The following is a 115343-nucleotide window of genomic DNA, read 5'->3' as shown; positions in this document are numbered from 1 at the left end:
CGATACCAGGAAGATGCCGTCCACCTTCGATCCTGTTTATATTCAGGGCGCTGTGAAGCCGTTTTTCCGCAGCACCATCTATCAGGGTGAGCGGCCATTGCTTCCTATGATTGACCTCACTCTGAGCAAGGAGGCGGCAATGCCAGATCACCTCGTTGGGATGCTCTACGACAATTGGGAGCTGAATATGGAGAAGGAGGGACTCACAGTCTTCATCCAGGGATACCAGAAACGCGGGCCACATAACGAGAGAAAGAGGATCTACTACTCGGCTGTCACGCCGGATCTGTATGGTCCAATGTATTCGGACAAGATCAAACGCTTCCTCGATTCCCTCTTCGACGAACAAAACGAAGGCAAACCACTGATGAGCCAGTACTACCAGAGATATTTTGACATGTACTGGGACCTTCACCTTGGCGTCACAGGGAACGACATTCCGCCTGAAATCAAGCAGATCGGCCAGAGCTTCGTGGCTGTCTTCGGCTTCAGGTACCCAACCTTGCAGGTCGTCCATGACAACTACATGCGTGTGCGCCAGCTCCGTCACCTACTCAAAAACTGGATTGACCAGCAGGTACAAGATCTGGTCGACGGTCATGTGCCTAATCCAGAGAAGACCCTGGTCTACTACTGGATCAAGAACGGCGCGCTGGGGGAGAACTTCAGGAGGAAGGACATCGTCTTCGAGTGCTTTCACAATTTTCTGGCGTTCAGCCAGTGGGGCACTATGCTCTACAATATGATGGACCGACTGGAGGCAACATATGGAGACCTGGCTGTCCGTTCATGGTTTGAAAAGACTATGAAGCGTGGCCCCGACGAAACAGACAACGCCGCCTTCAGCAGGCTTGACCGTTTCGTGATGGAGTTATTCCGGACCATCTCGCCCAACCGCGGCAGCGCCTCAGTGCTACCTGCTCAGGAACAAGCTTTTGGCACCGGGTCCACTGGCCTCAGCACCATTATTACGCCTCATCTGGAAACCAGCAGAGACCCTCTTCACTGGAACAAGCCGAATGATTTCGACCCGGATCGCTATCAGCAGGCTCCGACGAGTGAACAGAACAACGAGGCCAAGTGCAAGCAAGCCGGGTTAGCCCAATGCCCCTTCAGTAGGAGAGCCTTTCACGTCAAGGACGGTCGACAGGCTTCGATCATCAACAGCGCGTTTGGCGCCGTGTACGCGTGTGTCGATAACCAGACCTATCCAGTATGCGACGATGCCGGGTATGCACCATTCGGCTTTGGATATCGCCGTTGCGCGGGCGAGTTCCTCACCATTGGTTTCTTCAAAGATCTTCTCAGAAAAGTGTGGAGCGAAAAGATTGTCTTCACCAGACTCAACATCGACCCTGCCGAGTTGTTACCGGTAGGACCAGCAACGGTTGTTCTGGACAATATCGGCTTTAAGAGGGGCCAGTAACATCTCCCTGCATTTTGGCATACCTGCATTTTGGCATAAGAGACCTGTACACGAAAAATACAACGTGAAGGCGTATATCATCGGGATTGAAACGGCTCGGGTGTAAATCCCAACATCATCGGCCGAGCGCGACAGATCAGTAATCACTCTTGTCTGAAATGGCTCTTGGTAACGATAGGAAGTTCAATGGCTCGCAAGCACCAGTGTATAGCAATGGTAGTTGATATGTGAAGACCATCTATAGCATTCAGTTGCATTCTCTTTTGTCTTATCTTCTTCATTAAAAAGACTGTTCTCATAAAGAGAACCGATCAACACAATCAGCCCGTCTGGGAGAACGGTTTGTGGCTTGATGCGTCTTATTTTGTATCGAGAAGGCCATCTTTCTCATTACCTAGAGAAGGCAAGCGTTTCTCCTCGCAGTCGTTGTACATCGCGCATGGGAGGGGTCCCAAAGAGGCTTTTATATTCGCGATTGAAGTAGGAGGCGTCCTGGTATCCAACACGATAAGCCGCACTTGTGGCGTCCAGGTCTTCTGAAAGCATGAGACGACGCGCCTCCTGGAGACGTAGCTGCTTCTGAAATTGTAAGGGGCTGAGTGCAGTGACCGCTTTGAAGTGGTGATGAAACCCTGAAACACTCATGCCCAGATCCTGCGCAATCTCTTCAATGCGTAAGGGTTGGTCGTAGTGTTGCCGGAGTCGCTTGACCGCCTGGGCGATATCGGGGGTGTACCCCCCTTGCAGAGCGAGATGGCGGAGGCGACTCCCCTGTTCACCCATGAGGAGCCAGTAGAGAATTTCCCGCGTGATCAAAGGCTCAAGCATCTGTGCATGGGCAGGGGCATCCACCAGCCTTACCAGTCGCACGAAGGCCTCCAGCAGATTCCCATCCAGGAGGCTCACGGTGATTGCCGAGACCGCTGCACGCTGCTTTGACCACGAGTGATCCGCCTCAACAGCAACTGAACTCACCAGAGAGGGATCTAGTTCCAGCCGCAGACTGAGATAGGGATGATCCTTCGAGGCTGAAAGCACTTGGCTCACACGGGGCAATGCAACGGTGGTCAGCAGATAGTGTGAGGGATCATAGCAGTAGCGGTTCTCACCGAGTAAGACCTCTTTGCTTCCCTGAACAATCACGCAGATGGATGGCTCAACTACGCTATGGACTGATTGGAGAGGCACAGAACAGCGGGCCAGATGCAATCCTGGGAGTGGCTCTTCTACGCCATCCTCATGCACAGTTCGCCCAATGCGTTCTATCAGTTCCTCACGATACGCTTGTTGCATCATGGCCTGACGTTCTCGCTGCTGGGCATCTCGTCCATCCATTGCCATTTTCCCTCCTGTAGCTCTTTCATCTCTCTGGAAATATTTGCAGAATCCTCCAATCATTCTCGACAATTATTCTATCACCCCAGGCTTCGGTACGTCTATACTATTCTCATGCAGAACAGTATGGGATCTGCATAGTCGGAGGAAGCTAGATTTTTCTTCAAGAGCAGAGCCATATGGAAGCATGACCCAATCTGTTATAGAAAGACTGGAGGTATGAGCTATGTATGAAGCGTTCCCTTGCACACAGCCATTATGTTCATCCCAGTTCCCTGGTTTGGCTATATGGATATGGATGCTCTCTAAGGTTCAGTAGGCGACAAGCAGGGGATGATTCACTTCATTCGACACATCATCGATGCGTAGCATCATCTGTTTGATACCGCTGGTCTGTTTACGAATGCGCTTAGAGTCCCAGATAACCACAGTTCTCACGTTTGCAAGAAGCATAACCTTGTCAGCTTTTCCATCTGTTACCTCCCATTTTGGGCGACGCTCTTTCTTGCGAAGGACTCTCCTCAATATAGCAGGTGTGGCTCTTAGCGCTCAGATGGGGGGCTGCACTTTGTCTACACCATCCCATAATTAGGAGAAATATAAAATTGTCTATCCACAGGAGGCAGCCCTCCTGCACCGACGTACATACATAAGGAGAAATACATGCCTGAATCACAAGAACAAACACCTGCGCAGAAACTCATTGGCACCTTTTTGCCGAAAATGGTTTCACTCACGGATGACGTGCTTTTTGGTGATATCTGGGAACGAACCGAACTTTCAAAACGAGATAGGAGCTTGATTACGGTTGCAGCTTTGATCGCAGGTGGAAACACCGAACAACTTCCCGGACATCTCATGAGAGCCAAAGACAACGGTTTGACGGAGACGGAACTCAAAGAGGTCATCACGCATCTCGCATTCTATGCTGGTTGGCCGAAGGCCATGTCTACCATTGCCGTCGCCAAACGCGTCTTTGACGAGCCATAAACTGGCAAGGGGAGAGGTTCTTCCAGGAAAGCCTGGGGAAGGATTACCTTCATTGGCCCTCCATTCACAGGTAACGTTATGAAAAAACGATGAACAACATGTATCAAGCATTGGCAACGCTTCTTCTTGTATCCTGGCTTTTCGAGATATCTGGCCCTCCTAGAGAACGAACATGTCTTGCTTCGTATGGGGAAGCAAATATGGTGGAGGAATGAAACAGTGGATATCACACGAAACGGCTCACATCCTTCTGGCAAAGGACCAACCGAGTATTTTACTGGAGCGGTCCGCATCGATTCCCCATTTGAGGCACCTGATCCGGCCCGTGTAGGTGGTGCAAGAGTCACATTCGAGCCTGGTGCTCGGACCGCATGGCACAGTCACCCCCTCGGCCAGACGCTCATAGTCATAGACGGTCTCGGTCGAGTCCAGCGCTGAGGGGAACCAATCCAGGAGATTCGCCTTGGAGACGTGATTTGGTTTGAACCAGGGGAAAAACATTGGCACGGCGCTGCGCCAACCACGGCTCTCACCCATATCGCCATTGCCGAACGGCTTGATGGAAAAACTGTTGATTGGATGGAGAAGGTCAGCGATGAACACTATCAGGCCGGATAAATAGCGAAGAAATCGTGAGAAAAGACGACTACTAGATGAAAGGGGAAATGATGCAGAAGCGCATACTTGGCAACAGCGGTTTGGAAGTTTCAACTCTCGGGCTCGGTTGTATGGGGATGAGTATCAACTATGGGCCGCCTAGAGACAGGCAGGAAATGATGGCTCTTCTACGAGCCGCTGTGGGTCAAGGTCTGACCTTTTTCGACACGGCTCAGGTCTATGGACCCTTCACCAACGAGGAACTCGTGGGCGAAGCGCTTGCACTCATTCGTGAGCAAGTCGTCATCGCCACAAAATTCGGCTTTCAATTTGGTCCCAACGGTGAACGGTTGGGCCTTTCAAGTCAACCCGAGCACATCAAGCGGAGTGTCGAGGGCTCGCTCAAACGACTCCGAGTCGAAACCATTGATCTGCTCTATCAGCATCGGGTTGATCCAGAGGTGCCCATTGAAGAGGTTGCTGGAGTAGTGAAAGAACTGATCGCAGAAGGGAAAGTGCAGCATTTTGGTCTTTCCGAGGTAGGAGCCCAGACGATTCGTCGAGCGCACGCAGTTCAGCCAGTGACGGCAGTCCAAAACGAATACTCCTTGTGGGCGCGTGACTCGGAAACGGAGGTCTTGCCCATATGCGAAAAACTGGGCATTGGTTTCGTTCCCTGGAGCCCGCTTGGGCAGGGCTTCCTCACTGCAACGATTGATTCTACCAGGACATTCGAGCGATCCGATATTCGGTCTATTTTCCCGCGCTTTACCCAAGAAGCTATGAAAGCCAATCAGGCCCTGGTCGATGTGCTGGTCAGAATCGCAGAACAGAAGCAGGCGACGCCTGCTCAGATCGCGCTAGCCTGGCTCCTCGCTCAGAAACCGTGGATCGTACCTATTCCGGGAACCACCAAACTCTCTCGCCTGAAAGAGAACCTTGCAGCCATTGCCATCGAACTGACATCCAACGATCTCGCTGAAATCGAGAGCGCTACCTCGCAGATCACCGTACAAGGAGCCAGGGGAAATGGACAAGAGCGATTGGTGTGAAGCGAGTTTTGACAGCCATATTTACCCATCTAGGTACTCCCAGGAGCAGTAGATCAAAAGGAGAAAAAACATCATGCAGAAGCGCACACTTGGAAACAGCGATTTGGAAGTTTCGGCCCTCGGGCTCGGCTGTATGCGCATGACCTTTGCAGATAAACCCATTGGAGATAAAGCAGAAATGATCACGTTCCTCCATGAGGCGGTAGAGCATGGCATCGCTTTCTTCGACACCGCTGAGGTCTACGGACCCTTTACCAATGAAGAGTTGGTGGGGGAAGCACTGGCCTCTTTTCGGGGCCAGGTGGTGATCGCTACGAAGTTTGGGTTCCAACTGAATGAGGATGGGAGCCCTGGATGGAGTGGTCTCAATAGTCGCCCAGAGCGCATCAAACAGGTCGCCGAAGCATCCCTCAAGCGCCTCAAGGTCGAGGCCATCGATGTGTTCTATCAACACCGCGTTGATCCGAACGTGCCCATTGAAGACGTCGCGGGAGCGGTGAAGGAGTTGATAGACGCAGGCAAGGTCAAGCATTTTGGATTGTCAGAAGCCCCTGCGGAGATCATCCGGCGCGCGCACGCAGTTCAGCCAGTGACAGCCCTTCAGAGTGAATACTCGCTATGGTGGCGTGCCCCGGAAGAGGATGTGCTGCCAACCTGCGAAGAGCTCGGCATTGGCTTCGTGCCCTATAGTCCGCTTGGTCGGGGATATCTGACGGGCAAGATCGATGAACATACCACCTTCGACAGTTCGGATATTCGCAGCCGCAATCCACGTTTCACACCGGAAGCCATCAAAGCCAATCAGACCGTGATCGATCTGCTGGCTCGCATTGGGGCGCAGAAACAGGCGACACCAGCGCAGATCGCACTGGCCTGGCTCCTCGCTCAGAAGCCATGGATTGTGCCTATTCCGGGCAGTCGCAAGATCGGACGCCTGGAAGAGAACATTGGCGCGGTGCAGGTCGAGCTTACTGACAGTGACCTTCAGGAGATTGATCGTGCCATATCTACCATCTCCGTCCTGGGAGATCGCTACTAAGTGGTTATGATGAGCATGCAAGAAGGATGAAGATGAACGAGAACAAGAATATTATTGGAAAGGTGATTGTCATCACTGGCGCGAGCAGTGGTCTAGGTGAAGCAACTGCCCGGCTACTCTCTGCCCAAGGGGCAACCATCGTACTTGGAGCGAGGCGTATTGAGCGCCTGGAGGCGTTGATCGCAGAACTTCATCATGATGGCGGCAAGGCTCTTGCTCTGCAGACCGATGTAACAGACGCCAATCAGGTGAAACGCCTGGTCGATGCTGCCGTTCAAGCCTATGGACGCATCGACGTGATGCTCAACAATGCTGGACTGATGCCACACTCGCCTCTGGAGCGTCTGAAGATCGACGATTGGAACCGAACTATCGACGTGAATCTCAAGGGCGTGCTCTACGGCATTGCCGCAGCACTGCCATATATGAAGCAGCAACAAATAGGGCACATCATCAATGTCTCCTCAGTGGCCGGTCACAAGGTTCGCCCTGGTAGTGCAGTCTATGCGGCAACCAAGGCAGCCGTCCTGATGATCTCCGAAGGGTTACGCCAGGAAGTCAAACCATACCACATCCGTACGACTGTGATCTCTCCGGGCGCAGTCGCAACGGAACTGCCCAACAGCGTGACCGAGCCGGATATCGCAGCAAATGTGCGCAAACTCTATGAAATGGGAGCTATTCCGGCTGATTCGTTTGCGCGAGCCGTTGCCTTTGCTATGAGCCAACCCGACGACGTGGACATTAATGAAATCTTGTTCCGGCCCACCAGCCAGGAACTGTAAGGAAAACAAACATGTCAGCTATTCCATCAATTACGCTCAATAATGGGGTGAAGATGCCTCTCTTGGGCTTTGGCGTTTTCCAGATGCAGGACGCCGAAGAATGCGAACGGAGCGTTTACGATGCCATTCGTACTGGCTATCGCCTGATTGATACGGCAGCCTCCTATGGAAATGAAGAGGCTGTTGGCAAAGCCATTAAGCGGAGCGGTGTGCCCCGAGAAGAGCTGTTCATCACCACCAAGCTCTGGATTCCAGATGCTGGGGACGAACGCACGAGGGCAGCCTTTGAACGATCATTACAGCGGTTACAACTCGAATATCTGGATCTCTATCTGATTCATCAACCCTTTGGGGATGTGTATGGCGCGTGGCGTGTGATGGAGACGTTACAGCAGGAAGGCCGGATACGCGCCATAGGGGTCAGCAACTTCCTTCCTGACCGGCTGATGGATCTGATCATGCATCATCAGATGGTTCCTGCCGTCAATCAGATTGAAACCCATCCGTTCAATCAGCAAATCGAAACCCAAGCATTCTTACAGGAAAACCACGTTCAGATCGAATCCTGGGGACCGTTTGCGGAGGGCAAACACAACATTTTCGAGCATGAGTTGCTGCGTTCCATCGCAAGCAAATATCAGAAAACAGTGGGGCAAGTCATTCTGCGCTGGCTGACTCAAAGAGGAGTCGTCGCAATTCCCAAATCAGTTCGCCAGGAACGAATCGTAGAAAACTTCACCATCTTCGATTTTGATCTGAGCCCAGAAGATATGGCCGCGATAAGGGTGCTGGATACCAAAGCCAGTAGTTTCTTTGATCACCGTGACCCCAACGTCGTGAAGAGGTTGAGCAAAGCAACACGTCGGACCTAAACGGATGGCAGGCTGTGTGCATCTGGTCTGAAGGGCGCGAAACCGGATGCGCGAGAGGAAGGAGAAGAGGTTAGATCCTGAGTGCTCAGAGATACTCCCTTCTTGCGGCGGTTGCATTCGCATTGGAATTGCGTGGACCACACTTCCACCCATTGCTTGTGCGCCTCCTTGTGCCAAATGCTCACCATCTTGATCAACAGCTTGGACTGGCATGCCACAGAGCCTGCCATTCGGCCAGGAACAGGAGCATGCAATAATGCTCCTGTTCCTGGCCGAATGAGTTTTGCTCACTCCAATTTTTGGACCTTGAGGGAGTGTGGACCAAGAATCGTTTCAAGGGCTGTATGCAATTGCAGAGTATATTTCACGGTATTCTCGCCTGGGGTCAGGCGCACCTCCCACTCACCACTGGTCACGAGAATATCGTATTGGTCACGCCCTGGATGGGCCTGAAGACGCTGGCGAAGTTCCTGCACTTTCATAATGTCATTCGAGATAGACACCTCATCGGTTCCACTCCGAACAAGAGTGAGCCAGAGATGATGCCGCTCACGGTTCATTTCCTCTTCCACCGCCTGCACGGGCATGATGCTGCTACAGAGCAAGTTGGGCTCGTCATTGCGGATCTGGACCTCTCCTCGTAGAATCACTACCGCCTCTTCCACCATTGCTCACCGGGGCTGAGTGCTTCGCGTGTGGCGGGATACGAAGGGGCTTGTTTTGTACGGCTTCACCAACCACGCCGTGCGCTCCTTGCTTTGCATCAGGCGCTTTCTCAGCTTGATGTAAAGGCATTGCGTCAGCAATCCACTCTTTTGACTGATATGGGTATTGCCTATGCTCAACAGGGAAATACCCAAAAAGCGTATGATTTAGCGAGCCAGGCACTTTCGATCACCCAACAGACGAAATCACGATCTGTCTTAGAACGCGTTCATATGATCTGTACAGAACTGCAAGCTCAGAAAGCTACGAACGCAGCATACGATTTAGAGCAGCATATGAGCACCACTCTCACCCTCATGACCCTATAAGGAGAGCGCATGATAGAAAGTTTGCAGGTGCTCTATCTTATGGTCTGTGCGGCCCCTCCTGCGCAACAAACACTCCATGTTGTTACTCCGCTTCTTGAAACGGGTTGGAATGTGTGTGTGCTTGCAACGCCTCAAGCCAGCCGCTGGATTGATCAATCGGCCTTAGAAGTTGCAACAGGGCATATTGTGCGAACAGACTATAAATTACCTGGAGAGGCTGATCCTCTTCCCAAAGCAGATGCTATCTTGGTCATGCCTGCCACTTTCAATACGATCAATAAGTGGGCGCAAGGTATTGGCGATACGCTGGTCGCAAGTATTTTGTGCGAAGTACTTGGGAGATGGACGCCACCAGTCGTTGTTGTTCCTTGTCTCAAAATGGTGTCCAGTCTATGATAAACTAAACAAGTAAATAAGGAACAGGGAAGGACTGGACGAGATGGAAAGAAAAAGCTACACAGCGGAGTTTAAAACCAAAGTTGTTTTAGAAAGCCTCCAACGGGATACGACGCTGGAGCAGGTGTGTCAGCGCTTTGGCGTCTCCAAATCGATGGTCCATCGGTGGCGCAACAAATTCCAAGAAAAAGCGCCGACACTCTTTACGGATAAGCGTAACCCCTCACAGAAAGCGATAAACCAAGGCTACAAGCCGGGAGAGTCACCAGATGAGCTGAAAAAGATCATTGGAGAGCTCACCGTCCAGAATGAAATTCTAAAAAAGTACAGGGGCTCTTGGGCAACTAAAACCGGCGCAGAAGGTAGAACTGGCCTACCAACTGAGTCAGCCTCATGGCCCCTACTCCAAGAGCCAGGTCGCGCGAGCTTTGCATGTGGGGCGAGCCACGCTCTATTGGCCCTCCAAGCAGGCGCAAAAAGATCGGCAAGTGGCTCTCGCCATCGAGCAGTGGCATGAAATGGATGATACGCTTGGCCACCGCAAACTGGCTGCCCTGCTGTGCATGGGAAAAAATCGCGTGCGCCGTGTCATGCACAAATCAGGCAAATATCTACAGTGCCCCTTATGGTAAAGTAGGTTCACAAAACTGTCCATTTTGGGACGACATGCCGCATATCTCTATTGAGGGGCAGGTGTTCGCTTGCTATACGCAAGGAGAACACCACCAGAAGAAACATTCCGTCTAATGTCACAGACAAACAGCCTGGAAACCTGCCATCTGCGGACATGAAGCATATAGTCCCAAAACCTCAAATGGACAGCAGTCCTCTACCAGTTCACTTGGCCTCTTCCTCAAGCATAGGGAACTCGACAGCGTGGGTCTGGGCCCACTCGATAAGCGCACATAGCGTTGGAAGCAGTGTTTGAGCCAGCGCTGTAAGTGCGTACTCGACACGCGGAGGCACAGTCGGGTAGACTGTCCGTGTGACAAAGCATTGTTTTTCTAGCCGCTGCAGCGTTTGACTGAGCATCTTGTGTGAGATCCCACTCACATCGCGCTTCAATTGGCTGTAGTGCCTGGGTCCATCCGCCAGGGCCACAATCACCAGCATAGTCCACTTGTCGGCAATCAGGTCGAGCAAGCGCCGGGATGGGCAGCGCGTACTCCACACATCAGATCCAGCAATCTTTCTAAACAATTCCCCTGTTTCCATGGCACTCACCTTCTGGTAAGTCATGCACATAAAAGTGCGTTCTTGTCCCAAAGCTTTTGCTCTCTTATAGTGAGTATAGCACAAATAGAGAGTTATGATTCTGCTAACTCATTCTACAAACAAGAGGAGAAAAAATGAGTACTAATCCCCATATTTTGGTGGTTTTTGGGAGTACGCGGCAAGGACGTAGAGGTGAAGTCGTGGCAAACTGGCTTATGGATCGCCTCGCATTGCGCACCGATGCCACATATGAGTTGGTTGATCTTCGTGATGTCTCCCTTCCTTTCTTTGACTCCCCTGACTCGCCAGTGTATGGACATATCGCGCCTGAAGCTGAGCAGTGGGCAGCGCAGGTTGAGCAGGCCGATGGCTTTATCTTTGTGACCCCCGAGTACAATCATGGCTATTCGGCAGTTCTCAAGAACGCCATTGACCATCTGTACTCTCAGTGGGCCCATAAACCTGCTGCTATTGTCAGCTATGGTGGCTTCGCAGCAGGTTATCGAGCAGCGGAACAGTTGCGCCAAGTCCTCATCGAGCTCAAAATGGTCCCTATCCGCGAGCAAATGGGCGTCTCTCTGGTCCCGAACTGGGTTCCCAGCATCTCTGATGCGTCTGATTCGCCAAGTGGAGCATTTCTCAACCGGTCTTTCAATGGCATGATGACCGAATTGCTATGGTGGGCTACCACCCTCATCCCGGCTCGCGAACGTGATCGGCTGTCTCAAGACTAACAAGGCATTCGAGCACGATCAGCTCAGGGGTGCCGGTGTCATCAGGGGCTATAGAATGGTTGAGCATGAGCAGGCTCCCTCTGACAGCCACCATCTGCACAGCTAAGCCGAGATCCATTTCTTCCACATGGAGCAATAAGTCACACTGGTGCAACAAACGATTTGTTGCACCAAATTTTTTTACGCTCTTCTTTTGAAAAATTTTGCAACATTCACTCGTACGAAGAAAAAAGATAAATGAAAGCCCCTCTTTTTGTCAGAATGCTCAGCCCAGACGAACAGGCGAAAATCGAAGCAGGATTGCGCTCATGTGATGCCTTTACCCTAAGCATTCAGGCAACATTTGGTGGGCTTGGAAGAGAAACACAGACACATGCAAAAGCAGAAACGGAAGCAGTATACACAGGCTCAGTTTACACATCCAACAGAGCGAGCGATGCTGCTTGGCATCACACTTTTTTACTGATGGGAGTATGGCTCACTGATTTTTGATCTGGACTATAACGAGAATGGGGAAAGAAAAAGAGAAGGCATGAGTATATATCGCGAGTCCTCACTATCGAGAGTACTGTGTTGTCTTCCACAATAAGCACGCTCGTATATGCTTTGATCTTTGTAGGTCTCTGAAGAGATCGTGCCTGCCTTGAACAAGACAGGCGAGGAGCAAAGACGAACCCATGTCTTTGTCAGAGCCACAGTTTCATCGCGAAGAAAAAAGTCTATCGTCACCCGAACTTGTTACGTGTGCCTCTTGGTTGCAGGCTCTCGCGCACGATTGTGCCGACATCTTTTGGATGCTGACGCCAACAGGAGAGATGTACGACAGCAGTTCGAGTTGGCATGCCTTTACCGGGCAGCAGGAGCAGGATTGTCGTGGCAAGGGGTGGCTCGATACATTCCATCCAGCCGATCAACAGCAGGGAGTAGAAGCACTTACCCAAGCAGTTGTCTCTGGTCGCCCTCAAGAAGCAACAATCCACATCCTTCGAGATCATGATACCTATCACCTGATTTCCCTGCGCTTTGTTCCTGTGCCTGGGGCTTTTGGTGAGGTCAGCGGGGTATTTGCCTACGGTAGGGATCTTACCAAGCAGGAACAGATCGAGCAGATGAGTGACATGCAAATCCAGCTCGCCTTAAAAGCATCCAGGGTGGGTATGTGGGATTGGGACCTCACGACGGGTCAGCTCATGTGGACGAATCAAAAGAAAGCCCTTTTTGGCTGGCCGCCAGAGACACCCATCAGCTATGAGCGTTTCCTCAATGCAGTCCACCCTGATGATCGTGAGCATGTCCACCAACGCAATGTGCGTTCCATCGCTGAGCAGCAGGAATATTGTAAGGACTACCGCACGATTTGGCCTGATGGGAGCATACATTGGCTCTCAGACCGAGCGCGTGGCATCGCTGATGCCTCCGGAAAGGTCGTTCACATCGTGGGAGCTACGCTCGATATTACCGAGCTGAAACAGACGGAGGAACAACTCCAGGAAGCCCATCAACAGGTCTCCACCATCCTTGAAAGTATTACGGATGCGTTTGTGCATGTGGACTCGCAGTGGCATTTTACCTACGTGAATCGATGGATGGAAGACTTTTTAGGAAGAAACCGAGAAGCATTAGTAGGCCGGTGTCTGTGGGACGTTTTACCGGATCTGCTTGGAACCCCTTTTGAACATTTCTATCGTCGAGCAATGGCAACGCATCAAGCCCTCCATTTTGAGGCGCGCCGTCCCATCACCCAGCAATGGCTTGATGTGCATGTGTATCCTTCACAGGATGGACTCGCGATTGCTCTACAGAACATCACTGAGCGCAAGCAGATGGAAGAAGCCCTGCAAGAGAGTGAAGCGCGCTTTCATCGGCTTGTGGAGTCCAACATTATTAGTGTCATGATGGCTGACCCGGAGGGAAATGTACATGAAGCCAATGATGCCTTTCTCTCCCTGCTGGGGTATACACGGGAGGATATGGCAGCGGGACTCATCCAGTGGAAGACCATTACGGCTCCAGAAGTTCAGGCGCGAGACCGGAAGGCGATGGAGGAAGTGATGAGGGTGGGGGTTGCTCAGCCTTATGAGAAAGAGTATGTGACGAAAGACGGCAAGCGTGTGCCGGTGCTCATTGGGCGCGTACTCTTTCGCTGGGGAGACACCTTGCCGTTGTTTATCAATGTGGTCCTGGATTTGACCGCTTCGAAAGAGCTTGAGCGACAAAAAGATCTCTTTCTTGGGATGACTGGTCATGAACTGAAGAATCCACTGGCCGCACTGAGATGAACTATGTGACCAATGCGCTCCGGTATTCACCGGCCAATCAACCAGTCGTTATTGGGCTGGATTGTGAGGATGGTGTTGCCCGTGTCTGGGTGCGCGATCAAGGGCCAGGTCTCTCGCAAGAAGCCCAGAAGGACATCTGGCAACGCTTTCACCAGGTCAAGAGTGTCCCTGTACAGAGTGGTTCTGAGAAAGGGTTGGGCCTGGGCTTATACATCTGTCAGATGCTTATTGAGCAACATCAGGGAGCAGTGGGCGTCGAAAGTACTCCTGGGGAAGGCTCAACCTTCTGGTTTACCCTGCCTCTCGTCAGAGAACCGCCTGCGCATAATTGCTGCTGAGGGTATTGTCAACTTAACCAGAAAAAAGAAGCATATTGCTGAGGTATGGCGAAGAAAGATGCAGATGGGTCATGAAAAATGGAGGGATACCGATGGTTATGCGACTTGTTTTGCTCCAGTCGCTTCATTCCATGTTTGCAATCGGTCCTGGAAAAGGGGACGATATTCCCCGGCAGTCAAACAGTGACGTCGCGGTTGGAAATGGCCTGCAATAGGGCCAAATGCAAAGAGAAAGCGTTGGACCTGTTTGGCTGATTTGAACCGTCGCATCTTCTTTTCGCGCAACCATGTGGGTTGGTGTGAGTTTTCCGCTCGATTGTTCAATCGTTTGTGTTGGCGATGCTCTACACCAGGCAGGGTCTCACGTTTCGCTGCTCCATAACTCTTCAGTTTATCTGTAATGATCACACGCGGGATGTACTGGTGCCCTTTGAGTAGCTTTCGAAAGAAGCGTTTCGCCGCTTGTTTGTTCCGTTGGCTTTGCACCAGAATATCCAGCACTTTGCCATCCTGATCTACCGCTCGCCATAAGCAGTGCGTTTTTCCATTGATCTTCAGGCAGACTTCATCCATGTGCCATGTGTCACCACAACGAGGGCAGCGACGGCACAGTTCATTCGCGTACATCTGACCAAACTTTGAACACCACTGGCGCACGGTTTCATAGGTGACAATGATCCCTCACTGTGCCAGGAGTTCTTCGACATCGTGGAAACTGATCGAGAAAAGAAAATAGAGCCACACAGTATGGCTGATAATCTCGATGGAAAACGAAAACCTGTATAGTCGGAAGCAGGAGCGTTTGTTTTCATGGGGCTATTTAGCATAGTGTTCGGGTCTATCCCCAAGTTGACAATAACCCTTATAGATAGTGCTTGGGATGGAGGTGTTATCTACGCACTGCGGCATCCCTTTCTCAACACGTTTATAGATGTCTTCGGTTCACATGCTCTCCTGCTTGTAGATTTTGATGTGACCCATTTCTTTACACTTTTCTCCTATCGTGGTGGAGCATTTAATCAATTCGATGATAGTCCTCTTTTCTTGTTGCTACAACGCTACTAGGGTCTGGATGCGATTATGAAGCAGACAGTTTCTCTCTCGAAGAAGGAGAAGAAGTGTGAAAGGTATCAACAAATATTGATCGACAATTCGACTATAAACCAAATTTGACACCAATTGAGACATCAAAGACGATCAACAACAGAGGAAATCATTAGACAAACTTCGATAAACAGAATTCTCGGAGCCGCTTTATAAGCCTATGAAATCAGGCATAGAGCCAGCCAAAAATAGGCCGTGGCGTAGTTCAACTCTCCCCATCTACACTACAAGAAGACGAGAAGTAGAATAGATAAACTAACTTCTTGCCTTCTTAATACATATCAATGTCAAGCAGATAATACTGAAAATGGCTCCAGTACACTCTGTTCCTCGTTAGAGGTACACGGAAAGAGAAAATCAAGCCACTTTCACTTATAAATCATGACAGGAAATTGAGCAAAGAGAGTAACACCTTCATCTTGAGAGGACTCTGCCCAAACTTTCCCTCTATGTCGCTCGATAATTCCCTTCGTGATTGTAAGGCCAAGGCCCCATCCTGGAAGAGAGGCATTTTCCACCTCAGATGTTCGATAAAAAGGTTCAAACAGATATGCTAATTGCGTTGGGGAAAGCGCAGAAGCATCGTTATGGATATAAAGCACGACATGCTTCTCATCTGCGTATCCACCTATAGTGACAACAGAGTTGTGCGGTGAATACATCATCGCATTGCTTATTAACCGCGTAAGAGCTGGGGTAAGAAGATTCTTGTCAGCCATAATCAAAATAGGAGTCTCTGGAAAAGAAAACTCAACGAGATGTTCTGAGGGCGTTTGTTGCTCTTTGAGCACGTCATGGCAAAGACTTTCAAGATCACAGGGAGTTAAATTTAAAGGAACCTGCTCTAGCTGTACACGGGACAGATACAATAGGCTTTCAAGTAATGCTCGTTGCTGATTTGCCCGTGCTTTAACCACTTGAATATACTTCCGTACTGCTGCCCAGTTTTCTGGCGTCTCCCCTGTTTTCTGCAAACGAGAAGAGATCAGTTGTGTCCGACCGAGAATAGTCGTGAGCGGTGTCCGAAGCTCGTGTGCTGCCCGCGTGAAAACATAATCTTTCAAGGCATTGGCTTGTTCAAGCTGTTGATTCATTTGTAAAATACTTTGATTGGTTGCATCCAGATTCTTATGAACACAATAGAGATTCAGATGAGAACGTTCTAGGCGAATGACTATTGCTAGGGTTAGAACCAAGAGAAGGATAAAAGGCCCAAGGATGACGATGTCTCTTAGAATGTTAGTAGTCAGGAGGCCAGGAACAATAAATGCAAAGACAACAATCATCCCAAGCACAAGAGCAACTAACGCAGGCCCTGCTCCCCATACCAAGGCAACAAGAATGGCAGTGAGAGAATAAGGAAACCCAACGATATAGGGAATTTCTGGAGAAATATATTTATTGAGCAATTCCACGACAATGAGAATACAAATAAGAAGAATTGAAACTATATACCCAAATACATAAGAGTGCCGAAAATCTTGGTACTGTGCAATGAATTGACATTGTCTTCGCTTGCTTTGTGATAACTTTTCGCGCGAAGCATCACCTGGACGTGCCTGAAACATACAAAGTCTCTTTTCTAATATCAGATACCTACTTTTACTTCACGTTGAAAACGCAAACGAGATAAGACAACCCTCTCATTCTCATATTCTAAAGGTTGACCAAAGCCCTGTAGTAAAGAGATATTTATTGAGCGAATTACATGTAGGATTAGTCGATACGTTCATAATAATAAAATGGTTCATATACTAACCAATTTAAATATCTCTTTCTACATCAAACCTGGCACCAATTGAGACACCAAAATAGAACAACAAGTACAGCATTTAGTACAGCGACATCGGCAAACTTCTACAAGAAAATACCAACACCGACAAATAGAGAGGCTAGATTTCAAGCATCAAGAGGATAACAACAAACACCCACAAACAAACCGGACCGCATCTCTCCTTCGGCACTCGCAAGACATTAACCGCTGTAGCAACGACTGTAGCAAAACGCACCAATTTATACATGGGATTGCAACAGGTCGAAGAATTGCTATGGGTCTACTGGTCCTTTTGTTCTAAAGAGGGGATACGGCCCGTTTGGGATTGCTCCAAGTAAAAGACGACTCTAAAGACATTTGCGAGATGTGGAGATATTTCAGCAAGCAAGAGATTCTTGCTCAAAAGGAAACATTTGTGAAATTGGTAGACCTTTCAGCAGATCGTAGACTCTTTGGAATGATTCCATTCCCTTTCCTCTTTTTCCTTCTTATGAGGCACCTCTTCAGTGAGCAATGGAAAGAAGGAAGAGACAAGTGAGTCAGGGTGAGAAGGACGAAGATGCGCAGGTTCACCTCTCCATTCCTCTCGCCATACGCTCCTAGAGCGTGATCTCTAATAGCTCTGCCAGGTCTTTTGTCAATCTTTCTAGGTCCTGAACACCTTTGGGTGACATCAGATGACTTCTGCTCTTAATATACTATGAGCTTGGAGCAATGACAAAAGGCGCGCTGAGTTGTATTGTGTACGAACTCTCTGTAGGAAAGAGCCTATGCTATACTCCATTCAGGTATACCAAAGAAAAAGCGAGCAAAGGACACTGGCTGCTATGTGGAAACTACCGAATGGCAAACACATCGATGAAGATATGCTTGAGGTTGCGATGCAAGATGCAAGCGGGGGTATTCCTATTATTTGAATACGCAAACGGGCGAAGTCATCTTCATTTCAGTCTTGGATTCGATATACGACGAGCAAGATGCGCAGCCAGAAGACATAGAGGAGAACGACGACATCTATCTGCCTATTGAAAGTATCCCATCTAGGGAGGCATATCTCTGGATGCGAGCGTTTGTTGATCAACTGGTTGCTCCACAAAATGAGCAGGCTGCTGAAAAACTTTCTCTTGCATTAATGGGAAAAGGGGCATTCAGACGATTTAAGGCAGTCCTATCGAGCATGGGCGAAACGTGGATACAGGCATGGTATCAGTGGAGGGATGAACGTCTCTATGAAGCGATAAAGGCGTGGCTTATGGGCTTGCCGTTTCCCATTATTCAAGAATAAAGGGCCTGTCATTCAACATATGCCCGAAGTTGGGTGATTCTTTTTGGTGAGGTGCTTTGATTTTTTCTCCTCAAAGTACACAATTGATGATTTGGAGATAGCTGTCCACCAACATCTCTCTCTACTGCGTGCTCATTACAAGCCATTTCATCCATATTTTCGTCTGGAGGTCTGTGGTTGTCTACTGGCGTAGCTGTCAAGCGTGGCTATCACACCCAGAGATCGTGATGAGCTGTCAATTGTTCTCTCTATTTCTCGGCAATTCTCTCATAAATTGTCTCCTCAGGCCATTGCACCACGCTTCTCCAATGTGACAAAAAACCTGTTCGTGACATCAATCGGCCACCTTGCGCCTACCGTTCTCCGAAACTTACCCAAACATGGACAGTCCACATTTCGTGTTCGGTTCCTGCTTCAACCCTCGAGGGGTACAACGCAGATTGCAAGCGTTTCGCTTGTCTTACACCTGCTCCACAGGCGTCACTTCCCGCAGAACTTGCGGTACGCCACGTTCATTGTGCCAACGCCGCGAGATTGTTGGCGGCATTGGCATCTCGGTCTTGCACGCTTCCACACTCCAGGCAGACAAAGACTCGATCTGAAAGGGTGAGCGCCTCATTGATCCAGCCACACCACGAACAGGTTTTTGAAGAGGGTTCCCAGCGGGAGGCCAGCAGCACCTTCACCCCTGCCTGTTCGGCTTTGTAGAGCATCTGCCGCTTGAACTCGTACATGCCCACATCCGCAATCGCTCGAGCCAGCCTGCGGTTCTTGAGCATACCTGCAATATTCAAATCCTCTAAGACGATCACACGCGGCCGCTCTTGATCGGGCTTGGTTCTCGCCACGATCTGGGCGATTGCTTGGTGCAAAGCGTCTTGGCGCACGTTGGCGATCCGAGCGTGCATCCGTGAGAGGCGCAGCTTGGCTTTCTGGCGATTGCGTGATCCTTTGGCCTTGCGACTCTGGCGCCGCGAGAGGCGTTTTAACATCGTGATCTTCTTGCGCAGTGCCTTGGGATTCTCGAAGGTGCGTCCATCAGAGAGGGTCGCCAGCCACTTAATCCCCAGGTCAACCCCAATGACGTCACCTGTGGCTCTCTGGGGGTCTTTCGCTTCCCCTGCTTGCTCGTGCACACAGATGGAGACATACCACCTGCCTGTTTGCTCACGGATGGTCGCACTGCTGATCTTGCCGCCCAGAGGGAAATAGCCGTGCTCTTTGAGTCGGAGCATTCCCAAACGAGGCAATTGGATGGCACCCGCAGACACCCGAATGCTCCCGGTGAAGCGGGCACCACCGATGGCCTTCTTCCGGCTTTTGAAGCGGGGATAGCCACACGAGCCTTTCCATGCCCCCCCTTTTTGAGCCGGCACTTGCGAAAGAAGTGCTTGAAGGCGGCATCCAGGTCACGCAAAGCCTCTTGGAAGGCGCACTTGCTGACCTCGCGCATCCAAGGCTCAGAGGGCTTGAGAGCATTGATCTCGCGATGCAGATCGATGGCGGTGGGCGTTTTCTGCCCAGCTTTGTAGGCCTCTTGTTTGCGGCGAAGACCGTAATTGAAGGCCCAGCGAGCGGCTCCAGCATGTTTACGGCAGAGCGTCTTTTGCCGATTATTGAGGTCAAGTTCTCCCCGATACCCACGGATCATCCGGTTGCGCTTCCTCCCTCTGTGTCGTAAGTAGAACAAATATACCAGAAAAACACAGCTTTGGCAAGAGGAAGAGATGTCACTATTTGCCTACACCTATCTAAAGAAATAAAAACGAATTATGACCCTTTCCTCCATGAGAAAAGAGCGATTTTTCCAATGGTCACCCCCCTTCTACTCGTCTCTCTCAATTCTGCCAGGACACATGAATGGCACAGAAGCATCTTCTGGAAGAGCCTACTATTCGCTGAAAGGTCTACCAATTTCACCTGGGAGAACGTCTGAAATGACAAAATGCATTACTTTCGTAACATTTTTGACATACTTCAGAAACAGCCATGAGAGATATTATCTGTGGAAACAAAAACACAGGAGGATTGTAGAGATACAATGCAAGCAAACCTAAAAGAACAACAGAAGAATAACATGCAAATAAGTCTAAAAGAACAGGGGGAAAATGAGAGGAAGAAGCGGTTTCGGGTCTGGAAATCCCATCCACTCGTCGCTTACTTTGTATTGACCTACGCTCTCTCATGGCTCTTGCTGGGTCTGGTAGCTCTCTCTGCTCACGGCTTCCTCTCTCTCCCATCCAGTCTCATCTTTCCCCTCACGTTTGTGGGCAGTATTGGACCGCTCCCTGCTGCTTTATTGGTTACAGCGATAACCGCTGGCAAGGAAGGGATGCGCGCCTTTTTCCGCCAATTGTTCATCTGGCGAGTCAACCCCTGGTGGTATCTCGTGGTGCTCTTCGAACCGGCCCTTGTGACATGCATTGCCCTGGTGGCAACATCTTTTCTAGGAGGGCCTACTTTCGATTTCGCCCATCCTCCAGTGGTCCAGCAACCTCCTCTTCCTCTTCCCGCCGGCATCAATCCCTGGCTTCTGATCGTCCCATTGTTTCTTCTCGGCGGTCTGCTTGGTGGTCCAGCGGGGGAGGAACCAGGATGGCGCGGATTTGCCCTGCCAAAGCTCCAGGATCGGTACGGTGCCTTGGGAGCAAGCCTCATCCTTGGTGTCTTGTGGACAGTGTGGCACCTTCCATTCTACTTCATACCAGGAACGTCTCAATCCACTACTCCGTTCTTCGTCTTCGCGCTCGGCACTCTTGCGAACAGCATTCTGTTTACCTGGGTTTACAATCACACACGAGGGAGTGTCTTGATGACATTTTTGTTCCACAATGCACTCAACATCACTGCCCTCTATCTCCCTCTTTCGCTTTGGGAGCATTGGCAAGGGGTGGTAGCACAATGCCTTGTGGCATTGGTGGTGATCATCGTTGCTGGTCCAGCACACCTCTCTCGGCGATCATCTTCTGGGCAAACACCTTCATCTGAACTATCTCCGAAAAACGAATGAGAGAACAGAGCCAAAAACTGGTCAGATAGGATGTTATTCCTGCCACTTTGGCAAATGTCATCTCTCCCATCCTTTGGGGTGCTGTCAATTGGGGCAAGAGCAATGCCTCTTTTCCTTGGCATTGCTCTTGCCTTTTTCCCCCAACCTTAAAATTCGGGGCATCTCATGTCATTGCTTCCCAGGGGTCTTGTGTTTGGTAGGAATTTGGAATTCCTCGAATCACTTCGAGGGTTTCCGGCTTCGTTGAGGCTTCCCTGGTTTGGTTTTCACCGCGCTGGGTCTTACAGCCTCTCTACAGGCGAACGCCGTGGAACTCACGACGTGAACATTCTGAGCAGCAATAACCTCATGTGCAAGTTTTCGCGAATGAAGTCACATCGTCCACCGTACCCAAGGCAAACATTTAAGTGATAGTGATCATACCCTTTGGTAGACTCTTCCGCGTAATGGATCGCTTCCTGAACATCCAGGGGAAGATGCTACAATTCGCCGAGAAAACGCAAACGTGTTTGTTTGGTTTATACATCAGAGCGTTGAACAAAATCGCCTGACTTTTTTTTCACCAAGTCAAAGATCACATCTATTTCTGCCCGATCACGTTGGAAGTTATTGAGAGAGAGGCACCATACTGAAACAATATGTATGCCTAGCTCGTAGCACCAATGCAGAATTTCTTCCAGTTTCTCTGCTCCCTGGCATGACCAAATTGTTTTCGGTCTGTGTTCCAAATCTGATGTTCCCTTGCAAATCTTCGATTACCATCCATAATAATACCCAGGTGACGCGGAACACACCATTGCTCCTTCTCTGCCTCTAAATGCCTCAGGGAGAGCGAAGAGAAAGGATGCTTCAATGTAATCGAGAACAACTCTGCTTTATAGCACCTCCAATACTTCATAAATCGATCCTGCTGCCCTGTGATAGTTGTGCCAGCGCCAGATTGAGGCGCTCATACGTTTTGCTGCTCGCTTGCACAATGGTTGGATCATAGAAGATCCTCTTTGTAGAACTATGCTATATCACTCCACAAGGAGAAGAACGAACGTGTTAAGGGGCAAGAAACTGGACTTCTGGGTAAGCGCTTATCTTTCCCTGCAAGAGCGGGGAGGGTGTGTGGTTGAGATACATGTCAAAGAAAGCCAGGACATAGGCCCGCGTGATCTGTAGACCACGCGCCCCGTCTATAGGGCCAAGAGCACCGAGGGAGCGCAATATCCAGGGGGCGTTATCGAGAGCATAATCAGAAAAATTGAAATGCTCCGCGCCCTTGATGCACACATTGTAGCTTGCGCCTTGCGCAATTGTGCGCTGGACTGTGTGTATATCGCGCTGGAAGGACTGGCATCCGGAATCTGAGCAGGAGCCTATATCGCTTTGGAGAAACAGAAATGGACGTGTAAGGCTCATCTGAGTCGTATCACCAGTCAAGTAGCCATCCATATTAATGCCAGCCTTGCAACGTGAGTCCATATGGCAGACCTGAACCGCCGTCGCACCCCCAAAGGAATGCCCAAAGACACCCAGGCGCGTCAGGTCGAGACGCTTTGTAAACATCGTGCCCGGATCCGTGTTCAGCTTCTCTAGCTGGTCCATGGCAAAGAGAACATCCTGTGACCAGATATTGAGAAGTGGGGCAGAGTCATACTCCGGATTCCCAGCGGGCGTCGATCTGGCGACGTGTCCATCGGGAAAGACCACAATATTGGCGCTATAGATTGGCGTGATGGCAAAGATGATGTACCCGTGACTCGCGAGATCTTCAAGCAGGGTCGTATATTGTGTGGGGGTGTTGCCCATACCCGGCTCGAAGATAAGTACTGGATAACTGGTCTTGCTCTTCGCAAGTGGAGAGCCCTCAATGCTATGAGTCTGGATGGACGTACTCCTCTGTTTGAGCGACAGGCCAAGCATCGTTTGTTCCTGATCACTTATCTGTCCCCACTTCTGGGGTAGGTACGGAGCGGACCGTGCGCCTGGCATGCTCACTGCAGGATACCAGGACCACACGACAAACTCCCTCTTTGTTCCTGCTCGTGGCGCAAGCGTATCAACACGTGCCTTGTCAGTCCACACATACTCCTGCCTGCCAATAGCATAGGAGCCATTGGGGGCTGGTAATATCAACGTTTGTTCATGCCGCACTCCGATAAAGACCAGGCCGGATACAAGTACAAGAACGAGAAGCAGCAGCACAAGCGCAAAAATTTTCACGAGCCTCTTCAACCATAGTGGAAAACGTAGACGCATAAAACTCCTCCCTGAGTATTTACTCTCTATTCTTTGATATCGCGCTTCCAGGTCGTCACGAGAGTGAGCACCAGGAAAATCAGTACATAAGCTCCAACGACCATGAGAGCCTGCACCAGACTTACAGACACAAGAGGTTCCGCACCAAAGGAAGCGGACACGCCCTGTACCTCTTTAGGAAGCAACCTATCAGGCAGGCGATTAAGCTGTGGGCCAAGCAAGTACAGTGAGAGTGAAGGCCAGAAATGACTATGGGTCACCTCTGCGAGCACATTCAAGACAAGCGCACTGACATTGTCGAGCGGAAACCAGGCCAGGGAAGCGCTTATCCCAAAAGTGAGCGAGCGTCCAAGTGCGCTCATGGCTGCTGCCAACAAAATGGTCGCGCCCATGCTGATGACAACGGCAAGCAAGTCGCGACCAGTATTGGCCCAGAATGCTGATGTCGTAGCACCAAGTGGAGCGAGATTGCCTACAAGCGCAAATGAGAGCATGCAGAGAAAGATGAGTGTGATCAGAGAGAACAGGACGACAAGTCCCAGGCTCAGAAGCACGATCAGGGCCAGCTTGGCAAGCAATAGTTGCACTCGTCCGACCCCGCGTGCAAGCACAATCCGAATGGTACCATACTGGTACTCACGTCCAATGCACAGCGAAGTCAGGATCAAGAGAAAGATGCCAACCAGGATGCGAAAAAAGGTCATGCCAGTTTCCATGATGTCATAGAGAAAGTGGAGTGGCGTCTTTTGCGCGGAAAGGTTGAGATCCGGGACGCTTGCCTGAAGCAACAAGGCCGCAAGAAAGCCTATCGCCAGGATGGCAGTCATCCACCAGAAAAGACGCGCGATCTTCACAAACTCCCCACGTACGATACCTGAAAAGCTGACATATCTGACACGCTCAGAGGAAAGAAATGATGTATCAGAGGGAACCTGGATATGCATGTTTAGTTGTCTCCTTCGTGAGTATGTATGATTGAGAAGAAAACTTCTTCCAGATTTTGAGCGGCTGGCGAGAGGCTTTCAGGCGGAAAGCCTGACTGGGATAAGAAAACAAAGAGTTCGCGCCCACTCTCATTGGGAGCGGACGTGAGAATTGCCCCAGCCCCATCCAGGCGCGCCGATTGCCCCCACGACTGCTGCTGAAGGAGTATCAGGGCCTCGTGGGGGTGCTCAAGCTGTACCACAAACTCGCCCTGGCCCCGGAGCAGTTCTGCGACGCGCTTATCCGCAACCAGTTTGCCTGCATTGAAGAAGAGCACCCGCGCACAAATCTGCTGTACTTCACCTAAGAAGTGGCTGGACAGGAAAACTGTCTTATCAGCGTCTGCGAGTTGGCGGAGCAGATCGCGCATTTCAACGATGCCTGCCGGATCAAGCCCGTTGGCTGGCTCATCAAGAATGAGCAGGTCTGGATTGTTCAGCAGAGCGATCCCTATGGCAAGACGCTGCTTCATACCTAGCGAGTAGGTGCGCGCACGATCTCTCTGGCGCGCTTGCAGCCCGACCAGCTCAAGCACTTCCTCAATACGCTGGCGCGATACGCCTCCCAGAACATCGCCAAAGGCACGCAAATTGTCCCTTGCGCTCAAATGCAAATACAGCGCGGGTGACTCCACCAATGTGCCGATGCGTGGGAGTATTGAGGCGCGTTCGGTCGCGAGATCATGTCCAAACAGCTCTACTCGCCCGGCAGTGGGGGTAATCAAGCCAAGAATCATGCGGATCGTCGTTGTCTTGCCTGCACCATTGGGACCGAGAAAGCCTACAATTTCGCCGCGACGTATTTCCAGGTTGAGCTGATGGACGGCTATCCGCGAGCCGTAGTGTTTTGTTAAGCCATAGGTGCGTAAGACGGTCTCCCCTGTTGGCGAGGATGATGGAACTGTCGTGGCCTCTGGGGGGTGTTTCGCCTGCATGTTGGTACTCCTTTCGCGTAAGAAAGCCTCTAAATTTTGACATGATGAACTGTCGATAGGACCTCTGAACCTATCTTGCTAGAAGCCCGCTCTAGAGTCAGGCCATAGGGAATTATGCAGTGGTACTAAGCCGTAATTTTGTGCAAAGTGGAGTGAACTGAGAGGCCGCGTACAAGTCCGATGACGGCCAGTACGCTTGTGACGATCATCGCAAGGCTGATGCCAAGCCATGTCCCTGATGTGCTCATATCGACAATACCGTGGTTTCCCGCGAAGAATTGCGAGGCGCTCGCTCGTGTGGCAAACCCACACAGAATGGTAGCCATCGCGATGAGCACCATCGAGAGCGTTGCCAGGGTGGACGGGACCACAGCAAAGCGTAGAGCGTGTTCTGAGACGTCGCTTCGGGCGACGGTAAAGCATACCGAGCCAGCGCTGGCAATGGCTGCGATGAGAAGCATACACACAAAGATGGTTCGCCCTATGAGTATGTGTTCTGGCGTTGAAGGCTGACTCCCCTGAGGAAAGAGCGTTATGTGAAGTTGTGTCATGTTCAGAAATGCCATGTACACGAGAACGGGCACAGCCAGCCCAACCAGAAGCTCATACCGCTTCCGCACCAGGGCAGACCGAATCGCGGATATGACAATGGGTACGCCGCCAATCACCACTGCCAGGAGTGCGCTAATGGCTCCAATGATGACCAAAGTAAAGGTGATGCCAACGGGGCTTGAGGTGCTAGCGATCCGCTGGAACTCCGCATCTTCGGCCATTTTCTGCAAGCCCATGCCGGGAAGGATAATGCCGATATAGGCACAGAAGATGATCAGAAGCGAACTTCGCAGAGATGCGTTCATATGCTTCGTCTTCTCCAAGGGTGACTTATCTGCCGTTCCCAGGGATGGATGCAAGTGAGCATCGAACGCACCACGTATGATATCAATACCCTCAAGCCAGGAGAAAGGGTGAGATGTAAGTATGACCAGAAACTCTTCCTCGTAACGCTCCCGCCAGTGGCGCGGATAGAGCCGAAGTAATAGGGTATGAATATTCATAACGTTGCCAACCTCCGTAGGCCAAGCGTCGCTAACGCTTCCATGCTAATAAGTTGTTCGCGCAAGAAGATCACTCCAGCAGAGGTCAGGCGATACGGGCGGCGTCCACGTCCCTCAGCTGCGAGCGCTTCAATCAAACCATGTTCTTCCAAGCGCGCGATAGCTCCATAGAGCGTTCCCGTTCCCAGGCGCACCTGGGCGATAGACTCAATATCTTCCATAATGGCATAACCATGTTTCTTGCCACTAGCCAGGCTCGCTAAAATCAAAATGGACGGGTCAGAAAATCGTCCAAGATCAGGCATGCCCATACACTGTTCCTCCTCATTGCCATAGTACGTCTAAAAACATATCACCAAACGACATGTCGTCAGACGTACTATAATTGATAAGAGCGACACTGTCAATATCCCTGCGTGCCAAAAAAGAGGGTCTTATGTGCATGCAATCGGAACGGCACCACGTCGTCCGGTGGCTCGCCGTTCATGATAACGTACCACCCCGAAACAGTGCTCCAAATCATTGTTAATACGAGCAAGACCTGCTACTTCATAGCAGTGAAAGAGTCCCGGCGCAAAGCTGTTGGTCACCTTGAGAAAGCGCCGATGCGAGCGAGCCAGCGGTTGCTTGGGAAGCAACCATCTCTTGCAAGAGTGTTTCATACCACGCACGAACCAGCGTGGCAGAGGCCTTCTCTTCATTGCTCAGAAGAGAGGTGGCTCAATGAACCCAATGGTAGGCTTGGGCAATGGAAGCCCAAAGCTCCTCTGTTTTCTGCAACCCTTTTTTCAAGAGTCGCTGAAGTTCGCACAAGGATGGTGGGAGAGCCCTTTTTTCTACATTGGTAATCTTTCCTTGCAGAGCTTCTCTTCAAGCTCTGCAAAATATCTTTCAGGAGACTTACGGAAGCCTTCGTGACGATGGTTTAGTTCGTTCCCGCAGACGGGAAGCGACGGAGGCCACTATCCGAACGGCTCCACGGACTACCAAGCCAGAGGAGGCCTGTTTTTGCCCGGTCACCCGCCGCTCATAGTAGCGTGCTGAGCCAAATATTGCTCTAACGCGTTGTTCGTGCGTGGGAGATCAGGAAGGTCGTAGCAGTGAAAGAGGCTAGGCCAATAACTGGTGGTAACTTTGCGAAAGGTCGAGAGCATTGTAGCGAGTGTCTCAGAAGAGAGAGGCGCTTGCTCCATCTCAGCCAGGAGGTCTTCATACGCCTGACGTACCTCTGCCGCCGTCTGATTGGTGTCATTGCTCAACAGATGTGCAATCCAATGAACCCATGCATATCCGGGTTGTACATCTGACCACAGGGCGGCGATTTCGGTGAGTCCTTTAGTCAGGAAAACGTGCATGCGTTCTAACTCACGCGGCAAGCCCCTTTTTCAGAGATCCGGGTGAATGACACAACAATGGCTGAGATGCGAGCATGGAGCTTGAGGCCAGGCGCTTCTAATGGTGGTCTACCATCGTCTGTTAAGGCGCTGCAGACCGCCAAACAATCACCACAAATCACCTCAGCCTCTGCATCATTCCGTTTTTAGACGGCTCGTTCAATCGGACGGACTCCGCGAATTTGCTTTTTGAGTTCTTTCTTGGCGTACCGATCCGCTTCATAGACCGGCTTGGCCGCTTCGCGCAGGTAATGGAAATGGCACAACTGATAGGGTACGTCCGGCAATGCCGTTTGCACTGCCTTGCGGATGGAATGTTGCCCATCAGAGATCACGCCACGAATAGGAACGCCGTCAAGCATCTGTTGCACCTCACGGAGCAGATCTGCCAGATCAGCCTCGCAAGCACTCAACAGGCTCCGCGCGAGAAGGATTTCTCCAGAAAGACAGTCGCGCAGAATCTACAGGACTTTCAGCCGACAATTCCCCTGCAACGTGGTAATCGTGCGTTGGGTGCGGTATGCCACCGATATCGAGCGGCCACAGTAGCTGCAATGAGTCCGCAAGCGCGTCAGCACCTGCTCCGTCGTCGCGGGAGCGCGACAGTCTTTTCTTGCCATCAAACAATCCCTTTCCAACAGAGGGGTAGTGCCATGCCTGATGCGAGTTCAAGACGACTGGCCTGTTAGTCTTTATTCCTCTCCTGCACAACACGTGCGCTATATAACGTTTTTAACTATTTGAGCGAGAAACGTTCCCGTATCCGGTCGCAAGTACTCTCATCCATCGACTACCAGCGCATAGCTATGCTTGGCATGCTGCTTCACGCATGCCAAGCATAGCTATGCGCTGGTGGAATCGGCATATCGAAAGGTGAAAACTGTACACTAAGAAAATCATTCCATCACGGACACTCACAATGAAGCCTTCCTTGGAGAGTTATGCGTGTGTAACAACAAGAGCATACGCACGCCCTGGTGGCATATGTGAGGGCCGGGGAATGGGCAGTTCCTCCCATGCAGTTCCTGCATCTCCTGAACGGAAGCGTCCTTTATTGTTCTCTGCATAAAAGACGGTGGGTTCAGCCTCATGACCTCGGTAAGAGCTTCTTCCAATCAAGCGTTTGGGCCCATTGCCGGAAGGTATGCTCTCCTCGGGGGTGTAGGGTCAAGCAGAGCAAGACCCATCGTAGCATAAGTCGGATAACGAGGAAAAACGCGGCAAGGAGTGTCTAGTTCATGAGACAATCTTCCTCACAAGGAAGCTCGCACGAGGCAGATAGAGTGGGAAAGGGTGGTTATGGTAGCTGTCGACAGCAAACGATCGGCAGCTACCATAAAGTTGCCATCAGATGGAGTAGCGTCAGGCTCAATCTTTGTGAGGACCGCTGTAGGTCAGGCTATAACTCTTTTGTTGATCTTTCCCTCGGGTTCATACTATCAAGGGATATCTCTTGTTCGCTGAGTGAAACCAGAATGTATCGAGTATGAAGGAGTGTGCGAATGAGGATTGTGGTAGACCTGTCACGGTGTCAGAGTTATGGGCAGTGTGTCTTTGCCGCGCCGAGCGTTTTTCGGTTTCATGGCGATGAGCCCTTGAATATAACTCTACCCCTGATGGCAAGCTGCGTGAGCAGGTTATATGGGCTGCGAAAGCGTGCCCGATCCACTCCATCACTCTCGATTACCGGGATGAGCAACCTTCTCAACCAGGGGGTGTTGGAGGAAATGCATGACAAACAGCCTGCTTCCTATACCACCCAATTCTACCAATGGCCGAGTAGTGATCGTTGGGGCTTCTCTGGCCGGTTTGTACACAGCGGAGACACTGCGTGCGGAAGGCTTTCGAGGCCATTTGACCTTGATTGGCGATGAACCTTATAAACCTTATGACCGCCCGCCATTGTCCAAAACCGTCCAGACGGGATGGATCCTGGCAGAGCAAACCGCCTTGCCTCGGCGACGAGATATCGCGGCGCGGTGGCTGTTAGGAACTCCGGCGGCCGGGTTAGATTTGCCCAATCGGCACGTTCAGCTTGCTGATGGGCTACGGGTTCCCTTTGATCGCCTCTTATATCGCTACCGGCACCCGTGCGCGTCCCTGGCCGGACAAGGAACAAGCGTCCCTTGATGGGGTGTTTACGCTCCGCACTCGTGACGATGCCACCCGGTTTTATGCTCGCCTCACAATGCCGCATACGGATGTGCGAATATATGCGCCAGCTCAGCGCGAAGCGACGTGCCTATCCAAGGAATGATTTGCTCTCTGCCCTGGTTGCTGGGAACGACCCGGATGGTTGCCTGCTTGAACCAGACCTCCTGGCCACAATGCAATTGCTACTCATCGTTGGTCATGAGACGACTGTCAACCTGATCACGAACGGTATGCTGGCGCTGCTGCGCCATCCAGAGGTGTTCGATCGACTGCAACACAACCTGGATCTGGCGATCCCGATCCTGGAAGAGATCCAGCGCTATGATCCACCAGTGCAATTTGTGAAGCGTACAACACTTACTGATGTACCAATTGCCAATGTGACCATCCCGCAGGGAGCCCCGGTCATACTGTTGCTGGCATCAGGTAGCCGCGACCCCGCTCGCTTCGTCGATCCGGATCGCTTCTGGCCTGAGCGAGACGACAACGAGCATCTTGGGTTTGGTAGTGGGGACCATTACTGTGTTGATGCTCCGCTTGCTCGGCTCGAAGTAGTGACGGCCTTGAAGGCGTTCGCACGCCGACTCGAGGTCCCACGACTGGCCTGCGACCCGCCATCCTATCGCAAGAATGCTGCCCTGCGTGGCCCGGAACACCTGCCGGTTGCTTTTGAGCGTTTGAACGACTGAGAAAGAAGAGCCAACCCTCAACTATCTCGTCTCCTCACGATGAGGGCAGAGCGTTTTCTGCATATTCCTTTGGCTATTTGTGCTTCAGGTCTCCTCATCATGGGGTCGAAGGGAGAAACCATTGATGATGAAACAATCAACCATCACAATCGATGCGTGGAAAATTCACGAGACAACGCTCAACCTGGATGTGCTGGCACAGACCGAGTCGGTGTTCGCCCTCTCCAACGGACATATCGGGCTGCGTGGCAACCTAGATGAAGGAGAGCCATGTGGTCTTCCTGGCACCTATCTCAATTCCTTCTATGAGCTCCGCCCCCTGCCATATCCCGAAGGAGCCTATGGCTATCCTGAATCTGGGCAGACGATCATCAACGTGACCAATGGTAAAATCATCCGCCTCCTGGTCGATGATGCCCCTTTTGACATCCGGTATGGTCGGCTTCAAAGCCATGAGCGGGAACTCGACCTGCGCGAAGGGGTCCTACGCAGGTCCGTCACGTGGACTTCGCCGACTGAACGCACGATCAAGGTGTCGTCGATCCGCCTGGTTTCCTTTACCCAACGGGCAATCGCGGCAATCAGCTATGAGGTGGAACCACTTGACGCTCCAGTGCGCATCGTGGTGCAATCGGAGCTCGTGGCAAATGAGGCGCTACCCGATGTCGGAAACGATCCGCGAGTGGGCACTACTTCTCTTGCCCCGCTTGAAAGCGAGGAACACGAAGTTCAGAACCTGCGTGGACTCCTGATCCATCACACCCAGGCCAGCCGCCTGCGCATCGGCGCGGCAATGGATCATCTGGTCGAGGGGCCGGAAGGGATGACGATGGAAGCAGAGAGTACTCCCAACATCGCACGCGTCTCTTTCAATGTCTGGTTACGACCTGGTGAGCGACTGCGAATCATCAAATTTCTGGCCTATGGCTGGTCGAGCCAGCGCTCGCGATCAGCGATCCACGACCAGCTTATCGCTGCGCTCACTGCTGCCCGATCCATGGGTTGGGAGGGGTTGCTCCGCGAGCAGCGTGACTTTGTGCAGATGTTCTGGAAGCATGCAGGGATCGAGATGGAAGGGGATGCAGAGCTGCAACAGGCAGTACGCTTCGCGCAGTTCCATGCGCTCCAGGCATGCCGCCGAGGAGAGCAGCGCCCGATCCCAGCCAAGGGATTGACCGGACCCGGCTATGATGGGCACACATTTTGGGACACTGAGATCTTTGTTCTGCCCGTGCTGACGCTGCTCTTCCCTCACGTTGCCGCCGAAGCCTTGCGCTGGCGGCACTCGACCCTCCCGCTGGCCAGGGACCGTGCTCTCCAACTCGGACTACGCGGAGCGGCCTTTCCCTGGCGAACCATTCATGGTGAGGAGTGTTCAAGTTACTGGCCAGCAGGGACGGCTGCGTTTCATATCAACGCGGATATAGCGTATGCGGTGACTTTTTACATCGCATGCACCGACGATCACGTATTTGAGCAGGAGGTGGGGCTGGAATTGCTTGTCGAGACCGCACGGTTGTGGCACTCGCTCGGTTTCCTTGATACCCATGGGAAGTTCCTCATCAATGGTGTCACCGGACCCGACGAGTATAGCGCTCTGGTCAACAACAATGTCTATACCAATCTGCTGGCTCAGCAGAATTTGCGCGCAGCGGCAGAGGCTTCCAGGCGTCATCCGCAGGTAGCCCGCTCCCTCGGCGTAGACACAGACGAGATAACCAGTTGGAATGAGGCAGCCGAGAAGATGATCATCCCCTATGACCAGGAGCTCCAGGTCACCCCCAGGATGACGCCTTTACCTCCTATGAACGATGGAACTTTGCGAACACTACACCAAATCAGTATCCCTTGTTCCTGCACATTCCGTATTTTGATCTCTATCGTAAGCAGGTGATCAAACAGGCTGATCTGGTTCTGGCCATGCACCTGCGGGGTGATGCCTTTTCGCCAGAGCAGAAGGCGCGTAACTTCGCCTACTACGAGCCGCTGACCGTCCGTGATTCCTCGCTCTCAGCAGTGACACAGGCCGTCATCGCGGCTGAGGTGGGGCAGCTTCAGCTCGCGTATGACTATTTCGCCGAGGTGGCGTTTTTGGATCTCTATGATCTGGCGCAGAACACGCGCAACGGCCTGCATCTCGCGTCGCTGGTGGGCATCTGGACGGCCCTGGTCGCTGGCTTCGGTGGACTGCGTCTGCGCGATGGTTCTCTCGCATTTGCTCCCAGGCTGCCGGAGGGCATCAATCGGCTCACGTTCCGCGTGGTGTTCCGCAATCGTTGTATTAGGGTAAAGATCACGCCGACAGAGGCACAGTATGTGCTTGTGGAAGGCACACTGCTGGCGGTCTGGCATGAGGACGAAACCATCATGCTTTCCACCCAGAAATCCGTCACCCGGCCCACATCTCAGATCCAGGCAGGCCCACGACCGGATCAGCCACCTGGGCGTGTCCCTCTGAAACGTGCTGCCCGCTCCCTCTCCGAGGGACCAGCGGAGCTACTCCATCATAACAGGTAGAGGTGTTATGTTGTTGACACACTTGTTGGTTTGACCATTGGTAAGGTTAACCAGGATGTCGCTCCCTGCCCAGGGGTGCTTTCAACCCCAACGGTGCCATGATGGTGTTCGAGAAGCATCCGGTACAGGTAGAAGCGTAACCCTCCACTCAAATCCAGTTCCTGCTGAACAGAGCTGCCTTTTCCCCGATAGAAGCGATCCCAAAGGCGAATCTGCTCTTCAAGAGGGATACCTGCTCCTTTGTCATGGACCGAGAAGCGGGCCATCTGCACCTCTTCTTGCACCTGAACGGTCACAGGCTGCTCTACCGGAGAAGAGGCGAGGGCCGTGGTCAGGTAGATGGTGAGCACCTGAGTGATCCGCCCGGCATCGGCCAGGATAGAGATGGTGGAGTTGGGTGTCAGGATTTCGAGCTTGATTGCTCGTCCGGGCTCGGACTTCTGCTGCTTCACTACTACCTGTTTGACCAGCACAAGCAGATCACAGGGAGCAAGCGTGAGATCCAGCTGACCAGCCTGAATACGCGCGTCATCTATCATATCCTGCACCATACGCTCTTGCAGCCGGACGCTCTGCTCGGCAGATTCGAGCGACCGTCGGGCCCGTTCAAGCTGCGCGCTTGTGCGCTCAGCCTGTTGAGAGATCTCGCTCCGTAATCGCTCTAAGCGGCGCTGTGCTAACTGCAAATTTCCCTTAATCCCCGTCAGTGGGGTGCGCAGTTCATGACTGGCAAGCCGCAGGAAGTCGTAGCATAGCCGAGTCACTTCGGACAGGACCAGCTCTCTGGCCTGTTTCTCTAAGGACGTTTGCAAGGAGCCCAGACATTCAATGAACAACCGAATGTGTTCGTTGACCTCCCTCACGAGATCAATCTCCTCCTGGGTATATCCACCCTCCCACTGGTGTTTGTGGATCACAATCATTCCAGCCAAATGCTGCTCCCGAAACAATGGAAACACCAGAAGGTTCGCGTTCCCAAACTCTTCAGGATACCCGGTCGGAATATGGAAACAACCTGGTGAGAGAATCACCTCCTGATTCGCCTGGAGACGAGCAAGCACGGTTTCGTCAAAAAAATCAGCGAAGCGAAAACGCCAGCCATGCTCCCGGAAGAGGTGTTCTCGCTCGGCGGAGAAGCCGCTCCCGGCAACGTGTGCCACAAGAGGTAGTGGAGCACGAAAGGCAACCAGGTTCACACACCAACATGCCAGGACCTGACGAATGACATCTACGAGCTGTTGGTCGACAAAGCGCACCGGCAGGGAGAGGAGACAGGGGTCTTCAGAGTGCCCTGCAAGGAATTGCTCGGGAATCCGCGCGATGGCATCGTTCAAGGTCATCAACGCTTCGTAGACCCGCTGGATGTGCAGGGCCTTTTGATAGCGGGAAGTCATCACTTGAAAGGACGCGAGCACGCCTGTCGGCTGCAGTCCATCAAACACCAGTGAACAGCGCAGTTCGAGGCATATCTGGTGATCGGAAGGATGAGTAAGGACAAGAGTTTGCTCGTAGGGGAGGGGCACGGCTTCTTGCTTGAGGGTGGTCAGGCTCAGCAACCAGAGCGGAAAAGAGAACGATCGTTGTTGTTCGTCACACCACGTATAGCGCTGGAGGAACTGCTGGGTTGAGGTGCCGCACCAGGGCGCTGAATCCTGGACCTCAAAGAGCGTCAGCGCCGCAACATTCAGGAAGAGAAGCTTTCCTGCCCGGTCCCACACTACGATAGCATCAGGAAGAGAGGAAAAAAATGATGAAGGTGTGAACGCATGGGAACACGAAACACACTTGGAGAGAGGAAAAGTCTACCACCTTGGCAAAACGATCAATCTCAGTAACTTGAAAAACTGATCAGGACGCGAAAGGGTCGTGCTCTTGGCTCTTGTTGGTTTCACACTCAATTGACATCTCTTTCCACGCCAGGAAACGATCCCATATGAGGACACGGTGATCTCTGGCAGTGAGGCGATGCCGTTTTCAGACGAAAGTGATCCAGGATCTGCCCAAATGCAGAGAGAAACTGTTGGGCCTGTCCTGGGGATTTGAAGTGGCGCATGGTTCGCTCGCGTTGTCGAGTTGATTGGTGCGAACGCTCCGCGCAATTGTTAAGCCCTTTGTGCTGGCGATGTTCTACACTTCGCAAGATCTCCTTCTTCGCTGCAGCGTAGCTAGCCTGTTTGTCCGTGATGATCACCCGTGGGACGTATTGCAAGCCCTTGGGCAGTTTCCGGAAGAATTTCTTGGCTGCTTGCTTATTACGTCGGCTTTGCACCAGGATATCCAGGACATTTCCACACTGATCAACAGTTCTCCACAGATAATGAGTCTTGCCATTGATCTTGAGATACACTACATCCAGGTGCCACTTGCCACCCGTTTTTGGGCGACAACGTTTCAGTTCATTGACATAGGTCTGGCCAAATTTCAAACACCACCGCCTGATGGTTTCGTAGGTCAACACGACCCCACGCTCTGCCATAATCTCTTCAACATCACGGAAACTCAAGGAGAAGCGGAAGTACAAACAGATGCAATGGCCAATTATCTCAGCTGGGAAGCGAAAACCTTTGTAGAGGGATGCAGATGCTTGTGTTTTCATGAATGTGAGTCTATTAGAAAATGGAGCCACTCAGCCAGTTGATAATACCAGATCAACTGGCGACTTTGACAACAATGATCCTGGTGGGCAATCTTTTTGGGGTAGCCTACCCACCAGGATCATATTGGGATTTTTATACTCCACCCTTAACCCAGGATTTTCCTGCGATCAGTGGGTGTAATTTCCGTGCTTCCAAAATCCGCGTCGAGCACAATACGGTAATGCGCTTTACCTGATTCCAGGCGGGCGAAAGCCTCATTCACATTACTCATCTTAAAATGCTCAACTTGTGGCACAATATGATGACGTGCCGCAAATTGCAACATATCCGCAATAGCGACCGGTGAACCCGTGGGAGATCCTGAAACACTCCGCTGACCGTTGATCAGGTCGAAGGCTGCAATAGGAATGGCTTCCAGCACGGCACCAACGATGTGTAACTGTCCCTGAGGCGCAAGCGTGTCGATCAACGCCGACCAATCGAGTGGGACATTCACGGCGACGAGCATGTGGTCGAGAGTACCAGCCTGGACACGAATTTCTTCCGCATTCCGGCTCGAGAAGACCCGGTGAGCACCAAAGGCTCGTGCTTCTTCATATTTGGCCTCACTGGAGGTAAAAGCGGTCACTTCACAGCCCCAGGCGGCTGCAAACTTCAGAGCCAGATGGCCAAGTCCGCCAATGCCGACTACCCCAACACGCTGAGTGGGTTTGATATCATGGATGAGGAAAGGCGAGAAGACCGTTATGCCACCGCACAGGAGAGGACCTGACGCGCTTGTGTCTAAGGCATCAGGTAATGGAATGACCCAGGTCCACTGAGCACGTACCCGTTCAGCAAAGCCGCCGTAGTGACCAACGATCGTCGGAACAACCTGGCTGCAGAGATGGTGATTGCCTGAAAGACACTCGTGACAATGCAGACAACTCTGGGCAGTCCAGCCAAGTCCAACATGCTGACCGATGGTCAGCCCTTTGGTAGACTCCCCTAAGGCGACCACGCGACCGATGACTTCGTGACCAGGAATGCAGGGATAGGCTGATATCCCCCATGCATTGTTGCAGATGGAAAGATCAGAATGGCAGAGTCCACAGGATTCTACCGCGATTTCAACTTCCTCTGGACCAAGCGGCCCAGCCTCGTATTCGTAGGGGTCGAGGGGCTGCCCAGGACCATGAGCAGCCCAGGCACGGATTTTGGACATAGTGTTCTCCTTGCTCCTACGTCTTACATTTCACTCGCAACCACAGTTGGGTTGTGCCAGCCGCCAGCATCAGCGATGAGTTTCTCGGCTTCAGGTGGTCCCCAGGTGTTGGGCTCGTACTCATAGAAAGGGGTTGCCTCATCCAACACCTGATCGACCACGCGCCAGGCAGCTTCCACCGTATCCTCGCGCACAAAAAGCGCAGGATCGCCGCGCAACGCATCACCGAGCAGGCGTTCGTAGGGAGCCATGATCCCTGGAGATTGATGACTGGCAAGCAGTTCCACATCTTCCCCACGCCAGCTCTCTCCAGGCAGCTTCGAACGCGCTTGAAGCGCAACCTGTATCTGTGGACTCATGCGAAAACGCAGATGGTTCCGGGCGGCTTGCTCTTCAGCGAAGGCCGTGTGGGGCGGCTCTTTCAGGCGCCCCAGCCCTTCGGTACAGGTCACCAACAGGCATTTGACCGTTAGGAGCCTCCATTAGCCTCTTCCTCAATGAGATCTCCTATGCGCATCAAGGTTTGCGCGCGCTCATACACATTCAACTTGCGCCAGGCATCGCTCGTAAAAGCCTTGCTGGCCGCAGTAATGGCATCCTCAACATCGCTCGCGGTTGTTTCGGCCACGAATGTTATCGCTTCCTCTGTGGCGGGATTAAGAATGGGGCGAGTTTTCCCGTCACGCGCGGGACGCCACTGTCCATCAATGCAGAGCTTCCCTTCGGTCAGAGGGAAGGACAGTTTTCGTTGCTGAACGGTAGTCATAGCAATTCCCTTCTGTCCACACATCATCGTGGATCCACGTTGGTTGATGATCCTAACAGCGATGCTTCTATCTGGATATCTTAGAAACAAGAGGGGAGAGGGTGAGAGAGCCTAGAGCCGAGCACCGATGCCATACAATAGGAAACAACCTCGCTGCATGCCAGAGCGTCTTCATGAGCTTACTCATGCTTTGTTTGCATGTTTTTTTCTATTTCTCTATTCCCTACCATAAGGATAGACCCTTCAGGCAAACAGGGCCATTTTGATAGCAAGATTTACAACAAGTAAGTGGCGCTAGCATGCAGTCAGCGCCACTTACTTGTTGTAGATAAAATCTGCAATTCTAGCCTCCTTTATCAACTCTGATTTTTCTCGACCGCTATGCGTAGAACAGGACAAACGCTTGATGAGCGAGCGCCTCAACACGCTGGGCCAATTCATCGATCTGTTCAATGAAGCCAAGGTCAAAGTCCAGGAGTCTACACCAGGATTCACGGGCTCTCTTGCTCAAGTTGGTGGAAATACTGGATGACGAACGCTCGAAACTGCTGTGCCGCCTGCGAGAGGTAATGCGTGGTGCGCCAGGCAAGCCCGAGCTGACGCTGACAGCGCGGTTCGGCGATGGGAAGGGCTCGTGCTGCGAGTTGAGGGGTACTGCGTACCATGAGGCGGGGGATAAACGTCACCCCCAAACCAGCCCTGACCAGGCCGCGAATCGTCTCGGTCTCGTCGCCCTCAAACACGATTCTGGGCGTAAAACCCACCTGGCGACAGAAGCAGTCGGTCAGCTCCCGTAAGCTATCTCCAGCCCTCAAACTGATAAAGGGCTCGTGGGCCACTTCGGACAAGTGAATGCTTTTCCGCCCAGCTAGAGGATGTCCGAGCGGCACCACCAGATAGATCTCTTCATTCAGCAAGGGAATCCAGCCAAGGCCCTCCTGCCAGTGGGTATTCTCCTGCTCAAGCGGAGGAGAGATAATGCACAGGTCGATTTCTCCTCGTTCCAATTGCTGCTGCGCCGCCTGCAGCGTGCGCTGATGGAAGAGGTGGAAGCTAATGTGAGGATGGAGTTCCTGGAAGGCACCCAGCAGCTCAGGCAAGATCTGGGGCACGATCACGGAGAGTGCAATCTGGCCATACTCCGTGCCTGCCAGGTCAGCTAGCTCCTGCCTGGCCTCGTCCAGTTCCCCAAACAGACGTTCCACATGCCGCAGGAGCACTCTGCCAAAGGCGTTGAGCCGGATGTACCTCCCTTGTCGCTCAAAGAGCGGCACCCCCAGTTCGTCTTCCAGATGCGCAATGGTCTGGCTGAGCGAGGGCTGGGCAATCGAGAGCGCTCTGGCTGCCTGGGTCATATGCTCCATCCGGGCTACCGTTTGAAAATACTTCAGTTGTAAGAGATTCATCGGACTCTGCCTCCTCGTCTGCTGACGTGTATTAATAGGTTCCTCTCTATAAAACAATAGGTGATTTGGTATTGGACTTTATGAGTACCTATCCGTAATATAAATAGTGTTATCAATAAACTATATAATCACATCAATACGACTATTGATGTGTATCCTATATAACTCAGCTGGTCGAGTGTCTTCGGCCAGGAAAGAAAGGTGATTTCCCATGATTACATTGCATTCCCCCCTCGATCTTCCCCTGGGAGCCAGCGTTGATCAAGAGGAATTCGTTCGTGCCGTTATGGAGTGGCACTTCAGTCCCGAAACCGGATCAGCGTACTGGCTGGAACGGGCTAAGTCTCTGCACTTCGATCCACGCAAGGACATCAAGAGCGTGGAGGATCTGGCGCTGTTTCCCAATCTTGTCAATGAATTACGCGACGTGCGCGTCGAGGACTTGATCCCCCGTGGATATGGAGCCCATCCTGAGGTTGTCGGTATCTATGAAAGCGGAGGCACCACCGGGGCTCCCAAGCGCGTTGTCTTCCTGCGTGACTGGTTCGACCGCTCACAGGCACACACAAGCGCTAAGCTCGATGCGCACGGCTTACCACGCAACGTGAACTGGCTTGTCGGCTTCCCAAGTGGACCTCATATGGCCGGCGCGTTCCACAAGCAGCAGGCCACGCAGCGTGGTGGTCTGGCCTTTACGATCGATATGGACCCACGCTGGGTCAAGAAGCTGATTGCCGCCGGCAAGATCGAGGAGGCTGAGGCTTACAGCGAACACCTCGTCGAGCAGATCACGCATCTTTTGCGTACACAGGATATCGGTATCCTTTCGATTACTCCGCCAATGCTGGAACGGATCGCCCGCCACGATGACCTGGTCGAACTGATCAACCAGAAGGTGCAAGGGATCCTCTGGGGAGGCGCGCACATGGACGCCGATACCCGCCACCTGTACCAGACCGAGGTTTTTCCAGGTGTGAAGCTGGTGGGACTCTATGGAAGCACCATGATCCTGGGAGGCTCCGCCGAACGCCTGGGTCTTACCGACGACGATCCCTGCATCTTCGATCCGCCCTCGCCGTTCATCATTTTCAGCGTGATCGACCCCGCCACTGGCCGCAGGGTTGGCTACGGCGAGCGAGGCCAGGTGGTAATGCACCATCTCAGCAAAGATATGCTGCTACCCAACAATCTGGAGCGGGATATGGCCACGCGGATCGAAGCACCAGAGGGCCAGTTGGGAGACTCAGTGGCCGATGTGACTCCTGTTGCACAGTTTGACAATGAAGCCGTCATTGAGGGGGTGTACTAATGAGTGTAATGCATGAACTGATCGCGGTGGACGCCCTGGGACCTCACGGAGCCTACCGAGCCCGCAACCGACTGACTATCTCGGATGTGGCGGGCCACCCACTGGCCGAGCTGAGCCTGGTGCCCAGGCTCTTCGTCACGCGAGCTATGGCCGCGCTGCGCAAGGCAGATACCTTGCCACTGGAGGAGCGCCTGGGCGCCCTGGTACGAGCTGGCGAACTTTTCGCCTACGGAGTGATCAACGGGATGTCTGCTCCTACGTATCAGCATCTCGTGAGCCGGATGTCCGGCACGCCAATTTCCATCGTGCGCGAATCGGTTGAGGGGATTTCTCGCAAGGCCGCTGAGGTGTACGACAGCGCTCAGCAGGCCCGGCCCATTGGGGCGGTGAACGACTGGCACGAGCCCAAAGCGCGCGAAGGGACAGCGGTCTGGGTCCGGCGCGGGAATGTTTTCGCGGTGCATGCGCCGGGCAACTACCCTGGTGTGCATAGCATCTGGTTGGAGGCGCTGGCCCTGGGTTACCGGGTGGCCGTTCGGCCCTCGCGGCGCGAACCACTCACGCCGTCTCGGCTGATCGCTGCGTTGCGGGCCTGCGGGTTTGGCGACGATCAGGTCGTCTTGTTGCCCACCGATTACAATGAAGCCTCCGAGATCCTGCGCCAGGCCGATCTCTCCATGGTCTACGGAGGGCAAGAGGTGGTAGACACATACGCCACCAATCCCACGGTGCTGCCGCAAGGACCCGGTCAATCGAAGATCCTGCTCACAGCGGATGCCGATTGGCGTGAATACCTCGACATGATCGTCTCCTCGATCAGCCACGAGGGCGGGAGGGCCTGCATTAATACCACGGCGGTGTTTGTGGAAGGCAACCCGACGCCGGTCGCTGAAGCCATTGCCGAGCGGCTCGCGGCGATTAAGAGCCTGCCGCCGGAGGATGAGCAGGCAGTGCTGACAGCCTATCCCCTCGAGGCGGCGCAGAAGATCGAGCGCTACTTGCTGGCCAAAGCAACTGGGACCAGGGCGCATCTGGGGGGCGAGGGCGTCGTCGATGACCTGGGGGATGGTAGTGCGGTGCTGCGTCCCGCCGTCCACCAACTGGATCGCCCCGACGCACCCCAGGCGAACATTGAACTGGCTTTTCCGTGTGTGTGGGTCGCGCCCTGGTCGCGGGCGGCCGGGATCGCTCCGTTGAAGCAGACCCTGGTGCTTACTGCGGTGACAAAGGACGAGCACCTGCTGGACGAACTGCTCGCAGAGCCAACGATTAAGAATCTTTACATCGGCAACCATCCGACGTATTGGCTCGAACCAGGCATCCCCCACGATGGCTACCTCGGCGAGTTCCTGATGCGGACCAAAGCCGTCATCCGCGACTGAGACACGACCGCGCGAGATGCAGTACCCGCGCTCAGGAGCAAGACGGATGGAAAAGGAGAAAACGACCCATGGAGTATCGTGTGGCCGTCCGAGTGGCGAGGCCACCCACCTGATAGTGGAAATCAACGGTGTTCAGTTCGCGCCGTTCGCTGTGGTGCGGGTGCTTTGGCCCAACCTCGCGCTTCCGCCTGAGCGCATGCGTGTGTTTGTTTCCTCCTCGCACGCAGACCTGGATGAGCAGGTGCAGCGAGGAAACACGGACTTATGTACTTCCTCGCTCACGGCGAGCCAATTCCTGCAGAAGATGGGGTTCCTTTCACCAGCGGGGGAAAGAGACGGATCAGCAGGTGGGAATGGCCGAGAACCAGGGAACGACAGTGAGCGCGTTCACTGTGCCATCCGAAATGGCCGAGCATGGTGGGGAAGCACAAGAACAGGATGCGGGCCTTGGATGGCAACTTCTGCAGAGGCGAACAGAACGCGAACAGGGCGACGGTGGATTCAATCATGACCTGCCATACCGCTTCAGCTTGCCCATCTGGACCCCACAAGCCGTCACCTGGGTCAGGCTCGTGACGAAGGTGCAGTCCGGTGGTAAACATCATCGGTGGACACGCACCAGGGAACGACAGTGAAAGAAAAAGGGATGAGGAATCTCTCACAACAAAGGAGAAGAAAATGAATGAAGCGCAAATCCAGCTCGCGCTGGAAGCGACGCGCGTGGGCGCGTGGGAGCTGGATCTGCATACCGGCGGGCTGGTATGCACCCCTCGGGCTCGCATGCTCTGGGGCTTCCCGCCCGACGTTCCGCTCAATCTTCAGGACCTCCTGGCAAGGGTTCATCCCGATGACCGTGAGCGCGTCGCTCGGATCTTTGATAAGGATCGCCTCGACCTTCAGGAAGGGTTCGAGCACCGCCTCATTTGGCCAGATGGGAGCCTGCACTGGCTGAGTGGGGGAGGACAGGCAATCCATGACAAGCAAGGCCGGATGGTTCGCCAGATCGGGGTCGCCGTGGAGATCACTGACCGCAAGCGAGCGGAAGAGGAACTGCGGGAGAGTGAGCAGCGCTTCCGCCGGCTGATGGAGTCCAACCTCATTGGGATCGTTGTGAGCGACCTGGAGGGCACCATTATGGAGGCCAATGCGGCCTTTTTCGATCTGGTTGGCTACACCCAGGAGGATATAGCAGCATCCCGCGTGAACATGATAGAGATGACATCCCTGCAGTACCAGGCGCAAGTCGCCCAGGCGTTCAAGGACGTCCTGGTGACTGGTGTGGCTCATCCCTTTGAAACAGAGTGTGTGACCAAAGATGGCCGTCGTGTGCCGCTGCTGGTGGGAGGCGCATCTTTTCGCAACGCCGACTCTACGCAATTCGCCGTCAATTTTGTTGTCGATTTGACCGCCCGCAAAGAACTCGAACGGCAAAAAGACCTCTTCCTGAGCATGATCAGCCATGAATTGCGTACCCCGCTGACGATCCTGAAAGGGACGCTCCAAGTGCTCAAGCGGCGGCTCAAACGGCAAGAGGCGATGGTGGAGCAGCACTCTCTGGAGTTCATTTCTCCCCTGCTCAAGGAACTGGCCACGGCGGAGCGCCAGGTGAATGTCCAGACGCGCCTGGTCAACGATCTGCTCGATGTCTCGTGTATCACCGCCGGCAAATTACCGCTCACGCTACAGCTCTGTGACTTGCTGGCGCTGGTGCGTGAAACTGTCGAAGATCTGCGGCACATGGCGCCGCACCGAGTGCTGCTACTCGATCTACCAACGCAGACGACGGTTCCCGTGCTGGTGGACAGGGGCCGTATCAAACAGGTGGTGGCCAACTACCTGACCAATGCATTGCGCTATTCAAGCCCTGAGCAATCTGTCTCCATCGGCATGATCCGGCAGGATGGGAGGGCTCGTGTCTGGGTACGGGATCAGGGGCCAGGCATCTCGAAGCAGGCTCAGAAGGACATCTGGCGGCGCTTTCGTCGCGGTGAAGACCTGCCTGTCGGCAGCAGCGCTGAGCGAGGGCTTGGCCTGGGTCTCTATATCTGTCAGACGCTCATTGAAGCACACCAGGGAGAAGTCGGCGTGGAGAGCACACTCGGTTCTGGGTCGACCTTCTGGCTTGCGCTGCCCGTCGTCGATCAAGCCAGAAAGCCGTCATGAGAAACAGCATCACCACCCTGCCCGTTGTGATGTGGCAGCTCCCGTGTCCTCTTGGAAAGGGTCGGACAGCCCGTTTCAGAGGTGCGCGCCCAGGTGGTTGCTTCGGCTGCGGCCCTGCCTGGATCCGTGGAGTAGGTCGGATGACGGCTTCCTGGGTGGAAAGGGTGATGTTCTTGCTCTCATGCCAGACCACCAGCTGCTCGCCTTCCAGAAGCGCATACCTGACCTCGGTCGTCGTGATGTCCACCCCGATACAACGATTGCGGAACACCACGTGGAAGGCGATCCGGGCGATGCCCTCTGGCAGCCTGGGGACAAACGCGAGGGAACCATCGCGCAGACGCAGTCCACCGAAGCCAGCGACCAGGGCCGTCCAGATGCCCGCCAGTGACGCGAGATGCAAGCCGTCGCGCGTGTTCTGTGCCAGATCATAGAGAGGTTGTGTTGCAAGAAATAAAGAAGAGTATCCTGAACGAGATGTTTGCTTTCTTACGAATGATTATGCTGCTAGGCTAAAGGCTGATGATAGAGATATTCCTACACTTATGCCCAATGGTGAAATACGTACACTTTGAATCGGAAGAGGAGAAGAAGCGAAAAGAGCAGAATGGATACTGGTACGAGTATCCCAACGCAGGAGGCTTAAGAGAATGGATTCCATCTGGCCCCCGCTCACAGCAAAAGGTACAAGAGGCGCAGATTCGCGCACGGTGGAGTGCAATAGTAAGTGGCGCTGGTAGATGATGATGCAACTCTGATAGAGAGGTGGTAAATGAACTGAAGAGTGGACCGATTTTGGGGGGTGAGAATATGATCTGAAAGATGGAACTTGAGGCTTCATTGCCTAAGAAAAACCGCTTCACATCTGGTGTAACTTCGATTGAAAGTGGTACATACCGATTTGGGCCCGAAAACTGTCTTGATTTTTTGGGCCATCAGAGCTACAATCAAGAACATGGAGAAAAAAATAGGAAGCGAAGCATTACGACCAAACCCAGCGCTTGAACCCTTTAAGGTTTTTGTGGGCCAATGGCAAACCACCGGGTCTCATCCCTACCTTCCCGGGACAATCTTGCATGGCCGTACAACTTTTGATTGGCTTGCTGGCGGCGCATTCTTGATCATGCATTCAGAGATTGACCACCCTAGTTTTCCTGACGGGGCTGCGATTTTTGGCAGCGATGATGTGGCAAAAACCTATTTTCAGCTTTCCTTTGATGAACGTGGCATCTCCAGAAAATACGACATGACCATAACGGGAAATCAGCTCAAGTGGTGGCGTGATGAGCCAAGTTTTTCTCAGCGAGTCACCATGACCATAGAAGATAACGGCAACAAGATGGAAAGTCTGGGTGAAATGTCACGAGAGGGAGCAGCCTGGGAGAAGGACCTTGCACTGACATACGTACGATTAAGATAACTCACTCACACTTCTCTCCCTTCCCAATGTGCGATGCATCTCCAGGAAACGACACGATCTATGGGGGAGTGCTCGCCTGTCTCGTGTATCAGTCTGTGGAGGCTGCCTGGTTGATCATCAGACCCTCTCCAGAAAACAAGGATGTGGTAACTGCCAAGAGCGTTCGAGCTCTTGACAACTTTCTCTAATACTTCCCTAGATATGCAGCGTTTTTTCCAGGCATCCTCGCCTCAAGTTCCATCCTTCAATACACAATCCAACCGCATTCCGTGCAAAATCGGTCCACTCTTCAGTTCATTTATAATTTACCAAGAGGGGATGCGACTACTCTTCTGCATCTTTATCAAAAGGAGACTTCTCAACGAGATGGAGAGGGGTACGCGCGGCAGCCCGATCCTTGGTTTCGTCGGCCCCAACAGCTAGATTAATTGGTTCTGAGTCGAACAACGGCAATTGAACAATGCCGGCAACACGCCGTCTCCTGCGAGCGGGACTAGCTCCGTTTTTTTCATTAGAGAAGCCACTCGCCCGGCCCCAGATCGAAGAGCGCGAGCTGCGGGGAGCGAAACAGCGTCTCAGCCAGGCGAGGATGACTGACTTCTTGCAAATGCTTATGATCATCTTGCAGGGAGACAGTGTACCTGTGGTTTGAGCGAGGCGAGCAAGGGCAAGTTGTAGTTCGACTTGTTGAGCGTGTTAGAGGGGTTGTTGTCAGAAGGTGCGAATGAGATCTATGCTTGCTCTCTCTGACCTGCGCCGCGCCTGGAACCTCTCACCTATTCTCTCAACATGGACACCTGAAACCGGAACCATTCATCGTATCCTCTTACTCAAGACAATTGAAGGGAGCTATGCTCTGCGCGCGTACCGCTACACACCGGATGAGTGCTGGCGCATTTCCTGTGAGCACGCCCTCATTGCATATGCACAAACACATGGCCTTCCCGTTCTCTCCCCTTTGCCTTTATCGAATGGCGAGAGCATCCTTGAGCAGGAAGGCCATTTTTATGCGCTCTTCCCGATCGCTCCAGGACAGCAAATTGCTCGTGGTGACCTGACACTCCATGAGATAATGGTTATGGGGCGTTTCCTGGGCGAACTTCACCAGATCCTCGTCAACTATTCTCATGAGCGAGTCCCTCACCGCTCATTTACAATTGATCGTACAAAGACGCCCGCAACCATAGATACCATTGAAAAGGTTATTCGTTCCCAGCCTCCTGGGAACGGTGAGGACAGCCAGGCATTGTCTCGATTAGCTGAGCGTCGTGCCTGGCTCGCAACAACCCCATCAGTCAATCTCGAAGATCTTTCATCGCTTGAACAGCAGGTCATTCACGGCGACTATCAAGAAACCAATCTGTTCTTTGAAGATGGGCAGGTGAGTGCGGTTATCGATTGGGATCAGTCGTACGTTGCGCCTCGTGCTTGGGAAGTCGTGCGGACCCTTCATTATGTCTGTAAGCTTGAGAAAAACGCGTGTCGTACCTTTCTTGAAGCCTATCGCTGCATCCTCCCGCTCACGTCAACGGAATTAGAAGTGGCTGCTGCTGCCTATGGGTGGGTGCGTGCTCACGATCTCTGGCATTATCAGGCGATCTATCTCAAGGGAATCAGCGGGTGCGAGCCTTTTTGCAGCCAGGGCCATTTCTTCCTTTTGCGCAGCGATGGGCTGCGCTTCACGATTTCTTATCTTCTAGCAAGAGTCCATTCCATTCTCTGTCGCCAGACTGATGAACCGAAGGGTAAACTCCTAGTGCAAACTCAAGAAGGACGATCAATGAGGCGATATAATTGAGCTATTCAGAGGAGAAAAGAAGCTTTTGAAAGATAAAAGGAGATCGTATGACGAGAGTGGATTTCATTCTTGACCCTTCAACGCCCCATTTCCCACCGCATCTCTTAGCAATCGACGCTATCACGGCCACGGTTACTCCTCATACTCAGTACACAGTGGATGTGAATAAGAGCAACGCTGGTCAGCCCTCAGACTTAAGAGGTAGACTGGCTCCTTTCTCTCTTACCCCAGGTTCATTCCTGGGATAAGAGACTTTTATTGCCCAAATACACGGTACCTCAAGAATGCTCTATTTGCACGAAGGGAGCCTTTGCGTGCTCTTGCTGAGCACCATTTCTGCGGGAGAATCCAAAGGCATCAGGTACTTTTACACACGAGGCAACCGATCAGGCTCAGAAGGCAAAGGTGTAGGTTTTTCATGGGGACGTGTATTCGCAGATAGGGGTGGAACAGGAATAAGGAGGGGTTGATGCATTGGTTGTTTGGCCAGTTTCTGACGTATCTTTTCACCAAGGCGCATTCCAGGCTTTTCAATAAAAAGATACAAAAGACACGAAAATGGAATAATCACCAGACACACCCAGACCCACACAAGGCTATTGAGTATCACTGGATTGGAAATCTGGTGGTGAAGTGGAACAATGACCACACTGACAAAGAGCGCTATTAAGGGATCATGCCACATATAGAGGCTAAACGAAATGAGGCCAATCCAGCGAAGAGGAGACCATTCAAAGGGGCGCTTAAGCCAGATGGGCGCATATAAAAGTGCTAGCAAGCACAACCCAAATCCAATAGCATAGCACAATCCCTCCCATTCATTCCATGAATGAAGGGCCAGGTTACGGTAGGCATCAAAAAGATGGAATGTATGGCCTTGATCCCATGCATAAAAGTGCCAGAGCACCATAAAACTGGAGATTGCCAGACCGAACAGGAAGAGAGGCACGCTGAACCTACGAATATGCTGATTCCAATGGCTATCCTGAGGACTATAGCGCAAATAGGTGTAGAGCATACAGATCAACATGCCCATAGCGAACACCTCCAGGAACTTGCCACCCCCGCCAAAGAGATAGGGATTTACCACAGCCTGCACAGAAGGAGGATAAAACGGCGTGAGGGTTCCCTTCGGTAACCAGACATAGAGACAATATAAGGAAATTACTCCCCACGTCATCATCGCGACTAAGCAGAGCATCAATTTTGTCATCCGCCAGCCAACCTTCCCGCGCCGAACAAATAAAGCAAAGATCCAGGCAAACAACGGAAGGAGAAGATAAAATTGGAATTCAACGGCTAACGTCCAGAAGGGGCCATTCAATTGCTGGAAGGTTTCGGGTGCATCCATACGAAAGGTCAGGAACAACCAGAGATCGTGAAGTTTGTCTACCTGAAGATACTCTGGATGAAAAAAACAAATCATGAGGAAGAGAGCAACATAGTACGCGGGAACAATGCGAAAAACACGTCGCACGTAAAATTGCCAGAATGAAGGCCAGGTACTCTCAAAGAGCAAAGCTTTTGCATATGGCAGAAATAAGAGGAAACCGGAGAGCAGAAAGAAAAGAATGACTCCGGATTGTCCAGATAACGCAACTGCTCCATACCACGAGGAAAGTACTGGAAGAGGGAGCCAGAACTGATGGTCTTGTGCAGCGACATTGACATGAAAAATAAGAATAGAAAGGCACGCTACTGCCCGCACCCCATCAAGCACTTTAATCGAAGATTTCTGTTTCCCATCATCAAGAAATTGGATGATAGATTGCCCTAAGAACACGAGCTTCCTGCGCCAATCATATCGAATTGATTGTAGTGTTTCCTGTCTACGACTCATCTTAACCTCGGCCTCCAGCAACAAAAGCGGATGTTGTCAATAAAAGATCGACTGTCTTGAAAGGCATTTCTTCCCTTTCCACCTCATCGCGTGATATGTCTAAGGCCAGGAAGAATGTCAAACGAACACGACTCATTTATAGGCATACCACCCATGAGATGTTTATACCATCCAGTAACCAGTCAAGAACTGGAGCAGGAAGAAGATCATCAACCCATTGGAAAGTAGCATATAGGCTGTATGGACTTTTTGATCCTTCCCCATCATTGCCAAGACCATAAAAGCAGGAAAGACTTCCATGACCAGGCGCATTTGAGATTGGAGAGGCGCTCCTATAGTACTCGGAAAGATGATGACAAAGAGGAATGCCACCGCCCCATAGAGTGCATATGCGAGCGTTCTCTGACGAAATCGCCAGGGTCCAATAAAGCTCAGGACAACAAGCACTCCAATAACAAGACCTGCACTCAAATCAATCACGTTGTGAATCGAGGTAAAAGTCAGCATTGGATTGGTCACAATAAGTCTCAGAGAGGAGATAAAACCAAGAGGGGGAAGACGGAATTGACGTCCCCAAACGCTTTGCGCATGAGAGAATGCCAGAGGATCATGAAATTGCCACCCACAGTACAGGGCAAACATGCCCAACCCACATGGAATAAGCAGCACGTTGAGACTCTGCCAACGAATCTTTTTCCACTGAAAGTTGCAAGAACGCAAATACTCATAACAAAAGGGTACCACTAAGAGAATGCCAGCGGAGCGTGTCAAACTTGCAAGCAACCCACATATCCCGGCGAACCACCATTGCTGATGTCGGAGGGCGTAAAAGCATGCAAGCACACACAATAAGAAAAGCGACTCATTATATGCAGCGGCAAGGAAAAATGCAGCGGGATACAACGAGAGATAGAGTGAGGTGCGAGACGCATGCTCGTGACCGAAATCTTCCGCAACCAGCTTATAGAGAATCATGAGAATACCAAAGGACGCAAGATTGGCAAGGATTAATCCAGCAACGAATGGGTCATGAATAATGAAGGAGACGACAGACTCCAGGAATGGATAGAGGGGAAAGAAGGCGGTTTTCCACGGAGCCGTATAGCCTTGGGTCGCGATACTGGTAAAATGCTCCGTATCCCAACGATCCCAGCGATGCAAGAGTGTCGTCAAGGGAAGCGCGGTTTTCGAAAAATTCTTGACCTCAAAAAGCGCCGCCAGGTACGTCAGGAAGAGATAGATGAGATGTGTTACTCCAAAGAGAAAAAGTGCCTGTTTAAAAGCTTGCTTCCAGGATGGGAAATGATCTTTGGAAATTGCCACTAATGGAGTCGTCGGTAGCTCAGTTACGAGTAGCACTTTATTTGGCTGGACGATTGTATCCGCTGCTTCTCCTGCAACTTGAGAGAATGTCGGAGCCAGGTGCTCAGAAGACTGAGGAGAAATAGGTGATGGCGGTAGTATATCCATGCTTTTTATTGAAATGAGACGAAGCTTACATACTTCTTTTTAGTGACCACTTGGAAGTTGGTCACAAGCATGTGCCAAGATGATGCGATTGCTCATCATCTGATACATCTCTCTTCCAATCCTTTATATTGTTCTAAATAGACGAGCTTAAATCATGTCTACTATAGCAGAGTTTTGGGGGAGCAATCAAGTAGTTAGTATTTTAGATATAGTAACTTGGCGCATGCGATTTTGGGGGGAAAGTAGATAGAAAGAAACATACATCGCAACATGCATACGAAGCTAGCAAGTAATCTGAGATGCGAACTTCATGACGGAAATATCTACAATTATCTCTAAATCAATAATAAATTTCTGGTATCTTTTGTCATCTTTAAGAAGGCACGACCCATTCAGTCATAAGGTTTGGGGAGTCCAAGTAGTATATGGTGTGCCCTTTAACGGGTGAACATTCAGCAAAGTGATCTCTATGCCCAATTGTATCATGAACAATTGCCATCGCATTAAGACACGCGCACAGCACCCATAACAACATCGTGCACTGAAAACCAGGCGATGATAGCTCTCTGTAACGATGTATCTTTTGCATTCAGAGCAAAGAGCGTCACCATCTCCTTTATGGAGGCAAAAATGTTCTTGTTCGATGAGTGGTAGAGAGCACCTCTTGTCAAAGACGCTGTCGTGATCATGACGCCTTCTGTGGCTTTGCGTTTCTCAATGCTAACCCAGTACCGCTACCAATTCCTCTGCTTCCGCTCGCGCCGATCCCCATGTGCACGCCAGCGTCTCATAAGTACTTTCTGCCTCACTCACCCCTTTCTCTTTCTGCACGCGCCAAATGATGCAGAATTCCTCACGGCGTAAACGCAAGAGAGAAGAGAAATATGTCAGTATGCAGGTAGTACATTGCATGATGTCTCTACTTGCTCCTCTCCCTGCGGAAGGCCCAGAATGTATCCTGGGACTTCCGCACTTTCGCTCCACTGTTTCACAAAGGTTGTAGAGGTCCGGTACTACAGATCAACCGCGGTCGTTGCCAGAACGCAGCGCTCAACATCCTTTGCTCTTCATCTTTCAGGCTTCTGAGCATTCAATTGGTTCTCCTGAATCTGAAGAATTTCCAGCGTCTCACGTTGGCAGATGACATCGATTCCTGCTTTATCAATGACGCTCTGAAAACGGCCGAGAAGAGCTGGTTGTCCCTGGTAGTCAACCTCTCTCACAGGATACCATCGCATTCGAGAATGTTTGTGCCAGAAATGTTGCACTTGTGGGAGATCAAAGAGGCAGTGAGAGAGGGTATTCGTCTCTGTACGGTGGCATGATGAACAGACGATCATGACGCCATACGATTCTTTCACGTTTCGTATGGTGTACTGTGATGGGATATCCTGGGGACCGCAGATGCTTGCGCGAGCCCCGCCTTCACAAAAGCGGCAAGAGACCTGGCCTGTTGTGATTGCCTGCCAATAATAGGCCCCTAGCCAGATGAGAAGATGGTCTAGCATTATTTGGGAACTTTCTCCATCCAACCATACTCCCGGCCTTGATAGCCCTCCAATGGGGCAACAGATTGGGCAACGAAAACGGACGTTGTTTACAATAACGCTCTGAAACTTGATGAGATATTCTTCCCCACACATGGGGCACCAGATGTCAGTTTCCTCACTTTTTGTCTCTGGGATTTGTGGCAATGAAGTCATCTTTTTCTCACTCCTTCACAGTCTTTTCTGTTTGCTTGGAAAACCCTTACACCTTCTCTATCACAAAAGTGAGAAGAAACCTGACAAATAACCTTTTTTCACGGGGCCACTGCTTGAGAAGCTTATGTACCAAAATGTTCCTCACTCATTGTATTGCCATGGATCGTAAGAACTTTGAGTGAATCACGATGGCATACCACATCCAGATATGAACCATCGGTTTTACTCTGGAAATGGCTGACCAGAGCTGGTTGGTCAGCATACTCAATCGTTGAGCCGAGATGCCATTGCATCTGTGGATGATCACGCCAAAATTGTTGTACAGACGTTAAGTCGAACGTCAGATGAGATACGGTGTTGAAATGCGTTCGACCGCAACCCATACAAACAATAGCGAGCCCTTGCTGTGCACCGAACCGTAAAAAACGCGATGGGAGGGCAGAGGGAGCGCGTATCTCTCTCTGAGCAAGGCGACCACAATAGAGGCATGATGGTTGATCATTGATGGCACGCCAGTAATAACGCTCTAACCACATGACCTGTTGCCCAAGAAGCGCTTGGGCACTGCTCATATGCTGCCATCGCTCAGGGGGAGTCAGGCCAACAACAGGGCAGCCATGTTGGCAGGAAAAACGAATTTTGTGGTGTTGGGAATCAATGGATTTGATCAGGTGGCCAGTGCCACAGAATGGACACCACATCCTTGTCGTCACGTGCAATGATCCTTCATCAGGAGGAACAATCCCATAAGTGGCTAGCTCCTCACGCATCTGAGTCAGCAAAACACGCCGTAGTGCTCGTTTTCCTCGATACAGTCGTTGCACAAGAGCATCTTCGCTCATGTTGAAGCGCTGGCGTATCTCATCATGTGAAATACCATGCAAATATCGTTGTACGAGTGTCTCACGTATCCCCAATGGAAGATAATCTAGGGCGCGGGAAAGCAATTCAGCAAGTTCCCGTTGTTCGAGTTCGATCTCCATATTGAATGTATCAATGACACCATGCTCTAAACGCTCTGAGTACTCTGGTTGAGAACCAATGGGTGCATGGTGAGCCAGCTCACGCCCGTGATTCCTCGCCCAGCGGAAACACATATGGCGAGCAATCACGCGAAGCCACTTCGTGAGCATTTCCTGATCGAGAGGTTTCTGTAATTTCCCTTGATCTTTCCAGGCTGCGAGCAAGGTTTCCTGCGCAAGATCTTCGGCAGCCTCTTCTTGTTTCACCCAACGAAGACAGAGGCGTACCACCCATGGGCGCATACTGGTGAGCATGAGCCCGAATGAAGCACCTTCCTCCCTCTCTGGAGGAAGAAAGGTTGTCGTATTCTTCTGATGAAGCACAGTGTTCTCTTTCTCTTTTCTGCTCTCACATCATTTTGCAACTATGATAAATTTTTTCCTCTTCTCTTGTTATCACAATAAGACGAAAAAACCTGACAAGCGAAGAGAAAGAAGCTGAATAGGGAAGAGCTTTGACTCAGTTCGTACGACATGTTTGACGCTGATACGTTGTTGTACACATGACTTGAAACGCACTTGCAAGCAGATCCAGTGGCGAGAAGAAGAAAGTTGAAACCATTGCAAATATAATGAAAATAGCGTATGCTTCCTATGGAGAAAAAACACGTTCTCTATATTCAGCCAACGAGGAGAGAGATATGCCTGACCAGCGCTAACACCTGCTAATGAATGTGACTGAAAAGCCATGCTGTTGCATCCAAACAACAGTTCTCTTGCTTTGTCCAGCATTCTGAGTAGTGTGTTAGCAACGTCGCGATGAAGGCGTACTATCTCTTACAATCCTCATTCCCGCACCACATATCATAAGCCTTTTTCCTCCACGTTGTCTCTCCTACCTTCTCATGCAACGCACTTTTCTGTTCATATTTCTGGCATCTGATGTACTTCATTGTATCAATGGATACAGAACGGCATAGAGAAAGGATGTTGTATGGAAGCACAACACACACCGATCAGTCCGCGCCTTACCTCGTTACAGCAGCAGATGCTCTCAGGAAATACGGCTGCGCTACTCGCATTTTGGCAAGAAATGACGCGACAGGGGGCTCCGCTGATAGAAACGATTGGAGGAGATGAGAAGCACGCTCTGGTCACGTTTCTGTGGAAAGCGAACGGAGACACACACAATGTCGTGATCTGGGGCGGGCCAGCAGGGTTAGACCACCCCGAGGAACATCAGATGACGCGCTTGTTACAGACTGATCTCTGGTACAAAACCTACCGGCTGCAAACCGATCTGCGCGGCGTCTATACCTTCTCTATCAACGATGCTTTGGCTGGTCCAGCGCAGGGAGGTTTTGGCACCCGCTTTCTCCCTGATCCGCTCAACCCCAAGCAGTTTGTGGCTCACAGAGACGAAGAAAAACCTGATTCGCAGGAGGTTATCTTCTCCATTCTGGAATTACCCCATGCTCCTGCTCAGCCCTGGATTGAGCCTCACCCCAATGGAGACAAGGGTCAACTTTATGCCCATCGCTTGCGCAGCCAGATCCTCGACAATGAACGCCGCATCTGGGTGTATACTCCTGCCGAGTACACTGAGATGAGCAAGCCATACCGTCTCTTGCTCCTCTTTGATGGATGGACCTACCTTGACCTGATCCCAACACCAACCATTCTGGACAATCTCATACGAGAGGGGAGGATCCCTCCATTGGTCGCCGTCTTCCTTGATCACCCAGATGATGAGACGCGCAACAGCGAACTAGCCTGCCACCAGCCCTTTATCGATTTTCTCGTTCAGGAACTGATGCCATGGATTCATGAACAGTACCATGTGACGGCTGAGGCCACCCAGACGATTGTTGGCGGCTGTAGCTATGGCGGATTAGCAGCCGCATTCGCCGGGCTACGCGCCTCAAACACCTTTGGCAATGTGCTTTCGCAATCTGGCTCGTTCTGGTGGGAGAAAGATCCTGAGGACGATATTCAACAAGAATGGATAATCCAGCAGTTTATCGAGAGCCCACGCCTCCCTCTTCGTTTCTCTCTGGAGGTTGGTTTGAAGGAGGATATGGGATGGATCTACATGGTTGGCTGCAATCGGCATCTGCGTGATGTGTTGCGCCTCAAAGGGTATGAGGTCCAGTATGCCGAGTTTAACGGGTATCACCACTCCGTTTCCCATCGCGGCTCACTTGCAGACCGATTGGTCGCCCTGGTGAGCAAGGAACCAGCGAGTGGAGCCAAAGATGAGGCATGGAATCGTCCACCCGCCTCTGGAAGAAACCAGAAACAGAGTATCGTTTCTCAGCTCATGAGCACGTTCACTCCGGAGTAGACGTACTTCTCTCTGATGCTCAGGGTTCACTGCCTGAAAAGGGTGCCGCCATGCTTCTTCATCGTTGAGGAAGCGTGGCGGCATCCCTTTCAGGCAAAACACCTTCGCGAACAGGTGCCTTACCTCCATAATCTCCAATGGCCCATTTTCCCTTCACGCCACAAGACTTCTAAGCCCTACACATGGGCAAGGACGGACGCGCCAGCGAGACATCCCCTGAAGCACATCTTCGCCAGGCCCCACCAAGCTCCTACCCCGGTGACACAGGCGCGCCAAGCCATCCCTTTGTAGCGCCCTCACGCTCCGCCCACTTACGCACCAGGCTCACAACGTTTTCACATTTCCCCCCACCACATCAGTCACACGCACTCATCAACGCGACGGCTCCAGACCCGCTTCAAGCGCCAAACTCACACAATAACGTCTCATATCGCCCATATCGATGGACTTGTACACCTTCCTCGCCCCTAGCGAGGGCGCTACGTTCTGGTTCACACTACCCATTACACCATCTCTAGAAAAATGAGACACCTTCCCACGTCAATCACAACTGAGAGACAACGTGTTGGGCATCCCATAATAGAGAGGAATCAGGAGATTCTTCGATGGCTGATCCAAATGCATCCCCATTGTCCCGTCTCACTTAGAGCATTTCGACTGAAAGCGGAATATCAGCGCCTCCCTGAACCATTAAGCGAAAAAAAGATCGCAGAACTGCCCTGATACTGCGACATCAGCGTACGATGCTTGTTACCCTGCCATCGGCTTTAGGTGCTCCTGACGTCCCAGGATGTCGAGCGTGTTAAATTCTTCATCACTCAGTTGGATGTTCGTGGCAGCGACGTTTTCTTCCAGATGCTTTACGCTGCTGGTCCCAGGAATCGGCAACATGATTGGGCTACGCTTGAGTATCCAGGCGAGTGCTATTCCGCTTGGGGTCGTATTATGCTTTCTGGCAACCTCACTCAGAATCGAACCAGATTGCGCGAGACTGCCTGATGCCAGTGGGTACCAGGGAATAAAACCGATATTCGCACGGGTACAGTAATCAAGCACGTCCTCGCTTTGGCGTGTCACCAGATTGTAGAGATTCTGGACCGTCACAACCCGAAAGTATTTCTGCGCTGCCTCAATCGCGTCAATATTTACTTCGCTCAAGCCTGCATACCGAATCAACCCTTCCTGTTGCATCTGCTTTACCATATCGAACTGCTCTTCACGCGGCACCTTGGGGTCAACACGATGCAATTGCCAGAGGTCGATACGCTCCACACCCAAACGGCGCAGGCTCATCAATACACATTGGCGAAGATACTCCGGGCGTCCAACAGGTTGCCAGATGTCTGGTCCTTGACGGGTAAATCCACCTTTTGTCGCTATGACCGTTCCAGTATATGGGTAGAGCGCCTCATGGATGAGATTTTCACTGACCTCTGGGCCATAACTATCCGCAGTGTCAACAAAATTCACACCAAGTTCTGGGAGGCGTTTCAAGGTACGTAAAGCCTCTGGGCGATCTTCAGGTTCGCCCCAAATCCCTTTTCCAGTAATGCGCATAGCACCAAAACCAAGGCGATTTATCGTAAGATCATCGCCAATGGTGAATTGTCCACTAGCTGCTGCATTGATGTTTCCCACGCTTCAGCTTCTCCTTTTCCTTAAAAATTGACTCCATGGTTACACAATATTCAGGTCCATCATTTTCGTCCCAACTCGCCACTTCCCCTCCTTGATCAATTCACTTCCACTGTCTACAAAGAGCATACAGACCCCAACCTAGAGGTGTATCAATCTTTTTATTATAAAAATACGCATAATTGAATTTAACATTTATAACATGCAAGGTATCCCCACTCAGAGCGTATCAGCTGACACAAACTAAAATGTGTATTGATGTTGGCTTGAAAACGTTCTATACCGATTCTGAAGGTGTTGCCATCGAGAATCCACGTCACTATCGCAAGGCTGAAAAGCGCTTGAAGCAGTTGCAACGACGTCTCTACAATGGGTAGCATCCTCCCCGCTTGAGAGGATTTCTTGCCGTGTCCATGAGAAAGCTATATCAATGCCAATGTGTTAATAATGCCTAACCCAAACGCGAGAAGGCTTTCTGCGCGCAAGAGTGTACGCAAGAGCAGATTCTCTTCGATGTATCGTAACCCTTCCCACAGCTCTTTGAAGACGTGATGGAGTCTCTCTTTTTGGACAACGAGAGACTCTGCTGGTTCTGACACATGCATGCTGCGTATGAGCAGCCAGGAGCAGATGAACGATGCTGCATTCAAGGTAATGGCCGAACTCACTCCCAGATAGGCGTAGAATATGCCCGCAAGCGCTGAACCAAGAGACCAGGCAACCATAGCTGAGCCTGTGGTCAGCGCAAAGGCTCGGGTAAGCTTCCCTTCTGGCACAATACACCTGAGAAGCACCTTCGTAGATGGATTGAAGAATTGACTCAAGCTAGACGTAGCAGCGACCACCAGATAAATTGCACCAAGTTTCATGGGTATGGGCAACGCCGAAGTTGGTGCCGAAAGAAACGGAAGCGGACCTGGTCCGCTCACCAGCAGCAGAGAGAGAACGAGAAGCACTCGCATTACATCCATGATGCGCATCGTCTTTTGCTTGTGCCAGCGATCCACAAACACTCCTGCAAATGGACTGATCAGAAGGGCGGGGAGAGCGGCTGATAACGCTATGCCACTTATGGCGAGTGGAGCATAGTTCTGGTTATGAAGGAGCGTCCCAATCCATAAAGTGAGCACGGTTATAAAAAGAATGTCACCGATGAACGAGATAGTGCTTCCTATCCACAATACTGTGTAATTGTGATTAATGATAATGAAGCGATGGCAATAAAGTGCCAGATGCTTTTGAAAACGAAGACGCATATCTATCCTTTCGCATGCGCAAATGGTGGAGGTGATCCATGTTTGAATACCTGTGTAAGGGGGATGCGCAGTGCGGAAAAGATGCGCCACGTTACTGGAGAAGGGAAAAAACGGGTAGGAGGTCAAGACAGAAAGACAAGTCGCACCATCACTGTTTCGGACGGTCATGTCTCTCTTGCATGGTGGTCTCTTCTCTCGCTATTGCGCCACATGCGGCGCAGTAACACCCGGAGAATGAGTGATGATGCTGACAACAGACGTCTGTTGTCGTAGTCCCATCTGCTTCATTATATTTCCTTGCTATTCGCTCTCTTGATAAGATATTTGGATACTATCATGTCAAGTTGCTTTGTATCAAGCGCTGCCCATAACGTTCCAAGGTAGAGTACAAACTTAATTGCCAAGTGTTTCTCGTTTGTGTGAATAGGCGGAGCTACTTACTCAAGAGCTTTCTCGAGTCTGCACTAATGCATCATCAGGTTTCGGCCTGACCATAGCGAGAGGTTTCATATGACCAGTCCAGATTGCCCCGCACCATGGCACGATGAGCCATGGTATAGAGATGAATCTCTTGTTCATACGTGGGGAATTCCCTCAGGAGATCGCGCTCAATATTCATAAATAATTCTGTCTCTGCACGCACCAGATCACGTACAATACTTACAGCATCCTGCAGAGTGCAATGAGACGTATGCTGAATGATAAGCACCAGATTATTCACATCGTTATTCTCAAACTCCTTTCTTAAGGACACAATATCATTCGACCAGCACACAATATTATTGGTAGCGCGTAAAAACACTCGAAACACGTCGCTTGAGCACATCGCTTGAGGAAAATCCATGCGTTCGACAAGATCAATGAAATCAATCCCTATCAGCATGCCACTTGAGAGGCGGCGCTTTTCAATGTACATATCCTTATCAGGTACAAGACCCAAAGATCGGTTTTGCGCTTCCCAATAGGTTCCCGCAAAATAATCTGCAAAATGATCAAGAAATTGTTTTCGCCAGACTGATGATGTAAACCCAGCAGTCCGCCACCAAAGATCGTGAAGTGCAGAGGACATAGGATCACTATAGCGAAGAGACGGTATTGTGCCATCTACAATTGAAAACAATCTAGCCATAACAGGTCGGATACGATCGGGTTGATGGCTTATCGCCCCCTCACTAAATAGATCATCAACAAAAAATAACCAGGCCAGCCAGTCGGCAAGAAGTGAGAGTTCGCTCGCTGTTGCAGTCGGATAGCAACGTGCGACCAGCCACCCCATACGTGTTTTGGAAAATCGCTGGAGGGAAGGCCCTTGAAGTAAACGAAATTCCTGGACCCAAGCCTCTAAATGCTCCTGTGCAACCTGAACATGAGGACTTATGCGTGGAACAAAGGGGCAAAAAGGTGGTGCTAACTGTATATCCTCCAAAATCTGCTGCCTTTCATCGAACGAGAAGGGGGAAACAGCTATAATTTTTATGCCATACAGGATGAGGTCTTATGAGTAATTATTGAAGAAATGAGGGATGTTTCATCATCCCTTCTCATAGGTTTGCCCTTCACAAGCCCCAGCGCTTCACGCCTGCCTCTTATACACATTTAACAAAGTGATTTTGCGACTTGGCTGAAGAAACTGCCCGAGAAGGAAGAGCTGACAAACGGAGCCTTGCGCATCTCAGCCTTGTCAGTCCGCATCTCATGTAGCCTCTCCTTTCCCTTTGTTAAATGTGTATAAAAGTTAGCGCTTCATACCTGGAGTCATTGACTTATGTGCGCCAAGGATCAAACTTTTACCTTTGAGCACATCAAAAAGAGGCCAAAGGCTGAATTGCATTGGCTGAACAGAATATGCCGGGAACGCAAAGCCAGCTTTATATTCTGCATGTCAAAGATCAGGCAGATGCGACAGACATCACTCAGGATAGTCTCAACAGTAGTTGGCTTCTCTGGCTATTGCGAGTCACATCTAGCGAAGCGACTGCCGATACTCATCTTCTTGCAAAAATGAATGTGTGGACACATTATCCTCTTGTACACCTTTACGGCGAACTGCTAATCGAAGCAAATATTGCGCTGTTATATGATCTGTCACTAAAATATTAGCCAGCCCAGCTTGTAGCGCTGCATGAATGGCTGGAACATACGCAGGCCCCCCACCTGCTACAAGAATAGCCTTGACCCCTTTTGTTTGGATTTTTTCTTTTAGAGAAGGAATTTCAAACCCTGTCAAATAATAAGGTGACGGATCGAGCATGGTATTAATACATCTACCTTGTGCATCAAATACCCAGTGATTAATGTCGACTGCTGGCTGTTGTTTCTCAATGATCGATATCTGTTCTTGCGAGAGAATACCTTTCATCACCACCTCATCATTGGTAGAAGGTGTCCAGAGCCCCATCATAAATATGCTTGCTTGTTCATAGAGGTCATACGCTTTTTTTACCATAGGATACTGCTGGATCATTGCGCTTAAATCTTTTAATTGAGCTTGCGAAATAGAAGGAAAGAATGCGCCAGCGCAGAACCACGTATGGGTTCCCCCATAGGCCTGAGCCAACTCATACGTCACCATATTCGCATCCCCTTCAGTCGTATGAGGCTCCACAAAACCAATTGTAGAAACAACGTTCAGGTGAGGAAGCATCTTCGTGGGTCGTAAAAAACGTGTCACCGAACGCATCATCGTACCGCCGGACATAGCGAGAATGCTTGAATCAACAAGGAGTTGGTCCAAATATTCGGCAGCTGCTTGAGCGATGTCAATTACGACGTTCTCATTCGTATCGGCTTTCGCCATCCCCTCAAAGGAGCGACCAGGGACAAGTACTAAATCTTCAAGCCCTAATTCAAGGCGTGCTTCGCGGGAGAGATTGCGTAAATAGCCACCACGAAGTTCAGGGAGAATAGAAATGCGAACAATACCTGCTGTTTTTGCTTTCTGGAGTGCTTTGCTCACCGTCATCCTCGAGCAACCCTCCCCATCGGCAATCGCTTCCTGAGATAATCCATTCCCATAATAGTGCTCTGCAACCCTGCGTAGGAATCGATCATCAGAGAGCAATTTGGTTTCCGACATATTCATTGAAGGTCTATTTGAGCGCATAATATCACTCCACTTCCTTTCAAGGCTTATACACTACTTTTCCTCTGCTAACAGTCAATCATGCCTATAAAGATCGACATGACCGCTAGAAAGTAATTATTTGTTTTATATTCTAATATTTGCTTAAGCTTACTCTATTTTTCACACGAATGCAAGTCTTTTATAACACTTTCTACAATTTTCCGATTTCAGCAAGCAATAACGACATGCTATATTTTAGATAAAATATAGCATGTCGTTACTCTAATGAAGAAAAATAGCCTATTATCTCGTTGTAGACAAGAATATAAAGAACATAATTTTTTTCTGTTTTGGAGCAATGTAGCCACTTTTCTTCAAAATCGATTTATCTCTTCCCAAAGCAACGCTTTCTTTGCTTCTGTCTCGCTACTGTTTTTTTAAACACTCTGTTTATTTTGCACATTAATAGATACATGGAAAATTTATTCTACAACAAAATAATAAAAATATCTTTTTTAATATTAGTGCTACAATTGATAAATTTATTACTTTTGTATCTAATTTATAGAATTTCTTGCATTTTTATGTTAAACTAGCTTTTGTGAGCTATCAATTCAAATTTGTTTTCCCTAAGCAAAGCGACACTTATCGCTGAGCTTGATTGATTGCTCCATAGCATATCCTTTTCCTGAGGCACAAGAGAAAGTTGGTGGAGGTGCTCATGGCAAAAAGAATCATGTTCAAAGTTGAAAAAGGTCGTGTTCTCGTGCCTGTTGGAGAGCCTTGCTCCTTTGGATGCCGCTACTGCTATACGCGAGGAGGGGAAGTGGGCCTTTCACGTGTGGATCCCGAAGAAGTATTAACGCAATTTTATGCATTTGCACGTGGTGCATCATTTGAAACTATTCAGTTTGGCTATGATGGTGATCCATTCGCGAATCCTGCGCGCGGCCTGGCAATGTTGCAACGTCTGTCCCTTCTGGGGAAACATGTCAACTTCAGTACGAAAGGTCATATCAATGAGACAGGCCTTGCAGTACTGGCTGAAATTCAGCATCAGATGCAACTGCGTCACACCACCCTGAGCACCCTCGTCTCCCTGAGCTGTTGGGATTCAGCATCGATAGTCGAGCCACACACCCCTTCCCCTATTGAGCGAATTCGGACCGTAGCCAGCATCAAAAGTCTGAACATCCCCGTCTTCATTGCCGTTCGTCCTATTTTGCCACATATTCCAGATAGTGAATATGTGCGCCTCATTACAGAAGTGCTCCTCGCCAAATGTGATGGCTTCATTCTCGGCCCTCTCTACGTCGATGATCGGGGTCAGTTCGCACGTTTTATTCCCTCAAATATGCTACGCCAGACTCCTTGCCGTAAAACGGTTGTCTCGTGGTCGGCCCACGCTCCCACATGGACCCGCTACGAAGATGAGGCTCGATTACATCGCCTTGCGGCAGTCATCGAGAAAAAGGGAGGGAGAGTCTTTTTTTCATCAGCAGATGCCATGGCAGATATTATACAAAGGAGCGTAGTTGCATGATAGAGGTTGAATTTAAATACGCAATTGATCCGCAAGTGAAACCACGTTTGGAAGCGAGACTGCGAGATGCCCAATTTGATCGGCTGGTACAAAATAGCGACATTTACTATGATACTCTCACCTACGATCTTCTCCAAAAAGCAGTTTTTGTTCGTGTGCGCAATCAACAAACGCTCCAATTCAAGTTCAATGAGCAGGCCGAAAAAGCGCATATAGAGAGTACTGAACGAGCATTTTCACTCTCTGCCCAGGCCAAACACACAACGGCAATAAATACGTTGTTCGCTCATTTCCTTCCAACGTGGCAAGCTGGATTATCGTGGGAAGATGCCCTACAAAAAAACAAACTGGTAGTACTCGCCCATATTGAGAATACACGTCGACAATACATCTATGATTCGGTCAAATTGTGTGTTGATACCATTGCGGGTATAGGCGAGTTTTTAGAGGTCGAGGTCGAATGTGAGGAGGGAACGAATACACACCATTTACACTCGCATCTACGCCGTATCTTTGGCGATGTTGTCGCAGAACCGCTTTCAGTTGGGTATGTCGAACTCTGGCTCCATCAGCACAATCTTCAGGCTTATCACAAGGGCGTGTATCGGTTGCCAGACAATGTAGAACCAGGGAAAGGAAACATGCCATGTTAAAGGTAGAGAATTGGTATGAAACACAAGAAGGACATTTTGTACAGATCCTGGGTAGGGATGAAGCACTGGACAAATTTGTGGGTCAGCTCGATGCACGACTGATATGTTATGACCAGGAAGGCCAGCCCTACTATATTGCAACGGGATATGCCAATGCACCTGACATTTATAAATTGAAAAGCCTGGAGCCAGTATCTCCCCCTCAAGTACATGAATATAAGCTCAATATCAGTATCAGTGCTTCGATCAAGGTCAAAGGCATCTCAATACAAGAGGCGAAAGCTCTTGCGCCAGACATGATTGATCTGGAGGCACTCGACAAAGATCTGCAAATAGAAACTTTTAGCATCAAGATTGAGGATGGACACTGGCACTACTTATAATGATTTCCCCTAGCCCTGAAGTTTCAGATAAAACGCTGCATAGCGCTCCTATTTTCGCTTGGGCAAAACGACAGAAGAAGAGCGGCCTTGTCACCATGACGAGAAGAGAGAGAAAAAGCATGTTGTAGGATACCAGAGAAAAAGAAGTGGAAGGGAAGGGGAATTGCGTTCGCTACGCAACGTGCTGCGTGCTGGCAATGTCGTTCCACGTCTGCGCTTCGCTCCCGCATGAGCACACGAGACGCTGACGCATGAAGCCGATGTCGCCATGGTCGAAAGTGGTCTGAGATGGGCCCAAAGGCAGAGAGAAAACGTTGCGCATGACCAGGGAATTTGAAGCGGCGCATGCCGCGTTCTCGTTGTCGTATCGGTTGATGCGAATTCTCAGCTCGATTGTTGAGGCCTTTGTGCTGCCGGTGCTCGACACTGGGCATGATCTCCTTCTTGGCTGCAGCATAACTGGCCAGTTTGTCGGTGATGATCACACATGGCACAGAGTGAAGACATTTGAGCAGTTTGCGAAAGAACTTCCTGGCAGCTTTTTTCTTTCTCTTGCTTTGAAACAGGATATCAAGCACGTTACCATATTGATCGACCGCCAAAGAGAGCTTTGCTTCCCTTTAATGGTCAGAAATACCTCATCAAGATGCCACGTGTCTCCAGTGTGGCTACGTCGCTGTTTGAGCTCATTGGTGGTGGTCTGGCCACATGTGGGGCACCACTGCCTGATGGTTTCATACGTCAGAATGACACCGCGTTCAGCCATGATCTCCTCAACATCACGAAAACTGAGCGAGAAGCGGAAATACTACCAGATGCAATGTCCAATGATTTCAGATGGGAAACGATACCCTTTGGACAGAGAAGATCTTGTGTTATTCATTCCGCCGGTATGTCAAAGATTGTAGCTTCTTCGCAAATTGACAATATCCACTCTGCTCTGGCTCAACGGCCAATATGGGACCGAAGCCGTGCTAGTTGATATGGCCTCCTTCGCGTTTGTGGCCCGTGGCAGGATTTCTGTGGCAGCAATTGGGTCTTTCCCTTGGCCTTCCCCTAACGGCACAGTATATGCTGGGGGAAGAACAGAACAACGGGAGTGAATGATGCTCAAAATTGGGGAATTTGCCCGTCTCAGCCAGGTCGCGCTGAAAACCTTGCGGCACTATGACGCGCTGGGTATCCTGCGACCATCACAGATCAATCCGGAGAATGGCTATCGATGGTATGACCTGGACCAACTCACTGACATGATGCGGATCCTGGCACTCAAAGATTGCGGATTTGTGCTGGAAGAGATTGCTCACCTGCTCCACACCCAGGACGAAGACGCCCTGGAGGAGTTGCTCCAGCAGCGAATGATTGCTCAGCAAGAGCTGGTGAGGGAAGAACAAACACGACTCGGACGCCTGCTGACGCGTGTGCAGCAACTGCCCATGATGCAGACGGCAGGTCCGTTGTATGATGTGGCGCTCAAGCACACTGAGCCACTCACATTGCTTGGGGTGCGTGGACAGGTGTCCACCCCAGAAGCGATTGGGGGATTTTTCTCGCAACGTGGTGCGACAGCTCAAGCAGCAGACCATCATCCCTATCAATCCGCTGATCCACCTGTACTTCGACGAGACCTTGCTGGATGAGGGGTTTGATCTCTTTGTGGGTGCTCCCGTTACCACCCTGTCTCCTGCTCTTCCGCTCATCTTTCCTGCCTCAGGTTGGCTGGAGAAAAACAAGTCGCATATGTGCTGTATCGGGGGAGTACGCCAGGATCAGGGAAGCGTATGTGGCCCTGGATCGCTGGTTGGCGACCAGTGGATACCACCCACCAGGCTGGTCCTTAGGCTACATCAGCAAATTGACAACACTCTCATTCCACAACTGGCTCAGAGGATGAAGCACTCATGACACTGAGAGGTAAGGCAATATACATACTAAACATCCGACGTGATTTCAGTTCCGACCAGATACGTCCTCCATGCATTTGCAAAATGTCTTCACACAGAGACATACAAATATCTTGATCATGTTGATCGAGTGTTTGAGACCAACTCCCAAATATATCGCTTCTTGTGACATGACTTCGTTTGGGATGGCGCATGCAAATGTGAATCCCCATACGTGCTTCCCCTCTTTCTTGCACCGCTGTTTTGTGACATTCAAGAGTGAGATGCAGAGAAGAAGGACCTTCATGAAAAGCCATATTATGACTCAGCACATGCTCTAGGACAAACTCTATCCACAGCACATCGCAGCGGACACACAACTGTTGTGATGGGAAGTGAACCTCGATAGGTTTCTCTGCGTAGAGTGGAGCAAGCCGCTCAAATACTTGCTGCACTAAAATTGCCAAATCAGTCGTTATCAATTTTTCACAGAATCGGGTATCAGATGGCTGAAACACAAATTTTCGAATGTGAGTCAGAAACTCATTGAGTTGTACCATCCGCTGTTCGAGCTTTGTCAGATAGGCACAGGAGGCTTCACTTTCCAGGGAAGATGACGAGAATCGTGCTCTTTGCAACATTTGGGTATATCCAGAAATAACGGCAAGCCCATTGCCAACTTCATGATGCAAGATTTCGAGCAGAGAGTACTGGGTCAGGTTCTCCTTTAAGGTTTTACAGGTCGTTTTTTTCAACTCTGACATATGTTTTTCCTTCTCTTCGATACAAGTTTTACTCTCACCGGCAAAAGATAAAGGGAAGAACCATTCATCGATGTTTTCGTTTCTGACTGCATACATCGAAAGTGAATGATTCTCAGACATGGGGCAGCCCTCCATGAGCCAACCTCAATGATACAAAGGCATATGCATAGGGCAAGTGGGCGCTTCTTCGATACTCACCTTGAACTTCTTTCTTCAAGCTCTTTTGCGCTTGGAAGCTTGATTGGGTCTCATCAATGAAACTGATTATATGTAATTTACTCTCTCCACAAAACCCAAGCATAGCTTGGATGCACCAACAGAATACATAGGATGAGTGTGCCACGCTTTTTTGCACGCAGACATACACTCAGTTTATGCTTTCCCTTTTCTATACTGGTAAACTGTCACACCTGAATTGAAGGATGGATAGAGACGCTTCAACTTGATACGGGCATCGGCTGTATTGAAACGCCAGTTGATCTTGGTCTGGACCTGATTGCGTTGGGCTTGCCTGACCGAGATTCGTTGGAGCAATGAACCATTCGGGGTGCTTGTGCCACGCCTGCATGCCCTTGCGGAACGCATTCCAGATCGATACGAACTGGATCAAGATGGAGTTGGAGGCCTTGCGGGGGGAGGGCCTGATAACACTCCTGGTGCTTGAGACGATGATAGATCTAGACATAGGGGAGGAAGGTTCCATCCTGAAAGAAGGCTTGGCGGATGTGATAGGTCTCCTGGTTATACCGGTTCTTTGAAGCTCTGGCAGCCTGATCGATGCAGCCATAGCGATGATCGGTTTTGCGGATGAAATTGTTGCTCTACCAACTGCATGCCTCACGTACCTTCTCTGACATCTCTTTCCGAGAGAAAGCATAGCACATCCATTCGAGGCCGCACGAGAAACGAGAGACAAGATGACAAGATTGAGGAACACGTGTCATCTTTTTGAGAAGCTCATTCCAATACCTACCACCATTACGCTATCAGGCATAAACCCAGACTTGGACAATAACCTCCTCTTGCTTCCCACACGAATTCAGAAGGGGCATACGCAACTTTTCTTCACTGATTCTTGGAAAAGATAAAAATAGTACGCCAGACCAACAGGGAGAACCAGCAACTGTCATCATGATCACCCAAAAACTCTCTCCATCGACGTTATGAGTGATGCAAGGGCACATTCGAGAACTGGCCCTTCTTAATCAGGAGATATTATCTGTGTTTACAAGAATCAGAAAAGCTAAAAAAACCTCTCCAAGGCATCTCATTCTCCCCCGAGAGATTCACTTGATCTTAACGGGGGGATGCGCGCTCATACTCATTCTAGCTCTATGGTTGGCTTCTTGGCTAGGTATTCCAGCCTGGTATGTGCGCATAGGCGGCATAGAGACAAGTGGTATCGCGAAAGCTGTTGCCTCCTGTGGAGTAGATGATTATGCACAGCAGGGAGACAATGCGGAAACATTCATCTATACTTTTCAATTCTCTGGCCCACAGGGGCAACCATATAAAATCACACGCGAGGGCAATTGCAACAATCTCTATAGCGATGGGGAACACATATCACTCTGGTATCTTCCCCAGGACCCTCAACGCATTCTTACCGCACAGGAAGCCCTATGGCTTTACATCTTCACGTGTATCTGGCTTGGAGTCACTGGTCTCATGCTTCGTTTCTTATGGCTTCTGCTCCTCCCCCTCCTGGCACGCTACTAGAGATCACACCCTTAGTTGTCTGTGAAACGCACTTGTAGGCGCTTCCTATCATACGGCTAAAGGCGCAGTACTCCTCAAATATTGTCAGGCACTATTCCAGGTCCGCATCCTCCAAAACATCTCTGGCAAGCACTGTCCAATCCATATACCGCAGATTCTTCGTACCATATCGTTCACGTGGCACCTGATAGTCGATCCCGGCCCAATCCCTGGGTGCCGTGATGCCGGGTGCGCTGCCGTGGGCTGTTCATGTCGCTTCCCTTGCTTGCTGTGGTCGTCTCAGCATCTTGGGAGGCCTTTCTCGTCTATTCGTCGTCTGGAGCGGCAAATTGGCGCAGTGCCTCGACTGAAGGGACAAAATAATACGCTCCGCTGACTGGCGTGGTGTACCTGGTCAGGGCATCGCGGATACCATCCTCGGCTCCGGCCATCCGCTTGAGCATGCGGGCCAAGCGATGCTGGTCACAACTGAAGCCAATAAACATCGTTCCTTGCTCGGCGGCGTTCCCGAACGGCGTATTGCGGCGGAAGATGTGCCGCTCGACTCCACCCTCTTCGATGGTGGTGCGCGGGACATGTGCAGTTGGACCGCTGACCGTTTCAGGCAACTCGATGCTCTTCTCTTTGGTCCGCCCGAAGACCTTCTCTTGCGCCTCAACCGGAAGCGCCTCCCAGGCTGCGGTATGGTGTAGCCACTTCTGCACCAACACCACGCTCCCACCAGCACCGGGAGAGCCATCGGGAACAAGTACCACCTCGGGGGCCTGCAACAGACTGGGATTCTTGGTGCCGTCGATGAAACCGGTTAAATCCCGATCTACCCGGTAGGTCCACCCGTCCACATTCAGAGCAAGGGTGGCTAGTCCAGCCAGCGCCTGCTTCGCCTCTTTGGCCACATCAAAGACCTTATCATAGGCATGACCCGCCGCCCAGACCCACAGATCGTGCTGCGTCGCAGGCATGGTGAAACCCTCTATTCCGCGCACGTCCTGCTCGAAATCCTCGACGGCTTGCGGCATCTCCTGCGGACTCACGCGCCTCCAAATGGAGGGCCGAAAGCCGACCACCAGGTTGACGCCCCCGGTCGTCATGCGTGGTTCTCGTAAATTGGCAATCGCTCGCACCGGCACAACCGGGTCAACAGAGGCATGCAGATCAAACTCCAGAAGGGAATGCGATCCCGTTCCCAACGCGAAGATGCCACTTTGTGCGACGTGCATGAATGATCCTCCTGTACATAATAAGAAAAGTCAGATGGTCAGGATGGCCTGGCTTCATTGGGTGGGAGAAAGGCATCCTTGCTCCTCAAGTTTGTACAGTAATAGATGAAATTAGACAAACCCGGCATAGGGCTGCCAATGCGCGGTCAGAGCCTGGATTTGCTCGTAGGAGAGAGTTCGTCCTAGGAAAGCGGCTCACTCAGCACGACCGCATTATTATACTGGACATCATGGGCTGCAAACACCAGGGTAAGCGGTCCCTGCCTAACCAGGTCCCGTTCAGCCTGTGACAACGAACGCATAAAGTGCATTCAGTAGCCGGAGGCAAACTCACGGCTCTCCACGCGAACCCTCTAGAACTTGCCTCTTGAAAACTTGCTTGTGAAAGACCCCAAGACTTCCAATGCTAGTGTGGTTCCCCATGCTTGCAATCCTCATTATACCCCTACTTCTACAGTTGTAGTTAGGACGTGTTGAGAGCAAATTGACGTTTGTAATGACAAGCTTATGCGACTGTCTGATGGCACCAACAAAACGGAGTCTGTCTTGAGAAATGGTCTGCCTGCGTGAAAGGAGGGATGCCCGGCGAGAACATCCCTCGAACATCCCTGAGAGTCCTATGACTTGAGGCCTATGATTCCTGTGAGGTTGGCTCCTGTGAGGTTGACGCCTTTGAGGTTGACTTTCTCAAAGTTGGCTTTCTCGAGGTTGGCTTTCTCGAGGTTGGCTCCTTCGAGGTTGGCTCCTGTGAGGTTGGCCTCTCTAAGGCTGGCTTTTTCAAAGATGACATCTTTGAGATTGGCTCCTGTGAGGTTGGCTCCTGTGAGGATGCCTCCTGTGAGATCGTTTTTTTCAAGGCTGACTCTTGTGAGGTTGGCTCCTCTCAGGTTGGTGTCTTTGAGGTGAGCTCCTGTGAGGTTGGCTCCTGTGAAGATAGCTCTTGTGAGGTTGGTGTCTTTAAGGTTGGCGCCTCTGAGATCGGCTTTCTCGAGATTGGCATCTTCGAGGTTGGCTTTTTCGAGGTTGGTGTCTCTAAGGTTGGCGTCTCCAAGGCTAGCTTTTGTAAGGTTGGCTTTTGCAAGGTTGGCTCCTTCGAGGTTGACTTCTATGAGGTTGGCGTCTCCGAGGCGGGCTTTTGTGAGATCGGCTTTTGCAAGGTTGGCTTCTCTGAGGCCTGCGCCTATGAGGTTGGCTTCTCTGAGGTTGGCTTTTTCGAGGTTGGCTCCTTCGAGGTTAGTTCCTGTGAGGATAGCTCCTGTAAGGTTGGCTCCTTCGAGGTTGGTACCTTCAAGAATGGCTTCTCTAAGGCGGGCTTCTTCGAGAATGGCTTCTCTGAGGTCGACTCCTGTGAGGTTGGTTCCATTGAGGTTGACTCCTGTGAGGTCAGGAATAACAGATGCATTCTGTTTTCTCCATTCATTCCACTTCTCTACCTCTCCATTTTTGAGAAGAGCAAATTGTGGATTATTCATCATAATATTTCTCTCCTTTTTTCTCTGAAACCAGAACCTCTATCTGGCAATGGGAATCGGTCAATGCCGACGCCACTCTCTGTACCCTCCATTTTGTATGAGAGAGAAGTAGAGTTGCCTCCCCGCCTCTCTCTTTTATGCTATCCTCCTCTCCAATCGAGAGTATTCGTTTTGAGGAGACGTTTCACAGTCGACTGTTTCCCATGCTGTGTTCTTCGACAATTTTCAAGCTGAGTAGGAACTTCAGACAGTGAACGTCTAGCAAACGTGTGGCATGAGGTGAACCCGCGAATACCATACTGCTTGAAAAGAGCCTGATGACCTACACTCATATATTGACTCCCTCTGTCGGAATGGTGCAAGAGCCCAGCCTTGGGATTTCGGTAGGTAACTGCCATCTCAAAAGCACAACATACCAGTGCTTCATCGTGGTGCTGATCCATGGACCATCCGACCACACGCCACGAGTACACATCAATAACGGCCGCCAAGTAGAGCCATCCCTCGGCAGTCCAAACTGCTGTGATGTCTGTGAGCCATGTGGTGTCTGGCTCGCTTGCATAAAACTCCTGCTTCAGCAGATTGGGGCCTCGGGATCACTGTGTTGGCTATCCGTTGTGACCACCCTACGTTGCTTCACTTTAGCACTGAGTCCTCTTGACGTAACTTCCGCGACATCTGGCATTTCCATGAACCGATCCTCACCACAAACACCTCACGCTCCTTCAGCCCTCGCGCACAGAGGGCAAATCCTCCATCATGCGTCGCCAAAAAGAGGCTTCCCACTCCCTCGGCAAACAGCTCCCACGCATCCGCTTGCATCTGCTGATCCGCGCTATTGCGTCCCGTGAGCATCACCTCTTAACTGGCGTCGATTTTGAAGATAGTCAAAAAGATCGGACAGCACTGAAGCTTTGACAATCGCCTCTTATCAAGCTATAATCAATGCCGATAACATCATCGCAAAAGGAGATTGTCTGATCATGACGCCAGTGGTGTACTAACTTCATCCTACTCATGCTGGAAATACAGATGTAAAATCGCGCAGATCGCCATCACACACATGCTACTGATGCGCGATCATGTCGTTGTGAGATGAAAGTAGTAATGCAACACTGAAAGGTAACGTATACTCATGGCAATCGGACTTTCTGACTTCTTCAAATACAACCTCTGGGCTAACCTGCGTCTGCTCGACACCTGCGAACAACTTACTGATGCCCAGCTCGATGCCGTTTTCCCTGGCACCTATGGTAGCATCCGCGTCACCCTCAAGCATATGTTGGGCGCTGAGGAAGGCTATGCGGCCAGATTGGTGGGTGGCTTCCCAACCACGCCGCCTCTGCGCGAGGAAGAGGAAGCTCCGCGCTCCTTCGCCGAACTGCGCGAGCGCGCCCGTCGCTCCAGCGAGGCCATGATCGCCTTTACCGAGCAGGTCACGCCGGAACAACTCCAGGTGATCCAGCTCCTGGACGAAGGCACCTACAGGGCGCCGCTCCTGGTCACGGTCATCCAGTTCGTTGATCACGGCATCGACCACCGCACCCAGATCTGCACGGCCCTCACCCATCTCGGCATTCAGTCGCCGGAGCTGGATGTCTGGGCATATAATGAGGCAGCGTTGGGATACGGGGAAATCAAGCAATAAGGTCTATTCGTACTCAAGGGCCAGAGGTGAGCTGAAAAAGCTCTTGAACGTGTGCTCGTGTTACACAGGATCATGCGTCCAAACAAGCTCTCTCTGGCCCAGCAATGGAGGCTGGTTGTTTGGCACGGACCTCAATCCAAAGCCTCGCTTACAAGACAGGTATCCTGGGCAAGTGTCTATCCTGCATGACCGCCCAGACGATGGTCAGACAACTGGTTTCTGTGGTGAAGGCATCAATTTGATCGGTTCGCTGGCAAACATTGCGAAAGAAACTTTCAATGGCGTTGGTACTCCTAATAGAGCGGTGCATCACTGGTGGAAACATATAAAACGCCAGGAGATGTTCTTCATCCTCGTAGAGGCTGCGGATGGCTTCGGGATAGCACTTCTGATATTTGGCTTTGAAGTCGACCAAATTGAACAGTGCATCCTCTTTCTTCTCCTGTTTGAAGATCCCTGCGAGTTCTGTCCTGACCTCTTTGCGCTCCCGATAAGGAATGGCATTGAGTACATTGCGTTGTTTATACACGCCACAACAACGCTGTGGCGTCACAGTAAAGAGAGCAGAGATAGCAGCGAGAAGACCCTCATGCCCATCAGTCACAATCAGGTCTATCTGCACAGGCTCGCAATGCGAGCACATCTTTTGATACCTATTGGGCGCAATCAATTGGGACCCCACAGGTTATTGTGCCCTTATTTATTCTCGGAAGCATCGATCCCATGTGCTAACAGGTCGAGACCAGCCATGACCATAGCTGAAAGACCAGCAAGAATCTCCTCAGAAGATTCGCCTTTTAATCGTCGCCTCGCGTATTCCGCAAAGATCCTTGAATAAAGGGTCAGGATCAAATGCGCAACCAGACGAGGTACGATATCATCCGATTCTGTGCCCATATCGTCCGCAAGAGCATGGGCCAGATCCTCTTCAATAGACTCAGTCATTTGCCGGCCCCGAGCTTGCAGGGTAGGGCTTTCCCGAATCACCCGAAAAACCTGCTGCCGCGTAGAATCCTGCTCTGGGGGCAGCATCGCTTTCATACGTTCAAGACTGCCGAGCAGCAAATGACGTAGAAAGGTGAGCAAGAGTTCGCCTTTCTCACGCTGACGAATGATTCCTGCCAGAGAAGCCTCCATAGGCTGATTGAGTCCAAAAAAGAGGTCCTCTTTAGTCGGAAAATAATTATAGACGGTATTTACCGACACATCAGCCGTTTCAGCCACTTCGGTCACTGTCACCTGCTCAAAGCCACGCTCAATAAAGAGCTCTAGAGCTACTCGCGCGATCTTCTCCCGTGTCTGCTGCTTTTTTCGTTCACGTCGTCCAGGTGTCTGTGTCATAGGCGCATTGTAGCTCTTTTTGCAATGGACTGCAAGATTGGGGTTGACTTTCTTTCTGCATCTCATTTATAATTGGAGTGACTTAAAAATTTAAGTTAATGCAAAAATACACGAGATGCAGAAAGGAAAACAATAATGACAGATGTCTCTGTTCCGGTTTTGATTATTGGTGCCGGACCAACCGGCCTCTCGACTGCGCTCTTTCTGGCACAGCAGCAGATCCCATATATACTCATAGAGCGTCATCCAGGAACAGCGATCCATCCCCGCCCGGTTGGCCTGGGAGCACGGACGATGGAGATATTCCGGGCGCTAGGGCTAGAAGAGAGTGTCAGGAAAGCTGCCGAACCACTCAGCAGGAGCCGTGGCGAAATCTTTGTCGAGACCCTTGCCTCCGCCAACATAGCACAGGTCAAACGCCTGAACCTGGATGGGAAAGATCTTGAGACGTTCGACCAGATGAAAGAAGCAGAGCAGGCTATCAGTCCAGCCACAGGCTGTCTGTGTAATCAGGCTGCTCTGGAGCCCGTGTTGTTTGAGGCGGCGCTGGAACGAGGTGGAGATCTGCGCCTTCAGACTGATTTACTGTCTTTTGAACAAGATGAGACAGGTGTGACGGCTCTCGTTGTGGATCGCAAGAGGGGAGTACAGCAGCGTATCCGTGCCGACTACCTGGTTGCCGCGGATGGGGCTAATAGCCTTGCACTGCGCACTCTTGCAATCCCCACGAAAAACTTTATGTTGTCAGAGATGCATACACTCGCGATTGACTTTCGTGCAGACCTGAGCGAGCTGGTACGAGGCCACGAGTTTATACTCTGTACGATAGAGACCCCTGAAGCTCCGGGCCTGCTCATGGCAATCAATAATAGTGATCGCTGGCTTTTTCAGATGCCCGGGTATCTCGAAAATGGAGAGTTGAAGATCCCATCTGTCGAACGCTGCCAGGAGCTGGTGCGCAAGGCCATCGGGATACCTGATCTTGCGGTAGAAATCATGGGTATTCTCCCCTGGTTGCCGCAGGAGAGGCTGGCTGAACGCTACCAGGATGGGAGAGTCTTTTTGGCAGGCGACGCAGCCCATATTATCCTGCCCACAGGCGGCGTGGGTGCGAATCTGGGCATCCAGGATGGACAGAACATCGCCTGGAAGTTGGCCGCCGTTCTCCAGGGTTACGCAGATTCCACCTTGCTCTCGACCTACGAGACGGAAAGGCGTCACGTGGCTGGCTTTGCCGCCGAGCAGGAAGAGATCACCGACCGAGAAAAAACGACTGACAATGAACTCCAGGCTCGCTTCGGTTTTTATGCCTCGTCAGCCGTGCTCTCTGCCGAAGGGGAAAGCCAGCTGCTGAACTACACAGAGCTGAGAGGGCAGCCCGGTTCGCGCGTGCCTCACCTGTGGGTGGAGTATCAAGGCCGACATGTCTCAACTCTTGATATTACTAGTCATCATTTTGTCCTGCTGACAGGCTCAGACGAGGAAGGGTGGCGCAAGGTGGCGAAGGAATGCGCTGTTCACTTTGGCATCGAACTGCCCGTCTATTGTATTGGTCCTGAAGGAGAACTCGTAGCAAACGAGGAGAACTGGCAACAGGCGACCGGCCTACCTGATCATGGCATGCTCCTGGTCCGGCCTGATGGCTTCGTAGCTGCTCGTGTGAGCACTCCTGAAGAGAACAGGAGTCAGCAGCTTATGCGTATGCTCTCGGCTTTGCATTTGCGTTCGAGGGTGCAACTCGCATAGCGACAAGGGGAGATGTGGAGCGGTTGCGGGAGCCTTACGCTTGTCCCCGTCGGGATGCAATTCCTTCAATCTTGGTGTTACACCAACCGCGACAAGTGCAAGGCCCCCTTCCAGGCACCTACAACCGCTCCTTGTCGCTATGCGAACCCATCGTTCTCTAAAAATGGATCGGGAGCAGGGGGCGCATTATCCTTCCTTTCTATCCCTTGGCAAGGAATAGGGTGGCTTTTGATCGCTTTTCCGGTTTCTCTTCTTCGGGCGCGTGGGAAAAGCGGAAGAATATTATCCCCCAGTTTATAGATCTCTCATGAAGCAGGTGATGCTTGCATAATAAGCTGATCTGTAAGACCGCATTTTCCTCTGGGATGGTTGTTCTCAAACAGCTCTGTTGTCTCATCTTGTTAGATTAGAAATGAGGATAAGCTTCCCTTTTCATCAACGCGCCGAGTTTGGCCGCCGTGTCATCCTGCGGCAAGGGGGTATAGACCACCATTCCCCTATCAGGTTGTTGGGGAACAGTAAAAGTAGTGAGCTGAAACGCAAGGTGACCGACCAGGGGGTGATACATTTCACTAGAACTATTGCAAGTCAAGAGAATCTTATGCTCGGGCCACCAGGCCCGAAATTCAGGACTGGAAACACTCAAATCGGCAATCAATTTCGCCCCCCATGCATCATCGCCATACTGGTCCATCATCGCATGCAAGTGTGCAATGCAACCGCGTGCAGCCCGCTCCCAGTGAACAAAGCGTTGGCGTTGCAGCGGGTCCATAAAGAGCGACCAGGCCAGATTGCGTTCGCGCTCAGAGAGAGCAACGTAATCGCCGAAGAGTTGGTTTGCACTGTCATTCCACGCCACCACACTCAAACGATGATCGAGCAGTTGGGCCGGGTAGAGAAACGCATCGAGGATCGCTTGATAGGGAGTGTTTTGTGAAAGCTTCTCTCCATCTGGTTTTGCTGGTAGCGGAACGTGACCCCGTGCCAGCGCAAACAAATGACGGCGCTCCTGGGCGTCGAGTTGCAAGATATCTGCAAGGCGAGAGAGGACATGATCGGAGACCTGAATATCTCGGCCTTGTTCGAGCCACGTGTACCAGGAAATACCCACACCCACGAGCTGGGCAAGTTCTTCTCGTCGAAGTCCAGGTGTATGTCGCCTCGCACCTGTTGGGAGGCCAAACTGTTCGGGACGCAGGCGAGCACGACGGGTACGCAAAAAATCGGCGAGTCCTGCTCGGTGCTTCGCACGTTCTGTCATCTGTTCCTCAATATCCAGCAGCGAAAAACTGTTACTTATTACACCTATGAGAAAACACACTCCTGGTTTCAGCAGGGATGCTGCTCCATAATACCACCAGGCCGACTGGCTCGTCTATTCCCCTCTGATCCATTCGGTCACCTTGTATAGAACAAAACATGCAGATGAAAGAAAGAGAGAATAAGTGATGCAACAAGAAGAGCAGCTTTCAACTGTTGAGTCCCCGCGCTCCATTCGTGATCGTGTTGGGATTTTTTCTGAGGCGACTGATATTCTGGATGCCATCTCCTGGGTCCGCGAAGCAGAGCGGATAGGGGTCCAACAAATCTGGGCACAGAATGCTGGAGATGCCGACCTTGTAACGTTCTTTGCGGCGGTTGCCACACAAACTGAGCGCATCAGGCTTGGAAGCGCGATTATTCCCGTGTATACACGTCACCCGTTGACGTTGGCACGACAGGTTTTCGCAATAGAGGCTCTCGCTCCTGGACGCCTGCGCTTAGGAATCGGTCCCGGCAACCGGATGCTGATTGAGAACTCGTATGGCCTCGCTCAGACAACTCCACTTGCCTATCTCCAGGAGTATCTGGAGATTCTACGCGGCGTTTTCAATGATGGCGCGATTTCTCACCACGAGACATTTTTTAACGTGGAGTACACGCCCCTGAACGCTTCTGTGCGAACGATGCCACAAAGCACTTCAGTGCCTCTCTTGACTTCAGCAGTCGGCCTCAAAGCGTTCAGGCTGGCAGGGGAGGTGGCTGATGGCGCGATCTCCTGGGCCTGCCCAATCCCCTATCTCCTGGAGTCGGCACTGCCTCAACTACGTGCCGGGGCAGAGGAACGAGGCCGTCCCGCCCCTCCAATCATTGCGCATGTGCGAGTTGCGCTGAGTACTGATGAAGAAAAAGTTCGCGCAAAGATGCGCCAGGGGATACAATTTGCCGCCCGCTTTAGCTCTTTCACGCGGATGTGGGCGGCTGCTGGCTTTAAGAGAGCAGCGGACGGCAATGAAGAAGAGATTGATGCCTTAATACGAACATTGGTGGTCAGCGGTACTGAGGAAACCATACGTCATCGTCTAAAAGAGCTTTTGGCGAGTGGCTTGGATGAACTGATGCTGCAACTCGTTCCCATTGTTGACGAGGAATGTGAACGAAAACAGTTGCTCCATCTGGTTGGCTCTCTTTAAAAAAGAGGGCTGTTCCAAACCGGGTATATTGAAACAAAAAGTTGGCTTTCTCGGGCAAGTGATGCACTTTTTGTTTCAATATGTCTGCCGAGCTACGATGAATATATGAAACAGGTATGGTATCGCCTCATCCCCATTGTTTGGTAACTGGGGTTTGGTAGGGACAGAATGAGGCTGGTAATGGGCGTGCGTATGCGGTATAACATACTCATTGAATATGCGATGTTTTTCTGTGGCACCCGAACGGAAAGGCGTCGGCTCCTCCAGGTCTGGTTTGGGCTACTCCCTGAGGAGCGTTCATGCCGTTCCCGTTGCTCTTTCGCGCGGGGAGACAGGGCATGGATAAAGAGATCGGCCTCGATGTCGATAAAAAAGAGAGCACCTTGCACGTCTCGCGCGAGTCGCCTCGACAAGACTCTGCGGCAGCGCTGTAAGGTAGACCAATCGGTGAACAGCAAGCAAGTGAAAGGATGTAAGCAAGCAGAGAGGATTCCTCACTGAAGGTGGAAGCATGGGCCTTCCAGGGAATACAGCCGGATAAGTAAACGAGAAGAGTTGATGTAGCATGCGGGGTTTAGCGGTTCCAGTAAGTCTGCAAATCAGAGGCTATCGTCACTTGATGGTGGCCTCCCTAATCTCCAACACGGGAGGATGGGGGCAAAGCGTAGCGGTTGGAGTCGTGGCATACCACGACCACAATTGGTGGGCCCTGTACCTGGGGTCCCTGGTACCCACATTCCTCCCCAGGGCCCTCATGGGACCGTGGAGCGGTTGGTTCGCGGATCGATTTCCGCGACGGCAGGTCATCATCTATGCCCTCAGCATCCAGCTCATCGACGCGTTGGTGTTCTGGTGGCTCAAGGCTACGCGTGACGATCTCCGCGTGGTGGAGATGTTCACGCTCATCACCATCTCCAGCATCTGCAACACTGTGATCAACGTCGCGCGGCAGGCGCTGGTGAAGGAGATGGTGCCGTTCGATAGCCTCAGCAACGCGCTGAGTGTTAATGGGCTCAACGTCCGGGTCGGGCAGGCGCTCGGCTCGTCGCTCGGTGGGGTGCTCTCCACACCCGACAAGCAATCCTGGTTGTTCCTGGGCAACGCAATCTCCTATCTGCCCGTACTTTATGTCATGTACAGACTGAAGGATTTCGGGCGCGAGAAGCCGGTTCGCCAGTGCGAACCGGTGCGGATGCGAGAGGCGCTGAAGTACGTTGCCAGGGAACAAGAAACCAGGCGCGCGCTCATCGTCGTCGTTCTCATGACGGTCTGCATGAGTGGGGACGTCGCGAACCCGCCCATCGGGCAGGCGCTCGGCGGACCTCGCGCTTACGCCCTGGTGCTTGCGGCAGGTGGCGTAGGAAGCGTGCTTGCGGCCCTTATCCAGTCGGTGCTGAAGGAGAGGCGTAAGCCGACTCTATCGGGCCTCCTGGGCTGGTCGGCATTGATGAGCTTTCCAGTAGCTGTGTACAGTTCCACATCATCGCTTCCAGTGGCGATGGCCTGCCTGGGCATGGCGTACGCGTGCGGAAACGTCTCTACCGTTCTGTCGAACGTGCTGGTCGTAGGCCGTGCGCCGCGCGAGAAGAGCGGTCGCGTAGGCGCCATCTATCAAATGACGATGCAATGCAGCACACTGTTCAGTGGGCTGGTCACCTACCTGGTGCTTGACCACGTAGAGGCAGGTGTGCGCGTCATCTTTACCACCATCAACCTGATCGGTATGGCGGTGCTCTGTGTATGGTGGGCGCTTGAGACCCCTCGTCTTCGGCTCGCTCTGTCATCCTCCTGCCTGCTCTGGGTGCTTCACACCCCGGGTCTAAGGCGGGATCGGCAGCCTTAGGGCTGTCTCACTTGCCCCCCAGGCTACCGGCCAGGTAGTTCTTCGGGGGCTACTGTTTTAAGAGGTATTGTCAACTTTGTAGAGAACTGAACAGTGTGCTACTCTGGCTTGATGAAAACAAACACCATTGCTCCGAGAGACAATGGCTTTTGCTTTCCACCCAAAATCATCAGCCACGTCGTGTGGCTCTCTTTCCGCTTCTCGCTCTGTTTCCCCGCTCTCTTCATCGTATTCTTCCAGAGGCGAAATATCATCGCAGGGGATTAGGCAGCTATTGAGAGGGCTTGTACCACACACCATCTGCTCGCTCGTACTCACATTGGGAGAGCACCCCCGTAAGCGCCTGACATCTTTCGAGCGCAGGGTTTCCAAGGGCAGAGCACACAACAGCGTGTGATTGTGCCCTTCGTGTCTCCACATCCTCCCCTCTCACGCTCCAAAACTGCGCACCCTATCCCACCCCACTCACGTCTTCTTTTGTAATTGACGAAGAGGAGAGTGACTGAAACAATGAAGAGAGGGACCAACCAGATGAACAATGTAAGTAAGCCTGCTGGGCCTGAAAAGGCAGGGGCAATGGAGAGCAATGTTCTCGAATATGCTCATGCAGTGGTATGATAAGCGGTTCATGCTCTCAGCTCTGGTGAGTCCCAAATGCAAAAGGCAAAAATAAAATAGGAAAGAGAGGCATAATAATAGTGGGAGAGAGAAACAAAGGAAGACCTAGCTATCAAGGGTGAACGAGAACTCTCAGGGAAGCTCATCAACCGCTGGAAGAGAGGAAGCTCATCACCGCTCCATCAGCCTTCCCACCCTCTCTGGTCACAAGACGGCAAGGACGATCAGCACCGCCTCCAGCAATGAACTATGAAGGTTAGTAGGCCAATGGAAGAGAACACGGAGACTACGTCAGCAGCAGAAGCCGATGCGGCAAGAGCCTCCACGATGGCTCTAAGGAGTGAGGGGTTCCCTCAAGAACTGGGAATACGAGATCTCACCAGCCTCCTGCTGTTGTTTATTCTCTTCTTCACATGCATCAGTGACATTCAACTCGCCGGTCCAGCTGCCTTGCTCTATTGGGTGCTTGGCCTCTTCTTCTTGATTCCGATGGCAGTAGTGGTGCGTTGGCTCTCTCGGCGGCTCTCTTTCTATGGCGGACATTACATCTGGATCAAACAGATCGTAGGAGGACGCCTGGCGGAACTGACAGGCGTCTGTACCTGGTTATTTGGAATGACCATCATTATAACGACCCTTCAAGCAGCACTCTTGCTCCTCCCAGCATGGTTTCGTTCTCCTCTTATCTCCTATGGAGGAGAAATGTGCCTCTTGCTCGTCACAACCATGCTCGCCCTGATCCCATTGCACGCCTTGAAACATCTCTTATTTGCAGCCGCTGGTTTGCCTGTCGCAACGTTTTTTCTGGTGGGACTGGCTGGGGGATGGTGGCTTATGCAAGGGCATGCTCCAGTCATCGGTCTCCACATATGGCAGAGTTGGCATGCCTGGTTGCCCTCTCCGCAAAACATAGGGATCTTAGGCATCGTGGCATGGGCATTTATGGGTATAGATTGGCCCTTCATCATGGGCAATGAAGTGCGTGGTGATGAGGTCACACGACAACGAGCTGGACGCTTCCTCTGGTGGGGCTGCATCTGTATCTTCCTAGCTTATCTTGTCGCCACCTTCGGCGTCATGGTGGTCGTTCCTCCAGAAAAGGCAACCTCTATGACGGCGATGGTGATTGCGACACGTACGGTCTGGGGACCAACATATAGTAATGTGGTCCTGGTCATGCTTTTCCTCAACCAGATTGCCACCTCTGTTGTGATTCTGCTGATCTTTTCCCGTCTTCTCATCGCCATGGCACGGGATCGCTTGTTTCCTTTCGCGCTGACCCGCCTCACTCACCACCATGTGCCTCTCATTGGGATAGTGACACAAGCACTCTGTTGCGCGCTACTCTTTACCGTCATGGCCTTCCTCCTTCCCCCTCTTGGAGTACTCCCTCTCAGTGAGCCTGTGAATCTTGTGCTGCAAGCACTTGAAGCTCTTGTCTGGTCGATAGCCACACTGATCCTCTTTGGATGCGTCATTTGGATGCTCATGAGCAGACATTCACTGGCTTGGAGCAGGATTGTCTGCCATAGTTCCCCAGATCGACGGAGCACACATCTCGCTCTGGGAATGACACTGCTGGGATTCGTTGTCACCCTGGTGAGCATTGCCCTGGTACTCACAACCTCCTGGGCATCACGATGGCTCTCCACCCCTCAATGGAGCCTGGCACTCGTGGTGAGCACTGGATCGTTGGTGGGGATTGGATGGCTTTGCACAGAAGTCTCTCACCAGGGACGCTTGGCACATGATCTGAGTCAGGAAATACGTCAGAACAATGCCCTGCGTGCACAAGTAACCCAAGCATATATGCGCCGACAGCATCTGGTGCAACGGCAACAGGAATTATTGCAAGAACGAGACAAGCTATATCGGGAGCAGGCAGCACGAGCAGAACGTGATCCTCTCACAGGACTCTATAACCACCGCACATTGATGAGCGCACTGGAACGTTTGCTCACCAGATGCCAGGAGGAAGGAACAGGCTGTACGATGCTGTTCCTTGATCTAGATCATTTCAAACAAATCAATGATATGTGGGGGCACCGCGCTGGGGATGCCCTCCTCCATCAGATAGGCAAGAGCATACAGCAATGTATGGCAGAACTTGATACGACCCATGTCACTGGACGCTATGGAGGCGAGGAATTTATGGTGCTCTTGTTTGCCGTGAACGCCCAGAAGGCTGCACACATTGCCAACCGACTCCGCGCTCGCATTGAGCAAGAAGTGCTCATGTGGAGAGGCAAACACTTGTCATCTCCTGTGAGTATACGTGTGACAGCGAGTATTGGTATGGCGATGTACCCCATCCATGCCACCAGATATCAGGACCTGATTCATTGGGGAGATCAAGCCATGTATCAAGCGAAGCAATACGGGGGCAATCGCGTCTGTATCGCTGGCACGCAAGGGCAATGGGCAAACAGCGGGAAGGGGCAAACAGAAGAACTGGACTCGATGGAGACGATGACGGAGCAAGCGTTGTTGGCCCTCTTACAAGCACGAGATTCCCAGGCATTTGCACACGGGCAACGGATGGCAGGGCTGACTGAGGCAATAGCGAAGCAGATGAAGTGTAGTGCCAAAGAGGTGGCAATGGTACGTCTTGCGGCTCTATTGCATGACCTGGGGAAAGTAGGGGTATCTGAGGAACTTCTTTCCCAAACGGGACCACTCACCGCAGAGGAGCAGGATGCAATACAGGCTCATCCCACTATTGGATATGCTATTCTGGTTCAGGCAGGTGGCATCTTCTCCCTCCTTGCTCCTATTGTTGCCGCCCACCATGAGCACTGGGATGGAAGTGGCTATCCGAGAGGACTGCAACGCGAGAGCATACCGTTCCTCGCGCGTATTGTAGCGGTCATCGATGCCTTCGATGAAATGATCTCTCCAAGCGCAGATCGCGAGGCAAGAGGAGAGAGAGATGCTTGTGCACAACTCATACAGGGAGCAGGAACACAATATGATCCGAACGTTGTGCAAGCCTTTTTGGATGTCTGGTCTCTCCGTCAGCACCAGAGACAACAGCAACCTCGGCTAAGGGCATCCATTGAGCAAGAATAGCCCATGAAGCAAGCCAACTCCCCCAAATTCCTCCTAGCGCTACAAGCGGTCAAGAAGAATATGAGCAAGCTCTCTAATGTGCACAAGAGGGCATAGAAGGAAAGGTTTTGAGAGAGAGGGAAGAGTGTGAGAACGACCTTTTCAGAGGTAAAACGACTGATCCTGGCCTGCGGGAAGTGGCGTTCTCACGTAGCAGGGAAGAGGCAATCGCTTTCCCTGCCTTTACGCATCATATGTCTCTTGTTCCGATTACGGTTTGGCCTTCCTGGTGGGAATGGTGCCCTTACCTCTTCCTCCGCGCCAGCCTCTGCAAAAGTAGAATCATCGTGCCAATAACGCCTAGAACGGCTAACGATCCAAACAATTCGACATACTTGTAGTGTACCAGGGTCGGATCTGCCTCGGCAGGAATAGGGATGTGATTGATGTTCGGAATGAGATAATAGAGGCTCAACAACAGAGCCACCACGGTAGCAACTATAACTCCATACAACAAGGTGGAATTCTTTTCGTTCTCCATAAATGTGAAACTCCTATAATAGTATATTATCGATATCTCATTTGTGTATGCCACTCATCATTTTCTTATGTTCTGAGATAGTGACACCCACTTAGGCTGCCGCCAATTGCATTCTGCGCAGGTAACCAACACGTGCGATCCAGAAGTAGACCATAAAGCTCACCAAGTACAGTAGGGAAACGGGAACAAAGGCTTGAAGGATAATGGTCGAGAGACCAAGTTGGGCAAACAGATCCGTGCTATGCATGCTTGTCATCAGATTCGCCAGATCGAGCAGGGCCACAATGCTATGTACGAGTGCAAGCACGATTGGGAGAAAGAAGAGCAAGAGGAATTCACTGCTCAAGAGGTGTGCTGCCTCACGGCGCGTGAAACCAATGCGCTCTAAGGCCTGAAATTGACGCCTATCCTCTTCTTGCTGCGTAAACAGCTTAAAGTAAATGGCGCTTCCTGCGGCGAGAAAAAAGAGGCAGCTTATGAAGAAGGCGGCAAAGAGCATAACCGAGAGGAACTGCTTCCCGCTATTGAAGTTGGTCACCGTATCCGTGAGCAACGTTTGCTGCGATGCGGGCAATTGCTGACGGAGTGCTTGCACCAGGGGCGCGCTCTGCTGCCAATTGGGCAGGACATAACTTGTCACCTGCCAATGCTGAGCAAGAGGGGTAGAGTCCATCAACTGAGCATACCGAACGTCGGTCACGACCAGGACGTTTGTCGTGAGGTCATTGTCAGCAATGCCAAACCAGGGATTGATAACACGCGTTGCACTCTTTTCAAGTTGTAAACTCACTGTCTCTTTTCCCACGACAAGTTGGCTCCGTTGCAACGAAAAGCCGTAAGTGATGTCGGGAGTAGAGATGTAGCCCTGAGAATCACTGGTCAATGCCTGGACATTGTTTTGATTTTCAACAAAATCAGGATGAGCCTGACGTTCGACTTCTTGCAGGCGAACAAAGCTGGAAAGATCCATGACCAGGACTGGTACCCTGTGCTGCCCCTGGGCGATAGTGCCAGTGATGAACGAGGTATTCGTGACCGCTTGCAGGGAAAAGTGCTGGCGCTCAATTTCTTGTTGTACCTGCGTGGAAGCAAGCGCGGTGGGATGAGCCGTATTGCTCAAGAGCTGGATAGAGAATGGCAGCAGGTGAACCGCTTGCATCTCAAAGACCTGCAAACCACCAAAGATGGTTCCCATTCCAATGAGTACGACCGCGTTCAAGACCGTTACAACTGTGAGCATACGCGCGTAGTCGCTCATACGATGCGAGAGACGGGCAAGAAGCAACAGGCGCATACCAGGAATACCGGGTTGGCGCAGGCGCGTAAGCAGCATCACAGAGCATTGACTGAACAGCAAGTAGGTGCCAGCGATGGTCAGGCCGATAATAGGAAACATCGTGGAAGTGATTGAGCTGCTAAATTGGAGGGCCAGATCATAGGCTACCCCAATGCACAGCAGGCCAGCAAACACGGACCACCAGGAAGCCTTGGGTGGCGCCTGCTGTGTCCGCGCACCGAGCAAGAGAACACGTGGTGTGCGCCTGGTCACGCTCGATGAGATCCAGCAAGCCTCCAGAAAAAAGACTATGCCAAAGAACATACCAGTCGTGAGAAACGTAGTGGGAGGAACTGCGAATGGTAACGTCACAGGGAGCGCGAGAATAGCCAGCATGGCAAGCTGAAAGAAGTATGCGCACACAATGCCCAAAATGATCCCGACCAGCAGGGCCAGTAGTCCGATAAGCAAGCTTTCGTAAAAGATCAGCCGTCCAATCTGGTGCGGAGTTACCCCTAATGTCAGCAACAAACCAAACTCTTTGTTCCGCGCTCGCATCAACGCGGCATGAAAGTAAAAGACAAAGAAGATAGCGAAGAGCGCGACAAGGACGCGAAAGGCCACCAGCAACTGACTCGCAGCTGCGGTAATCGGCGCGGCGCGCACAGCGGGATTATCAACAAAGTTCGTGAACATCGCGAAGATCGCCACTGCTATTGTCGCAGCCAGCATGTATCCTATGTAGCGTCGCAGGTTGCGCAGCATATTCTTGGTCACAAGATTACGCCAATTCATGGGTACCCTCCACTTGCGCCAGGGTATTGAGAATGCTCTGAAAGAAGTGCTGTTGGCTCCCGGTACGGCGCAGATGCATAAAGATACGCCCATCCTTAATGAAGATCACCCGCTGACTATAGCTGGCTGAGAAAGGATCGTGCGTGACCATCAGAATCGTCGCCCGCCGCTGGCTATTCAATTGTTGAAACAGCTCAAGCAGCGATCGTGCCGAGGCAGAATCGAGATTGCCAGTTGGTTCATCTGCCAGCAACAGGCGCGGCTGGTGGATGATCGCACGGGCCACGGCTGTGCGCTGCTGTTGACCACCTGAGACCTCATATGGATAGCGTTGCATCTGGTCCTCGATACCCAGAAACCGCATCATCTCGCTTACCCGCTGTAGAATATGTTTGTCGTTCTGGCGATCCAGACTGAGGGGCAAGGCCACATTTTCCGCCAGGGTCAGGGTATCCAGCAGATTAAAGTCCTGGAAGACAAAGCCCAGGTGACGCCTGCGAAACAGGGCTAACTCATCTGCCTTGAGCGACGCCAGATTCTCGCCTTGAAGCCAGAACTCTCCGCTTGTAGGTTGGTCGAGTCCCGCCAGAATGTTCAGCAGGGTGGTTTTGCCACTGCCCGATGGTCCCATGATGCTGATAAATTCCTGTGGGTAGACATCCAGATGTATGCCATTGAGGGCATGAGTTGTGACCTTATTGCGTGTGTTGCTATAGGTCTTGGTCAGATCTTGCATCTGTAAAAGGCTGCTCGCCCCCTGTGATGATGGTGCTCCAGTTTGCACATTCATTGCAGGAGGACTAAGTGGGTTCTGTTGCGTGTAGGAGTGCATAGTCGTCTCTTCCCTTTATTCTGTCATGTCGTTTTCTCTATTTTCGGTGCAAGTACCGATTGATCCTCATAGTAAAGGAAAAGTATCAACAAAGAGGAAACAGAAGGTCGAATCAGGCTGGCTGCGGGAAAAGTTTTGCAAATGTTTCTATTCACGGCTTCTGATATGAGCGAGCCAATACAGCTCAATGGCTGCTGACATGTTCATGGTTTGCAGGGATAAAGGTCAAGTAACCGGAATTACTTGACCTTTAGGAACGAGGATGCTACTGTTGTGATTCTCGTTAGAGGCTTATGTCAATGCGACCTTTTTGAGTTCTGGATACTGTTTCAGCAACGAGTCTGTGGCCTCACCATGCTTCAAATGTTGCTCAAAAAAAGTTAATGTGAGCGCCTCAGTGATGACAAGACACCTTACAGGTTCAGTCTTGCCGCCAATGCCTATGAATTGGCGGAGCTGATCATTACCAAAGAAAAGACCAATATCGGTAAATTTCATATGATCGCTTCCTTCAATGGTATAGAGATTTCCTGATGCTTTTACCGTATTCGCAAGCCCAACAAGATTTTGCAGTGTCTCGTTGTAATCCTTATCATAGGCTTCCTTGCTTCCATACACGGAGAGCATGTCCTTTTGTTCCTTATCGCTCATATCGGCGAACTTTTGCATCCCAGTGTCGTGATTTTGAATTCTTTGAATATGAATTTTATCGTTCGCTAGCATGAGAAAGGGGGCCATCGTGTTCGTTCCCCCTTTTGGCGTAGTATATACGGTGCCATCTAAATCAATGGCAGCTTTCACTCTGCTGTCATTGATTGCCAGATCGTATGCCACCGCACCGCCAAAGGAGTGACCAATCGCACCTATTTCATCAAGATTGAGCCTTCCTTTGAATTGAGGGTCAATGCCCCCTTCGTTCAATTCAGCTAACTTGTCCATAACAAACTTGTCATCATCAACAGCGATTTGAGCAATGGTTCCTCGCGGATCACCCTCCGCAAAAACAGTTGTGGCATCCTGCGCCGTAACGATTTTGTCGGGGAATACGGTTGCGGCTGATATGTAGGTATGATCAATCGCGACCACGATATATCCATGACTGGCTAAATCTTCACACTGAGAGGTATGTACTTCCATGCTCGTTCCTGCCCCATGAGAGAACAGGATGACTGGATAGCTTGACTGAGTATCTGAGATATGAAGGCCTTCTTTGGAATTTGTCTTTACCAGATTGAGTTGATCAAGCAAGAAACTCGGAAGGCGGTTGCCTGCTGTAAGCAACCGTATGAGTTCGGGTGAATTGTGAAAATACGGCGAAAAAGGTTTGCTCTTGTCTGGCTTTGCCGGGTAATAGACCTTCACCATCAATTCACGCTTTTTCGTTGAGTTCTTCAGGAACGGTTCGTTACGCTTTTCGTCCACAAGGTGGAAATACTTGATACCCACAGCAGAATTACCAGTTGGCTGCGGAAGTGTAAACACAGGCAGGGCGGATGCCAGAAAGGAGGTCAGAATCAGACACACCAACGAGAAGCTGATGATGATGATCTTCAAAGCTGTCGGTAGCTTTGCGACAAAAAAGTTGCCACTGGCCTTGATGAGAGTATATATCGTAAACAGCATGGTAAAGAGGTAGGAGAAAACCATTTGGTAGCGAAAGCCCTCGAAAAAACCATGCAGGATGAGGATCGCAACATTAACTCCTACCGCCCCTAACCACACCCCTTTTGACCACTTTCGCAAGCTCAGGCAGAGCGTTAGCACATTTACCAGGACGAATAGTATCTCAAAAGTTCTCACAAAATGACCTCCTCTTGTCATTGCATAAAGAGACGTGCTGTGATTCTCAAAAAACTGGATTATGACATCTATGCGAATATTTCAGTTTATTAGGCATCGATGCCATAGAGATTGGCGACATCGTGCGCCTCATGCTAAAAGGAAAGTATCAACAAAGGATAAACAGATAGCCGATTCGGACAGGCTGTGAAGAAAGTTTTGAAAATGTTTATATTTAGTGTTTATGATATGGTTGGGTCAGGGAAATGCTGGTCAATAACAAGGGACCATACTGAATGAAAGTGAGACAAAAGGGGGACGTGGAACACGACAAAATGCGCGGTACCATTGTGGTCGTAGACGATGAGGATGACATTGTCCAGTTTATACAGGATGCCTTGGAGGATGAAGGCTATACTGTATTTACCGCATTTGACGGCGCACAAGCCCTGCTGGTCGCGCGCGCGCATCATCCAGATCTGATGATCCTCGATATTATGCTACCACGACGCGATGGCTTTGCGGTCTGTAGAGAACTGCGCGAAGAACTAGACATCCCTATTCTGTTTCTAAGTGCGAAGCAAAGCGATGCGGACAAGATTCAAGGATTTCGTGTGGGTGCTGACGACTATGTGCTCAAGCCATTTAGCATCAAAGAATTAATGGCTCGCGTAGAAGCGCACCTGCGCCGTGAGCGGCGTGGACAACAACGCAGAGATCAGGCACACTCCGCAACATGCTTGAACTATGGTCACTTAAGCATCGATTTGAGCGCGTATGAAGTGCGCTATGCCGGCCAACTGCTTCCCCTGACGCTCAAGGAATTTGAGATTATCCAATTGCTCGTTCTGCATCCACGGCAGGTCTTCTCCCGCGAGGTGATCTATGATCGTATCTGGAAGATGGACGCCCTCGGGGACACCAAGACCGTCACAGAGCACATCAAACGCATTCGTAAAAAAATCTCACACTATGATTCACGAACTGAATATATCAGCACCGTCTGGGGAGTAGGGTACAAATGGGAGCTCAGAACATCCATCTAAGGAAAACCAAATCACACCGCAAGCATGCCAGCTTCAGGCGGATCTTTGTCTGGTATTGTATCGGCATACTGGGTGTGACCTTGAGTATTACCTGCCTTCTCGAATTGGTGCTTCTCTTCTGGTATCTGGCGCAAAGGCGGGGCATGCCTGTTGAATCAGTTTCGTCTCTGAATGAATTCAGTCGGTGGCCTGCACTCTCTCTACCATTGGCTGTTCTGAGCGTGACCATCCTCTTTTTCGCCTGGCGCATGGGACGGCAGGTAAGCCAGCCCGTTAGTGAATTGATGCGGGCTGTAGAGATGATTCGCCAGCGCGATCTGGATTTTACGATCAACTATAGCGCACCTAATGAGTTGGGTGACCTCTGTGGGGCCTTTAACGAACTGCGCCACGAATTGCAGGAATCCCTGGAACGCGAGTGGCATCAACAGGAAGAGATGCGCATTATGATCGCGGCGCTCTCGCATGATCTGCGCACCCCTGTGACTATTATCCAGGGGCATATCGAGGGGATTGCCCGCACAGAGGCGGGAGAGAAACGAAATAGACGCCTTGAGCGCTACCTTCCAGTGCTTCAAGCTAGCAGCCAGCGTATGACGCGCCTGCTCAACGATATGTTGTTAGTCTCCGCTCTTGAGCAGACCAGCTTGATTATCCAACCTCAACCTGTCGAGCTAGAGCAAGAATTGGCCCGTAAAGTCCACATTTATACGCTTCAGGCTGCATCATCTGACATCACTTTTCAGTATCGTTTCCAGAATGCCGTCGCGGATGTATCACTCGTGATGCTTGATCTCCATAGAATCGAACAGGTGTTAGATAACCTGTTTGAAAATGCCATACGCTATACCCCAACGAATGGACAGATTTACCTGACCTGCACCCGCGATGTTCGTTCCCTGGTGTTTGTCCTCCGTGATAGCGGGAGTGGCATTTCTCCAGCCGATATGCCCCATGTCTGGGAGAAGTTTTATCATGGTCACGCCTCTCCAAACGAGAAGCATCAAAAGACCACCGGTCTTGGCCTTTACACCTGTAAATTGCTCGTAGAGCGTCATGGTGGATACATTACATTGCGGAATCATCCTGCTGGCGGCTGTGAAGTGACTGTTTATCTTCCTGCCATTCAACATATTGTGAAAAAATGAATAGCGCATAAAACTTTATAATATTTATTTAAACTTGTAATACATCTTTATTTAGTATTTCTTTTGGTAGGGCCCAAAATCACTCATATCATTCGCCAATTGACGCCTGACTGAACTGCTTCATGATTCTAGCTCACATGGAGAGCATGCATGATGAGTTGTTCACGTTGTGGCTCAAGAGGTGCCGAGAGGAGCAGAAACCACTGTTTTAGGTCTATCAATGAGAGACGAAAAGCCTACCTTCCACTGAAGAGTCTACCAATTTCGCAAACTCCTCCCAATGGAGAGAGGAAAAGTCTACCATCTGCCGAAACGATCCATCTCAGACCGTACGAAAAGCCGATCAAGACACAAAGAAGCCCGTGCTCTTAGTTCTTGTTGGTCTCACACTCAAAACTGTTCTCAGGAAGGAACGTTACATTCATCCTGCCCAGAGAAACGAGAGACAAAGCCCTCACGCCAGGCAAAGACCGCAGCCTGCGTTCGGTCCAGAAGATGGAGTTTGCTGAGAATATTGCTGACATGACTTTTCACCGTTTTTTCGCTGATCACGAGCCGACGCGCAATATCGCCGTTTGGAAGGTCTTCGGCAATGGGGCGCAGAACGTCTCGCTCACGCTCACTCAACTGAGCATAGTGCTCCCAGTCAGATACAGGGAGGCTGGCTAACTCCTGGGCTATGCGCGCAGCCACATGGGAATGCATCACCGCTTCCCCAGCGGCAGCTTTCCGTATCGCGCTCGCCAGTTCGGGCAAGCGGAAGAGATATGTGCTGAGAAACGCGATGTATGGCGGCGATGCGATCTCTTGCACGGTGTCGAGGGAGACCAGGACACGCCAGGGCACATTGGCTGCCATCAGTCCGATGACCGTGACCTGATGATAACGGGTTGTGGGTGCTGCAGTTACATTCACTGCGCCAGTCGCATATTCCTTGCGAATATTTATTGCCTCGATAATGATCTCACGCCTGTTCTCAGAGAGAAGCGGTGGTATTGGAGAGAGGTATTGCATATGCAGAGTTTACTCCTTTACGAACCATGCTGTATGAAACCAGTGGCAAAGATGCTCTTTCTGGCTCATAGGGAGTATGCCTGAGAAAGATGCCAGGGTCATCGGTCTAGAGAAGGGCTCTGCACTCAGTCTGGAGGCGGGGTTTCGTGGAATATCTGCAGTTTGAGGCAAGGAAAAGAGAATAGAAGGAACGTTCGTCGTTCTCATGGCACACAGCAACAGTCAAACGCATTGGCTGATCCCCCTCCGATGACTGGGAGAATCGCTTGGGAGGACTCCTGTCAGTCATCGGAGAGGGATCAGCTCGCCAGCACTCACGTTCTGTTACTTTTCCCAGGTTAAGGGCAACTGCTTCACTCCAAAGACGGACGAGCTCTTGATCGGAGATAATGGCGCATCGGACACGTGCCAGGAACCGGGCAGGCGGTCGAGCATCGTGTTCAGCGCAATCTTCGCCTCCAAACGTGCCAGGGGAGCGCCCAGGCAGAAATGGACACCACGCCCGAAGCCCAGGTGCCGATTGGGCTCACGCTCGATATTGAACTGACTGGCATCGGGGAACTGAGCCTCATCACGATCCGCCGAGGCAATCCAGGCAAAGAGCAACTTGCCAGCTTCTATGCGCTGATCGCCTATCATCGTCTCGGTCGTGGTCCCGCGTATCGTGAGTTTGATCGGCGAGTAGTAGCGCAGGGCCTCTTCAAGCGCACCTGGCACCAGCTCGCGATTGGCACGCAGACGTTCCACCGCTTCAGGATGCTCATCCAGACAGAGGATAGTATTGCCAATCAGATTGGTCGTGGTCTCGTTGCCCGCAACCAGCAGCAACACGCAGAACCCCAGCAATTCCTCGTTGCTCAGGCGCTCCCCATCTACTTCCGCCTGGAGCAGCGCACTCACCAGGTCATTCTGGGGATGCGCACGTCGCTCCTCAAAGACCTCGTTGAAGTAGGCTTTCATACTCTCCATGGCCTGCATGATCGCCTGTATATCCTCTGGTGTCGATTCCGCATCTCCTCCAACGGACGCATCAGACCACTGCTTGAACTCCTCACGCCGCTCTGCGGGAACTCCCAATATCTCCGCGATGACGGTGATAGGCAGCGGATAGGCCAGATCCCTGATGACATCCATCTCACCCGATGCCTGGACCTGGTCAAGCAAGCCATTGGTGATCGCCTGGATGCGCGACTCCATATGAGCCACCATGCGCGGTGTGAAGGCGAGCGAGACGAGATTGCGCAACTTGCGATGACGTGGTGGGTCCATACGGAGCATGCTCGAACTGATCGGAGTGGCATTGCGGTACTCAGGTGGCAGGAAGCTGCTCTCATCAGAAGAAAACGTCGCGTGATCACTGAGTACACGCAGCACATCGTCGTAGCGGAAGATGTGCCATGCCTGGATATTTGGGTCAAAGAACACAGGCTGCGCCTCGCGCATCTGACGATACCAGTCATAGGTGGCTGTGAGCTCTGCTCGCTTGGAATTAGTCTGCATATTCTTTCTTCTTTCTCTTTGGAATGCTTTATCAACCTTTATGTAAAAGGTTTCATGCTGTTTGCGGCAGCATAGGAGAGGCGCAGAGGGACTGACGGGCCTCTGCACTCCCCACTATTCCAATCAACTTTGACAAAGTGATTGCCACTTTCCTGAAGCAGCCCGCTTTTACGCGCGCTTTCTGTAGGCTCGCATCGCGAAGATGTAGGCGACAACCAGAATTCCAACACACCATGCCAGCGCAACCCATAGAGTATTCGAGACTGGCTGTCCAGAGAGTAAGGCACGAATGCTTTCCACAATCGCGGTCACGGGCTGGTTCTCGGCAAAGACCCTGACGACGAAAGGCATCGACTTCGTCGGCACAAACGCCGAGCTGATAAAGGGTAGGAAGATGAGCGGATACGAAAAAGCGGTCGCGCCGTCGATTGATTTGGCGGTCAGGCCAGGAATCACCGCCACCCAGGTTAAGGCCAGGGTAAACAAGGAGAGTATGCCAATGACCGCAAGCCAGGACAGGATACCCGCCGACGAACGAAAGCCCATCAACATGGCGACCAGCATGATAACCACCACCGAAAGCCCGTTGGAGACCATTGAGGTCAGGACATGTCCCCACAGCATGGTAGAAGGGGCAATTGGCATAGAGCGAAAGCGCTCAATGATTCCCTTTTGCACGTCGGTAAACAAACGATATGCGGTATAGGAGATCCCACTCGCAATCGCAATCAATAAGATCCCAGGCACCAAATAATTGACATAATTGGCTGTCCCTGTTTGAATGGCGCCGCCGAACACATACACGAACAGCAACATCATCGCAATCGGCGTGATCGTGACCGTAAAGATGGTGTCCACACTGCGGAAGATGTGGCGCATAGAACGACCGAGCATCACGCCCATATCACTGAAAAAGTGGTTCTGTATTCGAACGTCTGAGGTGTTACTCTGTATGGCTTCCATTTATTGACCCTCCTTTTTGCCAATGATGGCGAGAAAGATCTCCTCCAAAGTTGGTTGTTTCTCCACATACTCCACCTCCGCCGCTGGAAACAGCTTTTTGAGCTCCGTGAGCGTGCCGCTGGCAATAATCTTGCCCTCATGGAGAATGGCTATGCGATCGGCAAGCTGCTCGGCCTCATCCAGGTACTGGGTGGTCAAGAAGACCGTAATGCCACCATCCGCAAGTTTCTTGACCTCTTTCCAGACCTCGATGCGAGCTTCGGGGTCCAGCCCAGTGGTTGGCTCATCCAAGAACAGAATCGGTGGGGTTCCCACCAGGCTCATGGCGAGGTCAAGTCGACGACGCATGCCGCCGGAATAGGTCGCCGCCCTGCGGTTGGCAGCATCGGTTAACCCGAAACGGGTCAGCAACGCGTCGGCAACCTGGCGTGGCTGTTTGAGATGGCGAAGTTTAGCGATCATCATCAAGTTTTCTTGTCCGGTCAAAATCTCATCCACCGCTGTAAATTGCCCGGTCAGGCTGATCGATTGTCGCACATAAGCCGGCTTTGAGGCCACATCAAAGCCATTGACGATGGCCGTTCCCCTGTCCTGGTTGAGTAGTGTGGTCAGGATTTTGACAAGTGTGGTCTTGCCCGCGCCGTTGGAGCCAAGCAGGGCAAAAATGCTGCCCTGCTCCACGGTAAGATTCACACCTTTTAAGACATCGAGCTTCTTATATGATTTGTGCAGGTCGTTGACCTGAATGGCAATGTTGTGCATCATTTCTTCCTTATGAGAGAACAGTTACCTTCGAGACATCAGCCCCTATGCCTTTGAGCGCAAAGTACGTTAACTTATCCATCATCGCGCCATCTAAGTGAAGGGATCGTATGGCACGGTTCTGAGACCAGATCCCCACCGCGCGGAAAGACACATTTCTAAGAGTCGCACCCTGAAACGACACATCCCTGAGTGACGGCAGATCAAACTGGACGCCAATAAAGGTCTGCCCATCCAGTCGCTGTCCGCGTAGATCGGAGTAGTGGAAGTCTACGCCCAGAAAGGTGCAGCCTTCAAAGATGATTTTTCTCAGGTCGGTCGTCGTAAAGTTGACATCCGTGAGCTTGACGCCGATGAATTTTGCACCGTCCAGCCCTGCCGCTCTGAAGTTGGTGCGCACCAAAATGGCTTCACGGAAGTTAGCATCCGTCAGGTCAAGGGCAGAGAAGCTACAATCGGTCAAATTTGCGCGCGTGAAATTGGCCTCACGGACATCACTGCCGGAAAACGAGCTTCCGGTCAAGTCTGCGCCCGTAAAGTCAGAGCCGCGCAACATGCTCCCTTTAAAATTACCTTTCTGCGCGATCACACCCGCGAAGTCGCTCTGTGGCAGATTGCTCCCACCCAAGTTGATAGCCACCCGCCGCTCCAGCGAGTGGGAGAGGTTGGCGACCTCCTGAACAGTTTGCTCAATGTCACCGATGCTCTCAACGGTCATGGCAAAAGCGGTCTCATCATCCTTGCCCTCGGCTTTGAGCTCACGGAAGCGCTCCTGCAAATCGGAGAGCAGATCCGCCTTTAATTCGGTCGTGCTTTTGACCTCATCGTAGGGAGCAAAGACGCCGTTGACATAGTTGGTCAATTTATCGTTCATATTAATATCTTTCCTTTACAAGAAGTTCTTCAGCTACAATAAGTTCTCTAGCACGCGCTTGGCGTACTCCCAGTTGTGTTTGTTGCGATCGTAGGTCGCTTTCCCTTTGTCGGTAATCCGGAAGTATTTTCTTCTCCCGCCCTGAGATTCATCACCCCAGTACCATTCGATATCCCCGTCGCTCTCAAGGCGCCGGACGCTGGAGTACATCGTGGCTTCCTTGAGTTCATATTCGCCACCCGAGCGCTCAGCAATCAGTTTGACAATCTCGTAGCCGTAGCGATCAGCTTCCGATAAGAGGCGTAAAATCATCGTATCGGTATGTCCGCGTAGCAGGTCGGACGTCAGTTTGTTTTCACTCATATCATCACCTCATGTTTGGAGTATACATCACATTACTATGATTGTCAAGGTAGTATTTTAATAATGATACTTTGCTAAACAAACCGAATCTCCGTTCTTGTGTGACCTTCCTGGTAAAAGTGACAAGATAGGGCTTTGTTCAGCTTCTTTCTTCTCTCGGGAGGCTTTCGTGCCTGTTTCTTTTCCTCAAAATGGATAACGTCAAGCGAAGAAAAGGGTGGTTCCTCAGCCTGGGGTGTTTCATCCGTTTCCAGGGAAAGAAGACTCAGCTTCAAACGGCACAGCGTTCCCAGCACTCCATGCAGCGCCGCCTGATCGAGGAGCGTGCCAGTGAGCCGGGTCGTTCCCATGACATCGTGGAGAATGGTTAATCCTCCCAGCCATTCTTGCCAGGACGGGTCCATGTGCCCTTTCGCCTAGGTGTGGCAATGCATCTCGCGTGTGTTCTCTGTTCCATTTCTTTCTTTTCATAAGAAGAGTATAGAGAAGATCTGGGTGAGACAGGCTCATCTAGGTGGGTAATTGAGCGTGGGTGATAAAAAAGGATATGCATTTTTGCAAAAGCCTCCCAATTGGTGAGAGGAAACGTCTACCATCTGCAAAACAATCAGTCTCAGCAACTTTAAAGCCAATCAAGGAACGATGCTGCTTATGCTCTCGGCTCTTGTGGGTCTCAAACTCAAATAAGCTGGGAAGAAATTATGTCTGCGCAGTTGGTTCTTTCCCATTCCACCATGCTTCCTGCTTGACACTCTCTCCTGATATCAGAGAAGAGAGCACAATGGACGTAGCAGGTTCGCCGTAGGGAACGAGCCGATTCACCACCTGCTCTAGATGGGAGACCGATGAGACAATCACTTTGAGGTGATAACTATCCGTACCCGTCACGCGATGGCACTCAAGCAGTTCAGGAAAAGCGCTGACGAGATCAGTCCCTTGTGGCAATGGCATCTTCAAAGTCGTTATGCGAATGACGGCAGTGATCGGTAGCCCAACTTTTTGTGGGTTGACCTTTGCCCCATAGCCAAGAATGATTCCGGCATCTTCCATCTTTCGCACCCGCTCAGCCACCGCAGGAGCTGAGAGCCCCACACGTCTTCCTAACTCATGGAAAGAGAGACGCGCCTCCTGTTGCAATTCTCGCAAAATGTTCCATCCAATTTCATCGAGGAGTCCATCATCGTGGAAAGCCATAAACCCTTTTCCCTTTCTCTTTGCAAAGTGCTCATAGCATATCACCGTTTATTTCGTCTGTACAAGTGCCGGTCCATTCTCGTATGATTATACTCCAATCATCTGATGAGAAAAGAGGGATCTGGTATGTATTTCCACATCGAGCCTGCGATATTTGAGCGTTTTCCCAGGATGCGTGTTGTCGTAGCCGTTGCACAGAGGATCGACAATCAACGGGTTCGACCCGAGCTGACGACTCGGTGGCACACCATCTGGAAACGCGCTGCGAGCGAGGCACATCTCTATGGCAATGCACAATCACATCCACATGTGCAAGCCTTTCGCGAACAGTTTCGGGCGATGGGCGTTTCCAACAAGAGGTTTCCCAGTGCCATTGAAGCGCTTCTGCGCAGAGTTCTCAAAGAAGACACACCATTCCACATTAACGCGCTCGTCGACTTTTATCACACGGTCTCGCTGCAATATGTCGTTCCTGTCGGTGGTTTTGATCTGGATGTCCTACATGCTCCTGTGCTCGCACGGCTGACCCGTGAGGGGGATCAGTTTCAAGCGCTCGATGATGATCTTTCTCAATCGCTCTCCCCAGGAGAAGTCGCTTACGCCAGCGGACAAACCGTTCTCACCCGTCATCTGATGTGGCGTCAAGCGTCTACCGCGTTGCTGACGAACGCAACATCCTCCGCGCTCCTGATTGCTGAGATACCAGGGGACATCGGGGAAGAGGTTGCGGAAACGGTCCAAAGGGAACTGCGAACAGGTCTCCAGGGCTATTTTGACGTGCCTGCGCTTACATTTATTCTCGACGAAGACGCTCCCACAGCAGTTTGGTAACAACCAGTTACTCTGGTTGAAGCCGCTTGCGAAGCCAATCAAGGGGCAATAGGCCCGAGACTCTCGTCCTTGTGACGCTCAATCGCGAATGCGGCAATTTTACCGAACTTCGCGGCTTACGAGATGCCCTCTGGCCCCTATTGTATGCTGCAATCGACCGATGGCTAAACTCATCAAGTGGACGCATACAGGATTTTCCCGACTCAAAGAAAGGATCGAATATTTTGCAATCTCCTGAAGAATTGGATGCATCTTTTGCCTTGAAATCTATCGCGCGCAATATTCCCCTCAAATCTTCCCTCCAGCAGATGCCCACGGTCTATTCCATCCTCTGGTCTGCTGCCCGACGATTTGTCACGGGCGAAACACGGCAGGATGGAGTTGACACGGCTAAATTTGTGGCGGCACAGGGCTATGGTGTGTCTTTAGAATACATTGGAGAAAATACGGCAACGAAGCAGGCTTGTCAAGCAGCAGTGGACGAATTTGTCGCATTAAGTGAAGCAATAGAAACAGCTTCACTTCCCAAAGGCACAACGATTTCGCTCGATCTTTCCCATATAGGTCTTTCCGTGAGCCAAGAATTGGCCCTGGACCATCTCCATTATCTGGCTGAAAAGACCAGAGCGCGCGACCTCTCCTTAATGGTGAGTATGGAAGAATCAGATAAACTTCCCGCTATCCTTGCTGTCTACACCCAGATAGCTGCGCGACATCCACATGTGGGCATTACGCTACGAGTGCATCTCTATCAAATGCAGCAAGACCTTGAGGCATTGATGCACCTGCCTGGAAAAATACGCCTGGTTAAAGGAGTGTATCAAGAACCTGATGAGCGTGCCATGAACCGCTCTGAAGAGCTAGACGAGCGCTTTCTCTCGTTCGTCCAGTTGCTCGTCGAGGCCCGTCATCCGCTCTCCATTGCCACCCACGATCAGCATCTTTTGCAGGAGATCGAGCGGCGACAACTTCTGGCGGCTCCTCATGTTGAGGTGGAGATGCTCTACGGCATTCGTCCGGATCTGTTGAGGCAGATGCAGCAGGCGGGATACCAAACTCGCCTGTACTTGACGTATGGGACGGAATGGTATTTGTATCTCTGTCATCGGCTGGCAGAATATCCTCCCAATATCTATCAGGCGCTCGCTGATTGTGTCCAGCCTTCCAGAACAGAACAGCTTGTGAGCAACTACATCTAGGTGGGCTGAGCCATAATCTGAGAGTTTCCAAACCAAGCGATGAAGTAAGAATAATTGCGCGAGCAAAGACATTGACTGTTTTAAAGAGGCTAAGTGGGGAAAGGGCAGGCGCTACTTTCTATTGTGCGATTGACCGCGATGGCAATCTAGTCGATTCACGTCTGAGCGAGAAGCGGAATACGGAAGCGGCAAAGCAGTTCTTCAGCCAGGCTGTAGCAACGGTTGATCACGTCTCGGAACGGGTAACGACCGATGGATATGACTCCTATTCCACGTGCCATTCGCGAGACGATGGGAATCTCCTTATTCTTCCCCAATGCAAGCCAGTCGTCAATCGTGCTGATGGGAATGTCCTGGGTATTTAGCTGGTGATTTCATCATAAAAGGAGCCGCCAGCAAGTAGCGACTGTTCTGCTTCATCCTTTGGGGATGAAGCAGAACAGTCGCTTACCAGGGAATGTGATGAGAACTGGAACATGAGAGAATGTTTTATCACAATGAGACACTGGAGGCATATGAAATACATTGAAGCTGCAATTATCTTGTTGGGATTTCTTATTGGAGCTCTAGTTGGTTGTCTTATCCCTCTGTACGACGGGAATGCCGCGCTTCTCGGAGCTTTGCTTGTGCCAGCTCTTGGTCCGCTAGGACTTTTTTTTGTCAAGCAGAGACATAAGAAAATGTCCCTAGAGGGGCGGAACCAGCAGAACCAGGTGCTGCATCAACATTATGTAGGAAGTGCTAATTCCAAGACAGGACAGGTGCTTTTTTCTTTGAGAAATTCTTCCATCGCTGATACTCTCTGGTCAGGCGCTAGAAGGTTGTTGATGAATCCCAGAACGACACATTTTTCCTAATATCGTCCTCCCTCTTTGCCTATTTGTATCGGCAGACCCAAATCCCTATAGAAATCGTTTCTTCCAGGCTTACTTGGTTTTGAATTATGCGCGAATGCTGCAAGATCTTCACGAAGGTCGCATTAGCTCCAAGTTAGAAGGAGCCGAGTGGGCTAAACAAATTTTAGATCCGCATTGGAAGTCCCTGATCGACTTTTGTTGGCAAGAACGGCAAGATACTGAAATTCCCATACACCAATCAGCTATTCCAGAAAAGTTCGCGGAAGTACTCAGGTTTGTAAGTTACGTTATGGAAGCAGCAGCAAAATACAAAGTAGACGAGTAGCTAATCTTGGTTGCGATAGCCTCCACGATGGCCCTCCATTCATATCACCAATGATTTCATCAATCTACGACCGCCGCAAAGCCCAACGCTACTGCCCGTTCTGCCGTTTCCTTATCTACTACGTTGGCGAGGGGTTAACAAATTGTGACGCCAGTTTTCTTGCACCTCGTTCATCTCATTTGCGGTCTTGCTCTGATCTTCTTCGTCCTCTGGCTCCTATGGAATATTCTTCCGTTTACGGGAGCCTGAGAACTTTATGAGGTTTCGTAGTGCAAGCCAAGTATAGAGGCACATCACACAACTGAGTTATACAAACTTACTAATGTTTTTTTATCCCACACGCAATACATACATTCCTGGTATGCTCAGGCTGATTCGTCAAACGTTCAGCAATCGTGATGTTCATTTCGCGTAGCTGGTATAGACATCTTGACATGCTTTGTGGTAATACGTTACACTAACATAGAAAGTAGAGGAGTTGAGGTATAAGGCTTGGTTGTTTTGTTACCGAGCTTCTGATCCAGTTTCGCGTTGCATGCGCCTATGTGGTAGAGAGGAGCAGGGATTGCGTCTCTTCAGACATAGTCGCTGGTCAACTAGTGTCCCGGTCAAACGTACAAGTTACGTTTGACCGGGGCATGGAACCTTCATTGTGGGAACATGGAATAACGCTTACATGGCGAGGGCACAACTGGATCGGATCCTACCCAAGCCTCATCCCTCATGGTGTACTTCTCTCAGGCACATATGAGATCGAGACAGGCAGCACACGGCTGACATTATGTCGGCTCGAAGTTCATGCAAGGAGTTACGCATGTCAAGAAAAATGGTGTTGCAACTGGGAGCGGCGTTTAGCCTGCTTTTGCTGTCAATCGTTGTAGTGCTTCAAGGGGCACCGAGCGCGCGAGGAGCATCCCTCGCCACCAACATTACGACCCCTACAAACGTGCATGTTACCGCCACCGGCCCTCAATCAATCACGCTTTCCTGGTCAGCTTCGACGGATAACTCGGGTACTGGCGATGTTCCTGCTTACTACGTGTATAATGGCTCGAACATTGTCGCGACCTCTATGGGAACCTCTGTGACCGTAAGCTCACTGCTGCCATCGACAAGCTACACATTCTCGGTCCAGGCCTACGACAAGGATGGCAATACATCGACGCAAAGCTCAACTGTTTCCGCTTTGACGCAGGCCGTTGGCAGCTCTACGTATCAGAAAATGGCTTACTTCGACCAGTGGAGCATATATGGAAACGCCTACTATCCGTCGAGTGTGGATAAGTCGGGAGCAGCCTCGAAACTCACGACGATCCTCTACGCCTTCGAGAACATTGACCCCACCAATCTGACGTGCTTTGAGGCTATCAAGGCCTCCGACTCAACCAACGAGAGCAATCCCAACGCAGGCGACGGAGCCGGAGACGCCTATGCCGATTATCAGGATAGCTATAATGCTGGTAATTCTGTCGATGGCACAAGCGACTCATGGAGCCAGCCTATCAAGGGAAACTTTAATCAGCTACGGCAATTGAAGATCAAATATCCGAACCTGAAGATCATAGTTTCTCTCGGTGGTTGGACCTATTCAAAATACTTCTCTGATGTCGCAGCGACCGCTGCCTCGCGTCAAAAGTTTGTCAGCTCCTGTCTGTCCATGTTCGTCAAGGGCAATCTACCACAGAACATCGGTGGGGATAGCTCCGGCGGTACTGGAGCTATCGCAGGGCTCTTCGACGGCTTCGACATTGACTGGGAGTATCCGGGCGTGCTCGGGCATACAGGCAATCATTATGGCACGCAGGATAAGGCGAACTTCACGCTCTTACTGCAAGAGTTCCGCAATGAACTGGACAGCTATGGCGCAAGCGTTGGCAAGCACTTCCAGCTTACGGCGGCACTCCCCTCGGGTCAGGATAAGATCGCTCAGATCCAGACAAATCAGATAAGCAACTATCTCGACTATGCCAATATCATGACCTATGACATGCATGGTGCCTGGGATGCCACCGGCCCAACGAATTTCCAGGACCCTCTGTATGATTCACCCAGCGATCCTTCGCAGGCCATCCCTCCCGGCAGCAAGAAGTACAACATTGATACGTCTATCAAAGCCTGGACCACTGGCCTGTCGGATTACGGTATCACGGGAGGCTTCCCCGCCAGTAAGATAACGATGGGTTTTCCTTTCTACTATCGCGGCTGGACTGGCGTCTCGGCTGGCAGTAATCATGGTCTCTACCAACCAGCTACCGGACCAACCCCAGCGTACTCGACCAGTCAGACAGCCGGTCTTGCCGATTACAAAGAACTGCTCGCGGCAGGTCTGATTGGCAATGCAAGCTACAATTTCTTCGATTCCACCACGCAAGCGGCATGGATTTACAATGGCACCAACTTCTTCACTGGCGAGTCCACGCAATCCATCAATGCGAAAACCACCTATATCAAGAGTAGTGGCCTGGCGGGAGCTATGATGTTCTCGCTTGAGGATGATAGTGCTCAAGCCACCTTACTCACAACCATCACTTCAAACCTCGCTGGTGGCCCAGGAGGCGGCGGCACACCAACCCCTACACCCACACCGCCAAACACGCCTACTCCAACACCTATGCCTACCCAGACCAGCACGCCGACGCCGACGCCTACTCAGATCAGCACACCGACGCCTACACCACCTCCTGGCAATCTGGTCACCAATGGTGGCTTTGAGACGGGCAATTTGAGCGGCTGGACCTGCGCTAGCGGAGATACCGTGATCTCTTCGCCAACACATAGCGGCTCGCACGCCTTACAGCTCACGACGAGCAACAGTTCAACTGGGGAATGCGATCAAACGATTACGGTACAGGCCAACCATACCTACACGCTAACTGCGTATGTCAATGGCTCATATGCTTACCTTGGCATCACAAATGGGAACTCTACCTGGACATCTAGTACCAGTTATTCCAAACTTAGCCTTACCATTACGACTAGTGCCTCTCAGACGAGCCTCACTATCTATGTCCACGGTTGGTATGGAACCGGAAATGTAGATGTAGATGACGTTACGTTAACCTAACATGACAACTCTCAAGGGAGGCACACATGACCCGCCAGTGCCTCCCTGTACATGGACGCAAGCCAATTCGGTGGGGAGTCTCCTCTTCCCACCGGAGTGAAATCTTTCCAGGGATGGAGAACGAATATGGTGAAGAACCTACGACTCGGCCTAGGATTTACCATCCTCGCCGGGCTGCTCATGATCTCTCTGCTCCTTTTTGCGAATGACAGAACCTTCACGGCCAAGGCCGCCTCGAGCGCTCTGAGTGCGAACTGGTATAATGCCGCTCCCTATGTCATGCCGCTTGCTAATAATCCTCCCAGTCTCACATCCGTTATGTCCGCGACAGGGGCCAAAGCCTTTACATTGGCCTTCGTGGTCGCTAATGGCGGCTGTACACCTGCCTGGGAGACAGATTCCGGCCTTGTGAATGTCACGAACGATACGCAGATAGGGCCCATTATCTCTGCGATTCGCGCGGCAGGTGGCGATGTAGTGGTTTCGTTTGGTGGCTATGGCGGTACCAAGCTTGGCGAAACATGTGGCACGCCCCAGGCTACCGCGTCTGCCGAGCAGGCTGTGATTTCAAAGTATAACCTGAAAGCGCTGGATTTCGACCTGGAGGAGCCAGAATATGAGAACGCGACGGCTATTAACAACGAATTGGGCGCGGCCCAAATCCTACAACAGAATAACGCAGGCCTCTATGAGTCAGTGACAATTCCAGGGACTCCCAGCGGTACGGGCTGGTTTGGGCAACAGTTGTTAAACAACGCCAAATCGCTCGGTTATACGCCTTCTACTTACTCGATTATGCCTTTCGATAATGGCTTCAACGGCGCGAGTAGCCAGATCAGTGCCGTACAAAACTTCAATACGCTGTTGATGAACACCTTCGGATGGAGTAGCTCGACGGCCTATGCGCACAATGGCATCTCCTCCATGAACGGGCGCACCGATAGCGCCGAGTACTTCTATCAGTCGGACTTCCAGACGGTGTTGACCTTCGCCGAAAACAACCATCTGGCACGGTTTACCTACTGGTCCGTAAACCGCGATCGCCAATGTAATCCGCCCGATAACAATGGCACGCTTTCGGGAACATGCAGTAGCGTAGTACAGGGTAATTGGGACTTCACTAAGATCATTGTGCAGTTCGCGGGCGCGACTCCCCCACCAACGACGCCAACCGCCACGCCATCTACGCCAACTCCCACTCCAGGCGGTGGCGGCAATTGTGCTGGTGTCGCGACCTGGAGCCCAACTATTGCCTATGTGGGAGGCAACAAAGTGATCTATAACGGTTCGCTCTGGCAGGCGAAGTGGTGGACTCAAAACGATGTTCCGGGCGGTGCCGCAGGAGTGTGGACGCTGCTTGGTTCGTGTAGTTAGGCACACGAAGGGAGGCAATCTCTTGCTTGCCTCCCTTCTTACTGAGATGCACGAAGGGACTCACAAGCCATTGAAGACTTCGCGCAGGCTGCGCGTGCGCTGTCTGGCATCTTCGGGCAATAAGATCAAGTAGGGAGCGACAAAGGCCCATTCTTCGTCACTAACATCGGTCGGATAGGGGTTTCGTGAAGGAGTCATCCTTCATTTTCCCACCTCCTTGCTCTTGCGCTTTCCGAGGTGGGAACCACTCTGCGTTCGCGAACAGAAAGCCACCATGTCGTACGCTGTCAGTTATCTCGGAGAGAACTTTTTCTCTCTCCTTTTTGAGTGCAGCTTCAAGAGGCACGCTCCGGCTGATGTATGCTGGCCCAAATGCATTGCTCCATGACTGAAGATCGAGCAGTAACGGAATAAGCGCTAAACCTTGCTCAGTTAAAGAGAAAATTTCGCGGCGTTTGTCCTTTGGGTCGGCAGCTTTCGTAAGAATTCCTTGGCATTCAAGCCGTGCTAAACGGTCGGCTAGGATATTCGTCGCAATACGCTCGTCTGATTTCAAGAATTCCCCGTGCGTCCTTTTGCCAGCATAGACAATGTCACGCACAATAAGCAGTGTCCACTTATCGCCGAAGATCTCAAGTGCGAAGTTAATAGGACAGTCAGACCTTGGCTGATTCTTTTGCATTTGGTACCCCTGTTTTGTTGAATTACCGACCTCTCATCCCCTTTATTCCTTTGCTACGGTTGAAAAAGGATGGAAACGCTTGATTCCACTGAAGAATCAGCCCGACATTGAGTAGGGCTGATTCTTGCCTATCAAACCGAATGATCGATTTTAGGCGTGAGCAGTTTGAGTCCTCTGAAATATTTCCACATGCTGCGCAACAAATTCGGCAAATGTCGTTGGACGGATACCAAACAGTTTTTGTGTCTCAAGGAGTATGTTCGACTCAGAGCCCTTGCGTCGCTCACTGTAAAGCTCGTTCACAGCATCCGCCAACTGCTCCGGCATACCGAACGAAACGAGTTGCTGTCGCTCCTGTTCAGGTGTAACATTGACGTAGTGGATCGTCCTCCCAAGTGCCTTGGAAAGCTGCGCAGCAATATCGTTCATCGTCATCGAGTCAGGCCCGCTTAGTTCATACATCTTCCCTTCATGACCTTCAGTTGTCAGCACGACATGGAAGACTTTGACAAGATCGTGCACATCAATTGGTGCGATGAACGCGTCGTCCATAGGGATGAAGAATGAGTCCTGCGCGAGAACCGTCGGTGCATCGAGCAAATACATTTGCATGAAGTGGGCAGGGCGAATATGCGTCCATGCCATGCCGGAATCCTCAAGGTGTTCCTCGATCTCGGCATGCATGCGTAAAAAGCGGGCTGGGCTCTTTGTATCTGGATTCAGGCAGGACAGCTTTACGATGTGTCGTACACCCGCCTTTTTGGCAGCATTGATAAATGAGATCTGCGTTTCGGCCATTGCTACTGGGTCCGCCGTCGATAGAAGCACGGCTTTATCTACACCATTGAGTGCGTCATCAAGTGTCTCTGGCTTGAGCATATCGCCGACTGCAATCTCAATATTCGGATCATCTTCAAACATGATCGCGTTCTTAGCGTCCCTCGTGAGTATGCGTACTTGCTCATGATGTTTTCGGAATTCGTGAACGAGTGCCGTACCGGTCAGGCCAGTTGCTCCAGTAATGAGAATCATGATGTGCTCCTATCTTTTCGTTTGATGCACTCACTGCAGCGTTATAATTTGTTTGCAAAATGCAAACAAATTATAACGCTATTATGGCGGAGATGCAACAAAAAATGCTCCAATTTGGAGCATTTTTACCTCTGCTACATACCGTGGCTGGCAATTATGAGCCAAGTGAGAACCGCCGTTTCCAGTCCTTGAGCATTTTTCGAAATCGAGTCACTAACGGCCTCTAGGACGAACCAGTTTGCGTCCTCCTCCAAACCCTTGTTGATCGAGCCAGGCTGTCATCATGATCAAGCTGTTTTGTGTCCCCAGCGACTTCGCGGCCTTTCTGGGGCTGGCTATGACATCAGAACGGGAAAGACAGAGCGGAGAGACCCAGCACTGACTGAGTAACACGCAGAACGTTCAGCTTTGGCCGTTCCCTGGGGAGGAGAGAAAGGATCTTTCACTCCTCCGCGTGTTCAGCAAGAGCAACCTGTTGAGCCGTGTGGAGTTGTTCAATGTGCTCGGCAACTGACTCCAGTGGAGCTTGAATGCATTGCTGGAGCGTCATGGGGCCGTATTCGCCATGAATCCCCTCACGTGGTAGAGCGGAAGAGGGAAGAGCCGCAACGAGGGCGGCAAACCGTTCACACTGCTGCTGGAGATCCTCAAAGAGCACCGCTGGATCAGCCTGCTGATATCCATGCTCAAGAACCTCTGCGTCTTGATCATATCCCGGTAACGTGGGCCGTTTTTCATATGCAATCCGCTCGACGCGACGCGACCAATGAGACATTTTGTCGATCATATGACCCACCACCTCGATAGCTGACCATTCTCCCGCAGCTGGACGATGCCGAAAGATTTGCTCATCTCCTGCACGCAGTGCGTTGCGAAATGTCTGAGGAATCTCGCGTAATTGTGCGGCCCATTGGATCTGCTCGGCATTCCTGCTTTCCCCTTCAAAAACAGGACGCAGAAAAGTTCGTTCATAGCTGAGGATGCAGCGGGTCGTTTCCGCGAAAGCGAAGGCGGCCTGACATTCTTCATCGGTCAATATGCGCTCTCGATAGATTTCATAGGCAGTGAGGCTGGGAAAACTGAAGAGCGCAAAAGCAATATTGTTCGCTCCTTCATGAGGGAGAAAATATCCGTGATGGGTTCCGCCAAAGCGATTCACGAGCGGAATCCACAGGCGTGCATATGTTTCAAAATCGGTTACTTTGTACGGATCAATGACATAGCGTAAGTAACAGGTAATCATCTTTCAGATCTTTCCTCAATCTTTTTCTCTCTGAGCGTGTATTGGGTGAATAGGGTCTCACGTATCTCTGTCCAATTCACAGGAAAAGGCAGGATGACGTTGTCAAAAGGCCAAGTTTGCGTATCTCCCTATTCGTAATTGCTCGCTCGTACTCTCTTCTTACCACCCCATGAGTTTCGTGTCAACGAAACCGCTTCTGATAGGGCAAGAGAGCTACACAATCAACTCTGTGCTCTCCGTTCTGTCTGTATTTGTGGATTCCACTCATGGGTCGATTGGGAACAGGGCATCCTTGAATGGCATCTTTGCCTTTGCCATCTGGGTTGAGGCATGCCAGCAACTCTTCATCGCCCGTGATCACCTGGGAGTCAAACCGCTCTTCTATGCCCAGGTAGGCAGTTCCATCGTCTTTGGCTCAGAGATCAATGTTTAGCTCATCAAAGGGAAGCGGGTGCAGGTCAACACAACCCAACTAACCGAAATCGCCACGCTGATTGGTGAGGAATGCGTACGTGTCGCCTACGAGGCGGTACTGTCCCTCTTGGAGGCACGCAAGGCGCATGAGATCGCCAAGGCAAGCCATGCGCTCGGCAAGGTTATTCTGCGTATCGTCGCGTAAGCTATTGCAGGGAGAATACAACAGATTATGTCCACACTTCCTCATCTGGTCTATTTAGAATCCTTGTACAGAGCCGCTGAAGCACACGCAGATTAGGAACCTCCCCATAGACAACATTGGCCCAGGCAAAGAGCGTGTCATGCTCTTTGACCAATACATGACCCCGCACGACCTGGATATCCGCGACCTCGCTCCAGGGCAACGATCTCCCTTTGTAGTTGAGACCCAATTGATCAAGAGTGAATGGGCCATAGGAAAGCAGTTGACCCTGCTGGTAATTCTCTAGAGCTTCTGGGAAGAGCAGGCGTGTAGTCTCCTGCTCAATCATGCCTCCCAATAACTGGTTCGTAGAAAAGAAGTAGCCAAGTTTAAATTGACGACCGTCTCTACGCTGAGGGGTATAATTATGGGTAACACCTTTACTATTTCGTGTACACTTATGCCAGACGATGGCAATCTCATCCCAACGAATGGCCTCGACTCCATTGGCACGCACAGCGAGCAGCCCATACTCATGAACAGATATGCGCATCTTACGACATCGATAGAGGGCAATCAAACCTATTAGACAACTCAGGAGGATCATGGCGTAGGGGAGCAACCCGGGAGTAGAAAAAGACTGATCTCCTTTGAGAAAGGAACGATAAAATTGAAACGACGCCACTATAAGAAACAGCGCCACAAACATCATATGCACTCTGACATTGGGTGTGAATTCTCTGCGTAGTTCCCCCAGTTGATAGTTCTCTATCGTGTTTTGATCTTCATACGATTGTGAGTCGAACGACACAGGTTTCATTGCACTTCTCCAACCCTCATTACTCATATGCAAGAGCGGGATAGATACGGTTCCGCATATACTATAAAATTTTTACTCTTTCCATTAGACGCATATCTTAAATGAATCTCAAAACAATATTAAGCCCTCTAGTACGGTTGTGTTGCAGAATAAAGCTGATCCATTAGAGTGGAGGACCCCTATGACAGAGCAATACCTGTTCAAGATGCCGTCCCCATTTAATGGGAACTTTACATCAGCCTCTCGCTTTTGCAGGGCATTTGACGAGGTACGCCAGTTCTCTCGGTTTCGGACCACGAGAAAGTAATATGTTTCCCTCGCTGACTAACGCCATCACTTATGCCAACGATTGGATACCTTAAAAACCATGTTGCTGGTCGCCTAAACAGATTCAGATTGAAGGTAAAGCACGCCTGATAATATTTTGTGTTCTCAGTTCTAACACTTCCACGCCAATGCCAATTGCAATCTCGCCAGGCTGCTTCGCGTGCCTGGCGAGATTGCAACAAGCCACATAGATCTTGAAGCCCTGATAGGTGGTAAGCCGTCAACGTAAAGAGATCACCGCGTTACCATTTATAATACAAGCCTCAAGCACTAACCCTGGCTCTCCCGCTATATTCGTCATTCTCTCCTTTGAATGGGTTGCCATCATGCATTCTTCTGTCAATATTATATGAGCGCCAGATCTATTTTGCTGCTTCCTCATAGAGTGCCGCTACTGCCGGGTTAGGCCCAAAGTACAGACGAATGCTTTGAATCTTGCCCTCATCATTGACCTCGAAGACATCAATACCCTCTACCTGCGCTGTACGTCCATTCTTCGCCGTCAAGTGTCCACTATAGAAGATGGCAGCTCCATTGCCCGTGATAAAGATCTTATCCATGGTCACCGCAGTCTCTTCACAGGGTAACAACATCTGGCGTGCAACCTGCCGAATGGCCTCATGCCCAGTAATTGGCGAGATTTCTGCGACATTATACATAGATGCATCAGGAGCAAAAGCGTTCACAAATCCCTCTACATCAAGTGCGTTATTCGCGGAAAAGTAGGCCTCAATGGCGGCTCTGATTACCTTTTGTGATACCATCTATCTTCTCCTTGTCATAGTCGCTGTTATTCTACGACTGCAAAACCTCTTCTTCTGGAGAAGAGACAGCCTGCTCATCATAGTGAAACGAGAAGGCTGGAACAACTTCGTCCAGCACGGCCTCTATGTTCTGCTGATCGTAGCCCTGGAACAGATCGGCAAGTATCGTGCCCCTCTCCTCTGGTACTTCATCCAGCAAGAGATTGAGCATATGTACGTTGATGACATCGCGGGGAGATACGATCAGCGCGGTCATCAGCATATAGTTCATAAAAAGTGGATTGAACGCTCCTGTCTGTTGCTGCTTCTCGAACTGCTGTGTCTGCCGTTTGAGACTCAGGTCAAAGTACTTATGCAGGAACGCAATGTGCTTCAATGGCTCTGGGCCGCTATGCGTCACACCTGACCAGCGCAAGTCCTCAAGGGTGCTTAACCACCAGGCCGGGTAAATGGCATCCTGCATCCGCTGAAGCGCGATACGCTCAAAACCAGCTTGCGGAGCCCCTGGCTGCTCGCTCAAACATCCAGCAAGTGCTTCGGCTTCGATAGCAGCTACAGTCATGCCTTGTCCATAGACTGGATCGAAGTAGCAGAAAGCATCTCCTAGGACCAGCAAGCCAGCAGGCCAATTCTCCATCTGCTCATAGTGATGGCGAATACATTCCGGAATGCGGAAGCCACGTGGCTCCGTCAATGGTTCGGCGTCTCGTAACACCTCGGCTATCGCGGGGTTGATCAGGCGGGTCAAGCCCTCCTCGAATCCTTCTGCGGATGTAGAAGGATACTGCCCGGCTATGCTGGAAAGACAGACTGCCCAAGTGTCACCTTCAATCGACTTGAGCACGCCACCAGCAGAACTCCCTTTGGTATGATCATTTTCAATGACGATCAATGGCACTTGGCCCTTCTTCTGTTCGGGCGCCTTATAATAACGTGTGCTATAGCCAATCGCAGAGATCAAACGTTCATCTTCTGGCAGTTTATACCCCAGCGCCGTAAGCCACTGCGGGAGCTTCGAGGAACGCCCACTCGCAACAACTATCAGGTCCGCCATCAACGTCTCCTGCCGCTCAATTTGTCCGCGCTGTCGGATGTGAACTCCCGTGATCCTTGTGCGATCAAGACTAGTTTCCAGGCTTGTGACTTCCTGATGATAGAGGAAACGCACATTGGGTAAAGCCTGCACCCGTTGACGCAGCACCCACTCAAGCAAGGCTCTGCTATAAAACACTCCCTGAGCTGGCATCATCATTGTTCCATAGCGATTAATCCACTGCACAGGTTCCTGAATTGGAAACGCCCCCAACGCCAGCAAGTCATCGCTAAAACCCGGAAAGAAGCGCTCTAGAATCATCTCGCCACGCGGCAATACTTGATGTAAATGAAAAGACTGCGGGGAACCAGCGCGCGCCTCTGGCTTCTCAGGGCGCTCATCACGTTCAATGACCAGGATATCATCATACTGTTCAGAGAGTACCCGCGCGGTCAGTAATCCCGCAATGCCTCCCCCCATAACAAGAGCTTTCTTTTCCTGTTTAATATAGTTATCCATAATAATAATCCATTTCCCTTTTTACTATATTATGCATTACTTACTTCTTCTTTTCATCTATGCTTGCTCTCAAGCATCTGTTGGAAGTATAAAATGTCCAGGAGAAGGGCACACTCTCCTGGCGGGTAGTCAGATGGGTAGTTACGAGGGAAAGAGATGGGGTAGGATACCTACTGTTAGAGAGACTCGTCTAGCTTTAGGTAGCGCGCGGCCTCACTAGCTTGCAAACGATTGCTCACCCCTAGCTTCTGGTAGAGATGTTTGATGTGATACTTGATAGTATTGACCGACACGATCAGCTCGCGCGCGATGTCCTGATTGCTCCATCCAGCAGCCAGCAAGCGCAATACACGCTGTTCGTGTGGTGAAAGAGGTTCGGGGAGCAAACTGGAGGAGCCCGAAGTAGTTTGAGGAGCGCTCGTCTGCTCATACACTTGAGTTTCGGCGCGCAGAATGGTCTGAGCATACGCTCGTAGTGCCTTGTCCTCAATGGTTGGCAATAATAAGCGTAGCAGGCGTGTCAGAGGCTTGCCTTCGTTGAGAAAGAGACGGATATAGCCCTCGCGCATCGCTTGCAAAAGAGTTTGCCGTAGCCAGTAGAAAGCCTGCTGATCCTGCTTGCAGGTAGCATGCGCCAGCGCCAATAGCAATTGAATTTGAAGCACAACGCACTGATGTAAATGCTCCTGCGCGATTGGAAGAATAGACGCAAAATGCTGAAGCGCGCCCTCCACATCTCCCCGTGCCAGAAGCAACCGTCCCCGCGAGACCTGCTCTTCCAGGTTCTCAGTAATTGATGTGCTCTCGTCACTTTGAGATAGCAGCGGCAGACCGTCTTGTTCCAATGATACATCCCCCATTGCTATCCTCAAACGTGTGTGCCAGGCGCGAATGCGAGATAGAAACCAAAAACCGCCAGGAGTCCAGGTCGTCTGTGGCTTTTCCAGTAATATTGTTAGTTGCGCCAAAGCGGTGGCTGTCTCACCCTGTACATATTGCAGAAGAGTAAGTTGGAATGTTGCACTATCGGAGAGCATTGTAGCGTGGGGGCAGCGGTGTAGCACAATATCTTGTGCCTCCTGTGCCTGCTGCTCCGCACCTCTGAGGTCGTTCCACTCAAACGCCAGCCATGCCAGTTCTAGCAGGATATCCGCGGTCAACTCATCATCATTTAGTTCTCTAGCTTGGGCAAGGCTCTGGCAAAAATGGTCTCTCGCACGCCGAAGTTCGCCCTGAAGCGCATGACACTTGCCCAATGTTAAGTGGATATCGAGGGCAAGATACCTATTGCCAGGAGACACATTATCTTCTTGCGCACCGAGAAGGGTTTGTCGAGCTTCAGCTATCTGACCCATGTGAAGCTTATCTATGCCATCAAATAGCCGACACGAGCTACGATACATCCGCAAACGGAGATCCGGTTCATCCCCCTGAGGTAAATAAGCTAGTGCTTTCCTGGAGTAGTCGATAACCTGAAAAATTGGTTCCCCATATACCAAACTATTCAATGCCCGATGACTCCAGATGGTACCGATCCAGGCATAATTGCCGGCTTTCCGCCAGCCTTCCTCGGCCATCCGAAGCAACATCTCTACACGCGCACCCTGCGTTTCAGATAGCGGGACTACAGCAGCCACTGGTAGCGCCTTCTGCGAAAAGCGAAGTTCTACGGGAAAGCAGAGTTCGGTTGCAAAAACGAGGCAGAGCATTGGATGTTCCCGCAATACTGTTTCCGGTATATGCTCCAGCCAGCGCAACATCGTTCGTGGTTCATAGAACTCAATCTCAAAGGATAGCTCAATGAGCCTGGCGACCCGCTCCACATCATGTGCAAGCCAGGTCATCTCCACTGCTTCCATGAGCAGCCTCTCTCGTTCATACCAGGAGCTTGCCCGTAGCGCTAATACCTTCAGTGTCTCTTCATCCAGGCGACGGCTAGCTTCACGGCTCATGGCTTCCGCGAAGAGCGTGTGATAGCGATACCACCTACCCGGCCCTTCCAGGGTTTCCAGAAAAAGACCTGCCCGCTCGATAGCTTCCAGCCGCTCCGCGCTATCCTGCTGCCCAGTGACAGCATCACAAAGAGGAGCGGAAAGACGGCTGAGCATGCTAGTTTGCAGGAGAAAACGTTGGAGCGGCTCAGGCTGCGTCTCCAGGATTTCCAGCACAAAATAATCGAGCAGGGAGCGATGAGGAGTGGAAAAGCCCTCCGCTGCCGGGCTTCCCGTAGCATGCTCACCCAACGAGAGCAGCGCCTGCTCAACAGCCTGTGGCGTCTTCCATCCCGAGAGCGCCAGGGAGAGCAAACGCAGCCCGGCTGCCCACCCTTCGAGGGTAGCGTCAAGCTGGATGAGCGCCACCTCTGAGAGAGAGACTGGTAGCGCCTGGCGCAGAAAATGCTCCTCCTCTTCCAAAGAGAAACGTAAGTCGGCAACATGCAAATCATAGAGCACTCCTCTTGCGCGCCAACGCAGAAGGGCAGAGGAGGCTCTGATCGTGAGAGCAGTAACACATGGACCACTGGCGGCAGGTGGTCGATGAAGAATGTCAGCGTTTCGTGAATATGAGGCTCTGTAATGGCATGATAATCGTCTAGGACAAGCAATCCCCCAGGAGATAGCTCTGCGAGATCATTAAGCAGGTGTGTCAGCGCCCTTTCGAATGGTGGCTGTTCAAAGGGCGAGCGATTGGCTGCG

At 51.2% G+C, this 115343-nt stretch carries 99 protein-coding genes and 18 pseudogenes (1 of these 117 only partly in view); 54 read left to right on the top strand and 63 right to left on the bottom strand.

Annotated features, from left to right (window positions below; all coding sequences use genetic code 11):
- Nucleotides 1-1426: the 3' portion of a cytochrome P450 gene (locus tag K3T82_RS26135; protein ID WP_220196466.1), read on the top strand. It extends 44 nt beyond the left edge of the window; the window shows 1426 of its 1470 coding nt (coding positions 45-1470); the start codon falls outside the window, past its left edge; its stop codon occupies nucleotides 1424-1426.
- Nucleotides 1427-1816: 390 nt separating this feature from the next.
- On the opposite strand, the gene K3T82_RS26130 is transcribed toward K3T82_RS26135, so the two are convergent.
- The gene (locus K3T82_RS26130) at nucleotides 1817-2767 is read right to left on the bottom strand and encodes an AraC family transcriptional regulator (protein WP_236031550.1); all 951 of its coding nucleotides are present in this window, start codon (nucleotides 2765-2767) and stop codon (nucleotides 1817-1819) included.
- A 306-nt stretch (nucleotides 2768-3073) separates the two neighbouring features.
- On the bottom strand, nucleotides 3074-3214 hold the full coding sequence (locus tag K3T82_RS26125; protein ID WP_220196465.1) for a hypothetical protein: 141 nt from the start codon (nucleotides 3212-3214) through the stop codon (nucleotides 3074-3076).
- Nucleotides 3215-3424: 210 nt separating this feature from the next.
- Between K3T82_RS26125 and K3T82_RS26120 the strand changes: the two genes are divergently transcribed.
- The 6 genes and pseudogenes from K3T82_RS26120 to K3T82_RS26095 all read left to right on the top strand — a co-directional run bounded on the left by K3T82_RS26120 (nucleotide 3425) and on the right by K3T82_RS26095 (nucleotide 8096).
- Nucleotides 3425-3751 carry a carboxymuconolactone decarboxylase family protein gene (locus tag K3T82_RS26120; protein WP_220196464.1) on the top strand — a complete coding sequence of 109 codons (327 nt, stop codon included), beginning with the start codon at nucleotides 3425-3427 and terminating at the stop codon, nucleotides 3749-3751.
- A 219-nt stretch (nucleotides 3752-3970) separates the two neighbouring features.
- Nucleotides 3971-4369 (top strand): annotated as a pseudogene (locus tag K3T82_RS50070) ((R)-mandelonitrile lyase).
- A gap of 50 nt (nucleotides 4370-4419) precedes the next feature.
- Nucleotides 4420-5400: an aldo/keto reductase gene (locus K3T82_RS26110; RefSeq protein ID WP_220196531.1), complete on the top strand. Its 981-nt coding sequence runs from the start codon at nucleotides 4420-4422 to the stop codon at nucleotides 5398-5400.
- 73 nt (nucleotides 5401-5473) lie between these two features.
- The gene (locus tag K3T82_RS26105) at nucleotides 5474-6439 is read left to right on the top strand and encodes an aldo/keto reductase (protein WP_220196463.1); all 966 of its coding nucleotides are present in this window, start codon (nucleotides 5474-5476) and stop codon (nucleotides 6437-6439) included.
- Nucleotides 6440-6471: 32 nt separating this feature from the next.
- On the top strand, nucleotides 6472-7224 hold the full coding sequence (locus K3T82_RS26100) for an SDR family oxidoreductase (RefSeq protein WP_220196462.1): 753 nt from the start codon (nucleotides 6472-6474) through the stop codon (nucleotides 7222-7224).
- An 11-nt stretch (nucleotides 7225-7235) separates the two neighbouring features.
- A complete protein-coding gene (locus K3T82_RS26095; protein WP_220196461.1) occupies nucleotides 7236-8096 on the top strand; it encodes an aldo/keto reductase in 861 nt (286 codons plus the stop codon).
- A gap of 287 nt (nucleotides 8097-8383) precedes the next feature.
- Here the strand turns inward: K3T82_RS26095 and K3T82_RS26090 are convergent, their stop codons facing one another.
- Nucleotides 8384-8746 (bottom strand): hypothetical protein, encoded by a 363-nt coding sequence (locus tag K3T82_RS26090; protein WP_220196460.1) that lies wholly within the window; start codon nucleotides 8744-8746, stop codon nucleotides 8384-8386.
- A 45-nt stretch (nucleotides 8747-8791) separates the two neighbouring features.
- On the opposite strand from K3T82_RS26090, the gene K3T82_RS26085 reads away from it, so the two are divergent.
- The 3 genes and pseudogenes from K3T82_RS26085 to K3T82_RS50065 form a co-directional block, all read left to right on the top strand.
- Nucleotides 8792-9130, top strand: coding sequence for a hypothetical protein (locus K3T82_RS26085; protein ID WP_220196459.1), 339 nt, complete (start codon nucleotides 8792-8794; stop codon nucleotides 9128-9130).
- 9 nt (nucleotides 9131-9139) lie between these two features.
- Nucleotides 9140-9526, top strand: coding sequence for a flavoprotein (locus K3T82_RS26080; RefSeq protein ID WP_220196458.1), 387 nt, complete (start codon nucleotides 9140-9142; stop codon nucleotides 9524-9526).
- Between the two features lie 43 nt (nucleotides 9527-9569).
- Nucleotides 9570-9710: pseudogene (locus K3T82_RS50065) on the top strand (transposase); the annotation flags it as partial.
- Between the two features lie 160 nt (nucleotides 9711-9870).
- Here the strand turns inward: K3T82_RS50065 and K3T82_RS47885 are convergent.
- Entirely contained in the window at nucleotides 9871-10122 is a 252-nt protein-coding gene (locus tag K3T82_RS47885; protein ID WP_236031544.1) for a hypothetical protein, read from the bottom strand.
- Between the two features lie 241 nt (nucleotides 10123-10363).
- Nucleotides 10364-10741 carry a winged helix-turn-helix transcriptional regulator gene (locus tag K3T82_RS26070; protein ID WP_220196456.1) on the bottom strand — a complete coding sequence of 126 codons (378 nt, stop codon included), beginning with the start codon at nucleotides 10739-10741 and terminating at the stop codon, nucleotides 10364-10366.
- 134 nt (nucleotides 10742-10875) lie between these two features.
- On the opposite strand from K3T82_RS26070, the gene K3T82_RS26065 reads away from it, so the two are divergent.
- From K3T82_RS26065 to K3T82_RS47880, 4 genes are all read left to right on the top strand, one after another.
- Nucleotides 10876-11475 (top strand): NADPH-dependent FMN reductase, encoded by a 600-nt coding sequence (locus tag K3T82_RS26065; RefSeq protein ID WP_220196455.1) that lies wholly within the window; start codon nucleotides 10876-10878, stop codon nucleotides 11473-11475.
- 237 nt (nucleotides 11476-11712) lie between these two features.
- Nucleotides 11713-11967, top strand: a complete 255-nt coding sequence (locus K3T82_RS26060) for a hypothetical protein (protein WP_220196454.1) — start codon at nucleotides 11713-11715, stop codon at nucleotides 11965-11967.
- A gap of 185 nt (nucleotides 11968-12152) precedes the next feature.
- Nucleotides 12153-13754, top strand: coding sequence for a PAS domain S-box protein (locus K3T82_RS26055; protein WP_236031541.1), 1602 nt, complete (start codon nucleotides 12153-12155; stop codon nucleotides 13752-13754).
- A 5-nt stretch (nucleotides 13755-13759) separates the two neighbouring features.
- Nucleotides 13760-14092 (top strand): sensor histidine kinase, encoded by a 333-nt coding sequence (locus K3T82_RS47880; protein ID WP_236031538.1) that lies wholly within the window; start codon nucleotides 13760-13762, stop codon nucleotides 14090-14092.
- Nucleotides 14093-14188: 96 nt separating this feature from the next.
- Here the strand turns inward: K3T82_RS47880 and K3T82_RS26050 are convergent.
- Nucleotides 14189-14857: pseudogene (locus K3T82_RS26050) on the bottom strand (IS6 family transposase).
- Nucleotides 14858-14902: 45 nt separating this feature from the next.
- Here K3T82_RS26050 and K3T82_RS26045 point away from each other — a divergent pair.
- On the top strand, nucleotides 14903-15157 hold the full coding sequence (locus tag K3T82_RS26045) for a hypothetical protein (protein ID WP_220196453.1): 255 nt from the start codon (nucleotides 14903-14905) through the stop codon (nucleotides 15155-15157).
- A gap of 407 nt (nucleotides 15158-15564) precedes the next feature.
- Here the strand turns inward: K3T82_RS26045 and K3T82_RS26040 are convergent, their stop codons facing one another.
- A complete protein-coding gene (locus tag K3T82_RS26040) occupies nucleotides 15565-16764 on the bottom strand; it encodes an ATP-binding protein (protein ID WP_220196452.1) in 1200 nt (399 codons plus the stop codon).
- 1119 nt (nucleotides 16765-17883) lie between these two features.
- Between K3T82_RS26040 and K3T82_RS26035 the strand changes: the two genes are divergently transcribed.
- Nucleotides 17884-18255, top strand: a complete 372-nt coding sequence (locus K3T82_RS26035) for a UPF0158 family protein (protein WP_307811171.1) — start codon at nucleotides 17884-17886, stop codon at nucleotides 18253-18255.
- Nucleotides 18256-18767: 512 nt separating this feature from the next.
- Here the strand turns inward: K3T82_RS26035 and K3T82_RS26030 are convergent.
- Nucleotides 18768-19631, bottom strand: coding sequence for an RNA-guided endonuclease InsQ/TnpB family protein (locus K3T82_RS26030; protein ID WP_236031535.1), 864 nt, complete (start codon nucleotides 19629-19631; stop codon nucleotides 18768-18770).
- Nucleotides 19632-19828: 197 nt separating this feature from the next.
- Nucleotides 19829-19906: pseudogene (locus K3T82_RS47875) on the bottom strand (hypothetical protein); the annotation flags it as partial.
- Between the two features lie 426 nt (nucleotides 19907-20332).
- Between K3T82_RS47875 and K3T82_RS26020 the strand changes: the two are divergent.
- Nucleotides 20333-21265 carry a CPBP family intramembrane glutamic endopeptidase gene (locus tag K3T82_RS26020; protein ID WP_220196450.1) on the top strand — a complete coding sequence of 311 codons (933 nt, stop codon included), beginning with the start codon at nucleotides 20333-20335 and terminating at the stop codon, nucleotides 21263-21265.
- A gap of 518 nt (nucleotides 21266-21783) precedes the next feature.
- Here the strand turns inward: K3T82_RS26020 and K3T82_RS50060 are convergent.
- The 9 genes and pseudogenes from K3T82_RS50060 to K3T82_RS25965 all read right to left on the bottom strand — a co-directional run bounded on the left by K3T82_RS50060 (nucleotide 21784) and on the right by K3T82_RS25965 (nucleotide 28499).
- Entirely contained in the window at nucleotides 21784-21993 is a 210-nt protein-coding gene (locus K3T82_RS50060; protein WP_220196449.1) for an undecaprenyl diphosphate synthase family protein, read from the bottom strand.
- A 319-nt stretch (nucleotides 21994-22312) separates the two neighbouring features.
- Nucleotides 22313-23512 (bottom strand): alpha/beta hydrolase family protein, encoded by a 1200-nt coding sequence (locus tag K3T82_RS26005; RefSeq protein ID WP_220196448.1) that lies wholly within the window; start codon nucleotides 23510-23512, stop codon nucleotides 22313-22315.
- A 26-nt stretch (nucleotides 23513-23538) separates the two neighbouring features.
- Entirely contained in the window at nucleotides 23539-24456 is a 918-nt protein-coding gene (locus K3T82_RS26000) for an ABC transporter permease (RefSeq protein WP_220196447.1), read from the bottom strand.
- A 2-nt stretch (nucleotides 24457-24458) separates the two neighbouring features.
- Nucleotides 24459-25430, bottom strand: coding sequence for an ABC transporter ATP-binding protein (locus K3T82_RS25995; protein WP_220196446.1), 972 nt, complete (start codon nucleotides 25428-25430; stop codon nucleotides 24459-24461).
- 125 nt (nucleotides 25431-25555) lie between these two features.
- On the bottom strand, nucleotides 25556-26485 hold the full coding sequence (locus tag K3T82_RS25990; protein WP_220196445.1) for a hypothetical protein: 930 nt from the start codon (nucleotides 26483-26485) through the stop codon (nucleotides 25556-25558).
- The gene (locus K3T82_RS25985; RefSeq protein WP_220196444.1) at nucleotides 26482-26796 is read right to left on the bottom strand and encodes a PadR family transcriptional regulator; all 315 of its coding nucleotides are present in this window, start codon (nucleotides 26794-26796) and stop codon (nucleotides 26482-26484) included. Before K3T82_RS25985 ends, K3T82_RS25990 begins: the two co-directional genes overlap by 4 nt.
- A 138-nt stretch (nucleotides 26797-26934) precedes the next feature.
- A pseudogene (locus tag K3T82_RS25980) lies at nucleotides 26935-27087 on the bottom strand (ISNCY family transposase); the annotation flags it as partial.
- A 234-nt stretch (nucleotides 27088-27321) separates the two neighbouring features.
- Nucleotides 27322-28340 (bottom strand): annotated as a pseudogene (locus tag K3T82_RS47870) (ISNCY family transposase); the annotation flags it as partial.
- On the bottom strand, nucleotides 28341-28499 hold the full coding sequence (locus K3T82_RS25965; protein ID WP_220196440.1) for a hypothetical protein: 159 nt from the start codon (nucleotides 28497-28499) through the stop codon (nucleotides 28341-28343). It lies immediately after the preceding pseudogene.
- A gap of 1111 nt (nucleotides 28500-29610) precedes the next feature.
- On the opposite strand from K3T82_RS25965, the pseudogene K3T82_RS25960 reads away from it, so the two are divergent.
- From K3T82_RS25960 to K3T82_RS25950, 3 genes and pseudogenes are all read left to right on the top strand, one after another.
- A pseudogene (locus K3T82_RS25960) lies at nucleotides 29611-30064 on the top strand (FAD-dependent oxidoreductase); the annotation flags it as partial.
- Nucleotides 30009-30722 (top strand): cytochrome P450, encoded by a 714-nt coding sequence (locus tag K3T82_RS25955; RefSeq protein ID WP_236031531.1) that lies wholly within the window; start codon nucleotides 30009-30011, stop codon nucleotides 30720-30722. The pseudogene K3T82_RS25960 and the gene K3T82_RS25955, both read left to right, overlap by 56 nt.
- Before the next feature lie 124 nt (nucleotides 30723-30846).
- A pseudogene (locus K3T82_RS25950) lies at nucleotides 30847-33239 on the top strand (glycoside hydrolase family 65 protein).
- Between the two features lie 5 nt (nucleotides 33240-33244).
- Here K3T82_RS25950 and K3T82_RS25945 read toward each other — a convergent pair.
- The 6 genes and pseudogenes from K3T82_RS25945 to K3T82_RS25920 all read right to left on the bottom strand — a co-directional run bounded on the left by K3T82_RS25945 (nucleotide 33245) and on the right by K3T82_RS25920 (nucleotide 39212).
- Nucleotides 33245-34957 carry a sensor histidine kinase gene (locus K3T82_RS25945; RefSeq protein ID WP_220196438.1) on the bottom strand — a complete coding sequence of 571 codons (1713 nt, stop codon included), beginning with the start codon at nucleotides 34955-34957 and terminating at the stop codon, nucleotides 33245-33247.
- Nucleotides 34958-35087: 130 nt separating this feature from the next.
- Nucleotides 35088-35835: pseudogene (locus K3T82_RS25940) on the bottom strand (IS6 family transposase).
- 146 nt (nucleotides 35836-35981) lie between these two features.
- On the bottom strand, nucleotides 35982-37040 hold the full coding sequence (gene ahr, locus K3T82_RS25935) for an NADPH-dependent aldehyde reductase Ahr (RefSeq protein WP_220196437.1): 1059 nt from the start codon (nucleotides 37038-37040) through the stop codon (nucleotides 35982-35984).
- 23 nt (nucleotides 37041-37063) lie between these two features.
- Nucleotides 37064-37492: a hypothetical protein gene (locus K3T82_RS25930; RefSeq protein WP_220196436.1), complete on the bottom strand. Its 429-nt coding sequence runs from the start codon at nucleotides 37490-37492 to the stop codon at nucleotides 37064-37066.
- Nucleotides 37493-37509: 17 nt separating this feature from the next.
- A complete protein-coding gene (locus K3T82_RS25925) occupies nucleotides 37510-37806 on the bottom strand; it encodes an aldehyde dehydrogenase family protein (RefSeq protein WP_220196435.1) in 297 nt (98 codons plus the stop codon).
- Nucleotides 37807-38297: 491 nt separating this feature from the next.
- A complete protein-coding gene (locus K3T82_RS25920; protein ID WP_220196434.1) occupies nucleotides 38298-39212 on the bottom strand; it encodes a LysR family transcriptional regulator in 915 nt (304 codons plus the stop codon).
- Between the two features lie 211 nt (nucleotides 39213-39423).
- On the opposite strand from K3T82_RS25920, the gene K3T82_RS25915 reads away from it, so the two are divergent.
- From K3T82_RS25915 to K3T82_RS25900, 4 genes are all read left to right on the top strand, one after another.
- Complete coding sequence (locus K3T82_RS25915) at nucleotides 39424-40521, top strand: acyl-CoA synthetase family protein (RefSeq protein ID WP_220196433.1); 1098 nt, start codon at nucleotides 39424-39426, stop codon at nucleotides 40519-40521.
- 8 nt (nucleotides 40522-40529) lie between these two features.
- Nucleotides 40530-41903: an aldehyde dehydrogenase family protein gene (locus tag K3T82_RS25910; RefSeq protein ID WP_420799342.1), complete on the top strand. Its 1374-nt coding sequence runs from the start codon at nucleotides 40530-40532 to the stop codon at nucleotides 41901-41903.
- 347 nt (nucleotides 41904-42250) lie between these two features.
- A complete protein-coding gene (locus tag K3T82_RS25905) occupies nucleotides 42251-42538 on the top strand; it encodes a hypothetical protein (RefSeq protein ID WP_220196431.1) in 288 nt (95 codons plus the stop codon).
- A gap of 43 nt (nucleotides 42539-42581) precedes the next feature.
- On the top strand, nucleotides 42582-44066 hold the full coding sequence (locus tag K3T82_RS25900) for a PAS domain-containing sensor histidine kinase (RefSeq protein ID WP_220196430.1): 1485 nt from the start codon (nucleotides 42582-42584) through the stop codon (nucleotides 44064-44066).
- On the opposite strand, the gene K3T82_RS25895 is transcribed toward K3T82_RS25900, so the two are convergent.
- Nucleotides 43960-44469, bottom strand: coding sequence for a glycosyl hydrolase family 65 domain-containing protein (locus tag K3T82_RS25895; protein WP_220196429.1), 510 nt, complete (start codon nucleotides 44467-44469; stop codon nucleotides 43960-43962). The genes K3T82_RS25900 and K3T82_RS25895 overlap by 107 nt on opposite strands.
- Nucleotides 44470-44952: 483 nt before the next feature.
- On the opposite strand from K3T82_RS25895, the gene K3T82_RS25890 reads away from it, so the two are divergent.
- The 3 genes from K3T82_RS25890 (at nucleotide 44953) to K3T82_RS25880 (ending at nucleotide 47532) form a co-directional block, all read left to right on the top strand.
- Nucleotides 44953-45486, top strand: coding sequence for a hypothetical protein (locus tag K3T82_RS25890; RefSeq protein WP_236031574.1), 534 nt, complete (start codon nucleotides 44953-44955; stop codon nucleotides 45484-45486).
- 733 nt (nucleotides 45487-46219) lie between these two features.
- On the top strand, nucleotides 46220-47284 hold the full coding sequence (locus tag K3T82_RS25885) for a phosphotransferase enzyme family protein (protein ID WP_220196428.1): 1065 nt from the start codon (nucleotides 46220-46222) through the stop codon (nucleotides 47282-47284).
- A 47-nt stretch (nucleotides 47285-47331) separates the two neighbouring features.
- Nucleotides 47332-47532 (top strand): hypothetical protein, encoded by a 201-nt coding sequence (locus K3T82_RS25880; protein WP_220196427.1) that lies wholly within the window; start codon nucleotides 47332-47334, stop codon nucleotides 47530-47532.
- 119 nt (nucleotides 47533-47651) lie between these two features.
- Here K3T82_RS25880 and K3T82_RS25875 read toward each other — a convergent pair whose 3' ends face one another.
- The 4 genes from K3T82_RS25875 to K3T82_RS25860 all read right to left on the bottom strand — a co-directional run bounded on the left by K3T82_RS25875 (nucleotide 47652) and on the right by K3T82_RS25860 (nucleotide 53643).
- Nucleotides 47652-49124 (bottom strand): acyltransferase family protein, encoded by a 1473-nt coding sequence (locus K3T82_RS25875; RefSeq protein ID WP_220196426.1) that lies wholly within the window; start codon nucleotides 49122-49124, stop codon nucleotides 47652-47654.
- Between the two features lie 162 nt (nucleotides 49125-49286).
- Complete coding sequence (locus K3T82_RS25870) at nucleotides 49287-50594, bottom strand: mannosyltransferase family protein (RefSeq protein WP_220196425.1); 1308 nt, start codon at nucleotides 50592-50594, stop codon at nucleotides 49287-49289.
- 1067 nt (nucleotides 50595-51661) lie between these two features.
- On the bottom strand, nucleotides 51662-52102 hold the full coding sequence (locus K3T82_RS25865) for a hypothetical protein (RefSeq protein ID WP_220196424.1): 441 nt from the start codon (nucleotides 52100-52102) through the stop codon (nucleotides 51662-51664).
- A gap of 317 nt (nucleotides 52103-52419) precedes the next feature.
- Nucleotides 52420-53643 carry an RNA polymerase sigma factor gene (locus K3T82_RS25860; RefSeq protein ID WP_220196423.1) on the bottom strand — a complete coding sequence of 408 codons (1224 nt, stop codon included), beginning with the start codon at nucleotides 53641-53643 and terminating at the stop codon, nucleotides 52420-52422.
- A 610-nt stretch (nucleotides 53644-54253) separates the two neighbouring features.
- On the opposite strand from K3T82_RS25860, the gene K3T82_RS25855 reads away from it, so the two are divergent.
- Nucleotides 54254-55603, top strand: a complete 1350-nt coding sequence (locus K3T82_RS25855) for an alpha/beta hydrolase-fold protein (protein WP_220196422.1) — start codon at nucleotides 54254-54256, stop codon at nucleotides 55601-55603.
- A 750-nt stretch (nucleotides 55604-56353) separates the two neighbouring features.
- Here the strand turns inward: K3T82_RS25855 and K3T82_RS25850 are convergent.
- Entirely contained in the window at nucleotides 56354-57241 is an 888-nt protein-coding gene (locus K3T82_RS25850) for an aldo/keto reductase (protein WP_220196421.1), read from the bottom strand.
- Between the two features lie 194 nt (nucleotides 57242-57435).
- Between K3T82_RS25850 and K3T82_RS49205 the strand changes: the two are divergent.
- A pseudogene (locus K3T82_RS49205) lies at nucleotides 57436-57603 on the top strand (transposase); the annotation flags it as partial.
- A 57-nt stretch (nucleotides 57604-57660) separates the two neighbouring features.
- Here K3T82_RS49205 and K3T82_RS25845 read toward each other — a convergent pair.
- The 3 genes from K3T82_RS25845 to K3T82_RS25835 all read right to left on the bottom strand — a co-directional run bounded on the left by K3T82_RS25845 (nucleotide 57661) and on the right by K3T82_RS25835 (nucleotide 61456).
- Nucleotides 57661-58494, bottom strand: coding sequence for an MFS transporter (locus tag K3T82_RS25845; protein WP_220196420.1), 834 nt, complete (start codon nucleotides 58492-58494; stop codon nucleotides 57661-57663).
- Between the two features lie 475 nt (nucleotides 58495-58969).
- Entirely contained in the window at nucleotides 58970-59920 is a 951-nt protein-coding gene (locus K3T82_RS25840) for a terpene synthase family protein (protein WP_220196419.1), read from the bottom strand.
- A 537-nt stretch (nucleotides 59921-60457) separates the two neighbouring features.
- Nucleotides 60458-61456 carry a sugar-binding transcriptional regulator gene (locus tag K3T82_RS25835; protein ID WP_236031527.1) on the bottom strand — a complete coding sequence of 333 codons (999 nt, stop codon included), beginning with the start codon at nucleotides 61454-61456 and terminating at the stop codon, nucleotides 60458-60460.
- 823 nt (nucleotides 61457-62279) lie between these two features.
- On the opposite strand from K3T82_RS25835, the gene K3T82_RS25830 reads away from it, so the two are divergent.
- The 3 genes from K3T82_RS25830 to K3T82_RS25820 are packed head-to-tail and all read left to right on the top strand — an operon-like array spanning nucleotide 62280 to nucleotide 64137.
- The gene (locus tag K3T82_RS25830; RefSeq protein ID WP_220196417.1) at nucleotides 62280-63101 is read left to right on the top strand and encodes a radical SAM protein; all 822 of its coding nucleotides are present in this window, start codon (nucleotides 62280-62282) and stop codon (nucleotides 63099-63101) included.
- On the top strand, nucleotides 63098-63754 hold the full coding sequence (locus tag K3T82_RS25825) for a CYTH domain-containing protein (RefSeq protein WP_220196416.1): 657 nt from the start codon (nucleotides 63098-63100) through the stop codon (nucleotides 63752-63754). Before K3T82_RS25830 ends, K3T82_RS25825 begins: the two co-directional genes overlap by 4 nt.
- Nucleotides 63748-64137, top strand: a complete 390-nt coding sequence (locus K3T82_RS25820) for a hypothetical protein (protein WP_220196415.1) — start codon at nucleotides 63748-63750, stop codon at nucleotides 64135-64137. Before K3T82_RS25825 ends, K3T82_RS25820 begins: the two co-directional genes overlap by 7 nt.
- 172 nt (nucleotides 64138-64309) lie before the next feature.
- On the opposite strand, the pseudogene K3T82_RS25815 reads toward K3T82_RS25820, so the two are convergent.
- Nucleotides 64310-65020, bottom strand: a pseudogene (locus tag K3T82_RS25815) (IS6 family transposase).
- A 220-nt stretch (nucleotides 65021-65240) separates the two neighbouring features.
- Between K3T82_RS25815 and K3T82_RS25810 the strand changes: the two are divergent.
- Together K3T82_RS25810 and K3T82_RS25805 are read left to right on the top strand one after the other, a co-directional pair.
- Nucleotides 65241-65777, top strand: coding sequence for a MerR family transcriptional regulator (locus K3T82_RS25810; protein WP_220196414.1), 537 nt, complete (start codon nucleotides 65241-65243; stop codon nucleotides 65775-65777).
- Nucleotides 65695-66042, top strand: coding sequence for a hypothetical protein (locus tag K3T82_RS25805; protein ID WP_220196537.1), 348 nt, complete (start codon nucleotides 65695-65697; stop codon nucleotides 66040-66042). The genes K3T82_RS25810 and K3T82_RS25805 overlap by 83 nt, the downstream gene beginning before the upstream one ends.
- Here K3T82_RS25805 and K3T82_RS25800 read toward each other — a convergent pair.
- Together K3T82_RS25800 and K3T82_RS25795 are read right to left on the bottom strand one after the other, a co-directional pair.
- Nucleotides 66005-66904: a histidine kinase gene (locus tag K3T82_RS25800; RefSeq protein ID WP_220196413.1), complete on the bottom strand. Its 900-nt coding sequence runs from the start codon at nucleotides 66902-66904 to the stop codon at nucleotides 66005-66007. The genes K3T82_RS25805 and K3T82_RS25800 overlap by 38 nt on opposite strands.
- A gap of 252 nt (nucleotides 66905-67156) precedes the next feature.
- Nucleotides 67157-67318, bottom strand: coding sequence for a hypothetical protein (locus K3T82_RS25795; protein WP_220196412.1), 162 nt, complete (start codon nucleotides 67316-67318; stop codon nucleotides 67157-67159).
- A 756-nt stretch (nucleotides 67319-68074) separates the two neighbouring features.
- On the opposite strand from K3T82_RS25795, the gene K3T82_RS25790 reads away from it, so the two are divergent.
- Complete coding sequence (locus K3T82_RS25790) at nucleotides 68075-68503, top strand: hypothetical protein (protein ID WP_220196411.1); 429 nt, start codon at nucleotides 68075-68077, stop codon at nucleotides 68501-68503.
- A gap of 305 nt (nucleotides 68504-68808) precedes the next feature.
- Here the strand turns inward: K3T82_RS25790 and K3T82_RS25785 are convergent, their stop codons facing one another.
- The 3 genes from K3T82_RS25785 to K3T82_RS50055 all read right to left on the bottom strand — a co-directional run bounded on the left by K3T82_RS25785 (nucleotide 68809) and on the right by K3T82_RS50055 (nucleotide 71773).
- Entirely contained in the window at nucleotides 68809-69723 is a 915-nt protein-coding gene (locus tag K3T82_RS25785) for a Dyp-type peroxidase (protein ID WP_220196410.1), read from the bottom strand.
- A 617-nt stretch (nucleotides 69724-70340) separates the two neighbouring features.
- Nucleotides 70341-71198 (bottom strand): pentapeptide repeat-containing protein, encoded by an 858-nt coding sequence (locus K3T82_RS25780; protein WP_220196409.1) that lies wholly within the window; start codon nucleotides 71196-71198, stop codon nucleotides 70341-70343.
- Between the two features lie 137 nt (nucleotides 71199-71335).
- Nucleotides 71336-71773: a DDE-type integrase/transposase/recombinase gene (locus K3T82_RS50055; protein WP_420799341.1), complete on the bottom strand. Its 438-nt coding sequence runs from the start codon at nucleotides 71771-71773 to the stop codon at nucleotides 71336-71338.
- Between the two features lie 181 nt (nucleotides 71774-71954).
- Between K3T82_RS50055 and K3T82_RS25770 the strand changes: the two genes are divergently transcribed.
- Both K3T82_RS25770 and K3T82_RS25765 read left to right on the top strand, forming a co-directional pair.
- A complete protein-coding gene (locus K3T82_RS25770; RefSeq protein WP_220196408.1) occupies nucleotides 71955-72113 on the top strand; it encodes a hypothetical protein in 159 nt (52 codons plus the stop codon).
- A gap of 217 nt (nucleotides 72114-72330) precedes the next feature.
- Nucleotides 72331-72843: a DinB family protein gene (locus tag K3T82_RS25765; RefSeq protein WP_220196407.1), complete on the top strand. Its 513-nt coding sequence runs from the start codon at nucleotides 72331-72333 to the stop codon at nucleotides 72841-72843.
- Between the two features lie 148 nt (nucleotides 72844-72991).
- On the opposite strand, the pseudogene K3T82_RS25760 reads toward K3T82_RS25765, so the two are convergent.
- Together K3T82_RS25760 and K3T82_RS25755 are read right to left on the bottom strand one after the other, a co-directional pair.
- Nucleotides 72992-73462: pseudogene (locus K3T82_RS25760) on the bottom strand (transposase); the annotation flags it as partial.
- 77 nt (nucleotides 73463-73539) lie between these two features.
- Nucleotides 73540-74184 (bottom strand): TetR family transcriptional regulator, encoded by a 645-nt coding sequence (locus K3T82_RS25755; RefSeq protein ID WP_220196406.1) that lies wholly within the window; start codon nucleotides 74182-74184, stop codon nucleotides 73540-73542.
- Between the two features lie 135 nt (nucleotides 74185-74319).
- On the opposite strand from K3T82_RS25755, the gene K3T82_RS25750 reads away from it, so the two are divergent.
- On the top strand, nucleotides 74320-75930 hold the full coding sequence (locus K3T82_RS25750) for an FAD-dependent oxidoreductase (RefSeq protein WP_220196405.1): 1611 nt from the start codon (nucleotides 74320-74322) through the stop codon (nucleotides 75928-75930).
- A 406-nt stretch (nucleotides 75931-76336) separates the two neighbouring features.
- Here the strand turns inward: K3T82_RS25750 and K3T82_RS25745 are convergent, their stop codons facing one another.
- A complete protein-coding gene (locus tag K3T82_RS25745; RefSeq protein WP_220196404.1) occupies nucleotides 76337-77191 on the bottom strand; it encodes a helix-turn-helix transcriptional regulator in 855 nt (284 codons plus the stop codon).
- Nucleotides 77192-77378: 187 nt separating this feature from the next.
- On the opposite strand from K3T82_RS25745, the gene K3T82_RS25740 reads away from it, so the two are divergent.
- The 4 genes from K3T82_RS25740 to K3T82_RS25730 all read left to right on the top strand — a co-directional run bounded on the left by K3T82_RS25740 (nucleotide 77379) and on the right by K3T82_RS25730 (nucleotide 83913).
- A complete protein-coding gene (locus K3T82_RS25740) occupies nucleotides 77379-78383 on the top strand; it encodes an LLM class flavin-dependent oxidoreductase (protein ID WP_220196403.1) in 1005 nt (334 codons plus the stop codon).
- Between the two features lie 299 nt (nucleotides 78384-78682).
- Nucleotides 78683-78817 (top strand): hypothetical protein, encoded by a 135-nt coding sequence (locus K3T82_RS49200; protein ID WP_268886674.1) that lies wholly within the window; start codon nucleotides 78683-78685, stop codon nucleotides 78815-78817.
- 131 nt (nucleotides 78818-78948) lie between these two features.
- Nucleotides 78949-80226 (top strand): MFS transporter, encoded by a 1278-nt coding sequence (locus K3T82_RS25735; protein ID WP_220196402.1) that lies wholly within the window; start codon nucleotides 78949-78951, stop codon nucleotides 80224-80226.
- A gap of 885 nt (nucleotides 80227-81111) precedes the next feature.
- The gene (locus K3T82_RS25730) at nucleotides 81112-83913 is read left to right on the top strand and encodes an amino acid permease (RefSeq protein ID WP_220196401.1); all 2802 of its coding nucleotides are present in this window, start codon (nucleotides 81112-81114) and stop codon (nucleotides 83911-83913) included.
- Nucleotides 83914-84196: 283 nt separating this feature from the next.
- Here the strand turns inward: K3T82_RS25730 and K3T82_RS25725 are convergent, their stop codons facing one another.
- The 4 genes from K3T82_RS25725 to K3T82_RS25710 form a co-directional block, all read right to left on the bottom strand.
- The gene (locus tag K3T82_RS25725; RefSeq protein ID WP_220196400.1) at nucleotides 84197-84433 is read right to left on the bottom strand and encodes a hypothetical protein; all 237 of its coding nucleotides are present in this window, start codon (nucleotides 84431-84433) and stop codon (nucleotides 84197-84199) included.
- A gap of 91 nt (nucleotides 84434-84524) precedes the next feature.
- Nucleotides 84525-86504 (bottom strand): FtsX-like permease family protein, encoded by a 1980-nt coding sequence (locus tag K3T82_RS25720; protein WP_220196399.1) that lies wholly within the window; start codon nucleotides 86502-86504, stop codon nucleotides 84525-84527.
- Nucleotides 86491-87336 carry an ABC transporter ATP-binding protein gene (locus tag K3T82_RS25715; RefSeq protein WP_307811164.1) on the bottom strand — a complete coding sequence of 282 codons (846 nt, stop codon included), beginning with the start codon at nucleotides 87334-87336 and terminating at the stop codon, nucleotides 86491-86493. The genes K3T82_RS25720 and K3T82_RS25715 overlap by 14 nt, the downstream gene beginning before the upstream one ends.
- Before the next feature lie 291 nt (nucleotides 87337-87627).
- Nucleotides 87628-89136 carry an alpha/beta hydrolase family protein gene (locus K3T82_RS25710; protein WP_220196398.1) on the bottom strand — a complete coding sequence of 503 codons (1509 nt, stop codon included), beginning with the start codon at nucleotides 89134-89136 and terminating at the stop codon, nucleotides 87628-87630.
- Between the two features lie 299 nt (nucleotides 89137-89435).
- Between K3T82_RS25710 and K3T82_RS25705 the strand changes: the two genes are divergently transcribed.
- The gene (locus K3T82_RS25705) at nucleotides 89436-90161 is read left to right on the top strand and encodes a response regulator transcription factor (RefSeq protein WP_220196397.1); all 726 of its coding nucleotides are present in this window, start codon (nucleotides 89436-89438) and stop codon (nucleotides 90159-90161) included.
- Nucleotides 90137-91309: a HAMP domain-containing sensor histidine kinase gene (locus tag K3T82_RS25700; protein WP_220196396.1), complete on the top strand. Its 1173-nt coding sequence runs from the start codon at nucleotides 90137-90139 to the stop codon at nucleotides 91307-91309. The genes K3T82_RS25705 and K3T82_RS25700 overlap by 25 nt, the downstream gene beginning before the upstream one ends.
- A gap of 402 nt (nucleotides 91310-91711) precedes the next feature.
- On the opposite strand, the gene K3T82_RS25695 is transcribed toward K3T82_RS25700, so the two are convergent.
- From K3T82_RS25695 to K3T82_RS25660, 8 genes are all read right to left on the bottom strand, one after another.
- Complete coding sequence (locus tag K3T82_RS25695) at nucleotides 91712-92323, bottom strand: response regulator transcription factor (protein ID WP_220196395.1); 612 nt, start codon at nucleotides 92321-92323, stop codon at nucleotides 91712-91714.
- A gap of 324 nt (nucleotides 92324-92647) precedes the next feature.
- Nucleotides 92648-93823, bottom strand: a complete 1176-nt coding sequence (locus tag K3T82_RS25690) for a cytochrome P450 (RefSeq protein ID WP_220196394.1) — start codon at nucleotides 93821-93823, stop codon at nucleotides 92648-92650.
- A gap of 168 nt (nucleotides 93824-93991) precedes the next feature.
- The gene (locus tag K3T82_RS25685) at nucleotides 93992-94786 is read right to left on the bottom strand and encodes an ABC transporter permease (protein WP_307811162.1); all 795 of its coding nucleotides are present in this window, start codon (nucleotides 94784-94786) and stop codon (nucleotides 93992-93994) included.
- Nucleotides 94787-95548 (bottom strand): ABC transporter ATP-binding protein, encoded by a 762-nt coding sequence (locus tag K3T82_RS25680; protein ID WP_220196525.1) that lies wholly within the window; start codon nucleotides 95546-95548, stop codon nucleotides 94787-94789.
- A gap of 10 nt (nucleotides 95549-95558) precedes the next feature.
- On the bottom strand, nucleotides 95559-96422 hold the full coding sequence (locus K3T82_RS25675) for a pentapeptide repeat-containing protein (protein ID WP_220196393.1): 864 nt from the start codon (nucleotides 96420-96422) through the stop codon (nucleotides 95559-95561).
- Nucleotides 96423-96455: 33 nt separating this feature from the next.
- Nucleotides 96456-96785 (bottom strand): PadR family transcriptional regulator, encoded by a 330-nt coding sequence (locus K3T82_RS25670; protein ID WP_220196392.1) that lies wholly within the window; start codon nucleotides 96783-96785, stop codon nucleotides 96456-96458.
- 74 nt (nucleotides 96786-96859) lie between these two features.
- Nucleotides 96860-97189 (bottom strand): hypothetical protein, encoded by a 330-nt coding sequence (locus K3T82_RS25665; RefSeq protein WP_220196536.1) that lies wholly within the window; start codon nucleotides 97187-97189, stop codon nucleotides 96860-96862.
- A 295-nt stretch (nucleotides 97190-97484) separates the two neighbouring features.
- On the bottom strand, nucleotides 97485-97979 hold the full coding sequence (locus K3T82_RS25660; RefSeq protein WP_220196391.1) for an Lrp/AsnC family transcriptional regulator: 495 nt from the start codon (nucleotides 97977-97979) through the stop codon (nucleotides 97485-97487).
- Between the two features lie 126 nt (nucleotides 97980-98105).
- On the opposite strand from K3T82_RS25660, the gene K3T82_RS25655 reads away from it, so the two are divergent.
- From K3T82_RS25655 to K3T82_RS25625, 7 genes and pseudogenes are all read left to right on the top strand, one after another.
- A complete protein-coding gene (locus K3T82_RS25655) occupies nucleotides 98106-98810 on the top strand; it encodes a B3/B4 domain-containing protein (RefSeq protein ID WP_220196390.1) in 705 nt (234 codons plus the stop codon).
- Between the two features lie 224 nt (nucleotides 98811-99034).
- On the top strand, nucleotides 99035-100009 hold the full coding sequence (locus tag K3T82_RS25650; RefSeq protein ID WP_220196389.1) for a proline dehydrogenase family protein: 975 nt from the start codon (nucleotides 99035-99037) through the stop codon (nucleotides 100007-100009).
- A gap of 119 nt (nucleotides 100010-100128) precedes the next feature.
- A pseudogene (locus tag K3T82_RS50050) lies at nucleotides 100129-100306 on the top strand (DDE-type integrase/transposase/recombinase); the annotation flags it as partial.
- Between the two features lie 218 nt (nucleotides 100307-100524).
- Nucleotides 100525-100866, top strand: coding sequence for a 5-formyltetrahydrofolate cyclo-ligase family protein (locus K3T82_RS25640; RefSeq protein WP_220196388.1), 342 nt, complete (start codon nucleotides 100525-100527; stop codon nucleotides 100864-100866).
- A gap of 73 nt (nucleotides 100867-100939) precedes the next feature.
- Complete coding sequence (locus tag K3T82_RS50045) at nucleotides 100940-101191, top strand: aminoglycoside adenylyltransferase domain-containing protein (RefSeq protein ID WP_420799324.1); 252 nt, start codon at nucleotides 100940-100942, stop codon at nucleotides 101189-101191.
- An 814-nt stretch (nucleotides 101192-102005) separates the two neighbouring features.
- Complete coding sequence (locus K3T82_RS25630; protein WP_220196386.1) at nucleotides 102006-104255, top strand: glycosyl hydrolase family 18 protein; 2250 nt, start codon at nucleotides 102006-102008, stop codon at nucleotides 104253-104255.
- A 126-nt stretch (nucleotides 104256-104381) separates the two neighbouring features.
- On the top strand, nucleotides 104382-105629 hold the full coding sequence (locus K3T82_RS25625; RefSeq protein ID WP_220196385.1) for a chitinase: 1248 nt from the start codon (nucleotides 104382-104384) through the stop codon (nucleotides 105627-105629).
- Between the two features lie 63 nt (nucleotides 105630-105692).
- On the opposite strand, the pseudogene K3T82_RS25620 reads toward K3T82_RS25625, so the two are convergent.
- From K3T82_RS25620 to K3T82_RS50035, 5 genes and pseudogenes are all read right to left on the bottom strand, one after another.
- A pseudogene (locus K3T82_RS25620) lies at nucleotides 105693-105827 on the bottom strand (transposase); the annotation flags it as partial.
- Nucleotides 105790-106311 (bottom strand): winged helix-turn-helix transcriptional regulator, encoded by a 522-nt coding sequence (locus K3T82_RS25615; RefSeq protein WP_220196383.1) that lies wholly within the window; start codon nucleotides 106309-106311, stop codon nucleotides 105790-105792. The pseudogene K3T82_RS25620 and the gene K3T82_RS25615, both read right to left, overlap by 38 nt.
- A gap of 150 nt (nucleotides 106312-106461) precedes the next feature.
- The gene (locus tag K3T82_RS25610; RefSeq protein ID WP_220196382.1) at nucleotides 106462-107343 is read right to left on the bottom strand and encodes an SDR family oxidoreductase; all 882 of its coding nucleotides are present in this window, start codon (nucleotides 107341-107343) and stop codon (nucleotides 106462-106464) included.
- 442 nt (nucleotides 107344-107785) lie between these two features.
- Nucleotides 107786-108232 (bottom strand): annotated as a pseudogene (locus tag K3T82_RS50040) (DinB family protein); the annotation flags it as partial.
- Nucleotides 108233-108283: 51 nt separating this feature from the next.
- Nucleotides 108284-108586, bottom strand: a pseudogene (locus K3T82_RS50035) (NIPSNAP family protein); the annotation flags it as partial.
- Nucleotides 108587-108878: 292 nt separating this feature from the next.
- Here K3T82_RS50035 and K3T82_RS50030 point away from each other — a divergent pair.
- Together K3T82_RS50030 and K3T82_RS25595 are read left to right on the top strand one after the other, a co-directional pair.
- Nucleotides 108879-109010 (top strand): annotated as a pseudogene (locus K3T82_RS50030) (hypothetical protein); the annotation flags it as partial.
- Between the two features lie 27 nt (nucleotides 109011-109037).
- Nucleotides 109038-109205 (top strand): zinc-binding dehydrogenase, encoded by a 168-nt coding sequence (locus tag K3T82_RS25595; RefSeq protein ID WP_220196379.1) that lies wholly within the window; start codon nucleotides 109038-109040, stop codon nucleotides 109203-109205.
- 25 nt (nucleotides 109206-109230) lie between these two features.
- Here K3T82_RS25595 and K3T82_RS25590 read toward each other — a convergent pair whose 3' ends face one another.
- Nucleotides 109231-110004, bottom strand: a complete 774-nt coding sequence (locus K3T82_RS25590; RefSeq protein ID WP_220196378.1) for a DUF6585 family protein — start codon at nucleotides 110002-110004, stop codon at nucleotides 109231-109233.
- Between the two features lie 223 nt (nucleotides 110005-110227).
- On the opposite strand from K3T82_RS25590, the pseudogene K3T82_RS47840 reads away from it, so the two are divergent.
- Nucleotides 110228-110332: pseudogene (locus tag K3T82_RS47840) on the top strand (IS6 family transposase); the annotation flags it as partial.
- A 361-nt stretch (nucleotides 110333-110693) separates the two neighbouring features.
- Here the strand turns inward: K3T82_RS47840 and K3T82_RS25585 are convergent.
- From K3T82_RS25585 to K3T82_RS25575, 3 genes are all read right to left on the bottom strand, one after another.
- Complete coding sequence (locus K3T82_RS25585; RefSeq protein WP_220196377.1) at nucleotides 110694-111095, bottom strand: nuclear transport factor 2 family protein; 402 nt, start codon at nucleotides 111093-111095, stop codon at nucleotides 110694-110696.
- Between the two features lie 31 nt (nucleotides 111096-111126).
- Entirely contained in the window at nucleotides 111127-112647 is a 1521-nt protein-coding gene (locus tag K3T82_RS25580; protein ID WP_220196376.1) for an FAD-dependent oxidoreductase, read from the bottom strand.
- 176 nt (nucleotides 112648-112823) lie between these two features.
- On the bottom strand, nucleotides 112824-115088 hold the full coding sequence (locus tag K3T82_RS25575) for a winged helix-turn-helix domain-containing protein (protein WP_220196375.1): 2265 nt from the start codon (nucleotides 115086-115088) through the stop codon (nucleotides 112824-112826).
- Nucleotides 115089-115343: the final 255 nt, after the last annotated feature.

Origin of the sequence: Ktedonospora formicarum, from assembly GCF_016587355.1 — a bacterium.
Lineage (GTDB): Bacteria > Chloroflexota > Ktedonobacteria > Ktedonobacterales > Ktedonobacteraceae > Ktedonobacter > Ktedonobacter formicarum.
The sequence above is the reverse complement of the archived record's forward strand: the minus strand, read 5'-3'. Positions and strand labels throughout refer to the sequence as shown.

Excerpts from the sequence above, each read along its gene's own strand:
- K3T82_RS26130 (WP_236031550.1), bottom strand. The coding sequence starts at position 2,767 with ATGGCAATGGATGGACGAGATGCCCAGCAGCGAGAACGTCAGGCCATG.
- K3T82_RS26125 (WP_220196465.1), bottom strand. The coding sequence starts at position 3,214 with ATGCTTCTTGCAAACGTGAGAACTGTGGTTATCTGGGACTCTAAGCGC.
- K3T82_RS26120 (WP_220196464.1), top strand. The coding sequence starts at position 3,425 with ATGCCTGAATCACAAGAACAAACACCTGCGCAGAAACTCATTGGCACC.
- K3T82_RS26110 (WP_220196531.1), top strand. The coding sequence starts at position 4,420 with ATGCAGAAGCGCATACTTGGCAACAGCGGTTTGGAAGTTTCAACTCTC.
- K3T82_RS26105 (WP_220196463.1), top strand. The coding sequence starts at position 5,474 with ATGCAGAAGCGCACACTTGGAAACAGCGATTTGGAAGTTTCGGCCCTC.
- K3T82_RS26100 (WP_220196462.1), top strand. The coding sequence starts at position 6,472 with ATGAACGAGAACAAGAATATTATTGGAAAGGTGATTGTCATCACTGGC.
- K3T82_RS26095 (WP_220196461.1), top strand. The coding sequence starts at position 7,236 with ATGTCAGCTATTCCATCAATTACGCTCAATAATGGGGTGAAGATGCCT.
- K3T82_RS26080 (WP_220196458.1), top strand. The coding sequence starts at position 9,140 with ATGATAGAAAGTTTGCAGGTGCTCTATCTTATGGTCTGTGCGGCCCCT.
- K3T82_RS26070 (WP_220196456.1), bottom strand. The coding sequence starts at position 10,741 with ATGGAAACAGGGGAATTGTTTAGAAAGATTGCTGGATCTGATGTGTGG.
- K3T82_RS26065 (WP_220196455.1), top strand. The coding sequence starts at position 10,876 with ATGAGTACTAATCCCCATATTTTGGTGGTTTTTGGGAGTACGCGGCAA.
- K3T82_RS26060 (WP_220196454.1), top strand. The coding sequence starts at position 11,713 with ATGAAAGCCCCTCTTTTTGTCAGAATGCTCAGCCCAGACGAACAGGCG.
- K3T82_RS26055 (WP_236031541.1), top strand. The coding sequence starts at position 12,153 with ATGTCTTTGTCAGAGCCACAGTTTCATCGCGAAGAAAAAAGTCTATCG.
- K3T82_RS26045 (WP_220196453.1), top strand. The coding sequence starts at position 14,903 with ATGGGGCTATTTAGCATAGTGTTCGGGTCTATCCCCAAGTTGACAATA.
- K3T82_RS26040 (WP_220196452.1), bottom strand. The coding sequence starts at position 16,764 with ATGTTTCAGGCACGTCCAGGTGATGCTTCGCGCGAAAAGTTATCACAA.
- K3T82_RS26020 (WP_220196450.1), top strand. The coding sequence starts at position 20,333 with ATGCAAATAAGTCTAAAAGAACAGGGGGAAAATGAGAGGAAGAAGCGG.
- K3T82_RS26005 (WP_220196448.1), bottom strand. The coding sequence starts at position 23,512 with ATGCGTCTACGTTTTCCACTATGGTTGAAGAGGCTCGTGAAAATTTTT.
- K3T82_RS26000 (WP_220196447.1), bottom strand. The coding sequence starts at position 24,456 with ATGCATATCCAGGTTCCCTCTGATACATCATTTCTTTCCTCTGAGCGT.
- K3T82_RS25995 (WP_220196446.1), bottom strand. The coding sequence starts at position 25,430 with ATGCAGGCGAAACACCCCCCAGAGGCCACGACAGTTCCATCATCCTCG.
- K3T82_RS25990 (WP_220196445.1), bottom strand. The coding sequence starts at position 26,485 with ATGAATATTCATACCCTATTACTTCGGCTCTATCCGCGCCACTGGCGG.
- K3T82_RS25985 (WP_220196444.1), bottom strand. The coding sequence starts at position 26,796 with ATGGGCATGCCTGATCTTGGACGATTTTCTGACCCGTCCATTTTGATT.
- K3T82_RS25965 (WP_220196440.1), bottom strand. The coding sequence starts at position 28,499 with ATGGCAAGAAAAGACTGTCGCGCTCCCGCGACGACGGAGCAGGTGCTG.
- K3T82_RS25955 (WP_236031531.1), top strand. The coding sequence starts at position 30,009 with ATGGGGTGTTTACGCTCCGCACTCGTGACGATGCCACCCGGTTTTATG.
- ahr (WP_220196437.1), bottom strand. The coding sequence starts at position 37,040 with ATGTCCAAAATCCGTGCCTGGGCTGCTCATGGTCCTGGGCAGCCCCTC.
- K3T82_RS25925 (WP_220196435.1), bottom strand. The coding sequence starts at position 37,806 with ATGACTACCGTTCAGCAACGAAAACTGTCCTTCCCTCTGACCGAAGGG.
- K3T82_RS25920 (WP_220196434.1), bottom strand. The coding sequence starts at position 39,212 with ATGAATCTCTTACAACTGAAGTATTTTCAAACGGTAGCCCGGATGGAG.
- K3T82_RS25915 (WP_220196433.1), top strand. The coding sequence starts at position 39,424 with ATGATTACATTGCATTCCCCCCTCGATCTTCCCCTGGGAGCCAGCGTT.
- K3T82_RS25910 (WP_420799342.1), top strand. The coding sequence starts at position 40,530 with ATGCATGAACTGATCGCGGTGGACGCCCTGGGACCTCACGGAGCCTAC.
- K3T82_RS25900 (WP_220196430.1), top strand. The coding sequence starts at position 42,582 with ATGAATGAAGCGCAAATCCAGCTCGCGCTGGAAGCGACGCGCGTGGGC.
- K3T82_RS25885 (WP_220196428.1), top strand. The coding sequence starts at position 46,220 with ATGCTTGCTCTCTCTGACCTGCGCCGCGCCTGGAACCTCTCACCTATT.
- K3T82_RS25880 (WP_220196427.1), top strand. The coding sequence starts at position 47,332 with ATGACGAGAGTGGATTTCATTCTTGACCCTTCAACGCCCCATTTCCCA.
- K3T82_RS25875 (WP_220196426.1), bottom strand. The coding sequence starts at position 49,124 with ATGAGTCGTAGACAGGAAACACTACAATCAATTCGATATGATTGGCGC.
- K3T82_RS25870 (WP_220196425.1), bottom strand. The coding sequence starts at position 50,594 with ATGGATATACTACCGCCATCACCTATTTCTCCTCAGTCTTCTGAGCAC.
- K3T82_RS25865 (WP_220196424.1), bottom strand. The coding sequence starts at position 52,102 with ATGCTAGACCATCTTCTCATCTGGCTAGGGGCCTATTATTGGCAGGCA.
- K3T82_RS25855 (WP_220196422.1), top strand. The coding sequence starts at position 54,254 with ATGGAAGCACAACACACACCGATCAGTCCGCGCCTTACCTCGTTACAG.
- K3T82_RS25845 (WP_220196420.1), bottom strand. The coding sequence starts at position 58,494 with ATGCGTCTTCGTTTTCAAAAGCATCTGGCACTTTATTGCCATCGCTTC.
- K3T82_RS25835 (WP_236031527.1), bottom strand. The coding sequence starts at position 61,456 with ATGACGGTGAGCAAAGCACTCCAGAAAGCAAAAACAGCAGGTATTGTT.
- K3T82_RS25830 (WP_220196417.1), top strand. The coding sequence starts at position 62,280 with ATGGCAAAAAGAATCATGTTCAAAGTTGAAAAAGGTCGTGTTCTCGTG.
- K3T82_RS25825 (WP_220196416.1), top strand. The coding sequence starts at position 63,098 with ATGATAGAGGTTGAATTTAAATACGCAATTGATCCGCAAGTGAAACCA.
- K3T82_RS25820 (WP_220196415.1), top strand. The coding sequence starts at position 63,748 with ATGTTAAAGGTAGAGAATTGGTATGAAACACAAGAAGGACATTTTGTA.
- K3T82_RS25810 (WP_220196414.1), top strand. The coding sequence starts at position 65,241 with ATGATGCTCAAAATTGGGGAATTTGCCCGTCTCAGCCAGGTCGCGCTG.
- K3T82_RS25800 (WP_220196413.1), bottom strand. The coding sequence starts at position 66,904 with ATGTCTGAGAATCATTCACTTTCGATGTATGCAGTCAGAAACGAAAAC.
- K3T82_RS25785 (WP_220196410.1), bottom strand. The coding sequence starts at position 69,723 with ATGCACGTCGCACAAAGTGGCATCTTCGCGTTGGGAACGGGATCGCAT.
- K3T82_RS25780 (WP_220196409.1), bottom strand. The coding sequence starts at position 71,198 with ATGATGAATAATCCACAATTTGCTCTTCTCAAAAATGGAGAGGTAGAG.
- K3T82_RS25770 (WP_220196408.1), top strand. The coding sequence starts at position 71,955 with ATGCGTCGCCAAAAAGAGGCTTCCCACTCCCTCGGCAAACAGCTCCCA.
- K3T82_RS25765 (WP_220196407.1), top strand. The coding sequence starts at position 72,331 with ATGGCAATCGGACTTTCTGACTTCTTCAAATACAACCTCTGGGCTAAC.
- K3T82_RS25755 (WP_220196406.1), bottom strand. The coding sequence starts at position 74,184 with ATGACACAGACACCTGGACGACGTGAACGAAAAAAGCAGCAGACACGG.
- K3T82_RS25750 (WP_220196405.1), top strand. The coding sequence starts at position 74,320 with ATGACAGATGTCTCTGTTCCGGTTTTGATTATTGGTGCCGGACCAACC.
- K3T82_RS25745 (WP_220196404.1), bottom strand. The coding sequence starts at position 77,191 with ATGACAGAACGTGCGAAGCACCGAGCAGGACTCGCCGATTTTTTGCGT.
- K3T82_RS25740 (WP_220196403.1), top strand. The coding sequence starts at position 77,379 with ATGCAACAAGAAGAGCAGCTTTCAACTGTTGAGTCCCCGCGCTCCATT.
- K3T82_RS49200 (WP_268886674.1), top strand. The coding sequence starts at position 78,683 with ATGCCGTTCCCGTTGCTCTTTCGCGCGGGGAGACAGGGCATGGATAAA.
- K3T82_RS25735 (WP_220196402.1), top strand. The coding sequence starts at position 78,949 with ATGCGGGGTTTAGCGGTTCCAGTAAGTCTGCAAATCAGAGGCTATCGT.
- K3T82_RS25730 (WP_220196401.1), top strand. The coding sequence starts at position 81,112 with ATGGAAGAGAACACGGAGACTACGTCAGCAGCAGAAGCCGATGCGGCA.
- K3T82_RS25725 (WP_220196400.1), bottom strand. The coding sequence starts at position 84,433 with ATGGAGAACGAAAAGAATTCCACCTTGTTGTATGGAGTTATAGTTGCT.
- K3T82_RS25720 (WP_220196399.1), bottom strand. The coding sequence starts at position 86,504 with ATGAATTGGCGTAATCTTGTGACCAAGAATATGCTGCGCAACCTGCGA.
- K3T82_RS25715 (WP_307811164.1), bottom strand. The coding sequence starts at position 87,336 with ATGCACTCCTACACGCAACAGAACCCACTTAGTCCTCCTGCAATGAAT.
- K3T82_RS25700 (WP_220196396.1), top strand. The coding sequence starts at position 90,137 with ATGGGAGCTCAGAACATCCATCTAAGGAAAACCAAATCACACCGCAAG.
- K3T82_RS25695 (WP_220196395.1), bottom strand. The coding sequence starts at position 92,323 with ATGCAATACCTCTCTCCAATACCACCGCTTCTCTCTGAGAACAGGCGT.
- K3T82_RS25690 (WP_220196394.1), bottom strand. The coding sequence starts at position 93,823 with ATGCAGACTAATTCCAAGCGAGCAGAGCTCACAGCCACCTATGACTGG.
- K3T82_RS25685 (WP_307811162.1), bottom strand. The coding sequence starts at position 94,786 with ATGGAAGCCATACAGAGTAACACCTCAGACGTTCGAATACAGAACCAC.
- K3T82_RS25680 (WP_220196525.1), bottom strand. The coding sequence starts at position 95,548 with ATGCACAACATTGCCATTCAGGTCAACGACCTGCACAAATCATATAAG.
- K3T82_RS25675 (WP_220196393.1), bottom strand. The coding sequence starts at position 96,422 with ATGAACGATAAATTGACCAACTATGTCAACGGCGTCTTTGCTCCCTAC.
- K3T82_RS25670 (WP_220196392.1), bottom strand. The coding sequence starts at position 96,785 with ATGAGTGAAAACAAACTGACGTCCGACCTGCTACGCGGACATACCGAT.
- K3T82_RS25665 (WP_220196536.1), bottom strand. The coding sequence starts at position 97,189 with ATGGACCCGTCCTGGCAAGAATGGCTGGGAGGATTAACCATTCTCCAC.
- K3T82_RS25660 (WP_220196391.1), bottom strand. The coding sequence starts at position 97,979 with ATGGCTTTCCACGATGATGGACTCCTCGATGAAATTGGATGGAACATT.
- K3T82_RS25655 (WP_220196390.1), top strand. The coding sequence starts at position 98,106 with ATGTATTTCCACATCGAGCCTGCGATATTTGAGCGTTTTCCCAGGATG.
- K3T82_RS25640 (WP_220196388.1), top strand. The coding sequence starts at position 100,525 with ATGAAATACATTGAAGCTGCAATTATCTTGTTGGGATTTCTTATTGGA.
- K3T82_RS25630 (WP_220196386.1), top strand. The coding sequence starts at position 102,006 with ATGTCAAGAAAAATGGTGTTGCAACTGGGAGCGGCGTTTAGCCTGCTT.
- K3T82_RS25625 (WP_220196385.1), top strand. The coding sequence starts at position 104,382 with ATGGTGAAGAACCTACGACTCGGCCTAGGATTTACCATCCTCGCCGGG.
- K3T82_RS25615 (WP_220196383.1), bottom strand. The coding sequence starts at position 106,311 with ATGCAAAAGAATCAGCCAAGGTCTGACTGTCCTATTAACTTCGCACTT.
- K3T82_RS25610 (WP_220196382.1), bottom strand. The coding sequence starts at position 107,343 with ATGATTCTCATTACTGGAGCAACTGGCCTGACCGGTACGGCACTCGTT.
- K3T82_RS25590 (WP_220196378.1), bottom strand. The coding sequence starts at position 110,004 with ATGAAACCTGTGTCGTTCGACTCACAATCGTATGAAGATCAAAACACG.
- K3T82_RS25585 (WP_220196377.1), bottom strand. The coding sequence starts at position 111,095 with ATGGTATCACAAAAGGTAATCAGAGCCGCCATTGAGGCCTACTTTTCC.
- K3T82_RS25580 (WP_220196376.1), bottom strand. The coding sequence starts at position 112,647 with ATGGATAACTATATTAAACAGGAAAAGAAAGCTCTTGTTATGGGGGGA.